General features: G+C 63.6%; 109 protein-coding genes and 1 pseudogene (2 of these 110 only partly in view). 54 read left to right on the forward strand and 56 right to left on the reverse strand.

Annotated features, from left to right (window positions below; all coding sequences use genetic code 11):
• Positions 1-378, forward strand: partial view of a phosphonate metabolism transcriptional regulator PhnF gene (phnF, locus tag RPF88_RS28640; RefSeq protein ID WP_164755509.1) — the 3' portion only. 372 nt of this gene lie to the left of the window's left edge; the window shows 378 of its 750 coding nt (coding positions 373-750); its start codon lies beyond the left edge, outside the window; it ends in the stop codon at positions 376-378.
• A gap of 77 nt (positions 379-455) precedes the next feature.
• On the opposite strand, the gene RPF88_RS28645 is transcribed toward phnF, so the two are convergent.
• From RPF88_RS28645 to RPF88_RS28670, 6 genes are all read right to left on the reverse strand, one after another.
• The gene (locus tag RPF88_RS28645; protein ID WP_337123606.1) at positions 456-1,475 is read right to left on the reverse strand and encodes a zinc-binding alcohol dehydrogenase family protein; all 1,020 of its coding nucleotides are present in this window, start codon (positions 1,473-1,475) and stop codon (positions 456-458) included.
• Between the two features lie 66 nt (positions 1,476-1,541).
• Positions 1,542-2,507: an ABC transporter permease gene (locus tag RPF88_RS28650; RefSeq protein WP_013529527.1), complete on the reverse strand. Its 966-nt coding sequence runs from the start codon at positions 2,505-2,507 to the stop codon at positions 1,542-1,544.
• Positions 2,504-4,057, reverse strand: coding sequence for a sugar ABC transporter ATP-binding protein (locus RPF88_RS28655; protein ID WP_064995547.1), 1,554 nt, complete (start codon positions 4,055-4,057; stop codon positions 2,504-2,506). The genes RPF88_RS28650 and RPF88_RS28655 overlap by 4 nt, the downstream gene beginning before the upstream one ends.
• Before the next feature lie 183 nt (positions 4,058-4,240).
• Entirely contained in the window at positions 4,241-5,233 is a 993-nt protein-coding gene (locus tag RPF88_RS28660) for an ABC transporter substrate-binding protein (RefSeq protein ID WP_127384612.1), read from the reverse strand.
• Positions 5,234-5,533: 300 nt separating this feature from the next.
• On the reverse strand, positions 5,534-6,532 hold the full coding sequence (locus RPF88_RS28665) for an aldo/keto reductase (RefSeq protein WP_127366705.1): 999 nt from the start codon (positions 6,530-6,532) through the stop codon (positions 5,534-5,536).
• A 60-nt stretch (positions 6,533-6,592) separates the two neighbouring features.
• Positions 6,593-8,098, reverse strand: a complete 1,506-nt coding sequence (locus RPF88_RS28670) for a UxaA family hydrolase (protein WP_013529531.1) — start codon at positions 8,096-8,098, stop codon at positions 6,593-6,595.
• 229 nt (positions 8,099-8,327) lie between these two features.
• On the opposite strand from RPF88_RS28670, the gene RPF88_RS28675 reads away from it, so the two are divergent.
• From RPF88_RS28675 to gndA, 6 genes and pseudogenes are all read left to right on the forward strand, one after another.
• Positions 8,328-9,230: a GntR family transcriptional regulator gene (locus tag RPF88_RS28675; protein WP_013529532.1), complete on the forward strand. Its 903-nt coding sequence runs from the start codon at positions 8,328-8,330 to the stop codon at positions 9,228-9,230.
• A gap of 196 nt (positions 9,231-9,426) precedes the next feature.
• Entirely contained in the window at positions 9,427-9,777 is a 351-nt protein-coding gene (locus RPF88_RS28680; protein ID WP_337123607.1) for a DUF2946 family protein, read from the forward strand.
• Between the two features lie 97 nt (positions 9,778-9,874).
• Complete coding sequence (locus RPF88_RS28685; protein ID WP_224675235.1) at positions 9,875-10,414, forward strand: copper chaperone PCu(A)C; 540 nt, start codon at positions 9,875-9,877, stop codon at positions 10,412-10,414.
• A gap of 41 nt (positions 10,415-10,455) precedes the next feature.
• Complete coding sequence (locus tag RPF88_RS28690) at positions 10,456-10,974, forward strand: YcnI family copper-binding membrane protein (RefSeq protein ID WP_013529535.1); 519 nt, start codon at positions 10,456-10,458, stop codon at positions 10,972-10,974.
• Between the two features lie 53 nt (positions 10,975-11,027).
• Positions 11,028-12,665 carry a copper resistance CopC/CopD family protein gene (locus RPF88_RS28695; RefSeq protein WP_337123608.1) on the forward strand — a complete coding sequence of 546 codons (1,638 nt, stop codon included), beginning with the start codon at positions 11,028-11,030 and terminating at the stop codon, positions 12,663-12,665.
• 148 nt (positions 12,666-12,813) lie between these two features.
• A pseudogene (gene gndA, locus RPF88_RS28700) lies at positions 12,814-14,240 on the forward strand (NADP-dependent phosphogluconate dehydrogenase).
• A 17-nt stretch (positions 14,241-14,257) separates the two neighbouring features.
• Here gndA and RPF88_RS28705 read toward each other — a convergent pair.
• Positions 14,258-15,313 carry a LacI family DNA-binding transcriptional regulator gene (locus RPF88_RS28705; protein ID WP_063169024.1) on the reverse strand — a complete coding sequence of 352 codons (1,056 nt, stop codon included), beginning with the start codon at positions 15,311-15,313 and terminating at the stop codon, positions 14,258-14,260.
• A gap of 406 nt (positions 15,314-15,719) precedes the next feature.
• Between RPF88_RS28705 and RPF88_RS28710 the strand changes: the two genes are divergently transcribed.
• The 8 genes from RPF88_RS28710 to RPF88_RS28745 all read left to right on the forward strand — a co-directional run bounded on the left by RPF88_RS28710 (position 15,720) and on the right by RPF88_RS28745 (position 23,683).
• Entirely contained in the window at positions 15,720-16,958 is a 1,239-nt protein-coding gene (locus RPF88_RS28710; RefSeq protein WP_013529539.1) for an ABC transporter substrate-binding protein, read from the forward strand.
• An 81-nt stretch (positions 16,959-17,039) separates the two neighbouring features.
• Complete coding sequence (locus tag RPF88_RS28715) at positions 17,040-17,927, forward strand: carbohydrate ABC transporter permease (RefSeq protein WP_024504415.1); 888 nt, start codon at positions 17,040-17,042, stop codon at positions 17,925-17,927.
• 2 nt (positions 17,928-17,929) lie between these two features.
• Positions 17,930-18,862, forward strand: coding sequence for a carbohydrate ABC transporter permease (locus RPF88_RS28720; protein WP_024504414.1), 933 nt, complete (start codon positions 17,930-17,932; stop codon positions 18,860-18,862).
• 5 nt (positions 18,863-18,867) lie between these two features.
• Positions 18,868-19,965, forward strand: coding sequence for an ABC transporter ATP-binding protein (locus RPF88_RS28725; protein WP_337123609.1), 1,098 nt, complete (start codon positions 18,868-18,870; stop codon positions 19,963-19,965).
• Positions 19,966-20,018: 53 nt separating this feature from the next.
• A complete protein-coding gene (locus RPF88_RS28730) occupies positions 20,019-20,765 on the forward strand; it encodes a sugar phosphate isomerase/epimerase family protein (protein WP_337123610.1) in 747 nt (248 codons plus the stop codon).
• Between the two features lie 11 nt (positions 20,766-20,776).
• A complete protein-coding gene (locus tag RPF88_RS28735; RefSeq protein WP_224675240.1) occupies positions 20,777-21,919 on the forward strand; it encodes a Gfo/Idh/MocA family protein in 1,143 nt (380 codons plus the stop codon).
• A 118-nt stretch (positions 21,920-22,037) separates the two neighbouring features.
• On the forward strand, positions 22,038-23,084 hold the full coding sequence (gene mgrA / locus RPF88_RS28740) for an L-glyceraldehyde 3-phosphate reductase (protein ID WP_013529545.1): 1,047 nt from the start codon (positions 22,038-22,040) through the stop codon (positions 23,082-23,084).
• A gap of 194 nt (positions 23,085-23,278) precedes the next feature.
• Positions 23,279-23,683, forward strand: coding sequence for a Fur family transcriptional regulator (locus RPF88_RS28745; protein WP_013529546.1), 405 nt, complete (start codon positions 23,279-23,281; stop codon positions 23,681-23,683).
• 152 nt (positions 23,684-23,835) lie between these two features.
• Here RPF88_RS28745 and polA read toward each other — a convergent pair whose 3' ends face one another.
• Positions 23,836-26,787, reverse strand: a complete 2,952-nt coding sequence (gene polA / locus RPF88_RS28750) for a DNA polymerase I (protein ID WP_337123922.1) — start codon at positions 26,785-26,787, stop codon at positions 23,836-23,838.
• Positions 26,788-27,203: 416 nt separating this feature from the next.
• On the opposite strand from polA, the gene RPF88_RS28755 reads away from it, so the two are divergent.
• The 7 genes from RPF88_RS28755 (at position 27,204) to RPF88_RS28785 (ending at position 33,545) form a co-directional block, all read left to right on the forward strand.
• Entirely contained in the window at positions 27,204-28,589 is a 1,386-nt protein-coding gene (locus RPF88_RS28755) for a M20/M25/M40 family metallo-hydrolase (protein ID WP_337123611.1), read from the forward strand.
• 124 nt (positions 28,590-28,713) lie between these two features.
• A complete protein-coding gene (locus RPF88_RS28760) occupies positions 28,714-29,334 on the forward strand; it encodes a ribonuclease D (RefSeq protein ID WP_013529549.1) in 621 nt (206 codons plus the stop codon).
• A gap of 100 nt (positions 29,335-29,434) precedes the next feature.
• Entirely contained in the window at positions 29,435-29,638 is a 204-nt protein-coding gene (locus tag RPF88_RS28765; RefSeq protein ID WP_013529550.1) for a hypothetical protein, read from the forward strand.
• Between the two features lie 110 nt (positions 29,639-29,748).
• On the forward strand, positions 29,749-30,003 hold the full coding sequence (locus RPF88_RS28770; protein WP_013529551.1) for a GlsB/YeaQ/YmgE family stress response membrane protein: 255 nt from the start codon (positions 29,749-29,751) through the stop codon (positions 30,001-30,003).
• Positions 30,004-30,028: 25 nt separating this feature from the next.
• Complete coding sequence (locus RPF88_RS28775) at positions 30,029-30,175, forward strand: hypothetical protein (protein WP_013529552.1); 147 nt, start codon at positions 30,029-30,031, stop codon at positions 30,173-30,175.
• Positions 30,176-30,193: 18 nt separating this feature from the next.
• Positions 30,194-31,108 (forward strand): hypothetical protein, encoded by a 915-nt coding sequence (locus tag RPF88_RS28780; protein ID WP_337123612.1) that lies wholly within the window; start codon positions 30,194-30,196, stop codon positions 31,106-31,108.
• Between the two features lie 169 nt (positions 31,109-31,277).
• Positions 31,278-33,545 carry a transglycosylase domain-containing protein gene (locus tag RPF88_RS28785; protein ID WP_013529554.1) on the forward strand — a complete coding sequence of 756 codons (2,268 nt, stop codon included), beginning with the start codon at positions 31,278-31,280 and terminating at the stop codon, positions 33,543-33,545.
• Positions 33,546-33,554: 9 nt separating this feature from the next.
• Here RPF88_RS28785 and RPF88_RS28790 read toward each other — a convergent pair whose 3' ends face one another.
• Entirely contained in the window at positions 33,555-33,920 is a 366-nt protein-coding gene (locus RPF88_RS28790) for a nuclear transport factor 2 family protein (RefSeq protein WP_337123613.1), read from the reverse strand.
• A 161-nt stretch (positions 33,921-34,081) separates the two neighbouring features.
• On the opposite strand from RPF88_RS28790, the gene RPF88_RS28795 reads away from it, so the two are divergent.
• On the forward strand, positions 34,082-34,834 hold the full coding sequence (locus tag RPF88_RS28795) for an SDR family NAD(P)-dependent oxidoreductase (protein ID WP_013529556.1): 753 nt from the start codon (positions 34,082-34,084) through the stop codon (positions 34,832-34,834).
• A gap of 13 nt (positions 34,835-34,847) precedes the next feature.
• Here the strand turns inward: RPF88_RS28795 and RPF88_RS28800 are convergent, their stop codons facing one another.
• Entirely contained in the window at positions 34,848-35,768 is a 921-nt protein-coding gene (locus RPF88_RS28800) for a zinc-binding dehydrogenase (protein WP_337123614.1), read from the reverse strand.
• A gap of 136 nt (positions 35,769-35,904) precedes the next feature.
• Between RPF88_RS28800 and RPF88_RS28805 the strand changes: the two genes are divergently transcribed.
• Positions 35,905-36,714, forward strand: coding sequence for an AraC family transcriptional regulator (locus tag RPF88_RS28805; protein WP_224621316.1), 810 nt, complete (start codon positions 35,905-35,907; stop codon positions 36,712-36,714).
• Positions 36,715-36,784: 70 nt separating this feature from the next.
• On the opposite strand, the gene ybaL is transcribed toward RPF88_RS28805, so the two are convergent.
• Both ybaL and RPF88_RS28815 read right to left on the reverse strand, forming a co-directional pair.
• Positions 36,785-38,581, reverse strand: coding sequence for a YbaL family putative K(+) efflux transporter (gene ybaL / locus RPF88_RS28810; protein WP_337123615.1), 1,797 nt, complete (start codon positions 38,579-38,581; stop codon positions 36,785-36,787).
• A gap of 219 nt (positions 38,582-38,800) precedes the next feature.
• A complete protein-coding gene (locus tag RPF88_RS28815) occupies positions 38,801-39,250 on the reverse strand; it encodes a baeRF12 domain-containing protein (protein ID WP_013529560.1) in 450 nt (149 codons plus the stop codon).
• Between the two features lie 421 nt (positions 39,251-39,671).
• On the opposite strand from RPF88_RS28815, the gene cysG reads away from it, so the two are divergent.
• The 6 genes from cysG (at position 39,672) to RPF88_RS28845 (ending at position 46,274) form a co-directional block, all read left to right on the forward strand.
• Complete coding sequence (gene cysG / locus RPF88_RS28820) at positions 39,672-41,123, forward strand: siroheme synthase CysG (RefSeq protein WP_024502841.1); 1,452 nt, start codon at positions 39,672-39,674, stop codon at positions 41,121-41,123.
• A complete protein-coding gene (locus tag RPF88_RS28825) occupies positions 41,120-41,413 on the forward strand; it encodes a DUF2849 domain-containing protein (RefSeq protein ID WP_013529562.1) in 294 nt (97 codons plus the stop codon). Before cysG ends, RPF88_RS28825 begins: the two co-directional genes overlap by 4 nt.
• A gap of 43 nt (positions 41,414-41,456) precedes the next feature.
• Complete coding sequence (locus tag RPF88_RS28830; protein WP_024502839.1) at positions 41,457-43,127, forward strand: nitrite/sulfite reductase; 1,671 nt, start codon at positions 41,457-41,459, stop codon at positions 43,125-43,127.
• The gene (locus RPF88_RS28835; RefSeq protein WP_013529564.1) at positions 43,102-43,866 is read left to right on the forward strand and encodes a phosphoadenylyl-sulfate reductase; all 765 of its coding nucleotides are present in this window, start codon (positions 43,102-43,104) and stop codon (positions 43,864-43,866) included. The genes RPF88_RS28830 and RPF88_RS28835 overlap by 26 nt, the downstream gene beginning before the upstream one ends.
• Before the next feature lie 172 nt (positions 43,867-44,038).
• Positions 44,039-44,572, forward strand: coding sequence for a DUF934 domain-containing protein (locus tag RPF88_RS28840; RefSeq protein ID WP_224675246.1), 534 nt, complete (start codon positions 44,039-44,041; stop codon positions 44,570-44,572).
• A gap of 97 nt (positions 44,573-44,669) precedes the next feature.
• Positions 44,670-46,274, forward strand: a complete 1,605-nt coding sequence (locus tag RPF88_RS28845) for a GMC family oxidoreductase (RefSeq protein ID WP_337123616.1) — start codon at positions 44,670-44,672, stop codon at positions 46,272-46,274.
• Between the two features lie 126 nt (positions 46,275-46,400).
• Here RPF88_RS28845 and RPF88_RS28850 read toward each other — a convergent pair whose 3' ends face one another.
• From RPF88_RS28850 to RPF88_RS28860, 3 genes are all read right to left on the reverse strand, one after another.
• Positions 46,401-47,423, reverse strand: coding sequence for a fatty acid desaturase (locus tag RPF88_RS28850; RefSeq protein ID WP_013529567.1), 1,023 nt, complete (start codon positions 47,421-47,423; stop codon positions 46,401-46,403).
• 152 nt (positions 47,424-47,575) lie between these two features.
• Positions 47,576-47,977, reverse strand: a complete 402-nt coding sequence (locus RPF88_RS28855; RefSeq protein ID WP_337123617.1) for a hypothetical protein — start codon at positions 47,975-47,977, stop codon at positions 47,576-47,578.
• 76 nt (positions 47,978-48,053) lie between these two features.
• The gene (locus RPF88_RS28860) at positions 48,054-48,254 is read right to left on the reverse strand and encodes a hypothetical protein (RefSeq protein WP_013529569.1); all 201 of its coding nucleotides are present in this window, start codon (positions 48,252-48,254) and stop codon (positions 48,054-48,056) included.
• 239 nt (positions 48,255-48,493) lie between these two features.
• Here RPF88_RS28860 and grpE point away from each other — a divergent pair, with 239 nt between their 5' ends.
• The gene (gene grpE, locus RPF88_RS28865; protein WP_013529570.1) at positions 48,494-49,129 is read left to right on the forward strand and encodes a nucleotide exchange factor GrpE; all 636 of its coding nucleotides are present in this window, start codon (positions 48,494-48,496) and stop codon (positions 49,127-49,129) included.
• A gap of 112 nt (positions 49,130-49,241) precedes the next feature.
• Positions 49,242-49,874 (forward strand): trimeric intracellular cation channel family protein, encoded by a 633-nt coding sequence (locus tag RPF88_RS28870; RefSeq protein WP_013529571.1) that lies wholly within the window; start codon positions 49,242-49,244, stop codon positions 49,872-49,874.
• 64 nt (positions 49,875-49,938) lie between these two features.
• On the opposite strand, the gene RPF88_RS28875 is transcribed toward RPF88_RS28870, so the two are convergent.
• From RPF88_RS28875 to RPF88_RS28900, 6 genes are all read right to left on the reverse strand, one after another.
• Positions 49,939-50,814, reverse strand: a complete 876-nt coding sequence (locus RPF88_RS28875; RefSeq protein WP_023812526.1) for a GNAT family N-acetyltransferase — start codon at positions 50,812-50,814, stop codon at positions 49,939-49,941.
• 182 nt (positions 50,815-50,996) lie between these two features.
• A complete protein-coding gene (locus tag RPF88_RS28880; protein ID WP_337123618.1) occupies positions 50,997-53,288 on the reverse strand; it encodes a response regulator in 2,292 nt (763 codons plus the stop codon).
• A gap of 141 nt (positions 53,289-53,429) precedes the next feature.
• The gene (gene acuI / locus RPF88_RS28885) at positions 53,430-54,419 is read right to left on the reverse strand and encodes an acrylyl-CoA reductase (NADPH) (RefSeq protein WP_013529574.1); all 990 of its coding nucleotides are present in this window, start codon (positions 54,417-54,419) and stop codon (positions 53,430-53,432) included.
• Positions 54,420-54,472: 53 nt separating this feature from the next.
• Complete coding sequence (gene lspA, locus RPF88_RS28890; protein WP_013529575.1) at positions 54,473-54,961, reverse strand: signal peptidase II; 489 nt, start codon at positions 54,959-54,961, stop codon at positions 54,473-54,475.
• A gap of 13 nt (positions 54,962-54,974) precedes the next feature.
• Positions 54,975-55,832 carry a TrmH family RNA methyltransferase gene (locus RPF88_RS28895; protein WP_063169012.1) on the reverse strand — a complete coding sequence of 286 codons (858 nt, stop codon included), beginning with the start codon at positions 55,830-55,832 and terminating at the stop codon, positions 54,975-54,977.
• Positions 55,829-56,923 (reverse strand): class I SAM-dependent rRNA methyltransferase, encoded by a 1,095-nt coding sequence (locus RPF88_RS28900; protein ID WP_063169011.1) that lies wholly within the window; start codon positions 56,921-56,923, stop codon positions 55,829-55,831. The genes RPF88_RS28895 and RPF88_RS28900 overlap by 4 nt, the downstream gene beginning before the upstream one ends.
• Before the next feature lie 136 nt (positions 56,924-57,059).
• On the opposite strand from RPF88_RS28900, the gene RPF88_RS28905 reads away from it, so the two are divergent.
• The 3 genes from RPF88_RS28905 (at position 57,060) to RPF88_RS28915 (ending at position 58,653) form a co-directional block, all read left to right on the forward strand.
• A complete protein-coding gene (locus RPF88_RS28905) occupies positions 57,060-57,752 on the forward strand; it encodes a helix-turn-helix transcriptional regulator (protein WP_013529578.1) in 693 nt (230 codons plus the stop codon).
• Positions 57,753-57,823: 71 nt separating this feature from the next.
• Complete coding sequence (locus tag RPF88_RS28910; RefSeq protein WP_013529579.1) at positions 57,824-58,219, forward strand: VOC family protein; 396 nt, start codon at positions 57,824-57,826, stop codon at positions 58,217-58,219.
• Positions 58,216-58,653, forward strand: a complete 438-nt coding sequence (locus RPF88_RS28915; RefSeq protein ID WP_337123619.1) for an EVE domain-containing protein — start codon at positions 58,216-58,218, stop codon at positions 58,651-58,653. Before RPF88_RS28910 ends, RPF88_RS28915 begins: the two co-directional genes overlap by 4 nt.
• Here RPF88_RS28915 and RPF88_RS28920 read toward each other — a convergent pair.
• The 4 genes from RPF88_RS28920 to sppA all read right to left on the reverse strand — a co-directional run bounded on the left by RPF88_RS28920 (position 58,650) and on the right by sppA (position 61,390).
• The gene (locus RPF88_RS28920; protein WP_063173091.1) at positions 58,650-59,615 is read right to left on the reverse strand and encodes an ornithine cyclodeaminase family protein; all 966 of its coding nucleotides are present in this window, start codon (positions 59,613-59,615) and stop codon (positions 58,650-58,652) included. The two genes, RPF88_RS28915 and RPF88_RS28920, sit on opposite strands and share 4 nt — an antisense overlap.
• A gap of 37 nt (positions 59,616-59,652) precedes the next feature.
• A complete protein-coding gene (locus RPF88_RS28925; protein ID WP_024502826.1) occupies positions 59,653-60,009 on the reverse strand; it encodes a DUF1049 domain-containing protein in 357 nt (118 codons plus the stop codon).
• A gap of 57 nt (positions 60,010-60,066) precedes the next feature.
• The gene (locus tag RPF88_RS28930) at positions 60,067-60,351 is read right to left on the reverse strand and encodes an integration host factor subunit beta (protein WP_006200394.1); all 285 of its coding nucleotides are present in this window, start codon (positions 60,349-60,351) and stop codon (positions 60,067-60,069) included.
• Positions 60,352-60,433: 82 nt separating this feature from the next.
• Entirely contained in the window at positions 60,434-61,390 is a 957-nt protein-coding gene (sppA, locus tag RPF88_RS28935) for a signal peptide peptidase SppA (RefSeq protein ID WP_337123620.1), read from the reverse strand.
• Positions 61,391-61,794: 404 nt separating this feature from the next.
• On the opposite strand from sppA, the gene lptC reads away from it, so the two are divergent.
• The 6 genes from lptC (at position 61,795) to ptsN (ending at position 67,056) form a co-directional block, all read left to right on the forward strand.
• Positions 61,795-62,508, forward strand: a complete 714-nt coding sequence (lptC, locus tag RPF88_RS28940) for an LPS export ABC transporter periplasmic protein LptC (protein ID WP_013529584.1) — start codon at positions 61,795-61,797, stop codon at positions 62,506-62,508.
• A complete protein-coding gene (locus RPF88_RS28945) occupies positions 62,495-63,076 on the forward strand; it encodes an LptA/OstA family protein (protein WP_013529585.1) in 582 nt (193 codons plus the stop codon). The genes lptC and RPF88_RS28945 overlap by 14 nt, the downstream gene beginning before the upstream one ends.
• Complete coding sequence (gene lptB, locus RPF88_RS28950) at positions 63,076-63,894, forward strand: LPS export ABC transporter ATP-binding protein (protein ID WP_013529586.1); 819 nt, start codon at positions 63,076-63,078, stop codon at positions 63,892-63,894. The genes RPF88_RS28945 and lptB overlap by 1 nt, the downstream gene beginning before the upstream one ends.
• 199 nt (positions 63,895-64,093) lie before the next feature.
• Entirely contained in the window at positions 64,094-65,620 is a 1,527-nt protein-coding gene (gene rpoN, locus RPF88_RS28955) for an RNA polymerase factor sigma-54 (protein WP_027161329.1), read from the forward strand.
• Between the two features lie 265 nt (positions 65,621-65,885).
• Positions 65,886-66,470 (forward strand): ribosome hibernation-promoting factor, HPF/YfiA family, encoded by a 585-nt coding sequence (gene hpf, locus RPF88_RS28960; protein WP_013529588.1) that lies wholly within the window; start codon positions 65,886-65,888, stop codon positions 66,468-66,470.
• A 121-nt stretch (positions 66,471-66,591) separates the two neighbouring features.
• Entirely contained in the window at positions 66,592-67,056 is a 465-nt protein-coding gene (gene ptsN / locus RPF88_RS28965; RefSeq protein WP_013529589.1) for a PTS IIA-like nitrogen regulatory protein PtsN, read from the forward strand.
• Positions 67,057-67,147: 91 nt separating this feature from the next.
• Here ptsN and RPF88_RS28970 read toward each other — a convergent pair whose 3' ends face one another.
• Both RPF88_RS28970 and RPF88_RS28975 read right to left on the reverse strand, forming a co-directional pair.
• Positions 67,148-67,402, reverse strand: a complete 255-nt coding sequence (locus tag RPF88_RS28970) for a DUF1150 family protein (protein WP_013529590.1) — start codon at positions 67,400-67,402, stop codon at positions 67,148-67,150.
• Between the two features lie 65 nt (positions 67,403-67,467).
• Entirely contained in the window at positions 67,468-67,893 is a 426-nt protein-coding gene (locus RPF88_RS28975) for an Hsp20 family protein (protein WP_013529591.1), read from the reverse strand.
• A 315-nt stretch (positions 67,894-68,208) separates the two neighbouring features.
• Here RPF88_RS28975 and RPF88_RS28980 point away from each other — a divergent pair, with 315 nt between their 5' ends.
• Positions 68,209-69,153, forward strand: coding sequence for a nucleoside hydrolase (locus RPF88_RS28980; protein ID WP_063170333.1), 945 nt, complete (start codon positions 68,209-68,211; stop codon positions 69,151-69,153).
• Positions 69,154-69,189: 36 nt separating this feature from the next.
• On the opposite strand, the gene RPF88_RS28985 is transcribed toward RPF88_RS28980, so the two are convergent.
• The 11 genes from RPF88_RS28985 to RPF88_RS29035 all read right to left on the reverse strand — a co-directional run bounded on the left by RPF88_RS28985 (position 69,190) and on the right by RPF88_RS29035 (position 76,765).
• On the reverse strand, positions 69,190-69,567 hold the full coding sequence (locus RPF88_RS28985; RefSeq protein WP_027161330.1) for a hypothetical protein: 378 nt from the start codon (positions 69,565-69,567) through the stop codon (positions 69,190-69,192).
• A gap of 3 nt (positions 69,568-69,570) precedes the next feature.
• Entirely contained in the window at positions 69,571-69,807 is a 237-nt protein-coding gene (locus RPF88_RS28990; protein WP_337123621.1) for a hypothetical protein, read from the reverse strand.
• 185 nt (positions 69,808-69,992) lie between these two features.
• A complete protein-coding gene (locus tag RPF88_RS28995) occupies positions 69,993-70,607 on the reverse strand; it encodes a LysE family translocator (RefSeq protein ID WP_013529595.1) in 615 nt (204 codons plus the stop codon).
• 113 nt (positions 70,608-70,720) lie between these two features.
• Positions 70,721-72,169, reverse strand: a complete 1,449-nt coding sequence (locus tag RPF88_RS29000) for an amidase (protein WP_337123622.1) — start codon at positions 72,167-72,169, stop codon at positions 70,721-70,723.
• 1 nt (position 72,170) lies between these two features.
• Complete coding sequence (locus tag RPF88_RS29005) at positions 72,171-73,076, reverse strand: ribokinase (protein WP_337123623.1); 906 nt, start codon at positions 73,074-73,076, stop codon at positions 72,171-72,173.
• A 153-nt stretch (positions 73,077-73,229) separates the two neighbouring features.
• Positions 73,230-73,712 (reverse strand): hypothetical protein, encoded by a 483-nt coding sequence (locus RPF88_RS29010; protein ID WP_337123624.1) that lies wholly within the window; start codon positions 73,710-73,712, stop codon positions 73,230-73,232.
• Positions 73,687-74,199: a hypothetical protein gene (locus tag RPF88_RS29015; RefSeq protein ID WP_337123625.1), complete on the reverse strand. Its 513-nt coding sequence runs from the start codon at positions 74,197-74,199 to the stop codon at positions 73,687-73,689. Before RPF88_RS29015 ends, RPF88_RS29010 begins: the two co-directional genes overlap by 26 nt.
• Complete coding sequence (locus tag RPF88_RS29020) at positions 74,166-74,558, reverse strand: hypothetical protein (protein ID WP_337123626.1); 393 nt, start codon at positions 74,556-74,558, stop codon at positions 74,166-74,168. Before RPF88_RS29020 ends, RPF88_RS29015 begins: the two co-directional genes overlap by 34 nt.
• 20 nt (positions 74,559-74,578) lie before the next feature.
• Positions 74,579-75,049 (reverse strand): hypothetical protein, encoded by a 471-nt coding sequence (locus RPF88_RS29025; protein ID WP_337123627.1) that lies wholly within the window; start codon positions 75,047-75,049, stop codon positions 74,579-74,581.
• 221 nt (positions 75,050-75,270) lie between these two features.
• Complete coding sequence (locus tag RPF88_RS29030) at positions 75,271-76,146, reverse strand: methylated-DNA--[protein]-cysteine S-methyltransferase (RefSeq protein WP_013529602.1); 876 nt, start codon at positions 76,144-76,146, stop codon at positions 75,271-75,273.
• A gap of 124 nt (positions 76,147-76,270) precedes the next feature.
• Positions 76,271-76,765 carry a DUF2244 domain-containing protein gene (locus tag RPF88_RS29035; protein WP_337123628.1) on the reverse strand — a complete coding sequence of 165 codons (495 nt, stop codon included), beginning with the start codon at positions 76,763-76,765 and terminating at the stop codon, positions 76,271-76,273.
• 22 nt (positions 76,766-76,787) lie between these two features.
• On the opposite strand from RPF88_RS29035, the gene nth reads away from it, so the two are divergent.
• Positions 76,788-77,612, forward strand: a complete 825-nt coding sequence (nth, locus tag RPF88_RS29040; RefSeq protein ID WP_337123629.1) for an endonuclease III — start codon at positions 76,788-76,790, stop codon at positions 77,610-77,612.
• Position 77,613: 1 nt separating this feature from the next.
• Here the strand turns inward: nth and RPF88_RS29045 are convergent, their stop codons facing one another.
• The 4 genes from RPF88_RS29045 to RPF88_RS29060 all read right to left on the reverse strand — a co-directional run bounded on the left by RPF88_RS29045 (position 77,614) and on the right by RPF88_RS29060 (position 81,289).
• Positions 77,614-79,122 (reverse strand): tripartite tricarboxylate transporter permease, encoded by a 1,509-nt coding sequence (locus RPF88_RS29045; RefSeq protein ID WP_337123630.1) that lies wholly within the window; start codon positions 79,120-79,122, stop codon positions 77,614-77,616.
• Positions 79,123-79,132: 10 nt separating this feature from the next.
• Positions 79,133-79,606 carry a tripartite tricarboxylate transporter TctB family protein gene (locus tag RPF88_RS29050; protein WP_024502813.1) on the reverse strand — a complete coding sequence of 158 codons (474 nt, stop codon included), beginning with the start codon at positions 79,604-79,606 and terminating at the stop codon, positions 79,133-79,135.
• Between the two features lie 74 nt (positions 79,607-79,680).
• Complete coding sequence (locus RPF88_RS29055; protein WP_013529607.1) at positions 79,681-80,658, reverse strand: tripartite tricarboxylate transporter substrate-binding protein; 978 nt, start codon at positions 80,656-80,658, stop codon at positions 79,681-79,683.
• A 175-nt stretch (positions 80,659-80,833) separates the two neighbouring features.
• Positions 80,834-81,289, reverse strand: a complete 456-nt coding sequence (locus RPF88_RS29060; protein WP_024502811.1) for a DUF2214 family protein — start codon at positions 81,287-81,289, stop codon at positions 80,834-80,836.
• Positions 81,290-81,491: 202 nt separating this feature from the next.
• On the opposite strand from RPF88_RS29060, the gene RPF88_RS29065 reads away from it, so the two are divergent.
• Positions 81,492-82,025, forward strand: coding sequence for a GNAT family N-acetyltransferase (locus RPF88_RS29065; RefSeq protein ID WP_013529609.1), 534 nt, complete (start codon positions 81,492-81,494; stop codon positions 82,023-82,025).
• Positions 82,026-82,166: 141 nt separating this feature from the next.
• Here the strand turns inward: RPF88_RS29065 and RPF88_RS29075 are convergent, their stop codons facing one another.
• Complete coding sequence (locus RPF88_RS29075; protein ID WP_337123631.1) at positions 82,167-82,931, reverse strand: IclR family transcriptional regulator; 765 nt, start codon at positions 82,929-82,931, stop codon at positions 82,167-82,169.
• 183 nt (positions 82,932-83,114) lie between these two features.
• Here RPF88_RS29075 and RPF88_RS29080 point away from each other — a divergent pair, with 183 nt between their 5' ends.
• The 5 genes from RPF88_RS29080 (at position 83,115) to RPF88_RS29100 (ending at position 88,341) form a co-directional block, all read left to right on the forward strand.
• Positions 83,115-84,089, forward strand: a complete 975-nt coding sequence (locus RPF88_RS29080) for a Bug family tripartite tricarboxylate transporter substrate binding protein (RefSeq protein ID WP_013529611.1) — start codon at positions 83,115-83,117, stop codon at positions 84,087-84,089.
• A gap of 139 nt (positions 84,090-84,228) precedes the next feature.
• On the forward strand, positions 84,229-84,765 hold the full coding sequence (locus RPF88_RS29085; RefSeq protein ID WP_337123632.1) for a tripartite tricarboxylate transporter TctB family protein: 537 nt from the start codon (positions 84,229-84,231) through the stop codon (positions 84,763-84,765).
• 4 nt (positions 84,766-84,769) lie between these two features.
• Positions 84,770-86,293 carry a tripartite tricarboxylate transporter permease gene (locus RPF88_RS29090; protein ID WP_337123633.1) on the forward strand — a complete coding sequence of 508 codons (1,524 nt, stop codon included), beginning with the start codon at positions 84,770-84,772 and terminating at the stop codon, positions 86,291-86,293.
• Between the two features lie 15 nt (positions 86,294-86,308).
• Complete coding sequence (locus tag RPF88_RS29095; protein WP_337123635.1) at positions 86,309-87,493, forward strand: CaiB/BaiF CoA transferase family protein; 1,185 nt, start codon at positions 86,309-86,311, stop codon at positions 87,491-87,493.
• Positions 87,490-88,341, forward strand: a complete 852-nt coding sequence (locus RPF88_RS29100; protein ID WP_063168996.1) for a citryl-CoA lyase — start codon at positions 87,490-87,492, stop codon at positions 88,339-88,341. The genes RPF88_RS29095 and RPF88_RS29100 overlap by 4 nt, the downstream gene beginning before the upstream one ends.
• A 4-nt stretch (positions 88,342-88,345) precedes the next feature.
• On the opposite strand, the gene RPF88_RS29105 is transcribed toward RPF88_RS29100, so the two are convergent.
• Both RPF88_RS29105 and RPF88_RS29110 read right to left on the reverse strand, forming a co-directional pair.
• Positions 88,346-88,816, reverse strand: a complete 471-nt coding sequence (locus RPF88_RS29105; protein WP_337123637.1) for an NUDIX hydrolase — start codon at positions 88,814-88,816, stop codon at positions 88,346-88,348.
• A 126-nt stretch (positions 88,817-88,942) separates the two neighbouring features.
• Positions 88,943-89,251 carry a hypothetical protein gene (locus RPF88_RS29110; RefSeq protein ID WP_224675267.1) on the reverse strand — a complete coding sequence of 103 codons (309 nt, stop codon included), beginning with the start codon at positions 89,249-89,251 and terminating at the stop codon, positions 88,943-88,945.
• Positions 89,252-89,886: 635 nt separating this feature from the next.
• Between RPF88_RS29110 and RPF88_RS29115 the strand changes: the two genes are divergently transcribed.
• Positions 89,887-97,962: an autotransporter outer membrane beta-barrel domain-containing protein gene (locus RPF88_RS29115; protein ID WP_337123638.1), complete on the forward strand. Its 8,076-nt coding sequence runs from the start codon at positions 89,887-89,889 to the stop codon at positions 97,960-97,962.
• Positions 97,963-97,997: 35 nt separating this feature from the next.
• Entirely contained in the window at positions 97,998-98,576 is a 579-nt protein-coding gene (locus tag RPF88_RS29120) for an invasion associated locus B family protein (protein WP_224621330.1), read from the forward strand.
• Positions 98,577-98,661: 85 nt separating this feature from the next.
• Here the strand turns inward: RPF88_RS29120 and coaBC are convergent, their stop codons facing one another.
• The 5 genes from coaBC to ubiE form a co-directional block, all read right to left on the reverse strand.
• Positions 98,662-99,894, reverse strand: coding sequence for a bifunctional phosphopantothenoylcysteine decarboxylase/phosphopantothenate--cysteine ligase CoaBC (gene coaBC / locus RPF88_RS29125; RefSeq protein WP_013529620.1), 1,233 nt, complete (start codon positions 99,892-99,894; stop codon positions 98,662-98,664).
• Positions 99,891-100,313 (reverse strand): type II toxin-antitoxin system VapC family toxin, encoded by a 423-nt coding sequence (locus RPF88_RS29130; RefSeq protein WP_224621331.1) that lies wholly within the window; start codon positions 100,311-100,313, stop codon positions 99,891-99,893. Before RPF88_RS29130 ends, coaBC begins: the two co-directional genes overlap by 4 nt.
• Before the next feature lie 2 nt (positions 100,314-100,315).
• Positions 100,316-100,573, reverse strand: a complete 258-nt coding sequence (locus RPF88_RS29135; RefSeq protein WP_013529622.1) for a FitA-like ribbon-helix-helix domain-containing protein — start codon at positions 100,571-100,573, stop codon at positions 100,316-100,318.
• A gap of 81 nt (positions 100,574-100,654) precedes the next feature.
• On the reverse strand, positions 100,655-102,229 hold the full coding sequence (gene ubiB, locus RPF88_RS29140) for a 2-polyprenylphenol 6-hydroxylase (protein ID WP_064995663.1): 1,575 nt from the start codon (positions 102,227-102,229) through the stop codon (positions 100,655-100,657).
• A gap of 70 nt (positions 102,230-102,299) precedes the next feature.
• Positions 102,300-103,076, reverse strand: a complete 777-nt coding sequence (ubiE, locus tag RPF88_RS29145; RefSeq protein WP_013529624.1) for a bifunctional demethylmenaquinone methyltransferase/2-methoxy-6-polyprenyl-1,4-benzoquinol methylase UbiE — start codon at positions 103,074-103,076, stop codon at positions 102,300-102,302.
• A gap of 134 nt (positions 103,077-103,210) precedes the next feature.
• Between ubiE and RPF88_RS29150 the strand changes: the two genes are divergently transcribed.
• The 3 genes from RPF88_RS29150 to RPF88_RS29160 all read left to right on the forward strand — a co-directional run bounded on the left by RPF88_RS29150 (position 103,211) and on the right by RPF88_RS29160 (position 105,749).
• Entirely contained in the window at positions 103,211-104,185 is a 975-nt protein-coding gene (locus RPF88_RS29150; RefSeq protein ID WP_064995582.1) for an adenosine deaminase, read from the forward strand.
• A gap of 146 nt (positions 104,186-104,331) precedes the next feature.
• Positions 104,332-104,961, forward strand: a complete 630-nt coding sequence (gene upp, locus RPF88_RS29155) for a uracil phosphoribosyltransferase (RefSeq protein WP_013529626.1) — start codon at positions 104,332-104,334, stop codon at positions 104,959-104,961.
• Between the two features lie 224 nt (positions 104,962-105,185).
• Positions 105,186-105,749 (forward strand): TIGR02281 family clan AA aspartic protease, encoded by a 564-nt coding sequence (locus RPF88_RS29160; protein WP_337123642.1) that lies wholly within the window; start codon positions 105,186-105,188, stop codon positions 105,747-105,749.
• 85 nt (positions 105,750-105,834) lie between these two features.
• Here the strand turns inward: RPF88_RS29160 and deoA are convergent, their stop codons facing one another.
• The 6 genes in view from deoA to RPF88_RS29190 are tightly spaced (at most 55 nt apart) and all read right to left on the reverse strand, a layout consistent with a single transcriptional unit that may run on beyond the window.
• Positions 105,835-107,154, reverse strand: a complete 1,320-nt coding sequence (deoA, locus tag RPF88_RS29165; RefSeq protein ID WP_275954499.1) for a thymidine phosphorylase — start codon at positions 107,152-107,154, stop codon at positions 105,835-105,837.
• Positions 107,154-107,963, reverse strand: a complete 810-nt coding sequence (locus RPF88_RS29170) for a purine-nucleoside phosphorylase (protein ID WP_337123644.1) — start codon at positions 107,961-107,963, stop codon at positions 107,154-107,156. Before RPF88_RS29170 ends, deoA begins: the two co-directional genes overlap by 1 nt.
• 30 nt (positions 107,964-107,993) lie before the next feature.
• The gene (gene cdd, locus RPF88_RS29175; RefSeq protein WP_013529630.1) at positions 107,994-108,386 is read right to left on the reverse strand and encodes a cytidine deaminase; all 393 of its coding nucleotides are present in this window, start codon (positions 108,384-108,386) and stop codon (positions 107,994-107,996) included.
• 55 nt (positions 108,387-108,441) lie between these two features.
• Positions 108,442-109,413: an ABC transporter permease gene (locus RPF88_RS29180; protein WP_013529631.1), complete on the reverse strand. Its 972-nt coding sequence runs from the start codon at positions 109,411-109,413 to the stop codon at positions 108,442-108,444.
• Position 109,414: 1 nt separating this feature from the next.
• Positions 109,415-110,554, reverse strand: a complete 1,140-nt coding sequence (locus RPF88_RS29185; RefSeq protein ID WP_024502793.1) for an ABC transporter permease — start codon at positions 110,552-110,554, stop codon at positions 109,415-109,417.
• Positions 110,551-111,581, reverse strand: partial view of an ABC transporter ATP-binding protein gene (locus RPF88_RS29190; protein WP_013529633.1) — the 3' portion only. Its footprint extends 502 nt past the window's final position; only the last 1,031 of its 1,533 coding nucleotides appear in the window; the start codon falls outside the window, past its right edge — the gene reads right to left on this strand; the stop codon is at positions 110,551-110,553. The genes RPF88_RS29185 and RPF88_RS29190 overlap by 4 nt, the downstream gene beginning before the upstream one ends.

Raw genomic sequence — 111,581 nt, forward strand, 5'->3', positions numbered from 1 at the left:
GCCGAGGGACTGGGTCTTCCCAAGGGAGCCGATGTGATCCGGTTGGAAACGCGCGGCGAAGCCGACGGACGGCCGGTGTCGCGCGCTGCCGGCTGGTTCGAGGCCCGGCGCTTTGCCGGCATCGATGCCGCGATGGCGGAAACAGGCTCGATCACCGCATCGCTGGCGCGGTTCGGCATAGACGACTATCTCAGGCAATCGACCGTGCTGTCGGCGCGCCATGCCGATGCGGCGGACCTTGCCGACCTCGACCTGCAGCCGGGCGCCATCGTGCTGGTCACGGTTGCCGTCAACGTCACGCCGGACGGCCAGCCGATCCAGTTTTCCGAGTCGCGCTTTCCGGCCGAACGGGTGGAGCTGAAGCTGTCGGCGCTGTAGGGAGTGCCCGGCCCAGCTCGGCCGCATTCACTTGCCAGCGGCGGCGCATTTGAGGACCGGCTTCGCCGCCTGCCATGTTATAACCCCACCTCGATCACAGCCTTGATCAGGCCGGATTTCTCATGCGCCCAACGAGCCAGATCGCGCGGCGTGGCGGCGAGTGTGGTGCGGTGTGTGACGAGCTTGGCCAGTGGTACGGCCCCGTTGCGGATCGAGGCGGCGACATGGTCGAAGTCGGCGCGCAGCGCGTTGCGGCTGCCGATCAGCGTCATCTCGCGCTTGTGGAATTCCGGATCGGAAAAGCTGATGTCGTCCTTGACGACGGAGACCAGCACCAGCGTTCCGCCATGCGCGACATGGGCGAAGGCCGACTGCACCGACTGGGTGTTGCCGGTGGCGTCGAAGACGACATCGAAGCCTTCGCCTGATGTCGCTTCCCTGACCAGATCGGGCACCGCGCCGCGCGAGCCGTCTAGGGTCTGGAAACCAAGCTCGTTTCCAGCGAAGGCGAGCCTTTCACTGCTCATGTCGAGCAGTGTCACGTCCAGCCCGGCGATGCGGGCGAAGATGGCGGTGCCGAGCCCGATCGGGCCGGCGCCGATGACCAGCGTGCGGGCGCCGGGGTCGGCGCGGGCGCGCCGCACGGCATGCGCGCCGATGGCCAGGAACTCGACGGCAGCGGCGTCGGCCAGCGACAGGCCGTTGGCCGGATAGAGATTTTGCGCCGGCACCAGGATGCGTTCGCACATGGCGCCGTCGCGATGCACGCCAAGCACCTCGATCCTGACACAGCAATTAGGCTTGCCGCGCCGGCAGGCGATGCACTTGCCGCAGGAAAGATAGGGATTGACGACGACGGGCTCACCAACGGCCAGTTCGACGCCTTCGCCGGTCTCCATCACGGTACCCGAGACCTCATGACCCATGATGCGGGGATAGGCGAGGAACGGGTGCTTGCCCTCGAAAATGTGGTAGTCGGTGCCGCAGATGCCGACATGGCTGACCGCCACCAGCGCCCAGCCGGGAGGCGGTGCCTCGGGTGCGGGCCGGTCTTCAAAGACAAGATCGCCGGGCGAACGGCAGAGGACGGCTTTCATGCGCTAATCCAGTCATGAAATCGCCGGCCCGTTGGTGTGGCGGACCGGCGGTTGATTGCGGGGTCGCTACTTGCCGCGGCGGCGCAGGCCGTCGAAGTAGACGATGATGATGATCAGCGCGCCGGTGATGATGCGCTGCCAGAACGAGTTGACGTTGAGCAGGTTGGCGCCGTTGTTGATGGTGGCCAGGATGAAGGCGCCGAGCAGCGGCCCATGCACCGAGCCGACGGCGCCGAACAGCGAGGTGCCGCCGATGACCGACGACGCGATCGCCTGCAGTTCCCAGCCCTCGGCCTGCGTCGGGTTGCCGATGCCGATGCGGGCGGCCAGCAGCACCCCGACGAAGGCGGCGCACAGGCCCGACAGCGTGTAGGCCATGTAGATGGTGCGCTGGACATTGACGCCGGACAGGCGCGAGGCTTCGGCGTTGGAGCCGACCGAAAACAGGTATCTGCCCCAGCGGCTGTGGTGCAGGAAGATATAGGCCGGAATGCCGACTAGGATCACCATCCAGAACAGGTTGGGGATGCCGATGAAGGAATTGCGCGAGAAGGCGGTGAAGGTGTCGCTGTTGATGTTGATCGAATTGCCGTTGGTCATCAAAAGGCCGATGCCGCGCAGCGAGGTCAACGTCGCCAGCGTGATGATGAAGGGCGGCAGGCCCATCTTGACGATACCGAAGCCGTGGAACATGCCGATGGCGACACCGACCAGCAGCGTCACCAGAATGGCGAGCCAGATGGGGAAGCCGGCATTGATCATCATGGCCACGACCACGGTGGCGAAGCCGACCACGGCGCCGACCGACAGATCGATGCCGCCGGTGATGATGACGAAGGTCTGGCCGACCGCCATGATGGCGATCATCGAGCCCTGGCGCAGGAGATTGGCTATGTTGTTGGCCGAGGCGAAGCTCGTCGTCGTCACGGAGAGGAGGATCCAGAGCAGAACCAGCAGCGCCAATAGCGTCAGCCCGAACAGGACATTATAGTTGCGCTTCGGTTTTTCGACGGCGATCGCCTCGGTGCTCATATCTGTCCTCCCAGCTTTTCTTGTTTCTCGGCGAGCGCCTGAGTGAGAATATCCTCGTGGCTGGCGGCGTGAAAACCGTGCGTCGCCACCAGTTTGCCGCGCCGGAACACATGCAGCGTATCGGCGAGTTCATAGACTTCCGGCAGATAGGACGAGATCAGGATGATGCCGGCGCCCTTTGACAAAAGCGCGCCGAACAGGCGGTAGATCTCGGCCTTGGTGCCGACATCGACGCCGACGGTCGGTTCGTCGAAGATGAACAGCTTGGCGCCGTGCGCTAGCCATTTGCCGATGACGATCTTCTGCTGGTTGCCGCCCGACAGGCTGGATGCCAGCGCGCCACGTGTCGGTGTCTTGATGCGCAGATCGGCGATCTGGCGATCGGCCTGCGTCTTCTCCTGCGTGCTCGAAATCAGCAGATTGTTCGAGATGCGCTTGTAGATCGGCAGGTTGAGGTTGAAGCCGACCGGCAGGTTGAGGCAGAGGCCCTGGTCGCGGCGGCTCTCCGGCGCCAGCGCCATGCCGAGCTTAATCGCGTCATGTTCGGAATTGACCTGTACCTCCTTGCCTTCCCAGAGGATCTGGCCGGCGGATTTGCGGTGGCGGCCGTAGAGCGTGGTGACGAACTCGCTGCGTCCGGCGCCGATCAGCCCATAGAGTCCGACGATCTCGCCGGCGCGGACCGTCATCGAGACATTTTCGAAGCCCTTGCCGGACAGGTTTTTCGCCTCGATGATGGCGGCGCCCGGCGTGAAATGCTCCTTGTGATAGACCTGCTCGATCGAGCGGTTGATCATCATCTTGACCAGTTCGGCATCGTTGGTCTCTGCGATGTTGCGGGTGCCGACCAGCGTGCCGTCGCGCAGCACGGATACCCGGTCGGCGAGTTCGAACACTTCCTCCATGCGGTGGCTGATGTAGATGATCGTCACGCCTTCGCCCTTCAGACGGCGGATCAGCGTGAAGAGCTGGTCGGCTTCCTTGCGGGTGAGGTAGGCGGTCGGCTCGTCGAAGATCAGGAATTTGGTGCCGCGCACGGTGGCGCGGGCGGCGGCTATCAGCTGCTGCTGGCCGATGGTCAGGTCGCCGAGCGTGACATGCGCCGGCAGATCGAAGCCGAGGTCGTCGATGATCGTCTGCGCCTGCCTGACCATGGCGCGCTGCTGCAGGATGCCGAAGCGCGAATTCTCCTCGCCGAGGAACATGTTGGCGGCGACCGTCAGGTGACGGCACAGCACGACTTCCTGGTGCACGGCATTGATGCCGAGCGCCATCGCCTCGTGCGGCGTCGCCAGGGCGGCCGGCTGGCCCTCCCAGACAATCTCTCCGGAGGTGCGCGGCATGACGCCGGTCAGAAGCTTGATGAGCGTGGATTTGCCGGCGCCGTTTTCGCCGACGATGGCGTGGATCTCACCGGACTTGAAGGCGAGGTCGACCGGTTTCAGCGCGTGGGTGCCGGGATAGCGCTTCTCCAGCCCACGCAATTCGAGGATAGTCCGCCCCTGTTCCAGAACGGGTGCGGGATGCAGTTCCTGCGCCGTCGAAATCATGACAATCCTCCCAGATTGGCCTCCCGGATTGGCTTCCCAGGCTGGCCTCACGATTGGCACGCGGCGAGGCAGGGATATGCCTCGAAAACAGCCTGGCTCAGGCGTGCGGATTGCCAAGCCGTTTGTGCGGCAGTTTGTGTCTCCGGGGCGAGGTGCCCCGGAGACGATTGCGGATGCGACGGCTCAGAGCTTCGGATTGAGCAGCGCGTCGATCTTGGGGTCTTTCATGTTGTCCTTGGTCACCAGGTTGGCGCCGGTGTCGACATTGGCTTCGACCTTCTCGCCCTTGGAGGCGGCGAGCGCGGTCTTGATGCCGTCATAGCCCATCCGGTACGGATCCTGGACGACGAGGGCGGAAATGACGCCGTCGTTGAGGAACTTGATCAGCTTCTCGTCGCTGTCGAAACCGACCAGCGCCAGCTTGCCGCCAAGGTTGTTTTCCGCGACGGCCTGGCCGACGCCCTGCGCCATGATCAGGTTGGAAGCGAAGATGCCTTTGAGGTTCGGGTTGGCGGTGATCAGGTCGGTGGCGATGTTGAGGCCGGTGGTGGCCTGGCCGTCGGCGTATTTGTCGGCAACCAGCTTGAGGCCCGGATATTTGGCGGCCAGCTGTTCGGTGAAGCCCTGCTTGCGCTGTTCGAGCGAGCCGGCGCCAGGTGCGTTGGTGATCAGGGCAACGTCGCCCTCGATCTTGCCGCCGTTGGCGGCGCCGATGGCGGCTGCGAGGCCGTCGGCAGCGACGCGGCCGCCCTGGACGTTGTCGGTGGTCAGGAACGAGGTGAAGGCCTTGGAGTCGGCGCCGGAGTCGATGCCGATGACCTTCACCTTGGCAGCGGCTTCATCGATCGGCTTGCCGAGCGCCTTGAACTCGGTCGGCGCAATGACGATGGCCGCCGGGTTGCTGGCAACGGCGTTCTCGAGGATCGAGACCTGGCCGTTGACGTCGGTTTCAGCCTGGGCGCCGAGTTCCGGCACGTTGACGCCGAGATCCTTGCCGGCCTTGCGGGCGCCGGCCAGAACGATCTGCCAGTAGAAGGACGTGGTGTCCTTGACGATGATCGGAATGGTGACGTCCGCCGCCGAAACCGGCGCCGAATGCATGACGCCGGCGAGCATTGAAGCTGCTGCCAGCGTCATGACGGCGCGGCGGTTGAGAATGCTGGTCACGAATTTCATGAGGTTTCCTCCCTAAGTCGCCCGGTGAACGATACGGAAGCTCCGTTCGGATAGGCGCGGTCCCAAACAGAACTTTATCAATAAAAAACAGTTGCCCTGTTTTGATAGTGCATCGAACAGATCGATGCAAGCGGTGTTTGATCAGTCGTTGCGAGGTCTGGCAGAGGCAGATCCCCCGCCCTGTTCTCCCATTGGCGCCGTCACGCTTCCGTTCCGTTCTGGGAATGTATGGAATATTAATTCCACCAATTCGTCAATATGGAATATCCATTCCTCCATGTGCCGCAGGAACATGAAGTTTCACACCAGCTCCTGCACCAGCGTGTAGGGACGATATTTGGCGTATTCCGCTTCCGGTACGTCGATGTCGAGCAGTTCGAGGTTGCGCGTCAGATTTGCCAGTTTGGCGGTGCCGGTCAGTACGGTGGCGACGGCAGCTTCATGCAAGGGGAATTGGAACGCTGCGGCGGCGAGCGGATAGCCACCCTCGGCGGCGATCCTCTCCATTGCGCCGACGCGGTCGAGCACGTCATGGCTGGCGGGGCGGTAGTCGAAATGTGCGCCTTGCACCGGGCCGGTCGCCAGGATGCCGGAGTTGAACACGCCGCCAATGACCAAGGAGGTCTGCTGTGCCCGGCATAGCGGCAGCAACTCGGCTTCGGCACTGCGGTCGAGCAAGGAATAGCGGCTGGCAAGCAGGATGCAGTCGAGCGGCGCCCGGCGCATGACGTCCAGGCAGATCTGCACCTCGTTGACGCCAAGCCCATAGGCGGAAATGACGCCAGTCCGTTTCAGCTCTTCGAGTGCCTTGAGGCCGCCATCCATCAGGTCGCGAAAATGCAGCTTGGTCTTCTCGATACCATGGGTGTAGGCGCCGATGTCGTGGACAAACAGGATGTCTATCCTGTTTAGGCCAAGCCGCGCATAGCTGAACTCGACCGACCGCATAATGCCGTCATAGGAATAGTCGTAGTCGAGCGCGAAGGGCAGCGGATCGACATAGGAGTGATCGGGAACCTGATCGTCCGGCACCGGGCGAAACAGCCGGCCGACCTTGGTCGACAGCACATAGGAATCGCGCGGCTTGTAACGCAGGAAGTCGCCGAAGCGGCGCTCCGACAGTCCGAAACCGTAGAAGGGTGCGGTGTCGAAATAGCGCAGGCCGGCATCCCAGGCGCCCTGCAGCGTCTCCATCGCCGCTTCGCGCGAACAGGCGCGGTAAAGGCCGCCAAGTGCAGCGCCGCCGAAACTGACTTCGGTGACCTCCAGAGCTGTCCGACCGATACGGCGTTTTTCCATGCAAAACCTCCCCGTTGCCCGCCGCTGACCGGCGCGCAGTCTACTTTATATCAGTAAAATCTAAAGTGTTGCGCCCAGATGCCAGGGCACGAACTCGTTGTCGCCGTAGCCGAAGTCCTCGCTCTTGGTCTTGCGGCCGGAAGCCGTTTCGACGATCAGTTCGAAGATCTCGCGGCCCATGCCGGCGATGGTCTTTTCACCCGAGGCGATGACGCCGCAATTGACGTCCATGTCCTCTTCCATCTGGTGGTACATGGTCGAGTTGGTGGCGACCTTGATCGACGGCGTCGGACGGCAGCCGAAGCAGGAGCCGCGGCCGGTGGTGAAGACGATGACGTTGGCGCCGCCCGCCACCTGGCCGGTCGCCGAAACCGGGTCGTAGCCAGGCGTATCCATGAACACCAGGCCACTGCCGGTGACTTTTTCGGCGTAACCGAAGACGCCGTTGAGCGGCGTCTGGCCGCCCTTGGCGACCGCACCGAGGGACTTCTCCAGGATGGTGGTGAGGCCGCCGCGCTTGTTGCCGGGCGAGGGATTGTTGTCGATCGAGGCGCCATGCTTGGCGACGTGGTCCTCCCACCACTTCACGAAGCCGTCGAGCTTCTGCGCGATCTCCGGCGTTGCCGCGCGGTAGGCAAGCAGATGCTCGGCGCCGTAGATTTCCGTGGTCTCGGAGAGGATGCCGATACCGCCGACGCCGGCCAGGATGTCGACAGCCGCGCCCAGCGCCGGATTGGCCGTGATGCCCGACATGCCGTCGGAGCCGCCGCATTGCAGGCCGACGACGATCTCGCTGACCGGGATCGGCTCACGCTTCAACTGGCCGACTTCCTCGGCGATCTCGGCCAGCACGCCCATCGCTTTTTCCACCGATTTGCGCGACCCGCCGGCGTCCTGGATGTTGAAATGGCGCTTGCCGGCAGCGACGCCCTTCTGGCCGTAGAGGGTGAGCTGGTTGACCTCGCAGCCGAGGCCGACCATCAGCACGCCGCCGAAATTCGGGTGCCGGGCATAGCCGGCAAGCGTGCGGTGCAGCACCATCATGCCGTCGCCGGTGCCGCTCATGCCGCAGCCCTGGCCGTGCACGATCGGCACGAAGCCGTCTATGCCGGGGTATTTCGGCAACAGCGTGCGGTTGGCGGTGTCGGCGATGGAATGGCAAACGGTGGCCGAGCAATTGACGCTGGCGACGATGCCGATGAAGTTGCGCGTGCCGGCGCGGCCATCGGCGCGGCGATAGCCCATGAAGGTGCGGGCGCGGTCGGCCTCCGTCGCGTGCTCGGCCTCGCTCGGCGGCACGACCGGCAAGCGGCCGGATTCGAAAACCAGATTGTGCGAATGCACGTGCTCGCCGGCCGCGATGTCCTGTGTCGCGCGACCGATCGCCTGGGCGTATTTCACGACGGCCTCGCCGGCGGCGATCGGCTTGATCGCCACCTTGTGGCCGGGCTCGATCAGCGCACTGGCGACGGCACCGCCCGGCAGCGCGGTGCCGATCTCGATGCGGCCGTTCGCGACTGCGACATTGTCGGCGGGGGACAGAAGAATGCAGTTGGAGGCGTTCACGGGCGGTTTCCTGGGTGATCCTGGGTTGCGCGGGGCGGATTGACACGCGCCTGTTTAGAGATATTGTCTTTTATCGTGAAAAAACAGTTTTGCGTCAATTGTTTTTTCGTGGGGAGTTCCGCATGTCTCCGGGTTGTTCCGGGAAGCAATTTCGCTTCTCAGAGCCATGCGAACGTCATATTGCGCTTCAAACCGTCCGCTGCAAGCGACGGCGTGCAACGGGTCAGGGATGTCGAAGAGCAACAACGTCTACAAGGATGCCTACAACCGCTGCCTGCGGCTGCTCGACGAAACGCGCAGCCTGCCTTCGGAGCCGGAACTGGGCACCTTGCTTGGCGTCAGCCGGACCACGGTGCGCACCATTCTCGCGCGCATGGAAGAGACCGGGCTGATCGCCTGGAACAAGCGCGCCAAGACGGTGCTGCGCGAACCGCTTCCCGATGATTTCTTCCCCGAGGAAGAGACAGACACGCTGGCCGAGATCATCGAACGGTCGTTCATGCGTCGGCTGCTCGCCGGCGGCGCCGAAGCCGGCATGCAGATCAACGAACTCGAACTGGCGCGCGAGATCGGCGTTGGCACCACCAGCGTGCGCGAGTTCCTGATCCGCTTCTCCCGCTTCGGCCTGATCGAGAAACGTCGCAACAGTCATTGGGTGCTGAAGGGCTTTACGCGCGCCTTCGCGCTGGAGCTGACCGAAATCCGCGAGATGTTCGAACTGCGCTCGGCGGCCGCCTTTGCCGCTTTACCGCAGGACAGCGCAGTCTGGACCGATCTCGACCGCCTGGAAGACGAGCATCGCCAGCTGGCAAACGACATAGCCGCCCGCTTCACCGAGTTCTCCGAACTCGACGAGCGCTTCCACCGGCTGATCCACCGGGCATCGCGCAATCGCTTCATCGTCGATTTCTACGATGTCATCGCCATGATCTTCCACTACCATTACCAGTGGAACAAGGCGCAGGAACGCGAGCGCAACGAAGTCGCGATCGGTGAGCATCTGGTCTACATAGAAGCGCTGAAATCACGCGATCTCGGCAAGGTCGACGCCGCTTGCCGCAAGCATTTGAAGTCGGCGCGCCAGACATTGCTGACCTCGATCCCGGAGAGCCGGTCGCTGCAAAAACACTGAGCCGCATCGCGGCTCGCAGCCTTGTTTCATGCATGTCGTTGTCCCAAACCGCTATACACTTCTGGGCGACATGCCTTGGGCCTGCCGCGTTGCCGCCGCGGCGATTTGGCGATTTTCCACCCGCCGGCCCCGTGCTAGATATGGTTGGTTGCTGCGAAGAGGCAGGGCTTTGGGCGTATCGAGGAGACGATGGAGCATGCCGGTCGCGCTTGTCGCGGCCTATCTGCTGTTGCTCCAGTCGACGCTTGGTGCCTTCGGCGCCGGTCCCAATGCATCGCAACTCGACGCTTTCGGCAATGTCATCTGTACCCATGAAGGCGCAACCCAGCTTCCGGGCGGCAACCAGCCGCAGTCCCATCTGCCGGCATGCTGCGTGCTCGGCTGCAGCATGGTTTTGGCGGCCTTTGCGCCGCCGCCCAATGCCGGTCTGGCGCTGGGCAGCCTTTCCTTTGAAACGGTCGCCTTTGTCTTCCCGGCGGCCATCCATCTCGACTTTGCGCGTGAGCGCTCGCCGTCGAACCCGCGCGCGCCGCCGCTGACGGCCTGAGCCTGTTTGCCCGGCGGAACCTTTCGTGGGCGTACCCATCCAAAGATCTAACTGCTCGCGACCGGCAACGGCGCGACCTTCACTTCATGGAGCAACCATGTCCTATTTTTTCCCTGACGCCGCGCGTCCTATGGCCGGCAGCATTCTACGCGGCATCGAAGAGCGTGTCGGCATTGCCGTGCTGGCTCTTGCGCTGCTGTTCACAGGCGCCCAGTCCGTCCTCGCGCATGAGTTCAAGGTTGGCGATCTTGAGATCGGCCACCCCTGGTCGCGCGCCACGCCGGCCGGCGCCAAAGTGGCCGGCGGTTATTTCACCATCACCAACAAGGGCAGTGCGCCGGACCGGCTGGTGTCGATTTCCTCCGATGTCTCCGAAAAGGCCGAGCTGCATGAGATGGGCGTCAAGGACGGCGTCATGACCATGCGGCCGGTTGCCGGCGGCCTGGAAATTCCGGCCGGCGGCAAGGTAGCCCTTGCACCTGGCGGCTATCATTTGATGTTCATGGGCCTGAAGCGGCAACCCAAACAGGGCGAAAAGTTCTCCGCCACCCTGACCTTCGAAAAGGCCGGCGCCGTCAGCGTCGATTTCGCCGTCGAAGGCATGGGCGGCGGCGCCGTGGACGATCACGCCAATTGACCGCGCCAGCTCGACAAATCTTGAAAATCCGAGGGACCATCATGAACAAATATCTTTTGTCGGCCGGCGCACTTCTCGCGCTCGGAACCAGCGCCGCCTTCGCGCATATCACGTTCGAAACCCAGGAGGCGGCGGTCGGCTCGACCTACAAGGCCGTTTTGCGCGTGCCGCATGGCTGCGACGGCAAGGCGACGACCGCCGTGCGCGTGCAGATTCCGGAAGGGGTGATCGCGATCAAGCCGATGCCGAAGCCCGGCTGGACGCTGCAAACCAAGAAGGGCAAGTACGAGAAATCCTACCAGCTCTACGGTCAGGCGGTGACCGATGGGGTCAAGGAGGTCGACTGGAGCGGCGGCAACCTGCCCGATGAATTCTATGACGAGTTCGTTTTCCGCGCGACGCTGACGGCGGACCTCCCCGTCGGCCAAAAACTCTATTTCCCGGTCGTGCAGGAATGCGACGGTGCAGCCGATCGCTGGATCGAGATTCCAGCGGCAGGGCAGGATGAAGACGCACTGGAAAGCCCGGCACCCGGCATCAAGCTGCTGCCGAAGAAATGATCTCCCAGGCGGCGCGCTCTTTCGAGTGCGCCGCTCTTTTTCGTGGCGGTGACATGAGCACGACCTCCCTCCTGCAAACGGCTTGCATGACCGGCAAACGCACCGGCCGGCTTGCCGTCGGCCTGTTGGCTGTGATCGTGTTTCTTGCCAGCCTTGCCGTGTCAGATCAGGCCTTTGCCCATGCCGCGCTGATCAAGACCGACCCGGCCGACGGCGCGGTGCTGGCACAGGGACCGGCGCAGTTCTCGCTGACCTTCAGCGAGCCGGTCTCGCCTCTGGTGCTGACGCTGGTGAAGCCCGACGGCAAGCCGGTTCCAATGACTGTCTTTCGTCTCAGCGACCAGACCGTCGAGATCGACAATCCGCAGCCGCTCAAGTCGGGCACGCATGTCTTGAGCTGGCGCGTCATCTCCGCAGACGGTCATCCCGTCGGCGGATCGCTGCTGTTTTCCATCGGCGCGCCCAGCGAACCGCCGGCCGTATCGGAAGCCATCGACTGGCCGTTGCGGTCGGCTATCTGGGCGAGCAAAATCTTTCTCTATGTCGGCCTCTTCCTCGGCGTTGGCGGCGCCTTCGCGCTTGCCTGGTTGGCCGGAAGTGCCCGTGCCGGGCAGCGCTTCGTTGCAGCTGCAATCCTGAGCGGGCTGGTCGCGTCGTCCCTGTCGCTCGGATTGCAGGGGCTTGATGCACTCGGGGCGCCGCTCTCCCATCTGGCACAATCGGTCATCTGGCGGACCGGGCTCGGCACCAGCTTCGGCTGGACGGTGCTGGTCGCGCTGATCGCGCTGGGGCTTGGCCTGCTGTCGCTGGCCGGTCCCCGTGCCACCGCCAAGCCATTGGCGCTGGCCGGCCTGGCCGGGGTGGGGATTGCCCTTGCTGCCAGCGGCCATGCCAGTGCCGCCGAACCGCAATGGCTGACGCGGCCGATGGTGTTCCTGCATGGCGTCTGCATCGCGTCGTGGGTCGGCGCATTGGTCCCACTCGGGCTGGCGCTCAAGGGGCAATCGGCGGAGGCCACGCCATTCCTGCGGCGATTTTCTTGGGCGATCCTGCCCGTGGTGGCCGTGCTTGCCGCTGCCGGCACCGTGCTTGCCGTCATCCAGGTGCAAACGCCCGCGGCATTGGTCGACACCGCCTATGGAAGGCTGCTGCTGATCAAGCTCGGGCTGCTGGTCTTTCTGTTCACGCTCGCTGCCGTCAACCGCTGGAAACTCACGGCATCGGCCGAAGCGGGATCGACGGAAGTTCAACGCAGGCTGGTCCGCTCGATCGGCGTCGAGATGTTGATCGTGTTGGCGATTTTCGGCGTTGCCGCGGGCTGGCGCTTCACACCGCCGCCACGAGCCCTGGCGATCGCGGCAGCGCAACCGGTGTCGGTCCATATCCACGCGCTGCAAGCGATGGCCGATCTCAACATCACTCCCGGCCATGCCGGCCCGGTCGTTGCCTCGATGGTCATCATGAGCGGCGATTTCGGCCCGCTCGACGCCAAGGAGGTAACGCTTGTGCTGTCAAAGCCCGATTCCGGCATCGAGCCCTTGAAGCGCGCGGCGACCAAGCCCGGCGACGGCAGCTGGCGCGTCGACAACCTCGTCATTCCGGTGCCCGGCCGGTGGACGGTGCGCATCGACATACTGGTCTCGGATTTTCAGATGGTGAAGATCGAGGCGCCCGTCGACATCAGGCCGTAGGCGGGACTGCCAGGTACCTCTACACGGGCACGACCGACAATCCGGGCAACACAATTCGGCGAGGCGGTTGACGCAGGCGTCAAGGCCCGTCAATCATCGCCCGCAAAATCGCGGTCTCAACAAACGATCCGAGAGCAGGGAAGAAACGATGGAAAAAGCCGAAATCGGCCTGATCGGCCTTGGCACGATGGGCTCCAACCTGGCGCTCAACATCGCCGAGCACGGGCACCGCATCGCTGTCTTCAACCGCACCAGGGCGCGCACCGATGCCTTTGTCGAGAATGCCGGCGCGCTCAGGGACATGGTCGTGCCCTGCTACAGCCTTGAAGAGCTCGCCGCCGCGATCCGGCCGCCGCGCCCGATCATCATCATGGTGCTGGCCGGCAAGCCGGTCGACGAACAGATCGCGGCACTGCGTGGCGTGCTGTCGGCCAACGACATCGTCATCGATGCCGGCAACGCCAATTTCCGCGACACGATGCGGCGCTTCTCCGAGCTTTCCGGTTCGGGTCTCACCTTCATCGGCATGGGCGTGTCCGGCGGCGAGGAGGGGGCACGCCACGGGCGTCGATCATGGTCGGCGGCACGGAGGACTCATGGAAGCGCGTCGAGAAGGTGCTGACGGCGATCTCCGCCAAATTCAAGGACGAACCCTGCGCGGCATGGCTCGGCACCGACGGCGCCGGACATTTCGTCAAGACCATCCACAACGGCATAGAATATGCCGACATGCAGATGATCGCGGAGATCTACGGCATCCTGCGCGACGGCCTGGGCATGGGTCCGAAAGAGATCGGCACGGTGTTTGCCGACTGGAACAAGGGCCGGCTCAACTCCTACCTGATCGAGATCACCGCCAAGGTGCTGGCGGCTGACGATCCGAAGACCGGCAAACCGGTGGTCGACATCATCCTCGACCGCGCCGGCCAGAAGGGCACCGGCAAATGGTCGGTCATCGAGGCGCAGCAGCTCGGCATCCCGGCCACCGCGATCGAGGCGGCGGTGGCGGCGCGCGTTCTGTCGTCGATCAAGGACGAGCGGCTGGCGGCGGAAAAGGCCTATGGCAACATCGGCGTGACGAAGATTTCCGGTGACAAGGGCGCCTTGCTGAAAGATCTGGAACTGGCGCTGTTCGCCGGCAAGATCGCCGCCTACGCCCAAGGTTTCGCGGTGATGAGCGGCGCGACGAAGGAATTCAACTGGAACCTGCCGATGCCGACCATCGCCAGGATCTGGCGCGCCGGCTGCATCATCCGCTCGCAGATGCTCGACACCATGGCGGAAGCCTTCAGCAAGGGCGGCGCCTCGACCAACCTTCTGATGGCGCCGGCCTTCATCTCGCTGATGCAGGGAGCGCATCCGTCGCTGCGCCGCATCGTGGCGAGGGCTTCGGAGGCCGGCTCGCCGGTTCCGGCGCTGTCTTCCGCACTTGCCTATTTCGACAGCTATCGCCAAGGCCGCGGCACCTCGAACCTGATCCAGGCGCAACGCGACTTCTTCGGCGCGCACGGCTTCGAGCGTATCGACGACAAAGGCGCGTTCCATGGGCCGTGGGGAAGCGGTGCGGCTGGCTGACAAGCCGGCCCAAGAGCCTAAACGGAAACCGGCGGTCTGAACGCCTGAACCTCGCTGGTGGCGACCAGGCGCTGCAGCGAGCCGGGTGCGGCGCCGCCGATCCAGCCGAGCACGGAGCGGGCGAGATCGGAGCCGGCCAGGCGGAAGTTCTCGTTGACGACGAGCAATTCCGGCCGGAACAGGTGCAACAGGTCCGACGATTGCTTGGACACGACATCGACGTCGCGGCCAAGCTTGAGGCCGGCATCTTCGATGCCGGCGACGATAGCCAGTGTCGCGGCGGCGGCGCTGCTGACGAAGCCGTCCGGCCTGTTTTCGCGGCGCATCACCTGCGCGGTCCTGGTCCTGATCTGCTCGATCGTGTGATCGATGGAAACGGTGTTGAACGGAATTTCGCTGGCGCCGACCTCGCTCAGCGCATCGGCAAAGCCGTTCAGCGTGTGGCCATAATAGGTCAGCCCGGGTGGCGGCGACAGAAGCGCCAGCTTGCGCCTGCCCATGCTCGCCAGGCGGCGCACGGCTTCCATCGCGAATACATGGTTGTCGAAGTCATGGTAGGGGTGGACGAGGCCCATATCGGTGCGGCCATGCGTGGCAAAGGGCATGCCGTGCTCGAGCATGTAGCGGGCGCGCGGATCGTTCGGTTGGGTGCGCGAGATGATGACGCCATCGGCCGAGCCGGTCTCGACGAGATAGCGGATCGGCTCCATCGGATCCTGCGAGCGGGAATAGGGCGTGACGATCAGGTGATAGGGCGTTTCGGCGAGCACTTCCGAAACGCCGTAGATGATGTCCGAGACGAAGCTCATGATCTCGCGGTCGGTGTTGAGCACGAGGCTGATGACATTGGTCCTGCCGGTGCGCAGACGCACGCCGGCGCGGTTCGGCCGGTAGCCGATCTGCTTGGCGACGAGTTGGACGCGGCGCCTGGTCTCGGCGCCGATTTCCGGGGCATCCTTCAAGGCGCGTGACACGGTGGTGACGCCGAGCCCGGTCATGAAGGCAAGCGTCTTCAACGTCGGCCGTCCCTGTGCCGAGTTCTCCCCGTTCTTGTCCGTACGCTGTCTGTCCATTCGTCCCGCCCGTCAGGCGCATAGCAGCCGCGGGCCATGTCGGCAATCGCCGCCATAGCGACACGATATGCGTCCCAGCCCCGGCAAAGCGTCAATATACTGAAACGTTACAGATTGCCAGTATCGAGATATATATGTGCTCGTCACGAGGTGGATGGTTCTTTTTGGGAAACGCATTGGGATTCCAGGAGAAACCGCCCCTGCCGCGGCCCTTTGCCCGTATCAGGCGGCATCTCGGTGTTTGCGCCGCAGCAAACCATGCTGCAGTGCATGAGAAGCGCGATCATTCAGGCGAATTTGTTCGCGGCCCGAAAAAATATCGAGGGCGCTTCGTTGATGGGTTGCACAGCCCGCGCAATTGCCGTATCGAAAATCTGTAACGTTTCAGATTCTGGGAGGAGCCGAAATGCGATACAGATTTTTGACCGCTGCCCTGGCGGCGACGGCTGCACTGCAATTTGCCGGTCAGGCGGCCGCGACGGACCTGGAAGTCACCCATTGGTGGACTTCAGGCGGCGAGGCCGCCGCGGTTGCGGAACTTGCCAAGGCATTCGATGCGACCGGCAACCACTGGGTGGACGGCGCCATTGCCGGTTCTGGCGGCACGGCGCGGCCGATCATGATCAGCCGCATCACCGGTGGCGATCCGATGGGCGCCACGCAGTTCAACCATGGCCGGCAGGCGGAAGAGCTGGTGCAGGCCGGCCTGATGCGCGACCTCACCGACGTCGCCACCAAGGGCAAGTGGACTGATGTCGTGCGGCCGAAGAGCCTGCTCGACGGCTGCACCATCGACGGCAAGATCTATTGCGTGCCCGTCAACATCCATTCCTGGCAGTGGCTGTGGCTGTCCAACGAAGCCTTCGCGAAGGCCGGCGTGCCGTTGCCGAAGGACTGGAATGAATTCGTGGCGGCAGCGCCGGCACTGGAGAAGGCCGGCATCATCCCGCTCGCCGTCGGCGGGCAAGCCTGGCAATCCTCCGGTGCCTTCGACGTGCTGCTTGCGGCTGTGGGCGGCACGGACACGTTCCTCAAGGTCTACAAGGACAAGGATGCCAAGTTCGCCGCCGGGCCCGAAGTCGCCAAGGTCTTCAAGGCCGCGGACGATGCCCGCAAGATGGCGAAGAACACCAATGTGCAGGACTGGAACCAGGCGACCAACCTGGTCATCACCGGCAAGGCGGGTGGCCAGATCATGGGCGACTGGGCACAGGGCGAGTTCCAGGTTGCCGGCAAGACCGCCGGCAAGGATTATACCTGCCTGCCGGGCCTTGGGCTGAACGAGGTCATAGCCACGGGCGGCGACGCCTTCTACTTCCCGCTGCTCAAGGATGCCGACAAGAGCAAGGCGCAGGAGGTGCTGGCCGAGACGCTGCTCGATCCCAAGACGCAGGTTGCCTTCAATCTGAAGAAGGGTTCCCTGCCGGTGCGCGGCGACGTCGATCTCAACGCGGCGAACGACTGCATGAAGAAAGGCCTCGCCATCCTCGCCAAGGGCGCCGTCATTCCATGGACGGACCAACTGCTTTCACAGGACACCCAGAAGCAGAAGGAAGACCTTTTCGCCGAATTCTTCGCCAAGCCGGAATTGACCGTCGAAGACGCACAGAAGCGCTTCGCCGACCTCATCGCTTCGGCGGACTGACGCTGGCGGCAACCCACCTCGCTCCCGGCCTTGCGAATGCAGGGCCGGGAATGCACCGCCCTTACCCAGCCGGCTGACGAGATGAGCAAGAGCGAACGCCCCAACCTTCTGTTCCGCAACCTCAATGCGAAGGTCGCCTCGATCCCGATGATCCTCACCGCTATGGTGGTTTTCGTCGGCGGCACCGTTTGGACGGTGCTCTATTCCTTCACCAATTCGAAGCTCTTGCCGCGGCTGAATTTCGTCGGGCTCGACCAATACTACCGGCTGTGGGCGACGCCGCGCTGGCTGATCTCGATCGAGAACCTGCTGATCTACGGCGCGATCTCGCTGGTGTTCTCGCTGGTCATCGGCTTCCTGCTTGCAGCACTGCTCGATCAGAAGATCCGCTTCGAGGACACGTTGCGCACCATCTTCCTCTATCCTTTCGCGCTCTCCTTCATCGTCACCGGCCTGGTCTGGCAGTGGCTGCTCAATCCGGATTTCGGCATCCAGCATGTGGTCCGCGACTTAGGCTGGACGAGCTTCAGCTTCGACCCGCTCTACAATTCCAGCATCGTCATCTACGGCATATCGATCGCGGCGCTGTGGCAAGGCACAGGGCTCATCATGTGCCTGATGCTGGCTGGCCTGCGCGGCATTGACGAGGACATCTGGAAGGCGGCGCGGGTGGATGGGATCCCGATGTGGAAGACCTATCTGTTCATCGTCATCCCGATGATGCGGCCGGTCTTCATCACCACGCTCGTCATCATCGCTGCCGGCATCGTCAAGGTCTATGACCTCGTCGTGGCCCAGACCAGCGGCGGCCCAGGCATCGCCTCGGAAGTGCCGGCCAAATACGTCTACGACTATATGTTCTTCGCCCAGAACCTCGGCCAGGGCTTTGCTGCCTCGACCATGATGCTGCTCTCGGTGGTGATCGTCATCGTGCCCTGGGCCTATCTCGAGTTCGGGCGGCGCAAATGAGCATGGCAGACATCACCGCTCAAGCAAGCACCGCCGCCGGCGCGCGCCAGGGCATCACCGATCCCTACGGCCCGAAGCCGCGCCGCGTGATTTCGCGCCGCAACGTCTTCCTATACGGCACATTGTTCGTCATGGCGGTCTACTACCTCTTGCCGCTCTATGTCATGGTCGTCACCTCGCTCAAGGGCATGCCGGAGATCCGGCTCGGCAACATCTTCTCACCGCCGCTCGAGATCACTTTCGAACCGTGGGTCAAGGCGTGGTCGACTGCCTGCACCGGCCTTAACTGCGACGGGCTCTCGCGCGGCTTCTGGAATTCGGTGCGCATCACCGTGCCGTCAGTGCTGCTGTCGATCGCCATCGCCTCGGTGAACGGTTATGCACTGGCCAATTGGCGCTTCAAGGGCGCCGATACGTTCTTCATCATCCTGATCGTCGGCGCCTTCATTCCCTACCAGGTGATGATCTATCCGATCGTCATCATCCTGCGCGAGATCGGCCTCTATGGCAGCCTCAGCGGGCTGGTGATCGTCCATTCCATTTTCGGCATGCCGATCCTGACGCTGCTGTTCCGCAATTATTTCTCCTCGATGCCGGAGGAGCTGTTCCGGGCGGCACGTGTCGACGGTGCCGGCTTCTGGGGCATCTTCCTGCGCATCATGCTGCCGATGTCGCTGCCGATCTTCGTCGTCGCCATCATCCTGCAGGTGACCGGCATCTGGAACGACTTCCTGTTCGGCGTCGTCTACACCCGCCCCGACACCTATCCGATGACGGTGCAGCTCAACAACATCGTCAATTCGGTGCAAGGCGTGAAGGAGTACAACGTCAATATGGCCGCAACCATCCTGACCGGGCTTGTGCCGCTCATCGTCTACTTCATCTCCGGCAAGCTTTTCGTACGCGGCATCGCCGCCGGCGCGGTGAAGGGGTGATGGCGATGACGGCAGCCAAAGATACCAGCGTTTCGATCCAGGACCTGTCGCTGAATTTCGGCGCGGTGACCGTCCTGGAGACGCTCAATCTGGATGTCGCCGATGGCGAGTTCATCGTGCTGCTCGGGCCGTCCGGCTGCGGCAAGTCGACCTTGCTCAATTGCATTGCCGGCCTGCTCGACGTTTCCGAAGGCCGCATCTTCATCAAGGGCAAGAACGTCACCTGGGAAGAGCCCAAGGACCGCGGCATCGGCATGGTGTTCCAGTCCTATGCGCTCTATCCGCAAATGACGGTGGAGAAGAACCTGTCCTTCGGGCTGCGTGTCGCCGGCACGCCAAAAGAAGAGATCGCCAAGCGGATCGCGCGGGCGGCTGAAATCCTGCAGATCGAGCCGCTGCTGCAGCGTAAGCCGGCCGCACTTTCCGGCGGCCAGCGCCAGCGCGTCGCCATCGGACGGGCGCTGGTGCGCGATGTCGACGTGTTCCTGTTCGACGAGCCGCTGTCCAATCTCGATGCCAAGCTGCGCGCCGAACTGCGCGTCGAGATCAAGCTGCTGCATCGCAAGCTGCAGAACACCATGATCTACGTCACCCACGACCAGATCGAGGCGATGACGCTGGCCGACCGCATCGCGGTGATGAAGGGCGGCGTCATCCAGCAGCTCGATGCGCCGCAGACCATCTACAACCGTCCGGTCAACCGCTTCGTCGCCGGCTTTCTCGGTTCGCCCGCAATGAACTTCGTCGATGGCCACTTGGAAGACGCCGACGGCGGCTGGCGGTTCGCGGCCGGGGATATCAAGATCCCGCTCGGCACTTACGACTTTGCCAAGCCTCCGGCTCCCGGCCCCGTCACATTCGGTATCAGGCCCGAGCATGTCAGCCTGAACAGCGGCACCGGCTGGCCGTTCTCGATAGCCGCCAATGTCGAGGTGGTCGAACCCATGGGCTCCGACACGCTGGTCTGGCTGAAGCTTGCCCAGCAGAATTTCAGCGTCCGAGTGACCTCGGAACGCACGCCCAAGAACGACGAGGCGGTGACGCTTGGCTTCGATCCGATGCGCGCCTCGCTTTTCGACACCGCAACCGGCACACGCATCTAGCTTCCGAGAACCAACCTTCCAACGACGATCCCCAAGCAAAACGGACAGAGACGATGAATTGGTCATTCCAACTTTACAGCGCCCGTAATTTCCAACCTTGGGACGGTGTGCTCGCCATGCTCGGCAAGCTCGGCTACGCCCAGGTCGAAGGTTTCGGCGGCGTCTATGATGATCCCAAGGCATTCCGCGCCGAGCTCGACAGGAACGGGCTTGCCATGCCGACTGGACATTTCTCGATCGATGCGCTCGAGAACGATTTTGACGGCGTGCGCAGAACCGCCGACGCACTCGGTATCACGCTGCTCATCTGCCCTTTCCTGATGCCCGACCAGCGGCCATCCGACGTGGCCGGCTGGCGTGGTTTCGGCGAACGCCTGGCCAAGGTCGGTGATGCCGCGAAAAAGGCCGGCTACGGCTTTGCCTGGCACAACCATGATTTCGAGTTCAAGAAACTTGCCGACGGATCGGTGCCGCAGGACCACATCCTGTCATCCGCGCCCGATGTCAGCTGGGAGATGGACGTTGCCTGGGTGGTGCGCGGCGGCGATGATCCGCTGCCGTGGATCGAGAAACACGGCAAGCGCATCAGCGCCGTCCACGTCAAGGACGTGGCCAAGCCCGGCGAGGGGCTGGATGAGGATGGCTGGTCGGATGTCGGCCATGGCACCATCGACTGGGCCGGCCTGATCAAGGTGTTGCGTGCCAGGAGTGCTGCCCAATACTACGTCATGGAACAGGACAACCCCAACGACATCGAGCGTTTCGCCCGCCGCTCCATCGCAGCCGCCAAAACCTATTAGGAGCAATCAGCATGGCAAAGAAACTTGGCATCGGCGTGATCGGCTGCGGCAACATCTCGAAGGCGTATTTTTCGCTGGCGCCGCTGTTTCGCGGCATTGAAATGCGTGCCTGCGCCGACATCAACATGGAGGCGGCCAAGGCGCGGGCGAAGGAGTTCAAGCTGCGCGCCGAAACCGTCGAAGACCTGCTCAAGGCCGACGACATCGACATCATCGTCAACCTGACCATCCCGGCGGTGCACTATGAGGTGTCAAAGCAGATCCTCGACGCCGGCAAGCACGTCTATTCGGAAAAGCCGTTCGTGCTGTCGGTCAAGGAAGGGCTCGACCTTAAGAAGCGGGCGGAGAAAAAGGGTCTGCGCATCGGCTCGGCGCCAGACACTTTCCTCGGCGGCGCGCACCAGCTGATACGCAACCTGATCGACACCGGCAAGCTTGGCAAGGTCACGAGCGGTACCTGCCATGTCATGGGCCACGGCATGGAGCACTGGCACCCCAATCCGGATTTCTTCTTCCAGCCAGGCGCGGGGCCGGTGCTCGACATCGGACCATATTACATCACCAATCTGATCCAGCTGATCGGGCCGGTGAAGCAGGTCGCGGCCTTCGCGACGACGCCGGCCAAGGAGCGCACGATCAGTTCAAAGCCGCGCGCGGGTGAAAAGATACCGGTCAACACGCCGACAACCATCCACGGGCTGCTGGAGTTCGAGAACGGCGCCGTTATCACGCTCAACACCAGCTGGGACGTCTGGGCCCACGGCCACGCGCCGATGGAGCTTTATGGCGAGGCGGGTACGGTGTTTGTGCCGGACCCGAACTTCTTCGGTGGTGACGTTCGCTTCACCGTCGCGGCCAAACCGGTCAAGAAGCTGCCGAACTGGCCGCATCCGTTCGGCGTGCCCAACGAGATGCATTCGCAAGGCATGATGGCCAACTACCGCACGTCAGGCCTTGCCGATATGGCGGTGGCGATCGCGGAAGGTCGGCCGCACCGCTGTTCGATGGAGCTGGCGCTGCACGCCGTCGACGTGATGACCGGCCTGCTGCGTTCCGGCGAAACCGGCAAGTTCGTCGCCATGCAGACCACCTGCGAACGGCCGGCCGCACTTGGCGTCAAGGAAGCCAAGGAGCTTTTGGCGAAGAAGAAATAGGGCAGCACACCTCAACCCTCCCCGTTTCGACGGAGAGAGGGTAAGGGTGGGGGCAGAGCCAACTCGCCGCGTTGTGACGATGCAGCCGACCGGCTCGTTTCCATTCGAGGATTTTCCGATGCCCTACACGCCCGCCGAAAACCGTTACGAGAAAATGGTCTACAACCGCTGTGGCCGCTCCGGCCTGAAGCTGCCGGCGATCTCGCTGGGCCTGTGGCACAATTTCGGCAACGACACGCCGCACAAGACCAAGCAGGCGATCGCGCGCAAGGCCTTCGACCTCGGCATCACGCATTTCGACCTCGCCAACAATTACGGTCCGCCGCCCGGTTCTGCCGAAACCGCCTTCGGTGAGATCCTGCGCACCGACTTCGCTGCCTACCGCGACGAACTGATCATCTCGACCAAGGCCGGCTACCAGATGTGGGCCGGGCCCTACGGCGAATGGGGTGGGCGCAAATACATTCTGGCCAGCCTCGACCAGAGCCTCAAGCGGATGGGGCTCGACTATGTCGATATCTTCTATTCGCACCGTTTCGATCCCGACACGCCGCTGGAAGAAACGATGGGTGCGCTCGACCATGCCGTGCGCTCGGGCAAGGCGCTCTATGCCGGCATCTCGTCCTACAATTCGCAGCGCACGCGCGAGGCGGCCGATATCTTGAAGCAGCTTGGCACGCCTTGCGTCATCCACCAGCCGAGCTATTCGATGCTGAACCGCTGGGTGGAGGAAGACGGCTTGCTCGACACGCTCGAAGGGCTCGGCGTCGGCTCCATCGTGTTCTCGCCGCTGGCGCAAGGCATGCTGACGGACAAGTATCTCGGCGGCATTCCGGACGGCAGCCGTGCGTCGCAGGGCAAGTCACTGAAGACAGCCTTCATCAACGACAAGACCATCGCCAACATCAAGGCGCTCGACGCCATCGCCGGCAGGCGCGGACAGACGCTGGCGCAGATGGCGCTGGCCTGGGTGCTGCGCAAGGGGAGGGTGACCTCGGCACTGATCGGCGCCAGCCGGCCCGAGCAGGTCGAGGACTGCGTCGGCGCGCTCAAGGCGCTCGACTTCAGCGATGCCGAACTCGCCGAGATCGACACCTACGCGCGCGAATCCGACATCAATCTGTGGGCGGCTTCTGCCGAGCGCAAAGGCCCGCCGAGGAAATAGGTCCGCTCGATAAGCCGGCAAAGCGAAAAACGGCGGGCAACCTGCCTGTTGCCCCGCTCCGATCGATGTTCTCGGCCGCCTTGCGGGCAGAATGCTGGAAACAGTAGCAAAAATGCCTGTTCGTCGCTATCTGGGTGGGACATGGATCGTTTGTGCGCGGCGCAAGCGACGCAAGGCGAGTTGGAAACAGGATCATGGCGGCAAGGGATGTGCTGACGAAAAACCAGCTGTGCGTGCTCGAGAAACTCGAGACCGCCAGCGGACCGCTCAGTGCCTACACCTTGCTCGACCAATTGCGCGAGCGCGGTTTTCGCGCACCGCTTCAGGTCTATCGCGCGCTCGACACGCTGGTGAAGTCAGGTTTCGTGCATCGGCTTGAAAGCATCAATTCCTTCGTCGCCTGCGCCGAGCCGCATGACCACAGCCATTCGATGACTGCCTTCGCCATTTGCGACACATGCGGGCAGGTCACCGAGATGTCCGACCACGATGTCGGCCACAGCTTGGATGAATGGGTGCGCTCCACCGGCTTCGCCGCCAAGAAGGCGGTGATCGAGTTTCGCGGGACATGTGCCAAGTGTTTGGCTGAGGCGGCTTGAGGTGAGTTGAGATTCAGATGATGCCGGCCTGCAAATGGCGGCTTCCTGCCGCTTCCGGTGCTCACGTACGAAAAGTACGCTCCGCTCCGGTTCTCGGAATCCACCATTTTCGGCTCGGCCTGATCTGAATCTCAACACACCTTGCGTTGGTGCTAATGCGCCTCGTCCCAGTTGTTGGCGGCTCGCGCGTCGACATGCAGCGGCACCGACATCGAGACCGCCGGCATCGCCGCGTTTTCCATGACATGACGCACGACCGGGATCGTCGCCTCGACTTCCGCCTCGACGGTCTCGAAGATCAGTTCGTCATGCACCTGCAGCAGCATGCGTGCCGAAAGGCCTGCTTTTTCCAGCGCCTCCTCCATGCGGATCATGGCACGGCGGATGATGTCGGCGGCGGTGCCTTGCAGGCGGGCATTGATCGAGGCGCGTTCGTTGAAGGCGCGGAGCGAGGGGTTGGACGATCTTATGTCGGGGTAATGGATGCGGCGGCCGAAGATCGTTTCGACAAAGCCGTGCTCGCGGGCATAGGCCTTGGTCTCCTCGATGTAATCGCGGATGCCGGGGAAGCGCTCGAAATATTTCTTGATGTAGTTGCCGGCCTCCTCGCGCGGGATCGACAGCTGGTTGGCGAGACCGAAGGCCGAAATGCCGTAGATGATGCCGAAATTGATCGCCTTGGCGCGGCGGCGAACCTCCGACGGCATGCCTTCGACCGGCACGTTGAACATCTCCGACGCGGTGATGGCGTGGATGTCGGCGCCGTCGGCGAAAGCCTGCCGCAGTTGCGGGATTTCGGCGACATGGGCGAGCACCCGCAATTCGATCTGGCTGTAGTCGGCCGAGACCAGCCGATGGCTCTTGTCGGTGATGAAGGCGGTCCTGATCTTGCGGCCCTCGGCGGTGCGCACCGGGATGTTCTGCAGGTTCGGATCGGAGGATGACAGCCGGCCCGTCGTCGTCGCGGCCAACGCGTAGGAGGTGTGGACGCGCTTGGTGTCGGGGTGGATGAAGCCGGGCAGCGCATCGGTGTAGGTCGATTTCAGCTTGGTCAGCTGGCGCCAGTCGACGATCTTGCGCGGCAGTTCGTGACCTTCGGCGGCGAGATCTTCGAGAAGCTGCGCCGAGGTCGACCACTGGCCGGTCTTGGTCTTGGAACCGCCGGGCAGGCCCATGCGCCCGAACAGGATGTCGCCGAGCTGCTTGGGCGAGCCGATGTTGATGCGTTCGCCGATGAGCTGGTAGATTTCCTCTTCGAGGCGAGCGGCACCCTGCGCCAGTTCGCCGGAGAGCCGCGACAGGATCTGCCTGTCGACCGAGATGCCGCGCTGTTCCATGCGTGCCAGCACCGGCACCAGCGGCCGCTCCAGCCGCTCATAGACCGACACCAGGCCCTTGGCGGCAAGCCGCGGTTTCAGCACCAGCCAGAGCCGCAGCGTCACATCGGCGTCTTCGGCGGCATGAGCCGTCGCCTTGTCGATGTCGACCTGATCGAAACCGACCGAGCTTTTGCCCGAGCCGGTCACGTCCTTGAGCTGAAGAGGGGTATGACCGAGCCACTTTTCGGCAAGCGCATCCATGCCGTGACCATGGGGCGTACCGGCATCGAGCACGTAGGAGATCAGCATGGTGTCGTCGAACGGTGCGACATTGATGCCGTAGCGGCTCATGATGACAAGATCGTATTTCAGGTTCTGCGCGATCTTGAGAACCGATCTGTCTTCGAGCAGCGGTTTCAGCACCGCCAGCGCCTCGCGCAGCGGAATCTGGTTTTCGAGCGCGCCACCACCGAGCAGGTCGCCATTGCCGCTCATGTGGGCGAAGGGAATGTAGGCGGCGCGTCCGGGAGCCGTGGCGATAGCCATGCCGATCAGTTCGGCCTGCATCGGATCGGCGGATGTCGCCCTGACGTCGAAGGCGGCGATGCCAGCCTCCCGTGCCTCGGCGACCCAGGCTTTCAGGGTCGAGATATCGCGGATGCAGTGATAGGCCGAAATGTCGATCTTGCCGGTGGCCGCGCGCTCCAGCCTTAGTGCCGCGAGCAGGGAGGGGGTATCGCCTTGTTTTGACGTCTCCGCCGTCCCGCCGGCTTCGTCCGGTTCAGTGCCAGGCGCGTTTCGGGCAACCGGCGGCAAACCGGCGCCAACGTCTGGGCCATGGGCATGATCGGCGCGTTCGACGGTGACCGCGACGGCCTGGACGTCGCCGGCCTCGGTGCTGGTCGCTTCCGCGACACGGCGGGTCAGCGAGGTGAATTCCATGGTCTTGAGGAAACCGATCAGCTTCGGGCCGTCGGGCGCGTGCAGGACGAAATCCTCCAGACCCTCGGTCACCGGTACGTCGTTCATCAGCGTCACCAGCTGACGAGAAATGCGCGCCTTGTCGGCGTTGGCGATGATCGATTCCCGGCGCTTGTCCTGTTTGATCTCGCCGGCCCGGGCCAGCAGCGTGTCTAGGTCACCGAACTGTTCGAGCAGTTGCGCCGCCGTCTTCGGCCCGATGCCGGGCACACCAGGCACATTGTCGACCGAATCGCCGGTCAGCGCCTGCAGGTCGACCATCTTCTCCGGCGGCACGCCCCATTTCTCGATGACCTCCGGAATGCCGATCTGGCGGTCCTTCATCGGGTCGTACATGGCGACCGTATCGCCAACCAGTTGCATCAAATCCTTATCGGAGGAGATGATGGTGGTATCGCCGCCGGCTTCGCAGGCGAGCCTCGCATAGGTGGCGATCAGATCGTCAGCCTCGTAGCCTTCGATCTCGACGCAGGGCAGGTTGAACGCCCTGGTCGCCTGGCGGATCAGGCCGAATTGCGGGATCAAATCTTCCGGCGGTGCCGAGCGGTTGGCCTTGTATTCGGGGTAGAGGTCGTTGCGGAAGGTTTTTGACGAATAGTCGAAAATGACGGCGAAATGCGTCGGCACGATGCCTACATCGGTATTGCGGGCGTCGAGCATCAGCTTCCACAGCATGTTGCAGAAGCCGGAAACGGCGCCGACCGGCAGGCCGTCGGATTTGCGGGTCAGCGGCGGCAGCGCGTGATAGGCACGGAAGATGTAGCCGGAGCCGTCGACAAGGAAGAGATGATCGCCTTTTTTCATGCCGGCAGGGATAGCGCGGCGCGGCGGCTTGGTCCATGCCAAAGGCAGCCTCGACTATCGGTTCCGGCAACACCCTGACAGATCGCCGTCACCCTGCTCACGGCCATGTTACGAAACTGTAATTTTCGTGCCCTTGAATCGCCACGTTCAGAGACCCAATTACACGTCATCGGCAGTTTTCGCCGAGTCCGGAGCAAGGCCCGTCCCCCGCCTATCCCGGACACCTGCGGCAGCCTATCCCCCCTCTCCGGGCTGCCGCATCGTTTCGAGTAGAAGGCCGCCGTGGTTCCCCCTCCACCACGGCGGTCTTTTTTTGCCTCGCAGAGACGTTTGCAGCCCGTGGTCCAATGATCGCGGGCTTTTCGTTTTCCCGTCATGCCTTTACGGTTCCGGTTCTGAATCGAAAGGCTTCACATATGTCCGCAGTTTCCCCCGTCCTCGACCGTCTCGACAAGAATCTCTACCAGAGCCTCGAGCGCCTGTTCGGCTTGCTCAGGATCAAGTCCATCTCCACCGATCCAGCCTATGCCGCCGACTGCCGCAAGGCGGCGGAATGGCTGGTGGCCGAACTCGAGCTGATCGGCTTCGACGCCAGCGTTCGCGACACGCCCGGCCACCCGATGGTGGTTGCGCACCATGACGGCCCGGCCGGTTCGCCGCATGTGCTGTTTTACGGCCATTATGACGTTCAGCCGGTCGACCCGATCGAATTGTGGGAAAGCGATCCGTTCGCGCCTGCTGTCAAGGAGGTCGGGCCGGACCACAAGGTGATCGTCGGTCGGGGGTCGGCCGACGACAAGGGCCAGTTGATGACCTTCGTCGAGGCTTGCCGCGCCTGGAAACAGGTGCATGGCAATCTACCTTGCCGCATCACCATCCTGTTCGAGGGCGAGGAGGAATCCGGTTCGCCTTCGCTGAAGCCGTTCCTCGAGGCCAATGCCGACGAACTCAAGGCCGATTTCGCGCTGGTCTGCGATACCGGCATGTGGGATCGCGACACGCCGTCGATCTGCGTCGGATTGCGCGGGCTGGTGGGTGAGGAGATCACGGTGAAGGCCGCCGACCGCGACCTGCATTCGGGCCTCTATGGTGGTGCCGCCGCCAACCCGATCCGCATCCTGGCCAGGGTGCTGGCCGATATCCACGACAAGGACGGCCACATCACCATTCCCGGCTTCTATGATGGCGTCGAGGAAACGCCGTCGCAGATCCTGAAATCATGGGAGACGCTCGGCGAGACTGCCGAGACGTTCCTGGGACCGGTCGGCCTGTCGATCCCGTCGGGCGAAAAGGGCCGCTCCGTGCTGGAATTGACCTGGGCGCGGCCGACGGCCGAGTTCAACGGCATCATCGGCGGCTATACCGGTAAGGGCTTCAAGACGGTGATCGCGGCCGAAGCCTCGGCGAAGGTCTCGTTTCGCCTCGTCCACAAGCAGGACCCGAAAAAAATCCGGGCCGCGTTCCAGAAGTTCGTCAAGGAGCGCATTCCGGCCGACTGTTCCGTCGAATTCCATCCGCATGGCGGCTCGCCGGCAATCCAGCTTTCCTACGACTCGCCCTTCCTGGCCAAGGCCAAGAATGCGCTGTCCGACGAATGGCCGAAGCCGGCGGTTACGACGGGCAGCGGCGGCTCCATTCCGGTTGTCGGCGATTTCCAGACCTATCTCGGCATGGAATCGCTGCTGGTCGGGTTCGGCCTCGACGACGACCGCATCCACTCGCCCAACGAGAAATACGAGCTCAGCTCCTTCCACAAGGGCCAGCGCTCGTGGGCGCGGATTCTCGATGCCTTGACGCGCTGAGCAGCGGAACCCCTGTTTTCCTGTTGATTTTTCAGCCGATCGCGGCGAGGACGGGCCACAAGATAAAGCGCTGCAGCATCCCCTGCGGGTCAGGGGGCACTGTAGGGCTCGACCGGAGAAGACAATGGCCGATATCCGTTTCCATAAAAACGACCTGCCCGACCTCTCGCACTACAATGTCGGGGCAGTGGCCATCGACACCGAAACGCTCGGGCTCAATCCGCATCGCGACCGGCTGTGCGTGGTGCAGATTTCGCCCGGCGACGGCAGCGCCGACGTCATCCAGATCGCGCCCGGCCAGAAGAAGGCGCCGAACCTCGTCAGCCTGCTGAGGAACCGTGGCGTAACCAAGCTGTTCCACTACGGCCGCTTCGATCTTGCCGTTCTCTACAATGCGTTCGGCGTCATGCCGGAGCCGGTGTTCTGCACCAAGATCGCCTCGCGGCTCACCCGCACCTACACCGACCGCCACGGGCTCAAGGACATCTGCTTCGAGCTTCTCGGCGTCGGGCTGTCCAAGGCGCAGCAATCGTCGGACTGGGCGGCCGAGACGCTGTCGCCCGAACAGCTCGAATATGCGGCTTCCGACGTGCTCTATCTGCACCGGTTGCGCGATGTACTGGCCGGACGGCTGGCGCGCGATGGGCGGACCAAGGAGGCCGATGCCTGCTTCCGCTTCCTGCCGACGCGTGCCAAGCTTGACCTGATGGGCTGGGACGAAGAGGATATCTTCGCCCATAGCTGAGGGCCGTTGGCGCGCTCCGCGAGCCGGTGACCGTTTGGAACCGGATACAGGCCGTCGCGTTCTGTCGGCTCAGTTTGTCGGTGCAGTTGGGGATAATGACATGGCGGACAGAAAGCCGATTGCGACCGCGCCGACAGACGGCTCCAAGGTCTCCGTGACCTGGAAGGACAGTGACGGCGTCATCAACGAATCCATCGCGCAATATCGCGACGACGGCTGGTGGGTCTATATCGACAGTCATACGCAAAAGAAGGTCGAGCCGACCAGCTGGCGCCCTGCCGCAAGCGACGACGACGATCAATAAGCGCGCCGCTGGTGAGGCCGGCTGCTTTTGAATAGCTTGAAGCCGTTGATATTGAGGCCGATTCGGGGCTTTCCGGTCCGCGGTCGCCCTCTTGCTCGGAGGAAATCGCTATGGGTGTCGAAAGCCTGCTCGTCTTCATCATCATCGGTGCCATCGCCGGCTGGCTCGCCGGTCTCATCGTTTCCGGCTTCGGCTTCGGCCTGATCGGCAACATCATCGTGGGCATCGTCGGTGCGTTCATCGCCGGCTGGCTGTTTCCGCGGATCGGCTTTTCCATCGGCGGCGGCACTCTCGCCGCGATCATCCATGCCACGATCGGCGCCATCATCCTGCTGGTGCTGGTCAAGGTTCTGAAACGAGCCTGAGGCTCGACAACGCAAAGAGCGCGCCATGAAACAGAATACGCTCTATCTCGTCATCGGCGCGCTCGTCGTCGTGGTCATCGCGCTCGGTATCTATGTCTATCGCGAGCAGACCAAACCCAAGGGCGTCGAGCTCAAGATCGACGACAAGGGCATTTCGATCCAGCAGAACTAAGCCATGCGGGGGCGCGACATGGTTGCTTCTGACGCCCCGGAAGACGTCGATCAGCCCCCGATCACCGTGGCGGAATGGGAGAGGCTGAACAGGCCGCCAAGGCGCGAGGCGCTGCTGCGCTATCGTTGGCGGGTGTTTCGCTTTCTGAGGACATCCGCGCCGGTCAGCGAATTGCAGGGGCAAGAGCAGGTATTCCGCGATGCGGTCGTCGCCACCGTGGCCTTCAACCGGCCCGAAATGATCGAATGGCAGATCCACCTGGTACGCCGATACCTGGCCGAGCACGAAAGCTACATCGTTTTCGACAACAGCAACAAGGGCGAGGCAAGGGAAGCAATCCGCGATCTCTGCCGTCTCCAGCATGTCCCCTATGTCGCATTGCCGATGAACAGGCTGGTCGTCAGCAGATCGCACGGTCAAGCGCTCAACTGGATCGTGCGGAATTTCTTGCCCAGGTTCGGGCCGAAGCTGTTCGGCTTCATCGATCATGACATCTTTCCGACTGAACCGTTTTCTATCCGCGCCCGGATGGAGGGCAAAAGCCTCTACGGCAGCGTGCGGCGCGATACGCCGACGCCAGGCGGCTGGTTCCTGTGGCCCGGCTTCTGTTTTTTCGACGGAAGCCTGTTGCGGCGACGGCTGGATTTCGCCCCGAGCTACAAGTTTCATATGGATTCCGGCGGCGGCAACTGGCCTGTGCTCTACAGGTCGATCGATCCGGCGCTGGTTCGATTCGCTGAAAACAAATCGCTTCGCTTCGGCGCCGGACATGATCAATCCGAGGATTTTTTCATGATGGTCGATGGCTGGCTGCACGTCACGAACGCCTCGAACTGGAGGCGACAGCCGGTTGACAGGGGCGAACACATTGTCGCGCTGTTGCGGCAAGCCGGCGGTCCCGACCAGCCGGATGTGAAGTTCGAGCCCATCTGAACGAGACAGCGAACAGCGTGGCGTCAGTAACCTGCAAAGAGCAGACGCTGGCCTTTTTGGCTGCCCAACCCCAAGGCCGGCATTCGAACACGACTTAACCCGCCCTTAAATCGCCGCATCTACTCTTCAACCCGAACGCCATAGGCATCGGGGACATCAAGCACAGCGCATGGCGAACCGCAGAGACAGTCGCATCGAACCCAGTTTCGAGGGGCCGCCGCAGGCGCGGTCCTCGGCGGGTCTTTCGGTGAACGAGGAGGATCGCGTCGTGCCGAGCAATCGCAAAGCCTCCGCAAAACGCAAGCCGGCCAAAGGGAAATCGTCGCGGGTCAAGCGCGGCAGAAGCCGGCGCGGCCTGTTCGGCGTGCTCGGCCGGCTGTTCTACTGGTGCTTCGTGCTCGCCATCTGGGGCGGCATCGCCGTGGCCGGCATCGTCATCTACTACGGTGCCAAGATGCCGGCGGCGACGACCTGGTCGATTCCCGACCGCGCCCCCAACATCAAGATCGTCTCGGCAGATGGCCAATTGCTCGCCAATCGCGGCATGAGCGGCGGCGAGGCGGTCGGCCTGCACGAAATGTCGCCCTATATCCCGGAAGCCGTCATCGCCATCGAAGATCGGCGCTTCTACTCGCATTTCGGCATCGACCCGATCGGGCTTTCCCGCGCGATGGTCACCAATGTGCTTGGCGGGCATTTCTCGCAGGGTGGCTCGACGTTGACCCAGCAATTGGCCAAGAACCTGTTCCTGACACCCGACCGCACGCTGGAGCGCAAGGTGCAGGAAGTGCTGCTGGCGCTATGGCTGGAGCACAAGCACACCAAGGACCAGATCCTCGAAATGTACCTGAACCGGGTCTATTTCGGCTCTGGCGCCTATGGCGTCGAAGCCGCCTCGCGCCGCTATTTCGGCAAGAGCGCGCGCGACGTCACCCTGTCGGAAGCCGCATTGCTTGCCGGCCTGCTGAAGGCGCCGTCGCGGCTGTCCCCGGCACGCGATCCGAAGGCCGCCGAGGAACGCTCGCAGCTGGTGCTTGCCGCCATGCGCGACGAGGGCAAGATCAGCGCCAAGGAACTGACCTCGGCGATGAGCGCGCCGGCAACGCGTGCGCCTTCCTATTGGACCGGCTCGGAGAATTACGTCGCCGATACCATCATGGAGGAACTGCCCGACCTAATCGGCGACGTACGCGGCGATATCGTCATCGACAGCACCGTCGACCTGAACCTGCAGAAGCTCGCCGAGCAATCGATCCGCAGGCTGATCGACGACAGCGGCAAGAAACTCAACGTCAGCCAGGGCGCCCTGGTGTCGATCGACGATTCCGGTGCGGTGCGCGCCATGGTCGGCGGCTACGACTATTCGACCAGCCAGTTCGACCGTGCTTCGGAGGCACGTCGCCAGCCGGGCTCGGCATTCAAGCCGTTCGTCTATATGGCCGCTCTTGAAGCCGGCCGCACGCCCGACAGCATCCGCAACGATGCGCCGATCAAGATCGGCAACTGGACGCCCGACAATTACGGCGGCAAGTATTTCGGCAAGGTGACGCTGGCCACCGCGCTGGCCAAGTCTTTGAATTCGGTGGCAGCGCAGCTGACCATGGAGGTCGGGCCGAACGCGGTTGTCGAGGCGGCGCATCGCATGGGCATCCAGTCCGACCTGACAGCCAACACCTCGATCGCGCTCGGCACTTCGGAAGTGACGCCGCTGGAGTTGACATCGGCCTATGTCCCCTTTGCCAATGGCGGCTACAAGCCCGACATCCATTTCATCCGGCGCGTGACGACCACCGAGGGCAAAGTGCTTTACGACAGCGGCGGCGGCAGCGCGCCGCGCGTCGTCAAGCCTGAGATCGTCGGCATGATGAACTCGATGATGACGGGCACGGTTGAGATCGGCACTGCCCGGAAAGCGGCTTTCGCCTGGCCATCGGCCGGCAAGACCGGCACCAGTCAGAATTCGCGCGACGCCTGGTTCGTCGGCTACACCGCCAACCTCACCACCGGTGTGTGGTTCGGCAATGATGATGGCAGCCCGATGAAGAAGGTCACCGGCGGTGCACTGCCGGCGCAGGCCTGGCACGAGTTCATGGTTGCGGCCCACGAGGGTGTGCCGGTGCGGCCGCTGCCCGGCACCTGGAAATCGACGCCGGCCGACACAATCGTCCCCGACGAGATACCCTCGGCGAACAACACGGCGCCGGTTCCGTCCACGTCGGTCGGTCAGCAGGCACCGGCGCGGCCAACAGCGCCGGTTGCCCAAGCGCCAGCGCCGGTCCGCGCGGCTCGTCCCGCCCAAACCGTCGATGCCGATGGCCTTTCCATGCCGGGGGATGACGGCGCCACCGCGTCGATCAAGCACCCGGTGCCGCCAGGCGACGTCGGCGGCCCGCGCAAGAAGCGGCAGACCTCGATCCTCGACCTCCTTGGCGGCTGAGTAGACCCGCTAATTCGCCTTTGGTTTGGCGCTGCCCAGCTTCTTGCTGTCAAAGGTCAGTTTGTCGCTGTGAATCTTGCCGTCGCTGATGGTGAGGTGCTTGGCGCAGGAAAGCGCGCCGGACGACTTTGTCATCAAGTCATACATAAGCAGCGCCTGGTGATCGTCTCCGAAGGCCGCGATCATGCGCACACCGGTCACATCCTGTGAAAGTTTGGTCAGGCCCTCGAGGTAGGGGGCCTTGCCAGTCGACTGTTGCATCGGCCCATCAAAAACGACGTCGTCGGCGACATAGGATGCTGCCTTTTCGAGGTCGTGTCCTGTCCACGCCCTGGTGAAGGCGGTGGCGATGTCGAGGGGTGCTGTCTGTGTCATGACTTTGTCCTGATAGATTGATTCAGAACCCCGCACCCTTTCCGCATTCAAGGACCAACGGCGAGCCGGCTTCCCGGTTCCTCCTTTGAGGTGAATGGTGACATTTCGGCCTCTCGCCACCTCGGCGGCGTTCGGCTACATCTGCCGGCTGGAGACCTGAAATGACTGAGCTCGACACCCGAAAGACCATCGTGCTGACCGGCGCCAGCCGCGGCATCGGCCACGCCACCGTCAAGCGTTTTTCGCGCGAGGGCTGGCGCGTCATCACCTGCTCCAGGCAGGCTTTCGCCGAGGACTGCCCGTGGCCGGCCGGGCCGGAAGACCACATCAAGGTCGATCTCGCCGATCAGGAGGATGTCGGCATCGCCGTCTCCGAAATTCGCCACCGGCTGGAAGCGCATGGCGGCCAGTTGCATGCGCTGGTCAACAATGCCGGCATTTCGCCGAAGCTCAAGGACGGCAACAGCCGCATGAATTCGATCGACACGCCGATGCATGTCTGGCGCGACGTGTTCCAGGTCAATTTCTTCGCGCCGATCATGCTGGCGCGCGGGCTGTTCAAGGAACTGGCGGCGGCCAAGGGCTCGATCGTCAACGTAACCTCGATCGCCGGAACCCGCGTGCATCCTTTCGCCGGCACGGCCTACGCGACATCGAAGGCGGCACTCGGCTCGCTGACGCGCGAGATGGCGCATGATTTCGGTCCGCACGGCATCCGCGTCAACGCGATTGCGCCGGGCGAAATCGATACCGCGATCCTGTCGCCGGGCACGGACAAGATCGTCGAGACCATTCCTCTCAGGCGCCTTGGCACCACGGCCGAAGTCGCCGACATCATCTTTTTCCTATGCTCGCAGCAGGCGTCGTATGTGACTGGCTCGGAAATCCACATCAATGGCGGCCAGCACGTGTGACAAAACAGGATGCTCATCCTGTTATGGTGAGAACAGCCTTGCCGCTGAAGCTGCGCTGTCGCAGTGCGTCCAGCGCTTGAGCGACGTCTGTCCACGGCGCCGTCAAGGCCACGCGCGTTTCGAGCCGGCCGGCTGCGACCAGAGCGAGCAGTGAGGCGATGTCCTCGCCGATGCCTGGACCAGACGTGTAGTACGCAAAAGTCTGAAGCCTTGCCCCTTCATGATCCGGAACGAACTGGCGGAATCCGACGGGCGTCAGCTCGCCGCTGCTCGAACCGAACATGACGATGGTCCCGCCAGGTGCGATACGTTCGATCGCGCGTGCGAGGCTTTGGCCGCCGACCGACTCGGTGACCAGCGAGAACGGCCCCTCGGCCAGATCGATCGCTTCGACAACCTGCTCGGCTCCCAGACCGCGGAGATCGTCGGCGTGCCGGGCCGCGGCGATTGCCGTCACCGAGGCGCCTTGCTCGCGGGCGATCTGGATCTGAAAACGGCCGACCGCTCCGCTTGCACCGGTGATCAAGACCTGCTGGCCGGCGAGGTCGCCGCCATGGCGTAGAGTCCTTAGTGCCGTCGTACCGGCGACAGGAAGCGTGGCTGCGGAAACGAAACTGACGTCATCCGGCAGGACGGCGAGACGGTCGATTGGGACTGCGATGCGTTCGGCCCAACCGGCCTCGTCGACCAAAGCAACAACCCGGGCGCCGACGGCTGGCCCGGAACCATCGGCTGCTCTTCGTTCGACAATCCCCGCGATGTCCTGGCCGGGTATCCAGCCCTCGGGGCGTATGGCAAGCAGGCGCAGTTCGCCCCGGTTCAACGAAGTTGCGTGGACAGAGACAAGCGCTTCGTTCGAAGCCGGTTGAGGCTCGGCGATGTCGGCGAGCCTCAACCCGGTCGCGCTTTCGGGAGAGATGACCAGGGCGAGCATGGCGTACCTTGTGCTGGCTTGTCGGTGCCAGCTTGCTGTGGAAAGCACGGCAAGCTGAGTACGAGCCGGAGCTTATCGACTTTCGCTGTTAAAGAATTTAGCTATCGTGGCGTTTAATCGCTAATAACAGTCAACCATGAGACAACCCCTCAGCTACCCCTGGCTCGATCTCGATGTGGATGACCCTGCCGCGCCGGCGATTGTCGTGCGCGTCGACATCCCCGAGACCAGAGCGGAAGTCCCCGCCCATCGGCACCGCAAAGGCCAACTCGTCTTCGCACTCGGCGGTGGCGTCACATGCCGCGTTCCAAGCGGTCTATGGATGGTGCCGCCGCATTGCGGGGTGTGGATCCCCGGCGGCATGGAGCACAGCAATGTCGCAACCGCCAACGCCCGGATTTTTTTCGTCTACATAGAGCCGGGAGCCGCCGATCTGCCGGAGCGGTGCTGCACGTTTTCAATCTCGCCCCTGCTGCGCGAATTGATCATCGAGCTTTCCGATCGGGTGGAGGGTGACGGGGCGAGGGGCGAACTCTTGACCAAGATGCTGCTCACCGAATTGCCACGCATGCCTGTCCAGCAATTGCACCTGCCGATCTCGTCCGAGCCACGCTTGAACAGGATCGCCGAAGCGTTGGCGCAAGACCCTGCCGACCGCAGCACACTGGCGGAATGGGCCAACCGCATCGCGCTCAGCGAGAGCAGCCTCGCCCGCCTTGTGGCAAAGGAGACGGGGCTGAGTTTCGGGCGCTGGCGCCAGCAATTGCACTTGATCGTTGCAATTCGGGAACTGGCTTCCGGCAAGAGTGTCCAGCAGGTCTCGGGCGATCTCGGCTATGGTTCCGTTACGGCCTTCATCACCATGTTCAAGAAGGCGCTTGGGAAGCCGCCGGCCAAATACCTCAGCGGTATCGCGCAAAATGGCGGCTCTGCATTCGTGGCGTGATGCTCGCTTGAAAGGGTGGTCGAGCCGATCACGTTGCCAGCGTGCGAGAGTGCAGCTTGGGCTTTGGGACTCAGGCCACCGACGGCTCGGCGGTTTCGCGCCTCAACTCCGGTTTGGAACCGAGAACTTCTTCCACAATCCCGCGCGCAATCTCGCGCTCGCCCATGATCACCGTATCGGCGCCCAAACCCTTGAGATGTTCGACCTCGGCATCGGAATGGGCACGGGCGATGACGTTGATAGCGGGATTGGCGGCGCGCGCGCGGAGCACGATCTGGCCGGCTTCGAAGGCATTGGGGATCGCAAGGATCAGCCGGCTGGCGCCCTCGGGATTGGCGGCGGCGAACACTTCGGCATTGGCCGCATTGCCGGCGACGGTCTCGACGCTGTCCGCTTTCAGCTTCGCCAGCGTCTTGTCGGCGTCCTCGATGACCAGGAAGGGCATTGCCGCGCCTTTCAGCGCCGAGCCGACCAGGCCACCGACACGGCCGTAGCCGATCAGGATGGCATGGCCGGTGAGTGCCGTCTTTGGCGGCGGCCCGTCCTCCTTTTTCGCCGCTGCCGCGACAGAGGCCACCTGGCCCGGCTCCGTCGCCGGACCAACCGGTTTTGCCTCGACCGGTGGTGCCGTCCTGGCGGCGCGCCGTTCCAGCCATGGCTTCATCCAGTCGATGGCCACGAACATCAGCGGGTTGAGGACGATCGACAGGATCGCACCGGCCAGAATGAGGTCGCGGCCCTGTTCCGGCAGCAGCTTCAGCCCGACGCCGAGTTCAGCCAGGATGAAGGAGAACTCGCCGATCTGGGCGAGGCTTGCCGAGATTATCAGCGCCGTGGCGATGGGATAGCCGAAGGCAACAACGATGGCGAACGCGGCCAGTGATTTGCCGATGACGATGATGGCGAGCGTCGCCAGGATCGGCCAACCATTGCTGATCAGGCTGAACGGGTCGAACAGCATGCCGACCGAGACGAAGAACAGCACGGAGAAGGCATCGCGCAGCGGCAGCGATTCTTCCGCCGCGCGGTGGCTGAGTTCGGATTCGCTCATGATCATGCCGGCGAAGAAGGCGCCCAGCGCCAGCGAGACACCGAACAGTTTGGCCGCACCGAAGGCGACGCCGAGCGCGATGGCCAGAACCGCCAGCCGGAACAGTTCGCGCGAGCCGGTATGGGCGACATAGTGCAGGATCCAGGGAATGACCCGGCGGCCGACCACCAGCATGACGATGACGAAAGCGGCGACCTTGGCCAGTGTGATGCCGACGACGCCCCAGATGCCGTAGCTGGCCGGCAGCGACAGCAGGCCGCTGGCATGGGCGTCGGCCTGCTCCTGGCCGCCGAGCACGCCAGCGAGCGCCGGCAGCAGCACCAGCGCCAGCACCATGGCCAGATCCTCGACGATCAGCCAGCCGACGGCGATGCGGCCGCGCTCGGTCTCGATCATCCGCCGTTCCTGCAGGGCACGCAGCAGCACCACGGTCGAGGCGACCGACAACGCCAGGCCGAACACCAGCCCCGCGCCCATCGACCAGCCGAGCATCCAGGCAAGACCAGCGCCAAGCGCGGTGGCAAAGCCGATCTGGACGATGGCGCCCGGCACGGCGATGGCACGCACCGACAGCAGATCCTTGAGCGAGAAGTGCAGCCCGACGCCGAACATCAGCAAGATGACGCCGATTTCGGCCAGTTCGTTGGCAAGCCCGGCATCGGCGACGAAGCCGGGCGTGTTCGGCCCGACCAGCACGCCGGCTATGAGATAACCGACCAGGGGCGGAATGCGGAAGCGGTTGGCGAGAGCCCCGAAGACGAAAGCCAGCCCCAGACCGGCGACGATGGTGGCGATAAGGGGCGTGTCATGCGGCATTGTCTATGGAGCGCCTTTCAAGTCAGCGATGTTGGATGAGCGCCGCCCAAGGCCGCCGCCTGTTTGCAATATGGTGGATGGTATGTCGGCGATGCAACCCGCAAAGCCGTGAAATCGACGGCGCTGCCGCGAAAATTTGACCGGCAGCTGAGAAAGCTGCCGGCCGGATCGGAATTTGTGCGGAGCTATTCGTCTCGATTCGTCAGGGCCGATCGATGATCAGGCTGCCCGCAGCAAGGCCTCGATTTCCGGTATGGCATGGTTGGTCAATGTCTTGGGAATTTCGGCGGTCACCTTGTCCCCGACCTCCTTGTGCAGCTTTTTGCGCATTGTCCCAAGCACCACCGGCGGCGCGACGAGCACGATCTCGCTGAACTCGCCGTCATGCGCGAGCTTGTAGAGCCGGGCGGCGATTTCATCGGCAAAACGCTCCTTGCCGATGCGGTGCCAGTCCGTATCCTCGACTGCGCTGCGGTGTACGGAGGGACCATCACTGTATCGGCCGGGGCTGTCACTGCCTTGCTCGCGGGTGGGCGGGTTGTCCTGCTGCATTTCCTGCACCACCTCGAGATTCGGATATTTGTTGTCACCGGCGTTCCTGAGGAAAAGCGCCTTCTCGCCATCGGCCACGATCACCCAGATACCGTGCTTGAGTATGATTGTGTTCATGATGACAGGGCTCCTTTTTAGCCGCGTGGCGACCTTTAGTTGGCATTCCGCAGCCGGATTTCGATCCGACATGACGGGCCTTTTGAGAACGCACCTCGAGCCGGTAATGTTCCAGTCGGCAGCCAAGTCGGCGTTGGACATTCTGGCTATCCCGAGGTCGCGACTTTAATCTACTAACTTGGTAGAATTTGGAAAAAACAGTTTTGCGGCTTTTCTCGCCGGGCGCTAAAAGAGCCACAAATCAAGGCCTGCGACAGCAGCTTGAATCCGCTCTATCTGTAAATGAGAAATATTTTTCTCTTGGCCGGGATGCTTTCAGAAAAGCAATTGCATCCCCACAAGGGATGCGCGAGTGCGTTCCTTCTGGTTTCTCGCGCTCGCGCGTAGAACTGCAAGCTCATTGAGGATTCCGCTCGCGTCCATGTCGCACACTGCTCCCAAGCTCAACGCCTTCCCCGTGTTCATGCGGGTTGAGGGCGAAGCTGTGGCCATCGTCGGGGGCGGCGAAGAGGCGCTGGCCAAGGCGCGGCTGATCGGACAGTCGAGCGCGCTCCTGCGGATCGTCGCGGAACACGCCGAGCCCGACCTGCTCGCCTTCGTCGCCCAGGCCGGCGCGACTCATTTTGCCGCGGCTTACGAGGCGTCGCAGCTCGAAGGCGCGGTCATGGTGTTTGCCGCCAGCGGCGACGAGGAACTCGACCGCCGGGTGGCCGCGGATGCGCGCCGCCTAGGCATTCCGGTCAATGCCGTCGATCGGCCTGAGCTTTGCGATTTCTTCACCCCGGCGCTGGTCAACCGCGCGCCGGTGGCCATCGCCATCGGCACCGAGGGTGCAGGCCCGGTGCTTGCCCAGATGTTGCGCGGCCGCATCGACCGCATGCTGTCGCCGTCGCTCGGGCCGCTGGCAATTCTTGCGGCTTCGTTTCGCGGGGCTGCCGAGAAGCTGCTGCCGAGAGGCAATGCCCGCCGCCGCTTCTGGAATGATTTCTTCGCTGGCGCTCCTGCGCGCGCGGCTGAAGCCGGCCAGCTTTCGCAGGCGCATGACGCCGCCGTCGATCTTCTGCTGTCGAACACGCCCGCTTGCGGTCACATCGCGCTGGTTGGCGCCGGTCCGGGCGCCGAGGATCTATTGACCTTGCGAGCCCATCGTCTGCTGATGGAAGCCGATGTCATCGTCCATGACGCCCTTGTGCCCGAGGCGGTCGTTGCCATGGGTCGCCGCGATGCCGAGCGCCTGCCGGTCGGAAAGCGCAAGGGCTGCCACACCAAGAGCCAGGCTGAGATCAATGCGCTGCTGGTCGAGCTTGGCCGTGAAGGCAAGCGTGTCGTGCGGCTGAAGTCGGGCGATCCGCTGGTGTTCGGCCGGGCCGGCGAAGAGATGGCGGCACTTCGCGACGCCGGCATCGCCTATGAGGTGGTCCCGGGCGTCACCGCGGCCTTTGCCGCCGCCGCCGATTTCGAACTGCCGCTGACCTTGCGCGGTGTCTCCTCGTCGATGGTGTTCACCACCGGCCACGACCTCAAGGGCAATTCGCTGCCCGACTGGGCCAAGCTCGCGATTTCCGGCGCTACCGTCGCCGTCTATATGGGCCGCTCGGTGGCGGCCGAGGTTGCCGGGCGGCTGATCGAGGCCGGCCTGTCGCCGGACACTGCGGTGGCCGTGGTCGAGAATGCCAGCCTCGCCAACCGGCGGCGCTTCCACGGCACGCTTGCCGACCTGCCGTCGCTGGAAGCGCGCGCCGATCTTTCCGGCCCGGTCATGACCATCATCGGCGATGCGGTCGCCGGCGCCAACTTTGAACGGTCCGAGCCGCTGGCGGCACACAGGCATGAAGGCGCGTCCAGTTCGGTCGCCGAAGGAGTTCAGCAATGAAGATACTGACCGCCAACCGCCTCACCGACGGCATCGCCGTCTGGTACGCCGATGGCGGCTGGGCCGAGACGGTGGATCATGCCGACCTCGCCCATGACAAGGCAGCCGATGACAGGCTCGAGGCGATCGGCGCCAAGGCCTATGCCGCCAACGAAGTGGTCGACGTCAATTTGATCGACGCTGAAGTCGTCAACGGCGTCGTCCAACCGGTGCGGCTGCGCGAGAAGATCCGCGCCGCCGGCCCGACCATCCGCAACGATCTCGGCAAGCAGGCTGCGCGGGCAGCATAACCAAGACACCAGGCATGGGCGGACGCGCCCTGAAAGACCAAGCATGTACCGTTACGATGAGTTCGACCACGATTTTGTCCAGGCCCGCGTCGCCGAGTTCAGCGACCAGGTGCAGCGCCGTCTTGCCGGCGAGATCACCGAGGACCAGTTCCGGCCATTGAGGCTGATGAACGGCGTCTATCTGCAGCTGCATGCCTACATGCTGCGCATCGCGGTGCCCTATGGCACGCTGAACGGCAAGCAGCTGCGCATGCTCGGCCACATCGCCCGCAAATACGACAAGGGCTACGGCCATTTCACCACGCGCCAGAACATCCAGTTCAACTGGCCGGCGCTGTCGGACATTCCGGCGATCCTGGCCGATCTCGCAAGCGTCGAGATGCACGCCATCCAGACCAGCGGCAATTGCATTCGCAACGTCACCGCCGACCACTTCGCCGGCGCTGCCGCCGACGAGGTCGCCGATCCGCGTCCCTACGCGGAAATCCTGCGCCAGTGGTCGTCGGTGCATCCGGAATTCTCGTTCCTGCCGCGCAAGTTCAAGATCGCGGTGACGGGGGCCGAGCGCGACCGCGCCGCCATCCAGACCCACGACATCGGCCTGCACCTGAGGAAGAACGCCGCCGGCGAACTCGGTTTCGCCGTCTATATCGGCGGCGGCCAGGGCCGCACGCCAATGGTTGCCCGCAAGATTCGCGACTTCCTGCCGGAAGCCGACCTTTTGTCCTACTGCACGGCGATCCTGCGCGTTTACAACCTCTATGGCCGCCGCGACAACAAGTACAAGGCGCGCATCAAGATCCTCGTCCATGAGACCGGCGTCGAGGAGATCACCCGCCAAATCGAGGCCGAGTGGCAAGAGTTGAAAGACGCCCAGCTGAAGCTGCCGGAAGCCGATATCCGCGCCATCGAGGCCTATTTCGCGCCACCGGCACTCGCTGAGCGGCTGGAAGGCGACCAGGCGGTCAAGCTGGCGCGGCTCGATTCCAAGGGGTTCTCGGAGTGGCTCGACCAGAATGTCGTGACGCACCGCCATCCCGATTATGCGGCGGTGACGATCTCGCTGAAGGGCATCGGCGAGGTGCCCGGCGACGCCTCAGACAGCCAGATGGACGCAATTGCCGACATCGCCGAGACATATGGCTTTGACGAGCTGCGTGTCAGCCATGAGCAGAACCTGATCCTGCCGCATGTGGCCCGCGCCGACCTCAAGGCGGTCTATGATGCGCTGGTCGGCATCGGCCTGGCCACGGCCAATTCCAACCTGATATCGGACATCATCGCTTGCCCGGGCCTCGACTACTGCGCGCTGGCCACGGCGCGCTCGATCCCAATCGCGCAGGAAATCTCGCGCCGCTTCGCCTCGCTTGAGCGGCAGCGCGAGATCGGCGAACTGAAGCTGAAGATCTCCGGCTGCATCAACGCCTGCGGTCATCACCATGTCGGCCACATCGGCATCCTCGGCGTCGAGAAGAAGGGCTCCGAACTCTATCAGGTGACGCTGGGCGGCTCGGCCGACGAGAACACCTCGGTCGGCGAGATCATCGGCCGCGGCTTCTCTTCGGAAGAGATCACCGACGCCATCGAACAGATCGTCGAGACCTATCTCGGCCTTCGGCTCGACCCACAAGAGAAATTCATCGACGCCTACCGCCGAGTCGGTCCCGCGCCGTTCAAGGAGGCGCTCTATGCTGGCGAAGCCAAGGCCGCTTGACCGTATTGGAGACGTCGATGACGGCATCGCCGCCAAAGCGGCAGGGCTCGATGCGCTCTATGGTCATCTGAAACCGCTCGAGATCATCGAACGCTCGGCCCGCGAACTGTTCCTCGACGAGATCGCGGCGGTGTCGTCGTTCGGCGCGGATTCGGCTGTGCTGCTGCACATGATCGCCAAGATCGACCGGACGCTGCCGGTCATCTTCCTCGACACCGGCAAGCATTTCGAGGAGACGCTCGGCTATCGCGATGCGCTTGCCGCCGATTTCGGGCTGACCAACATAAGGGTGATCAAACCCGAGGAAGCAGCACTCGAACGGATCGATCCGACGGGCAATCTGCACCAAAGCGATACCGATGCCTGCTGCGACGTGCGCAAGGTGGAGCCGCTGGCGCGCGGTGTCGCGCCATTTCGTGCCTGGCTCACTGGCCGCAAGCGTTTTCAGGCCGAGACGCGGGCAGCGCTGCCGGTGTTCGAGGCGGTCGGGCCGCGCATCCGCATCAATCCGCTGGCGCATTGGACGACATCGGACCAGGCCGACTATATGCGCGCGCATGCGCTGCGCGAAAATCCGCTGGTCGCTTATGGCTATCTGTCGATCGGCTGCTTCCCGTGCACGCAGCCGGTGCAGCCGGGCGAGGACGCGCGCAGCGGCCGCTGGGCCGGTCATGCCAAGACCGAGTGCGGCATTCACCTGTCGGGGCTGGAGAAGTCGCTGACCGACGCATCCCTTTAGGATATGCTGATATTCAGGTAAGGCTGGCCTGCAAACGGCGGCTTCCTGCGCTTCCGGTGCTCACGTACTTCAAGTACGCTCCGCTCCGGTTCTCGGAAGCCGCCATTTTCGGCGCAGCCTGACCTGAATCTCAACACATCCTTGGTTCGTTTGACTGTTTAGGAACTTTTTGATGACTGGACCGACGACACCGGAAACCCGGCTCTGGACCCCTGCGGGTTTTCAGGAGGATGAGTGGACGCATGCCGAAAGCGCCGATGCGCTGTCCGGCAACGGCCGCTTCATCCTGCCGTTGCAAATCTTCCTCGATCTCGATCCGGAGGTGCGCCGCTCGGCCAAGGAACGGCTCGGCGTCCTGCTGCAGCCGGGTGATCCACTCGAGAAGATTGCCGACCTGCTCGACCAGCTGTCGCTGGTGGCGCTGGCCTTTCCGGCCTTCAGCGACGGCCGCTCCTTCTCCAAGGGAGAACTGCTGCGCGGCCGCTACCATTTCGAAGGTGCCGTTCGCGCCACGGGCCAGGTACTGGTCGACCAACTGCCGCATATGCTGCGCCTGGGCTTCGACGAGTTCGAGATATCGAACCCCGTGCTGTTGAAGCGTCTGGAGGAGGGCCGCACCGGCGGATTGGGGCTCTACTACCAGCCAGCCGCCGTGCCGGAACCAAAAGGCCCGAAATACTCCTGGCGGCGCGTTCGCAGCAGCTGACGTTGCGGTAATTCCGCGCGTCTTTACAACGCCCCCTGTTCAAGCCTTCTCTTGAGCTTCCGGATGGAAAATCCGGAATGATCGGGGAGGGGTCTTCATGCGTTACGACTATGTCATAGCCGGCGGTGGGTCCGCCGGCTGTGCGCTTGCCGCACGGCTTTCGGAAGATCCCTCGAAAACGGTCTGCCTGATCGAAGCTGGCGGCGAGGGCAGGGATATGCTGATCCGCGCTCCGGCTGGCATTATCGGTATGCTTTCCGGCCGGCCCAGGATCAACAACTGGGCCTTCGAAACCGTGCCGCAGCAAGGTCTTGGCGGCCGCAACGGCTACCAGCCGCGCGGCAAGGCGCTGGGCGGCTCCAGCGCCATCAATGCGATGCTCTATGTCAGAGGCCATCGCAGCGACTATGACGAATGGGCCGATCTGGGCTGTGAGGGCTGGTCGTGGGATGAGGTGCTGCCCTATTTCCGGCGCGCCGAAGGCAATGAGCGCGGCACTGATGCCCTGCATGGCGGGGACGGCCCGCTGAAAGTGTCGAACCAGCGCTCGCCGAGGCCAATCGCCAAGGCCTTCATAGAGGCTTGTGCCGAAAACCAGATTCGCGCCTCGGACGATTTCAACGGACCGGAACAAGAGGGCGCCGGCTATTTCCAGGTGACCCAATTTGCCGGTGGCGCCCGTAATGGCGAGCGCTGTTCGACTGCCGCCGCCTATCTCCATCCGGTGATGCAGCGGACCAATCTGACCGTGATCACGCGGGCGCACGCCACACGCATCGTCCTTGACGGCAAGCGGGCCACCGGTATCCGCTACCGGACACGCAAAGGCGAGGCAGTGGCGCAGGCGTCGTGCGAGGTGATCCTGTGTGGCGGTGCCTTCGGTTCGCCGCAGCTTCTGTTGCTGTCGGGTATCGGCCCGGCGGCCGAACTTGCCGTGCATGGCGTTCCCGTCGTCCACGAATTGCCGGGCGTCGGCAAGAACCTGCAGGACCACCTCGATTTCATCGTCGGCTGGAGATCGAAGGACACCGATATGCTTGGCATGAGCCCGCGCGGCGCGTTGGGTTTCCTACGGCATATCGCGCAGTGGCGGCGGGATGGGACCGGGCTGATCGCCTCGCCGGCGGCCGAGAGCGGCGCTTTCGTCAAATCCGACCCGGCGCTTGAGCGCCCTGACCTGCAGCTGCAATTCGTCATCGGGCTGGTCGAAAACCATGCGCGCACGCTGCACTACGGCTTCGGCTTCTCCTGTCATGTCTGCATATTGCGGCCGCACTCGCGTGGCGAGGTTGGGCTGGCCAGCGCCGATCCACTTGCCGCGCCGCGCATCGATCCGCGCTTTCTCGGCGACCAGCGCGATACGGAGCTGCTGTTGAAAGGCGTGAGGATCACCCGGCAGGTGCTGGCTTCACCGGCGCTGACGCGCTACCGGCACAAGGAAATGCACATCGCCGGCGAGCCGAGCGATGCCGATCTGATGACCCATATCCGTACCCGCGCCGACACGGTCTATCACCCGGTCGGCTCCTGTCGGATGGGCGTCGACGAGATGGCGGTGGTCGATCCGCAACTCAAGGTGCGCGGGCTTGAAGCCTTGCGTGTCGTGGACGCCTCGGTGATGCCGACACTGATTGGTGGCAACACCAATGCGCCAACCATCATAATCGCCGAAAAGGCCGCCGACATGATCAGGGCTGCCTGATAGGAGCTCCAGGCCGCGGTGCCTATAGACTGGCGGTCGTTTTGTTTTTCTTGGTTTGATGCAATTGCCTCAGGGAAAACGTTACGTGCTTTCCCTGGAAACCGTTCACACCTCTGCTGGAATTGCTTAAGCCGCCGCTCGTGCCTCGCGGAACGACACCAGCTTGCGGCGGTTCTCGTCCCACAACGCCAGTTTAACGCAGCGCAGGCTTTCCAGCAGCGTGACACGGCCGATGTCGCGCAGCTCGGGATAATCCCGCAGCACTTCCTGCAACCGGTAGCACGGCACCTTGGCGGAGAGGTGATGGACGTGATGGACACCGATGTTGCCGGTGAACCAGTTCAGCACCGGCGGGAGGTCGTAATAGGACGATCCGTGCAAGGCAGCGTGCTGGAATTCCCAGTCGACATCCTTCGCCCATTCCGTTTCCTCGAACTGGTGCTGGACATAGAACAGCCAGATGCCGGCCGAACCGGCGAGGATGACGATCGGCAGGTGGACCACCAGGAACGCGCCGGGACCGACGAACCAAATGAGGATGGCTGCTGCGACCGCGATGCCAAGATTGGTGGTCATCGACGACACCCAAGGGGTCAGGCCGCCGCGCATCATGCCGACGGGCAGCCTTTGCTCGAAGATGAACAGCCAGATCGGACCGAGCCCGAACATCACCAGCGGGTGGCGATAAAGACGATAGGCAAGGCGGCCTCGCCACGACATCTGCCGGTATTCTGCAACGGTCAGCGTCCGGATGTCGCCCATGCCGCGTTCGTCAAGATTGCCGGCGCTGGCGTGGTGGGTCGCGTGGGCGCGCCGCCAGCAATCGTAGGGTGTCAGCGTCAGGATGCCGAGCGCGCGGCCGATCCAGTCGTCCGCGTAGCGATTGGCGAAGAAGGAGCCGTGGCCGCAATCGTGCTGGATCATGAAGATGCGCACCAGAAACCCGGCCGCGGGAAGGATGAGGATCAGTCCCCACCAATGGCCATAGGCATAGGCCGCCGAGGACAGGCCCCAGAGTATGGCGAATGGAATGAGAGTGATGGCGAGTTCGACGGTGCTGCGCCGCCTGTCAGGCTTCTTGTAGCGGGCGAGAATCTTCAGCCAGGCGCGCTTGCTGTTGGCGACCGTCTCAGGGGAAATCATGTTCATCAGGAAGCATAGGCGGGGTGCCTCGCCGCCGCAAGGCGACATCACGCAAAATTACTGTGCGTAATTGTCGCGTGGCCTGGCGGTCGAGCCAGCCAACCGCCGGTTCGACCTGCTGATGATTCTGAGCGTCGGTTTTCCGCTGGGGTCGATCGCTATTCGCGATCGAGGATGGGACAGCCGCGCTCGGTGCCAAAAGTCACGCGCACGCGGTCGCCACCCTGTCTGCCGCGGACTGTGATCTCCCGGCGGCCGACGGACTCTATCCTTGCGCGGCGGATGCCCATTCGGTCTGCCTTGTCGAGGGCCCGGTCCTCCGTGCAGCCTCGTTGACGGCGGTCACGCCGGTCGTCGCGACGGGGGCCTTCGCAATCGTCATAGGCGGGGTCGCAATCTTCCATGAGCTTCAGCCGCGGGCCATGTTTGCCCAATTGCAGCTGCAGATTGTCTGCTTGTGCCGGAAAAGCCGCCAAGGTGATGGCGCCGAGGCCGACAAGCGCCATCAGCGATGAGGTGATCGAAACCTTGCGCACTACGTCCTCCATTTTGAACCACAACACATCTATCCTTAGATGGTTCGGCTCTCCCCGGCTATTGCCGATAGGAGGTTTGCTGCCAAGATCGATTGTTGCGTTAACGCCGGCGCCAGCCGATGTCACCGCGCTCCGCCCCATCGAGGCGGTCGAGCAGTTCTCGGAGCCGGTCGGGAATGTCGGCCTCGGTGCGGAAGGCCGGCAAGGTGCGTAGAAAGCGGGTCACCGCCTCGGCACCCAACTGGCGCCTGACCTCGATGGCCAGCCCTTCCGCCTTTTCGCCCGTGTTGCGGGTCATCATCTTAAAATCCTGTGTCGGCTTCGAAACTCCTCCAGCAAGGGAATGGTTCCCCCATCCTGCCTGTGGGGCAAGCAAAGCCGGCAGTTAAGGTAAAATTTGAATTAAAATCGAAATGTCTTGCCCGTCATTGTCCGGCCTTGGCCGGTGGCTTCCATAATCGCTTACCCCTTGATTTTTGGCTGCCAAACATCGATATCGGGCACAAAATCCACATCATTCGAGATTGACGGGAAACGGCGATGAGCGACCAGGCAAAAGACGAACGCGCGCCCGATGAAGTCGAGGCGACCGAGCCCGCAGCCGAGCGCACGGAAGGCAGCACCGACGGCGACTATGAAGCCCTTGTCCGGCTGCTGAAGGAAAATGAAGAGCTGAAGGACCGCGCGCTGCGCGTGGCGGCCGAGATGGAAAACCTGCGTCGCCGCACGGCGCGCGATGTGCACGATGCGCGCACCTACGCGGTCGCGAATTTCGCCCGCGACATGCTTTCGGTGTCGGACAATCTGCGCCGCGCGCTGGATGCGATTCCCGCCGAGGCCAAGGCATCGGGTGACGCCGGCTTCAAGGCGCTGATCGAAGGCGTCGACCTCACCGAGCGCGCCATGCTGTCGGCGCTGGAACGGCATGGGGTCAAGAAGCTCGCGCCGGAAGGCGAGAAGTTCGATCCCAATTTCCACCAGGCGATGTTCGAAGTGCCCAATCCGGACGTTCCGGCCAACACCGTGGTCCAGGTCGTGCAGCCGGGCTATTCGATCGGCGACCGCGTGCTGCGCCCGGCCATGGTCGGCGTCGCCAAAGGCGGTCCGAAGCTTGCCGCCGCTGAAGCGCCGGTCGAGCCGGGGCCGGTGAACGAGCAGGCTGAGAAAGATGCATAGTTAAGGGAGTAGGGCAGTAGGGCAGTAGGGAAAAGGGCAATCGCACCTTCCGTGCGGCTTCGTGCTAAACATACTGCCCTACTGCCCTATTCCCTTACTCCCCTGGCCTGCAATGAACCCCATCGCGCTTCTCGACTATGCCGGTGTCGCCGTCTTCGCGGCGACCGGAGCGCTTGCGGCTTCGCGCAAGCAGCTCGACATTATCGGCTTCCTGTTCCTGGCCAGCGTCACCGGGATAGGTGGCGGCACGCTTCGCGACGTCATCCTCAACCTGCCGGTTTTCTGGGTCGCCAACTCCGGCTATGTGCTGGTCTGCGCCGCGGTTGCGGTGCTGGTCTTCTTCAGCGCGCATCGTGTCGAATCGCGCTGGAAATGGCTGCTCTGGCTCGACGCCATCGGGCTCGCCGCTTTTTCGGTGATGGGCGCGGCCAAGGGGCTTGCGATCACCGGTTCGCCGGTCGTCTCCGTCATCACCGGCGTGCTCACCGCCACTTTCGGCGGCATTCTGCGCGATCTCCTTGCCGGCGAGCCATCGGTGCTGCTCAGGCCCGAAATCTATGTCACGGCGGCCCTTGCAGGTGCCGGCCTTTACACGCTTGGCGATCTTGCCGGACTGCCGCCGCTCGCCTCGGACCTTGCCGGTTTTGCGGCGGCGTTCCTTGTGCGTGGCGGCGCGCTCAAATTCGGCTGGTCGTTTCCGTCCTACAAGAGCCGGCCCGGCAGGCGGCCGGAAGATATTTTGTGAAAAGGAAGCGAATAGCGAATAGGGGTTGAACGAGATAGCTCCCGCTACTTTCTATTCGCTAGCCTCACGCAGCGAAGCGCTGGGCTTCCCCGCCATAATAGTTGACGTAGCGTGCGCCGATCTCCTTGACCGGCATCACGACGAACACATCGACCGTCGAGAATTCGCGATCGATGACGCAGCCATCGCCGATGCGGGCGCCGACACGCAGATAGCCCTTGACCAGAGGCGGCATCGCGGCGATCGCCGCCTTGGCATTGACCGCCTCGATCGGCATCAGGTCCATCGAGCAGTAGCGCCCGGACACCGCGCGCACGTCCCAGGCCGAATTGGTGCGGCAGTGGTGGGCGAGGTAGGTGAGCGCCTCGGCATGCGCCGCCGGCACGGTGCCGTGAAAAGAAGCGCAACCGGTCATCACACCGATTTCATAATGATTGATGTAAGCCCAGATGCCTTGCCACAACGCTTCGATGGTGCGCTTCGAGCGGTATTCCGGCAAAACGCAGGAGCGGCCGAGTTCAAGGAAACGCTGGCCGGGGTGACGGGCAATGAGCTTGGTCAGCTCGAATTCACCTTCGGAATAGAAACCGCCGGCCGTGGCCGCGATTTCTTGCCGCAGAAGCCGATATGTGCCGACGATACGGCGATGTTCGGGACCGGAAAGCGTGGTGTCCAAAACCAGCAGATGGTCGCAGAGTGGATCGAACCGGTCGGCGTCACGGCGGTCATGGGCCTGGAACAGGTCCTTCCTGGCGCCAAGTTCGTCGTAGAACACCCGGTAGCGCACTTCCTGCGCGGCCGCGATCTCGGCCTCGTTGCGAGCGAGCCGCACTTCAAGATTGCCTATACGGCCCAGTGCCGCGCCCTTTATGACGGAATCGACGTTACGTCCGGCAAGCAAGGCGCTGCTGGCGTTCGGCCGAGTGTCACATTCCGGCATAACTGTATGCACGAGTGATTCTCCTTCGAGCCATCCCTCTTGGCACGGGGATACGGTGTAGGTGCAACAGGATTGTGACAGTACCGTGATACGACGTCGTGGGCAATACTTCGTCGGCTGGCGAATACGATCAACCGGCTACGTTTAAGTGATCGCCCGGTGCGGAATGGGCGGTGGAAAGCTCAGGCCGCGACGACCTGGCCCTCGACGGCATTGACCAGCGCCTCGGGGTCGAGCGGCTTGGTGACAAAGCCGCTGGCGCCATGGGCCAACACCGCATGGCGGGTCTTTTCCTGGCTGTCGGCCGACAGCACCATGATCGGCACCGGCCGCACGGCACTTTCTTCCTCATGGCGGCGGATGGCGGCAATCGCGTCCAGCCCGTCCATGACCGGCATGTGCAGATCCATCAAGACCACGTCGAAGCGGTCCTTGTGCGCGGCGCCGGTGACAGCCTCGACGGCGGCCTTGCCGTTGCCGACCACCCTGACGCGATGCCCGGCCTTCAGCAGCGTGGCGCGGGCCAGCATGGCATTGATGTCATTGTCCTCGGCGATCAGCACCGACAGGCCGCGCTGGCGGTTGCCGACGGCGCGCAGTGTCGGCGCGCCGCGCTTTTCCGGCTGCGGCAGGCCGAGGCTCGGAGCATGGCTGCTCAACAGTACACGCAAAAGTGTTCCGCCGCGCACCGGCCTGGCCAGGAAGGTTGCGTAGCCACTAGCGCGGAACTCGCCAAGCATGCCGCGATCTGTCGGCGCGATCAGCGTGATCGCCTCACAGTCGGAGAAACCGCTCTGGCGCAGGCGCTTGAGCAGCCTTCCGTCGCCTTCCTCCATCGCTGCATCGACCAGGATCGCGTCGCAGCCGGCGGCGAAAGGCGCGGCCTGTGCGGCGGTGGTGGCGATGTCGACCGCGCCGCCATTGGCGCGGATGGTGCGGGCGATGGCGTCGGCCTCGACGGCGTTCTTCGACAGGATCACCACGCGTCTGCCCGAGAGAGCATTCTGGCGGCCCTGCGGCGCTTCGGTGGCCGCTGTCGCAGGGACTTCGAAGACGAACTCGGATCCCTGGCCGAGCCGGCTGGATACCGAGATCGTGCCACCCATGGCGGCCACCAGGCGCCTGGAGATGGCAAGGCCGAGGCCGGCCCCGCCATGTGTGCGTGTCGACGTGCCGTCGGCCTGCTCGAACTCCTCGAAAATGCGCTCCAGGTCGGCATCATGCAGGCCCGGACCGGTATCGGCGATGGTAAAGCATATGCGGTCGCTGGTTTCGGTGCGTGCGCGTGCAATGCTCACCAGCACGCCGCCGCTGTCGGTGAACTTGATGGCGTTGCCGATGAGGTTGAGAAGCACCTGCCTGACCTTGCCTGGATCGGCGGTGATCAATTGCGGCACGTCGGGTTCGACATGACAACCCAGCCCGATATCCTTGGCGAAGGCGCGCGCCGCCAGCAATTCGATGATGTTGTCGGCGATCTCGCGCACCGACATCGGCTGCGGCTCCGGGTCGAAACGCCCGGCTTCGATCTTGGAATAGTCGAGAAGATCCTCGATCAGGGCAAGCAATGCGCTGGCTGAGGTCGAGACGGCGCCGACATAGGTCTGCTGCTCCGGCGACAGGCTGGTGTCGGCGAGCAACCTGGCCATGCCCATGATGCCGTTCATCGGGGTGCGGATTTCATGGCTGACGGTGGCGAGGAAGCGCGATTTGGCCTGGCTGGCATATTCGGCCCGTTCGCGTGCGGTGATCAGCGAGGATTCGGCGCGTTTGCGGGCGGTGATGTCGCGAGCGATGGCGCGGTGCGAAACCGCGCCGCTGTCCTTGTCGCGCACCGACAGTTCGATCCAGGAGAACCAGCGCTGCCCGCTCGGCGTGCTGATAGAGACATCGGTGGAACTCAGGCACTCATGGTCGGAAAAGGCGGCATCGGGAACCATGCCGACCTCGATGCCCAGTTCCGCCAGGGTCTTGCCGGCAAGATCGCGCTGGTCGATCTCGACGAGATCGGCGAAGACCTTGTTGGCATAGACGATGTAGCCGTCGCGGTCGCGATGGATGACAAGATCGCCAAGCGCGTCGATCAGGCCGCGAAAGCGCTCATCGCTCTCCTGCATCTCCCACATGCGGTCGGCCAGCGTCTCGATCTCGGCGCGGCTGCGGGCCGTGGTTTCGTCAAGAAGGGCGGCGGTGCGATGTTCGCTGCGCCTGGCGCGCAGATGCATGGCAAGGCCGGCTAGGCCGGTTGCGAGCAATGCAACGCTGATGAACATCGGTGCCCCGGTCAGGTGCGCCAGCCCGGCCATCACCACGATGGCGACGAATGTCAGAAAGGACAGGCCTTCGCGCCTGGAGAATTCCGGCTCGGGCACCAGCGGCGGCGCGGCGACGAAGCGCCGCGTCGACGCCGGCGGGAGCACCGCATCGACATCGTCGCCAGTGTCCGCCTGTTGGCTGCCGGATTGCGCGATCATGCGAAATTCTTGCCAGACAGAGCTTATGGAAAATTGCGGCGGATCGTTCCAATTTTAGCGGATGAGCGCTTTTTGCCGAGGCGCGGCGGGTTTGCCACCAGATCTGGCGATTGCATCCGCCCTTCCGGCAGTTGGGCGGAGTCACATATCCACGACGACGCGGCCGCGGATCTTGCCCTCGACGATATCGCGCGCGGCATCGACGATGCCGTCGAACCCGATGGTGCTGGACAGGCTGGCGAGCTTCTGCAGATCGAGGTCGGTGCCGATGCGGCGCCATGCCTCGAGGCGGACTGCTTTCGGCGCCATCACTGAATCGATGCCGAGCAATGAGACACCGCGCAGGATGAAGGGCGCGACGCTGGCCGGCAGGTCCATGCCGCCGGCCAGGCCGCAGGCGGCGACCGCGCCGCCATAGGAGGTCATCGAGAGCACATTGGCCAGCGTGTGGCTGCCGACAGCATCAATACCGCCGGCCCAGCGCTCCTTGGCCAGCGGCTTGGCCGGCTGGGCAAGCTCCTCGCGCGAGATCACCTCGGCGGCGCCAAGGTCCATCAGAAAGGGGCTTTCGGCATTGCGGCCGGTGGAAGCAATGACATGGTAGCCGAGGCTGGACAGGATGGAGACCGCGACCGAGCCGACGCCGCCGGCTGCCCCCGTCACCACCACCGGGCCGCGATCGGGCAGGATGCCGTGCCGCTCCAGGGCGATGACACAGAGCATGGCGGTATATCCTGCGGTGCCGACGGCCATCGCGTCATGCGGGCTGATGCCTTGCGGCAGCGGCACCAGCCAGTCGCCCTTGACGCGGGCACGGCCTGCATAGGCACCGAAATGGGTTTCGCCGACGCCCCAGCCATTCAGCACGACCTTGTCTCCGGCGCGCCAGTCGGGATGCGAGGACGAAATGACGGTGCCGGCGAAATCGATGCCCGGCACCAGCGGCCAGCGGCGGATCACCGGCGCCTTGCCTGTGATCGCCAAGCCATCCTTGTAGTTCACCGTCGTTGCCTCGACCGCGACGGTGACATCGCCTTCCATCAGGTCGGCCTCGGTGAGATCGGTCACGGCGACCGACTGCTTTTTCTCGGCGTCACGCGAAACGAGGATGGCTTTGAAGGTTTCGGACATGTCTTTCTCCGCGATCTTGACGACATGAACTGTGCGGCGATGGCCGCACGGGGTCAATCCTTGGAAGGACTGGCTTTGGGTTCGCGCCGCCAGCCGACCAGCTCGTCGAAGACGACCAACGCCGCGCCAACCGAAATGAAGGCGTCGGCAAGGTTGAAGACGGCGAAGGACCAGACCGGCGTGTGGAACAGGATGTAGTCGATGACGTGGCCGTAGACGGCGCGGTCGATCAGATTGCCGAGCGCGCCGCCGACGATCAGCGCAAAGCCGGTGCGGGCAAGGATCTGGGACGGCGCGATCCGCGTCGCCAGGAACAGCACGAAGGCAACGACGGCGAGCGAAATGACGATCAGCCCGGTGTCGCCGAAGGACGAGAACATCGAGAAGGCGATGCCGGTATTGTAGGTGCGAAACAGCGCCAGGAAGGGCAGCAGATCAACCTTCTCCTGAAAAGGCAGATCGGCCTCGACCAGGTATTTTATCCACTGGTCGAGCGCGATGGCCGCGACGACGAGCAGTGCGTAGGGAGACCATGATCTCACGGGCAGACAACCTTCATTGCTGGTCCAGGATTGACTCGAGCTTCAGCGCGCCGCGCCGGATCTCGAACAGCATGATGCCGGTGGCAACGGCCAGATTGAGCGAATCGGCACGGCCCGCTTGCGGAATCCTGAGCAGCCTGTCGCAACTCGCAGCCAGGCTTTCGGGCAGTCCCTGCTGCTCGTTGCCCATCATCAGCAGCACGGGCCCGCGGGAAAAGTCGACCGAGCGGTAGTCGACGGCGCCTTTCAGGTGGGTTCCGGCGACGAGGCCTGAAAACCCGCCTCGCCAGGCGAGGAAAGCCTCGGTTGTCGCCTTCGCCACCGGCACGGCAAAGATCGAACCCATGGTGGCACGCACCGTCTCCACGGAGAATGGATCAGTGGTATCGCCGACCAGGATGACGCCTTTGGCGCCGACGGCATCGACGGTGCGGATGACGGTGCCGAGATTGCCGGGGTCGCGCACCCGGTCGAGCGCCACCCAGACGTCGCCATTGTCAGCGCGGACATCCTTCAAGGCGAGGAATTTTTGCGAAAAGACGCCGACCACCATTTGCGGGTTGTCGCGACGGGTGATGGCGACCAGCACCTTCTCCGACACTTCGAGCACCATGCCGCCTGCGGCAACCGTGCGTGCGGCCACCTTCTCCACCGCAGCGTTGCCGCGCCCGGCCTTGGCGAAAACCAATGTCCTGATCTGCCAGCCGAGATCGAGCGCATCGATGACCAGCTTCAATCCCTCGGCCATGAAGGCGTTCTGCTGGTCGCGGAATTTCTTCTGAGCGAGCGCCTTGATGTCCTTGACCAGCGGATTGGCGAGGCTGGTGACCTCCTTCACCTGGCCGGGTGCGCCTGCATGCCGCTCGTTCATTCAGCCACCCAACGCGAAAACAATGAGGTCGATAGCGCCCGGCCGGCGGACTTTTCGCGGATGATCAGCTCACCCGATTCAACCTTGCCGCCCATACCGGCAAAGGTATCGCGCATCAGGGCGTGGATGGCGAAGAAGGAGGCGCGGATCGAATAGGCGGTCAGCACCACGGCGAGCGGCTTCGGCGTCAGGATCGCCCGGCAGAGGTCGGTCAAATCGGGCAGGTCCTCGAACAATTGCCAGACCTCGCCCTTGGGGCCACGGCCATAGGCCGGCGGGTCGAACAGAATGATATCGTAGCGGCTGCCGCGGCGCTCCTCGCGCTCGGCGAATTTGACCGCGTCGTCGACGATCCAGCGGATCGGCTTGCTGCCGAGGCCGGCCATCTCCTGGTTTTCGCGGGCCCAGCCGATCGCCTTCTTCGAGGCATCGACATGGGTGACCTCGGCACCGGCGCGAGCCGCCACCAAGGAAGCGAGACCGGTATAGCCGAACAGGTTCAGAACCTTGACCGGCCGCTTCGCCGCCGCGATCAGCCCGGCCATGTGATCCCAATGGGAGGCCTGCTCGGGAAACACGCCGACATGGCGAAACGAGGTGAAACGGCCGAGATAGTCGATGCCGTCATGCTTCATCGGCCAGGTCTCGCCGAGCGGCAGCTTCGGGAAACGCCAGCGGCCGATCCCCTCCTCGTCGGTGTCTCCGGTGAAGACGGCGTCGGCGCGCTCCCATTCCTTTGCCGGCAAGGCCTTTTGCCAGATCGCCTGGCCCTCTGGCCGCACGATCCGGTAGGGGCCATATTGTTCGAGCTTCTGGCCGGTGCCGCTGTCGAGCAGCGCATAATCGGCATTGGGCGCCACTTCCAGGATCACGGGAAGATGTTCAGCGGGCAGAGCGCCTTCGCGGCGGGCCAGGATGCGCGGCGCCGAGTTCGGTTCGGAACGATTTTCCGTCTTCGCCTCATGGCGCTCGCGCGGTGGCGCTTCCGGTCTGGCAGGAGCCTGGCCGGGACGCGGGCGTGACACGTCCGCCGCACTCTTGGCGGATGGATGTGGACGGTTGTCGCGGCGTTTGTCGCGAAAAGACTTCAAGCGGGGGCAACTCCGAACGGCGTGGCCGCTTTTGACATAGGGCAACCGGCTTCGCAACCAAGTCCGACAGGTCGGCCTCTCCGGTTTATGTCTGCCGGCGATGGACCAATGTCAAAGAAACAGGCAAATCTGCTCGATGTCCCGCTCCGAACGCCTACTCGATCTCATACAGTGCCTGCGCCGGCATCGCCGGCCGGTGAGCGGGCACATGCTTGCCGACGAGACGGGCGTTTCGATCCGCACGCTCTACCGCGACATCGCCACGCTGCAGGGCCAGGGCGCGCCGATCGAGGGTGAGGCGGGGTTGGGTTATGTGCTCAAGCCCGGCTTCATGCTGCCGCCGCTGATGTTCAGCGACGAGGAGATCGAAGCCATTGTGCTCGGCTCGCGCTGGGTCGCCAGGCAGCCGGACCAGCGTCTCTCGGCCGCCGCCGCCAACGCGTTGGCCAAGATCGCAGCCGTGCTGCCCGACGATCTGCGCGAGGATCTTGACGCGAGCACACTGCTGGTCGGGCCTCCTGCCGCGGCCACCGAGGGCATCGACCTTGGTCTGGTGCGGCAGGCCATCCGCAACGAGCGCAAGCTCGGCTTTCTCTACCGCGATGCCGGCGGGGCCGCGTCCCAGCGCGTCGTCTGGCCATTTGCGCTGGGCTTCTTCGACAAGGTGCGGGTGGTGGTGGCGTGGTGCGAGATGCGGCAGGATTTCCGGCATTTTCGCGCCGATCGCATCGCCGAACTCCAAGCAATGGACACGCGCTATCCGCGTCGTCGCCAGGCGCTGCTCAAGGAATGGCGGACGACGCTCGACAAGCCGCGTGGTTCGCGATGACTGCTGCCATATTCTGACAGTAGCCTATCTTATGTTCGCCAAGTCGAAACACCGAACCTTGGAGAGCAGATATGGCCACCCCGAATTTCGTCATCCTCTATGTCGACCAGCCGCAGCAGAGCGGTGCCTTCTACAGCGCGCTGCTCGGTCGTGAGCCGGTCGAAAGTTCGCCGACCTTCGTGCTGTTCGTGCTCGATGCCGGCTTCAAGCTCGGCCTGTGGTCGCGCCACACGGTGGAGCCGGCAGCCGCCACGTCAGGCGGTGGCGCCGAAATCGTGTTTGCGCTGGATACGCCCGATGCGGTCGATGCCGCCCATGCCGACTGGTCCGGGCGCGGGCTGAAGATCCTGCAGACGCCGACCGACATGGATTTCGGCCGTACTTTTGTCGCGCTCGATCCCGATAATCATCGCCTGCGCGTCTACTGGCTGTCCGACGGGGAACAGGCCAATGGGGAACAGAAATGAGCGCGTATTGGATAGCGGTGGCGTCGGCCGAGCATGTCCGGCGTGGTCGCACAGCCGGCTTCATGCAGGTCAACCACGGCAAGGCGGCACCGCTGCGTCGCGTCAAGCCCGGTGATGGCGTCGTCTACTATTCGCCGACCACTGTTTTGGGCGAGAAAGACGGCCTGCAGGCTTTCACGGCGATAGGCATCGTGCGGGAAGGCGAGCCTTATCAGGGCGATATGGGCGCCGGATTCACGCCGTTCCGCCGCGATGTGGTATGGGCCAAGGCCGAGGAAGCGCCGATCAAGCCGCTGCTCGACAGGCTGGATTTCACCGCGGCCAAGTCGAACTGGGGTTATCAGCTTCGCTTTGGCCTTTTTGAAATCGGGGATCACGATTTTCGTGTGATCGCCGAGGCGATGGGCGCCGAAATGGGTGCAACGGTAAACTAGGCCGTGAGCGCCTTGTAGACGGCAATGCCGGCGGCAAGATCCTCGAGCGCCGCTCCGACCGACTTGAACAGCGTGATCTCACCGGCGCTCTCGCGGCCCTTCTTCCGGCCGCGCGCCAATTCGTGCAGATCGGCGACGATGGCTTCCGGTTTCAGCACGCCGGAGGTCAGCGGTTGGACGATGTCGCCGGCTTCCTTGGTGGCGCCGGCGCGGGTGTCGACATAGACGCGGGCAAGCCTGATCGCATCGTCATCGCTCTCGCGCATCGTCGGCGTAAAGCCGCCGACCAGGTCGACATGGGTTCCCGGCCGCAACAATGCGCCCTTGATCAACGGCGTGGTCGTGATCGTCGCCGAGGAGACGATGTCGGCCTGCCCAAGCTCCGTATCGAGATCGCTTGCCGCGCTGGCCGCGAAGCCCTGGGCGCACAGATCGGCCGCGACTTTCTCGGCATTGGCCGGGGTGCGGTTCCAGATGCGGATGGTCTTGATGGGCCGCACGGCCGAGTGTGCCTTGGCGAGGAAGGGCGACAGCGCGCCGGCGCCGACCACAAGCAGCCGCGAGGCATCGTCGCGGGCGAGATAGGAGGCCGCGAGCGCCGAAGCACAGGCGGTGCGCCATTGTGTCAGCCGCTGGCCGTCGATCAGGGCCTCGGGTTCGCCGGTGGCGCCGTTGAGCAGAAGATAGAGCCCCATCACCGCGGGCTTGCCGATGGCATTGTTGTCGGGCGACACGGTGACGATCTTGACGCCGACGTGACCGCCGGCCGACGTGCCGGCCGCGTTGAGATCGGTCCAGGCCGGCATCAAAAGCAGTGTGGAGGCGGCACCATCGGGCCGCTCGATCGTATGATGATGCCTGACCGGCTGCACCGCACCGTCGCGAAACGCCATGCGCAGCGTCTCGACCAGTCCGGGAAAGGTCAGCGCATGGTCGACCTCTGCGGCCGAAATGGTCAGCATGAAAAACTCCGTGAGGACAAAACCGCCGATTGGCGGCTCAAGCGGTCGGCTTCGGCAATGCTGCCCCTTGGGCGGACCCCGGTGCCTGGCTTTGTGATACCGCCGGCGCACGGCTGACCGCCTGGCGCAGGTTCTCGGCTTCGACGCCGCGCTGGCGCGCCAGCTTGCGATAGCGACCCTGTTTGACCCACGTAGCCAGACTGCCGACGATCATGCCGATGGCGAGCGCCAGGAACAGGAAGATGAACAGCGGCAAAGTCAGGGTCAGCTTCGGATTGCCGGGATTGAACGGGTCCAGCGTGAAGGCGACCAGTTCGCGGTTGGCGACAGCGAGTGCGATCAGGATGATCGCCAGGGGCACGAAGATCGCGATAAGGATGAAGCGATTGAACATGATGTTTTCCGTCGGAAGCTGGCCTGTCCGAAAGGCCGTCAGGCGCTGACGTCGCGCCTACTTGCCGCCGTTCAGCCTTTCACGCAGTTCCTTGCCGGTCTTGAAGAACGGCACCCATTTCTCCTCGACCTCGACGGATTCGCCGGTGCGCGGATTGCGTCCGGTGCGGGCGGGACGATTTTTCACCGAAAAAGCGCCGAAGCCACGCAACTCGACCCGGTTGCCTTCGGCAAGGGCGTCGGTGATTTCATCAAAGATCGCGCCGACGATGTTTTCGACGTCGCGCAGGAAAAGATGCGGATTGCGCGTGGCAATAATCTGCACAAGTTCGGACTTGATCATGAGACGGGTCCCCGTGAAAGCAGTGCGGTCAAAATTATGAGGATGATTTTATTTGCTTTTTTCACTTGCCCCAAACGGCTTCTCAAGGGTGCCAGACGGAAACGAGACCGTCAAGAAACAAGCGGTCGGCTCCGAGTTCATGGATGACGTCGCTGCTGTAGGCGGGCAGGCCGAGCGCACTGCCGATCGTTTGCGCCATCGCTTTCGAGAACAGGAAGCCGCCGCGTCGTTCGGTATCCTTCCACTCGACGACCTTGAGCTTGGCATCGACGCCCTTGGTCGCCAGCCAGTCGACCGCCACGGCCTCGCCGCCGACGGCGTCGATCAGCCCGTTGGCAACGCCCTGGCGACCGGTGAATATCGAGCCGTCGGCAAGCACCAGCGCTTGTTCGCGGCTCATCTTGCGGCGTTCGGCGACGATGTCGACGAACCAGTTGTAACTGTCGAGGATGAGCTTGCGAACCATGGCGCGCTCGTCGTCATTGGTCGGCTTGAAGGGAGAGGGCGCGGCTTTCAGCGGCGAGGATTTCACCTCCTCCAGCTTGACGCCGAGTTTGTCCATCAGGCCGCTGACGTCGGGATACTGGATCAGCACGCCGATCGAGCCGACGATCGAGGTCTTGCGGGCAACGATGTGATCTGCGGCACTGGCGATCATATAGCCCGCCGATGCGGCGAGCGTGCCGACTTCCGCCACCACCGGCTTGTCGGCGGCCAGCTTGCGCACTTCTTCATAGATCGATTCACCGCCAACGGTGGTGCCGCCAGGCGAATCGATCGACAGGATCACGCCTTTCACCTTCGATGAAAGACGGATGGTTTCCAGCCGCTTGATCAGTTCCTCGTCCTCGGTGATCGTGCCTTCGATCTTGACCTTGGCAATATGGTCGACCGTCGAGCCGCCGAAATCGTCGCCATAGAACCAGGTTGAAAGCGCAATCACCCCAAGGGCTATGATGCCTATGGCGACGACGCGCCAGAATGTCAGCTTGCGCCGCAAACGGCGGCGGTCGATCAGGTCGTCGGCTCTCAGTGCCATGGTCAGCCTTTCAGTCGGCGGGAGGAGACGCTTTTAGACCATGATCCTCCCATCTGGAAGCAGTTCTCTTTTGCGCATGGCGAGACAAGTCGGCGCCTGGACGTGAGGTGGCTATCCGCGTCGGCAGTCGACGGGGCCGGGTCGGGCCCTCTCCAGGCGTCGGTCTGCTCACATATTCGTGCAATCGCCACCAGGTCGGGCGACGAGACCGATGGCTGATAAATTTTACGCCGCGTGTCTGTTTCTGCTATGGAGAACACGCAGTTGTGCGGACTTCGTTTTCGTCTGTACAAAGGCGGCTGTCACATTTTTGCAGTTTTCGTGGGCTTGTGCTTGCTTGAAAGCGCCGGCGTCCCACCTATAGGCGGTGCCCGAGGGCGGGCAGGGTTAGAAGAAAGCAGTGAATGTTAGCGCGACCGATTGAACCGACCGACGCCGAGGCGGTGTTGGCTCCCCCGGCGGACGGCCGGACGCGCGGCGATGCTTTCGACCGTGCACAGCGTCATTCGCGCCGCGTGCGCGTTCTCAAATTTGCCGTGCCGGTGGCCGCAGCACTGATAGCGGTCGCTTTCCCGGTCTACTCCTATCTCGCCGCACCCGTCTCGGTGAAGATTCAGGCGGAAGGCACTGCCTTTTCCAACGGCAAGCTGGTGATGGCCAATCCCAAGCTCAACGGTTTCACCAAGCAGAAGCAGCCTTATTCGATGACGGCGCTGCGTGCCATTCAGGATGTCAGCACGCAAGGTATCATCGAGCTGGAAGGCATCGACGCGAAGGTGCCGATCGCGTCCGACAATGTGGCGGCGGTCAAGGCCTCGCACGGCACCTACGATCGCGACGGCAATACGATGAACCTGACCAGCGACGTGACGATCACCACGACCGACGGCATGCAGGCCAAGTTCAAATCGGTCTTCCTCGACATGGGCAAAGGCACTATGAAGACAGGAGATCCCGTCGATGTCAGCCGTGGCGGGTCGCGGATCACGGCGGATACGATGTCGGTTCAGGACAATGGCAAGATTCTGGTTTTCGAGAACAAAGTGCGCGTCAACATCGATTCCGCCGCCCTGAAGGCGGCACAGGGAAACAGCGGAGAAACCAATGCGGCTCAGTAGTTCGACGCGGCTCGCGGCTGCAACTTCAGCGTTGCTGCTGCTCGGACTCGTGCCGTCATGGGCGCAGACGACCAGTCAATCAGGCCTCAAACTGTCCGGCGACAAGCCGATCCAGATCGAGAGCGACAAGCTGGAAGTCCGCCAGGCCGACAGTGTCGCCATCTTCACGGGCAATGTCAGCGTCGTCCAGGGGCCGACATTGATGAAGGCCGGCAAGATGACGGTCTACTACGTCAAGGACCCCAACGCCGCTGCCAAGGGCACGGAGGCCGCGGGTGCGGCGATGACGGGCTCGGCCAACATCGACCACCTGGAGATCTCCGACAAGGTCTATATCAAGTCGGATGCGCAGATCGCGACCGGCGATCAAGGCAGCTTCGATATGAAGAGCCAGGTGCTGGTGCTTTCGGGCAAAAAGGTCGTTCTGTCGCAAAACGACAACGTTCTGGTGGGCTGCAAGCTTACCGTGCAGATGAAAAGCGGGCTGGCTCAGGTGGATCCATGCGCTGGGCAACGTGTCCAGATGTCGATCACGCCGCCGCCGAAATCGGGAGCGACGAACCCCTGATGGCCAGCCTGTCGTCGCTGACGGCGCGTCTTCCGGGACGGGCCGCCGGCAAGCTTTCGGCGCCGGCCACGGTGACCGTCGATGCGGGAAAGTTCAAGGGAACCCTGATCGCCAAGGGGCTGACCAAGAGCTACAAGGGCCGCAAGGTCGTCAGCGGCGTCACCATCGGCGTGCGCGCCGGAGAGGCCGTTGGACTGCTCGGCCCCAACGGCGCCGGCAAAACGACCTGTTTCTATATGGTTACCGGCCTGGTGCCGGTGGATGAAGGCACGATCGAGATCGACGGCTTCGATGTCACGTCGATGCCGATGTACCGTCGCGCACGCCTCGGCATCGGCTATCTGCCGCAGGAAGCATCGATCTTCCGCGGCCTCAATGTCGAGCAGAATATCCGCGCCGTGCTGGAAGTGGTCGAAAAGGACCGCAAGGTGCGCGAGCGCAATCTCGACGAACTGCTCGAGGAATTCCACATCAGCCATCTGCGCAAGGCGCCATCCATGTCGCTTTCGGGCGGCGAGCGGCGACGCTTGGAAATCGCGCGAGCGCTGGCGACGCGTCCGGCCTACATGCTGCTCGACGAGCCTTTCGCCGGCATCGATCCGATCGCCGTCGCGGATATCCAGCAACTGGTGCGCCACCTGACGGCGCGCGGCATCGGCGTCCTCATCACCGATCACAATGTGCGCGAAACGCTCGGCCTCATCGACCGCGCCTACATCATCCATGCCGGCCAGGTGCTGACCCATGGAAGGGCCGACGAAGTGGTGGCAAACCCGGATGTGCGGCGACTTTACCTCGGCGAGGGTTTCACCCTCTGAGCGTGAAATTTGTTTCCTGACACGATTTTTGCGGCTCGCGCGGCGCTTTTTCGTCGATTTTGCTCCGAGATAACGCTCCGGTAAGCGAGTTTTGCTACCAATTGCCTTGACAAGCAAAAGCCGGGCCAGTTTTTATGGCCGGCTGCAAAATTCCTTTCCGGAAGTCCGGATGCGTAGACGAGGCGTTTGAAACCGAACCATGGCGTTGGCGGCCAAACTACAGCTACGACAATCGCAGTCGCTGGTGATGACGCCGCAACTGATGCAGTCGATTCGGCTGCTGCAGTTCACCCATGTCGAGCTCGAGCATTTCATCGACGAGGAAATCGAGCGCAATCCACTGCTGGAGCGCGCCGAGCCGCAGGACGATGCCGCCAGCGACCAGGCGCAGAAGATCGAGGCGGAGCCGCAAGCCACCACCGAAGGCGACTGGTTCGAAAACGAGACGCAGTGGAGCGCCGAGGCGATCTCGGACAAGCTCGACACGTCGCTGGAAAACCTGTTTCCCGACGACCCGGGCACCAGCGAGCGGCTCGGTCCCGACCTGACGGCGCAATGGAAATCGGCTTCCGGCAATGGCGCGGGTTCCTCATCCGAGTGGTTTGACGCCGGCGATATGGCGACTGCTGCGATCACGCTGCGCGACCATGTCGGTGAACAGGTGGCGCTAGCCTTCGCCGATCCGGCTGCACGTCTGATCGCCGCCGACCTCGCCGACGGCCTTGACGAGACCGGCTATCTGCGTGCCGATCTGGCAGAGATCGCCGCTCGTCTCGGTGCGGATGCCGCCGCCGTGGCGAAGGTGCTGGCGGTGTGTCAGACCTTCGAGCCGGCCGGCCTGTTTGCCCGCGACCTGGCCGAATGCCTGTCGCTGCAGCTTGCCGTGCGGAGCCGGCTCGATCCGGCGATGAAGGCGCTGGTCGCCAATCTCGAACTCCTGGCACGGCGCGACTTTCACGCATTGAAACGGATCTGCGGTGTCGACGAGGAGGATCTGCTCGACATGCTGGCCGAAATCCGGGCGCTCGATCCCCGGCCGGGCATGGCGTTTTCGGGCGGCGCCAGCGACGCGATCGTCGCCGATGTGGAGGTACGCGCGGCCAATGACGGCAGCTGGACGGTCGAACTCAATGCCGAAACGCTGCCGCGGGTGTTGGTCGACCATATCTATTTCGCCCAGGTCTCTCCGCAGGCCAAGAACCAGGCGGAAAAGGATTTTCTGGCCGAATGCCTGCAGAACGCCAACTGGCTGACGCGCAGCCTCGACCAGCGGGCAAAGACCATCCTCAAGGTCGCCTCGGAAATCGTTCGCCAGCAGGACGCCTTCCTCGTCCATGGCGTGCGGCAGCTGAAGCCGCTCAATCTGCGCACTGTGGCCGACGCCATCGGCATGCACGAATCGACCGTCAGCCGGGTCACAGCCAATAAATACATGCTGACGCCGCGCGGCGTGTTCGAGCTTCGCTACTTCTTCACCGCCTCGATCGCCGCATCGGGCGGCGGCGATGCGCACTCCTCGGAAGCCGTGCGTGACCGCATCAAGCAGTTGATCGACGAGGAGAAGCCCGTCGACGTGCTTTCCGACGATGCAATCGTCGACATGTTGCGCGAAAGTGGCGTCGACATTGCAAGGCGTACGGTCGCCAAGTACCGGGAAGGCATGAATATCCCCTCCTCGGTGCAGCGCCGGCGCGAGAAACGTGCGATGGCCAGCGCCGGGCGCTGAGGCGGGTCGATTTTCCACAAGCCAGCACTTCATTGACAAGCCGCGGTGAACTGGCTAGAAGCCCGCCCGCATGAGACGGGCTAGATGCCCGCATGCGGATGGTCCGTCACGACGTTGGCCTCGGGACGGTCAAAGGGCGGCTTGTGATCAACCGGAAAGTCTGGATTTAAAATCGGCGCAAGTGACGCCGCAAAGCTTGTGCGCACGGATCACGAGTATAAACTCGGGCCAGTTTGAAGCCTGAGCAAGGAAGGTCAGTTTTCAGATGAATCTGCGCATATCGGGAAAACACATGGACATCGGCGATGCGTTTCGGACACGCATCAACGATCGTGTCGGCGAAGCGATCGGCAAATATTTCGATCGCGGCTTTGCCGGACATGTCACGGTCATCAAATCGGGTTCGCGCTATTCGGCGGATTGCATGATCCGGCTGGATTCCGGCGCTTCGCTGCAGGCCACCGGCGATGCCCAGGATCCGACGCTTGCCTTCGAGGCGGCGGCGGACCGTCTGGAAACCCGCCTGAGGCGCTACAAGCGCCGGCTGAAATCGCACAATTCGGGCGCCGCCAACGGCCAACCGACCGACATAGCCTACACGGTGATGGCGCCGCTTGCCGATGACGACGAGGACATTCCGGAGAATTTCGCGCCGGCCATCGTCGCCGAATCAACCATGACGCTGAAGACCATGTCGGTGGCGTCGGCGGTCATCGAGCTCGACACCAAGGACAGCCCGGTCTTCGTCTTCCGCAACGCGGGAACCGACCATCTCAACATCGTCTATCGCCGACCCGATGGAAATATCGGTTGGATCGACCCGTCGACGACCAAGGTCGCACAAGCGTGACGACAACGGTCGCACGGTGACGACAAGGGTCGCACGGTGACGACGAGGTCGCACTGGGATAAGAGCCGGCCGCACGAGGGGTGAGGACTGGTGACGGCAGGCGAACAAGGGATTTTCAAGCATGGATCTGAGCGATCTTATCAACGTTCCGGCGATATTGCCGGCGTTGAAGGCGAACTCCAAGAAGCAGCTGCTGCAATTGTTGTCCGAACGGGCGGCGGCGATTTCCGGCATTCCGGAGCGGGAGGTGTTCGACACCATCCTGCAGCGTGAGCGGCTGGGTTCGACCGGCGTCGGCAACGGCATCGCCATCCCGCACGGCAAGCTGGCCGGCGTGAAGCGCATCGCAGGTGTTTTCGCCCGGCTGGAGACGCCTGTCGATTTCGAATCGCTGGACGATCAGCCCGTCGATCTGGTGTTTCTGCTGCTGGCGCCGGAAGGGGCGGGCGCCGATCACCTCAAGGCACTGTCGCGCATCGCGCGAGTGCTGCGTGACGCCGACACGGTGGCCAAGATCAGGGGTACGCGTGACGCCGCGGCTATCCACGCGCTTTTATCGGACACCCAGGCCTCGCACGCGGCCTGATTTTCTGGTGAGACGACATTCAAGGGCCGCCACGGGCGGCCCTATGCGTTTGAGCCTGCTGGTCGCGCCTAACAGGGCGGCGCGCTGGGCCTTAGTGGATGGCGACCGTGGTCAGGTCGTTTTCCATGGCACCCGCCAGTGCGCGGTCACGCGCGTCGGAAAGCAGGATCGGCTGGCCATTGGCGGCAAACAGCGCCCACAGTTCCATGCCGGGAGCGATTTCGCCGAGATTGGGGAAACGGCCGAGCAATTCGTCGCTCGAGACCTTTCTGAGATAAGCGACCGAGCCCTCGCCGAGATGAGCGAATTCGCCATTGGTCATGGTGATAGTTTCAGTTCTGGTCATTTCAAAGCCTCCTTGGCGCGAGGACGCCGCTCAAGGCCATCCCGCATGAGAGCCATCGGTAAAGATCAGTCTTTCACCGATATGTTTATTTTCCGTACCAGCCGTTCGGACTCCGGCCGATCGAGGTCGATCGCCAAAAGGCCGTTCTTCAACTCCGCTGCGATCACCCGCATGCCGTCGGCCAGCACGAAACAGCGCTGGAACTGGCGCGCGGCGATGCCGCGATGAAGAAATTCGCGCTCGGTGTCGTCGGTCTGACGGCCGCGCACGACCAACTGGTTTTCCTCCGTGGTGACATCGAGATCGCTTTCGGCGAAACCGGCGACCGCCAATGTGATGCGCAACCTTTCGGTTTTGCCGTCGGCGCCGCTGAGGCGTTCGATGTTGTAGGGAGGGTAGCTGTCACCGGACTTCGCCAGGCGTTCCAGGGTCTTTTCCATGGCGTCGAAACCAAGCAGAAGCGGGCTGGAAAAGGGCGTCATTCGGCTCATGTTACACTGTCCTCTCAAGAGCGACATAAAGTGGAAAAACCCAGATGGCATTTTTCCCGATGGCCTTGATATGGTCCGCCCCGCGACCAAGTTCAAGCCGTCAACAGACCCGCCCAAAAAGACCAGGCCGTGGACTCACAGGAATGACAGACATGGCGCTTGAAACGGCGAGCAGATGCAAGGAAAAGCGCGCGGGTCGGGATTGTCTTCCCCGGTCGAGCGGTTCGGCCTGGCAGCTCGCGGCCGCTTCGGCGTCATTTGGATGTTCCGATCGGATCGATGCAAGTCCACGACCTCGCCACACAAGGAATTGAAATGCCCCAGTCACGCAAGATCATCATCGACACGGATCCCGGCCAGGATGATGCCGTCGCCATATTGCTGGCGCTCGGCAGCTCCGAACTGGAGATCGTCGGCATATCAGCCGTTGCCGGCAACGTGCCGCTGAAGCTTACCGAAAAGAATGCCCGCAAGATCTGCGAGCTGGCCGGCCGCCCGGACATCAAGGTCTATGCCGGTGCCATCCGGCCCCTGACGCGCGAACTGGTCACCGCCGAGGAAGTGCATGGCAAGACCGGCCTCAACGGTCCGCAATTGCCCGAACCGACGATGAAGCTGCAGGACCAGTACGCGGTCGATTTCATCGTCGAGACGCTGATGAGCGAAGAAAGCGGCACGATCACGCTTTGCGCGCTCGGCCCGCTCACCAACATTGCGCTGGCGCTGATCCGCGAGCCGCGCATTGCACCGCGCATCAAGGAAATCGTGCTGATGGGCGGCGGCTTCTTCGAAGGCGGCAATGTCACCCCGACCGCCGAATTCAACATCTATGTCGACCCGCAGGCCGCAGATGTCGTGCTCAAATCCGGCATTCCGATCGTGATGATGCCGCTCGACGTCACCCACAAGGCGCTGACCACCGCCAAGCGCACGCAGGCCTTCCGCGCGCTGGGCACCAGGGTCGGCACCGCCACCGCGGAGATGCTGGAGTTCTTCGAGCGCTTCGATGAAGAGAAATACGGCACCGACGGTGGCCCGCTGCACGATCCTTGCGTCATCGCCTATCTGTTGAAGCCGGACCTGTTCAAGGGCCGCAACTGCAACGTCAGCGTGGAAACCGCCTCGGAACTGACCATGGGCATGACCGTGATCGACTGGTGGGGCGTCACCAAACGGCCGAAGAACGCCATGGTGATGCGCGACATCGACCATGATGCGTTTTTCGCCTTGCTGGTGGAGAGGCTGGGGCGGCTTAACTGACCGCCAGAACAGAACTGAACTTGTGAGCACGCGTCTTCACTCATTGAGAAACCGATAGGTGTCTCCGCCGCGCTTATGATGTTGCCGCTCGATGGGGATGACCGAACCGACAAGGTGCGGCATCCCCACTTCATCATCGATGGATGTCACCGCGTTGTTGCCATCAAGGCGGACATCGTATGTGTAATACAGCCCGCGCCCGGCAGCCATCTTCGGATTGATGGGCATTAACCTCACATACTCGATAGTGCCCATCACACGCTGAGTTGCCACAACCGGATTGTCCTGGTTCATCGCAATCGGGATCAGCGCCGCCAGGGGCAGTGCGCAGAAGAATACGACACCAATGACTGCGTCTCGGTATTCTGCCTGAAACAGAAGCAGGCGGTTTCTGAGAGAAGATACTGTTGCCATGATTCAATTCACGAATCGGTAGAAGACGAAGCCATTGTCGCGCGTGACGCGTTCGATGTTTGTGCGCGAGCCGATCAGATGCGGGTGATCGTCATCGATAAGGACAGACGAACCGTTCTCGATAGAAACCAGATATATGCCGCGGCCATGGTCCAACCGGACACTTTCGACGTTTGCCTCGACTGTGTCGACCGATCGGATCGGGCTGGCGTCGTTGATCCATTTGTTTGCCGCCAACATGATCATAACCGCAAACGCACCAATAAAGAGGATCACGCCAGGCGCGTTCCTCTTCAAACCATCCCAAGTCCAAAAGACAGACATGAATCCCTCAAGCCAGATTCATGTGGTGGTGGGACAGCACACTTTCAATCTGTTGCCATTCCAGGGTGCTGCAACTCCTTGCGGCGCCGGCTCGGCCGCCTTTACTTCGACCGCGAAAACGCCAGCCACAGGCCGCCGCCGACCATGAAGCTGCCGCTGATCCTCGACAGGAGTTTGATGCGGCCGGCCGACAGCAGGCGCCCGGCGCGGCCGGCGGCCAGCGCGTAAGTCGAATCCGAGAAGGCGGCGAAGATCATGGCGGTCAGACCCATGACGGCGATCTGCAGCGAGTAGTTGCCTTGCGGCGAAATGAACTGCGGAAAGAAGGCGCCGAAGAAAATCAGCGTCTTGGGGTTGCTCAGCGCCACCAGCAGGCCCTGCAGGAAGAAGCCGCCGCGCGGCTTTCTCGCTGTTCCATCGGCATTCAACGTGCCCTTGGAACGGAACATCTGCACACCCATCCAGATCAGATAGGCGGCACCGATCAGCCGTACCCATTCGAACCAGTGGCCCATGCCTGCGATCAGCGTGTTGAGGCCGATGCCGACGATGGCGATCATCACGGCAAGCCCGGCCTGCGTGCCGGCGACGTTGGCGAGGCCGGCGCGCGAGCCATGGCGGATGCTGTTGGCAATGATCAGCGTGACCGTCGGACCGGGCACCAGGATAATGACGATGCAAGCGAGGACATAGGCGGCGTAGAGTTCGAGCGACATGCTTTTTCCCCAGGAATACCGCCGAGGCGGCGCGGCTGAGGATAATCAATGCATGGCGGCGATAGCGATGCAAGCCGGTGCGCGAAGCGCCGCGGCACGCCAACGCGTGCGATTCAGGCGCCGGCCGGCCAGGGCAGTGTTGCCTCATAGGCGGCCGCCGCCTTGAGCACGGCAAGGTCGCCGCGTGGCCGGCCGATCAGCTGCATGCCCATCGGCCGCCCTCTATCGTCGAAGCCGACCGGCACATTGGCCGCCGGGCAGCCGCCCAAGGTCGCGAAGGCGGAAACCTGCATCCAGCGGTGATAGCTGTCCATTGTGCGTCCGGCGACCTCACGCGGCCAATGCGTATCGATGTCGAAGGGGAAGACCTGTGCTGTCGGCAGCGCAATCAGATCATAGCGGTCGAAGATCGACAGAAGCGTGCGATGCCAGGACGTGCGGATGACCGAAGCGGCGCGGATCTGCGGCGCCGTCAGCCGCGTTGCGTTCTCCACTTCCCAGATGGCTTCCGGCTTGAGCAGGCGGCGCTTTGCGGGATCGTCATAGTGGGTTTTGAGCGCGCAGCCGCTGCTGGTCTGGCGCAGCGTCACGAAGGCCTGCCACAGCGCTTCGAAATCGAAATCCGGCAGCAGGGGCTCGGTCGCGAAGGACGCCTCCGCAAAGCGGCCAAGTGCCGCCTCGCACAGGCCGAGAATGCCTGTTTCAACCGGCAGATGACCGCCGAGGTCACCGAGCCAGGCGATGCGGCCACCAGTTGCGGGTATTCCAAGCCCTTCGAGGAACGAGCCGGGTTTCTCGTAGGACAATGGCGCGTGCGGGTGGTAACCGGCCTGCACATCGAGCAGCAGTGCCATGTCACCGACGTTGCGGCCCATCGGCCCGTCGACGCCCATCTGCGCATGGAAGACTTCGAAATCGGGTCCGCCAGGAACAAGTCCTTGCGACGGGCGGAAGCCAAAAACATTGTTCCAGGCGGCCGGGTTGCGCAGCGAGCCGCCAAAGTCGCTGCCATCGGCGACGGGCACCATGTCGAGCGCCAGGGCAACGGCCGCGCCGCCGCTCGAGCCTCCGGCGGTCAGGGCCGGATCGAAGGCGTTCAGCGTCGGCCCGAACACGGCGTTGTAGGTGTTGGAACCAAGCCCGAATTCGGGGACGTTGGTCTTGCCGATGATAATGGCGCCGGCATTGCGGATGCGCTCGACGAAGAAATCGTCCTCCTGCGGCACGAAATCGGCGAAGATCGGCGAGCCGAAAGAGGTCCTGAGGCCCGTGGTCGAGGCGAGGTCCTTGATGGCCATCGGCAGGCCGAAGAGCGGGTTGGTTTTGGCTCGCGTCGGGCTGGCATCGGCCGCATCGGCTTCGCGCAGGATATCGGCGCGATCGCGCAAGGAGACGATGGCGTTCACCAGCGGATTGACCGCCTCGATGCGGTCGAGGAATGCCGCCACCACCTCGCGCACGGAAAGCTCCCTCTCCCGGATCGCGCCGGCGAGTTCGACTGCGGACAGGCGGCAGATGTCGCCTGCCGGCGGCACGGCATGTTTTGTTTGAGGACGCAGCATTCTAACGGGTTTCCTGCAGCGCCTGATCGACGTCTTTGGCGAGCGGGATCGCCGGTTGGGCGCCAGGCTTCAGGCAGGCCAGCGAGCCGGCCGCGCCGGCGCGCGCCAGCGCCTGTTCGAGCGTGAGGCCCGACGACAGGCTGGCGGCGAAATAGCCGCAGAACGTATCGCCGGCGCCGACCGTGTCGACGGGGATGATCTTGCGCGCAGCAACGGCCAGGAACTCGGTCGGTGTCGCCGCCATCACGCCATCGCCGCCGAGCGTGACGACGACGGTGCGACCGGTCTTTCCGGCAAAGTCGCGCATGCGCGCCGCCCGATCGCGGCCTTGCAGCGACAGCGCTTCGCCATAGAGGTCGAACTCGGTCTCGTTGGCGACGACATAGTCGGCCTTGCCGAGAAAGCCGGCTGCTTGCGCCTGGAAAGGTGCTGTGTTGAGCACCGTGATGGCGCCGGCCGCCCTTGCCTGGTCGAGGGCGGCATCGACGGTGGCCAGCGGAATCTCATTTTGCAGCAGCACGACGTCGCCTTTTTTCAGAAAGGCCTTGGAGAGATCGCCGGGCACCACGGAAGCGTTGGCGCCCGGCACCACGGCGATGATGTTCTCGCCGTCGTCGGCGACCATGATCAGTGCCGTGCCGGTCGAGGCGTGAGTCTCGGCAACGCCGGACAGGTCGACCTTGCCGTCGCGCAGCAATGCCAGTGCCTCGGCGGCGAAGCTGTCCCTGCCGACGGCGCCGACCATGCGCACCGCGGCGCCGGCGCGTGCGGCGGCCAGTGCCTGGTTGGCGCCCTTGCCCCCAGGCGCGGTGGTGAAGGCCGAGCCGCCCACCGTCTCGCCGGGGCTCGGCAAGCGGTCGACCTTGGCGATAAGGTCGAGGTTGATCGAGCCGATGACGATAATCAAGCAAGGCCTCCTGGCAACGCAAAATTCAAATGTCGGAGCGCCCTTCGTGCGTCCGGGCGAACGCAGGTCGTTCCGATTGCGCGGAAGCTAACCTGTAAGGCCGCGGCTTGCCAGACCACGCGCATGGTCCAGCCCGATTTGAGGTGTCGTGGCCTATTCGCAGCGCACGGTGACCGTGCCCTGATAGTTGCCGGCGGGAAAGATACCGCTCGACCTGGTGGCGGTGAGGTCGACCTGCATCGTGTGGGTGCCGTTGGAAACCCTCTGCGGCACACTTCCGTTGACATCAGCCCCCGAGCCATCGAGGCGGAAAACTGAAGCGAAGGTCACGTTGGTGCCGCCGCCGCTCGGCGCGGACGAGAATGCGGCAGGCGCCGGTGCCGAAACCGAATAGCAGTCAAGCAAGTTAAGTAATGAGCACAACAGCGAGCTTGCCACCACGGTGGCGCTTGCGCTCGATCCGCCGGCCTGTTTGGAACCAAGTATGCTGATGGCGGGATTGGCCTTCATCGTTCCGGACGCCCCGACCATGATGGTGCAGGTGCCGATGATCGCCGCTTGCGTAGGAAGGCAGGAACCGGCAAGTGCTGCCATCGCAAGCAGCGCGCGGCTACTGCTTCTTCTTTTTCTTGCCATCGGCATTTCCGGTCCTGATGCTCCAGCCTTCGTTGGCCCATCCGGGCGATGCAGTCGCGGAAGCGCTGGCAGCCACGCTCGCCGTCTGGCCGTCGGCGCCGAGGCCCATTTTGAGGAGCTTCAGCTCCAGTTGCAGGCGCTCGACCTCAAGCTCATAGAGACGGCTGCAATCGACGCGCTTCGGCGTACGCCCGATCGGGATCACCACGCGGCCGTAAGTGGCGACATCATTGTCGGACTGGCTGTTGCCTCTGATGACGCCGAGATCGACATAGGCGCCGGAACCGGAGACGGCGGAACGGCAAGTGGTGCCGTCCGCGGCATGGACCTCGTCCTGGCCTTGGGGCAAGGTGACGCCGGGCAGGTTGAAGCCGCTCTCGTTCTGGTTGAGGTTGTAGACGTCCTCGGCCCCGGCCGGCGAGGCACAAGCCCAAGCAGCCGCGAGCGCCAGCGTCAGGACTTGCGGCGCCCAAAGAACTTTCCGCATATCTGTGCCCTTATCTGCGTCTGTTGATTGGGAAATGGGATGCTTTCGGTACAGATACGCACTTTACGCTCGGCAGCGCCGTTAAAAGGCACAACCACAAGGACAGAACGGGAAGCTTGGGAAGCCAGCTGGAAGACATTTGGAGAGACCCTGGCATCTACCGGCTGAAAATCCTGATCGTAGACATGGATTTCGACCCGGATCTTCCGGTCGTAGGGATTGGCGGGGAAGACGCGAACTGCAAAGACGTCGGTGAAGCTGTTGATCTCGCCACGCATCGGCGACATCGATTGGGCCTTGGCGGCAACGGGCGCCAATCCGACGGCCAATGCCGTCGCCAGGATTCGAGCATGTTTCACGACCCCTCCTTCGCCACGCGTCATTCGCAGCGCAGCGTTACCGTTGCCTGATAATTGCCGTTGGCGAAGCGATTGCTGCCGCCCTTGGTGCCGGCGAGGTGGACCGAGACGAGGTCGGCGCCGGGGGTGGTGATGCTGGTTGCCGAGCCGGTCTCACCGATGGCATGCGCGCCGGCGGCGGAGTAGGTGGGTGTCCAGGTCGTCGACGTGCTGTCGGCGGATGGCACCGTCATGGTGGTGACCGGGTCGACGCTCAGCGACACACCTCCGGTCGTCGTCAGCGTCACGGTTCCAGCCGAGCCGCCGCTGTTGTGGGAGCTCAGGGACTGGAGATCGGGACTGGCCGTCATCGTACCGTTGGTGGCAACGACAAGCGTGCAGGTGGGCGCGATCGTGCCGTTGAAGATGACATTCTGCGTCGTGGCCAACGCGGTCTCGTCGATGCTGGCAACCAGCAGAGCTGCGCCGCAGGCGGCGCGAAACAATGTCATCGAGACCTCCTATCAAGCCGGATCGTCCGGATTAATATGAGAGCATCATCACTTTATCGTGGTTAATTTAGAGTTACCTAAAATAATGGCTCGTAATAACAATTCTGGAAACCGGAGGTTGCCCTCGGTTGCAAAGACGGAAACGACAGTGGAAATCACGCTTATACTTAGTAACGCCGATATATCCATGTTTTTCTTCGCAGTATCGAGAAAAATCGATATTACGACACCTGCCCGGCTTCCCAGCCCAGGATGGCGCGCTTGCGGGTCAGGCCCCAATGATAGCCGGTCAGGTCGCCGGATTTACCGATGGCGCGGTGACAAGGCACCACGAAGGAGAGCGGATTGGCGCCGTTGGCCGCACCCACCGCCCGGCTGGCGGACGGGGCGCCGATGCTGGCCGCGATCGAGGAATAGGTGCGGGCCTTACCCATCGGGATCTTGAGCAGCGCCTCCCAGACGCGAACCTGGAAGTCGGTGCCGATCATGACGACATGCAGCGGCTGGTCGGGGCGCCACAGCGTCGGATCGAAGATACGGGCGGCATAGGGGCCGGTGGCAGTCATGTCCTCGACATAGAGGGCGTTCGGCCAGCGGCTGGACATGTCGGCGAAGGCGGCGCGTTCCTCGCCGGGGTCACTGAAGGCGAGGCCGGCGAGCCCGCGCTCCGTGGCCATGATCAGGGCGGTGCCGAATGGCGAGGAATGGAAGCCGTAGCGGATGGTGAGCCCGGCGCCGCGTGTCTTGTAGTCGCCCGGCGACATCGCCTCATGCGTGACGAACAGGTCATGCAGCCGGCCCGGGCCGGACATGCCCAGCTCGAACGAGGTCTCGAGCAGCGGCATGCCGGAATCGAGCAGCCTGCGCGCATGGTCCAGTGTCACCGCCTGCAGGAAGGCCTTGGGCGACAGGCCGGCCCAGCGGGTAAAGAGTTTTTGCAGCCCGGTCGGCGTCTCGCCGACCTCCTCGGCCAGTTCCTCGAGGGAAGGCTGATCACGATAGTCGAGACTGATCTTCTCGATGGCACGGCGCACGATTTCGTAGTCGCTGCCTTCAGGCGTGATGTCCTTTTTGAGGACTGCTGTGTGTGTGCTCATGGAACTGTCTCCTTGAGCCGGAATATCGCCTCTCGGGGCGTCGATCGCCACCCGAAACTTGCCTTCTTGCGGCGCATACCCAGATAGACACGGGATTCGAGCCCAGGATTCGCTTGTGGCTGGCTCAGCGTGCCTTGGCGGTCGCCAGCGCTCGCGAAAAGGCGGTGGCAAAACTCTCGCGGGAATCGGGGTCCAGGAAAGATCCGATCGGCACGTTCTGGCCTTCGCCTTCCACGGTCATCCCTGTGATGCCGATCTCGGCGTGACGGGCCACCGAAAACCGCGCCCAGAACGGATTGAAGCGATGCGCTTCCGATTTGCCGGAAGGTGCTGTCTTGCGGATGTCGAGGCTGGTGCGCGAGACCGAGACTTCTTCGCGGGCGCGGGCGGCACGATAGTTGATGCGAAAGGCGATGTAGACGGCGGCCACGTCGAGGCCGAAGAAGCCGAACACCGGCCAGGCACCGCGCGACAGGAAAAACGCGCCTGTCACCAGCCAGCCGAACAGCAGCGCGCCCATCAGGATGAAGAAGCCTGTCCGGCCCAGAGACCGGTGCGGGGTCAGTAGCGCCTGAAAGAATGGCTCGTCGGCCTGAAACGAGGCGTTTGTGTCGCTCATGAGGGGATATTATAGGAGGGAAATGGCAAGCCCCAAGTCCAAAGATTCTTCCCTGTCCAAAAAAGAGCTGTTGCCCGCACGACGCGATGGTTCGAACGCCAAGCCACGTCCGCGGCCGGCGCGACGCGCGTCACGCTACAGCCCGGCCGAAGTGAACGAGATATTCCGGCGCTTTTCCGTCCAGCGGCCCGAGCCGAAGGGCGAGCTCGAACATGTCAACGCCTTCACGCTGCTGGTCGCGGTGGTGCTGTCGGCGCAAGCGACGGATGCAGGGGTCAACAAGGCGACGCGGGCGCTGTTCAGGGCCGCCGATACGCCGCACAAGATGCTGGCGCTGGGGGAAGCAAGGGTCGGCGAATATATCCGCACCATCGGGCTGTGGCGCAACAAGGCGAAGAATGTGATTGCGCTGTCGCAGGCGCTGATCCGCGACCATGGCGGCGAGGTACCCGATAATCGAGATGAATTGGTCAAGCTGCCCGGGGTCGGGCGCAAGACCGCCAATGTCGTGCTCAACATGGCCTTCGGCCAGCACACGATGGCGGTCGACACGCACATTCTGCGCATCGGCAACCGGCTCGGGTTGGCGCCCGGCAAGACGCCGGAACAGGTCGAGCAAGGATTGTTGAAGATCATTCCGGACGAATATATGCGCCATGCACATCACTGGCTGATCCTGCATGGCCGCTACGTCTGCAAGGCGCGCAAGCCGGATTGCCCGGCCTGCGTCATCGCCGACATCTGCAAGGCCGAGGTCAAGACGACCGATGTGCCGGCACCGCTGGTGCCGATCGCACCGCTCGACCCGGTCGAAGAGGTTCAGGACCGAGGCGGAACGGCGGCGTAATTCAACTCTCCTCCACAAACACCTCTTCGCGCTTTTTCTTGACCGCCGGCAGGAAGACGACGGCGAGCACGGCGAGCGCTATGAGCAGCAGGCCGGCGCTGATCGGTCTGGTCACGAAGGTGCTCGGGTCGCCGCGCGAGAGGATCATGGCGCGGCGCAGATTTTCCTCGAGCAGCGGGCCGAGCACGAAGCCGAGCAGCAGCGGTGCCGGTTCGCAGCGCAGCTTGGTCAGGAGGTAGCCGAGGAAGCCGAAGAAGGCGACGGCGTAGAGATCATAGACGTTGCTGTTGACGCTGTAGACGCCGATCGAGCAGAACGCCATGATGATCGGGAAAAGCACGTAATAGGGGATCGTCAGCAGCTTCACCCAAAGCCCGATCAGCGGCAGGTTGAGGATGATCAGCATCAGATTGCCGATCCACATCGAGGCGATGATGCCCCAGAACAGCGCCGGCTGTTCGGTCGCGACATTGGGGCCGGGCACGATGCCCTGGATGATCATGGCGCCGATCATCAGCGCCATGACAGGGTTGGCCGGAATGCCCAGCGTCAGCATCGGGATGAAGGAAGTCTGCGCACCGGCATTGTTTGCCGATTCCGGTCCGGCGACGCCTTCGATGGCGCCCTTGCCGAACTCCTTCGGGTTTTTCGAGACGCGTTTTTCGACCGTGTAGGAGGCAAAGGCTGCCAGGATCGCGCCGCCTCCCGGCAGGATGCCGAGCGCCGAACCGATGATCGTTCCGCGCACGATGGGCGCTGCCATGCGCCGAAAGTCCTCGCGGGTCGGCATAAGGCCGGTGACCTTGCGGATCATCACGGAGCGCTCATCCTCGTTTTCGAGGTTGCGCAGGATCTCGGCGATGCCGAAGACGCCGACCGCCACCGCAACGAAATTCAACCCGTCGGCATATTCCCGGATTCCAAGCGTGAAGCGCGGCGTGCCGGTGTAAATGTCGGTGCCGACAATGCCGAGCAGCAGGCCGAGCACGACCATGGCCAGCGCCTTGACGATCGAGCCGTGGGCGAGCGCGACGGACGAAACCAAGCCGACGATCATCAGCGAAAAATACTCAGCCGCGCCGAATTTCAGCGCTATCGCCGTCAGCGGCGGGGCAAAGATGGCGACGAGGAACGTCGACACGGTGCCGGCAAAGAACGAGCCGATGGCCGCGATCGCGAGGGCCGCCCCGGCGCGGCCGTTCCTGGCCATCTGGTAGCCGTCGATCGCGGTGACGGCGGACGAGGACTCGCCGGGCATGTTGATGAGAATGGCGGTGGTCGAGCCGCCATATTGCGCACCGTAATAGATGCCGGCGAGCATGATGAGGGAGGAAACCGGGTCGCCGATCTGGAGGGTAATGGGCAAAAGCATGGCGATGGTCGCGGTGGCGCCGATGCCGGGCAGGACGCCGATCAGCGTGCCGAGAAGGACGCCGATCAGGCAGAAACCGAGGTTGGTCAGCGACGTCGCCGTCGAAAAGCCGAGCGCAAGGTTGTCGAGCAGATCCATGCTCATCGCCTTACGATACCAACCACGGGGCCAGCCACGGGCCGAAGCGGCGGAACGGCAGGCCGAGCGCGTAGCTGAAGACAAGGAATGCAAACAATGTCAGGCCGGCCGACAGCACGAGGGCGGTCAACGGCTTCATGCGGCGGCTGGCAAACGACGCGATCAGCGCCGTCAGGAAGATCGACGGGATGAATCCGAGGCCGCGCACCGTCAGGCCGAAGAAGATCGGAGCAGGCAGGATGAGCAGCATGCCGCGCCACGCAATATGCCCGATCGCTTCGCCCTCGACGCGTACAGCCTGGACGAGAATGACGGCGCCGAGCAGGATCAGCACGATCGCCAGGACCAGCGGAAAATAGCCTGGCCCCATGCGCAACGCGGTGCCGATTTCGAGGCCGAGCGATTGCAGCGCGAACCATGCGCCGAAACCGATGAACAGGGCGGCGCACAGGCCGTTGGCCCTGTCGATCGCGAAAGGTTTCATGATGGTTCTCCCAAGCCGCGGTGCGTAGCGGATGCCGAGCGAACAGGGGCGCCGGTGGCGCCCCTGTTCAAACCTCAGTCGGCATACTGGCCGGCGGCTTCGATGATCGGCTTCCAGCGCGCGATCTCACTTTCCAGCTTGGCCTTCAGTGCGGCGGGCGTCGCATCGGCCTCGGGCGATGGCTTGGTGCCGAGTTCGGCGAAGCGGGCCGCGACGTTCTGGTCCTTCAGCGCGACCTGAAGCGATTTCGACAGGCGTTCGGTGATCCCGGCCGGTGTGCCCTTGGGTGCATAGAGACCGTGCCAGATGCCGACCTGCACTTCGGGAAGGCCGCCTTCCACCGTCGTCGGCACGTCTTTCAGCACATCGAGGCGCTCCGGCGAGGTGACGGCATAGGCCTTGATTGTGCCGCCCTGGATCTGCTTGGTGGTGTTGGTCGTCTGGTCGCACATGATGTCGACCTGACCGCCGAGGAGATCGGTCATGGCCGGGCCGGTGCCCTTGTAGGGCACGGTGACCAGCGGTGTCTTGATGGCGCTCATGAACAGCATGCCGCACAGATGCGAGGCCGCACCGATGCCGGCATTGGCGACGGTTATGGAATCCTTGTTGGCCTTGGCGTACTCCACCAATCCCTTAAGATCGGCCGGCTCCAGGTCCTTGCGGCCGACGATGGTCATCGGCACCTCGGTGACGAGGCCGACATATTCGAAGGCGTTCAGCGTGTCGTAGGCGAGCTTTCTGTACAGCGTCGCACTTGTCGCCATGCCGATATGATGGAGCAGCAGCGTATAGCCGTCAGGCTCGGCGTTGGCGACGCGGCCGGCACCCAGCGTGCCGCCGGCGCCGCCGACATTCTCGACGATGACCTGCTGGCCGAGATCCTTCGACATCGCTTCGGCGACGAGGCGCGTGACCGTGTCGGTCGGACCGCCGGCCGCAAACGGCACCACAACGGTGATGGTGCGTTCAGGATAGGTCTGCGCGCTGGCCGCGAACCCATAAAGCGTGACGGCCGCGGCAGCAGCCAGAGTGGCGACAAATCTTCTCATCGTGATCTCCTCCCGGGATATGAATCTCCAACGCCGCGCGGAACTCCTCTCAACACCGGCTGCGCATGAAGCAACAACTAGGGCAAGCTAGCAAATAGCAACTGGGCGGCAAACTGCCGATATCCGCAAACATCCGCACTCGATGGGTGGATAATGTCGGAGGGTGATCGCCACCCTAGTAGCCGTAGCCGCGCGCCATCGCCGCGGCGAAGACCGGGATGAGCAGGAAGATGAAAGCTTCGGCGCGGATATAGGTCTTCACGGACGCAAGTTCGGTCGCCGGCACCTGGAACGAGGCATTGCCGCTCGCCTGCCTGTTCCAGGATATGAAGCGGACGGTCGGGATGATCGACAGCAGGCCGACAGCGCCGAACGCCGCTATCTTGGCCCAAAACACCCAGTTGTAGACGTAGAATTCCCAGCCCTTGAGGCCATAGAAGACACGGCCGATGCCGACGACGATGATCAGCGCGGCGATGACGCCGTAATGGCGGTCGATGCCGGCGAGCCTCTTGAGCGTCGCAGCACCCAGGTCGCCGCGGATCAGGACGAATTCGGCGCCGATGATCCCCGCCAGCGAAAACACCAGCAGATGATGGAAGATCGCAAGCACAAGATCGGTGGTATCCATGCTCTTTTCCCTGGGTTTGACGCCACCAATGCGCGCCTGAAAAAAGGTCGCGCTGGCGGGTGTTGAATCAGCCTGCGGTGAAAAATAACATCGTCGCGCAAAATTCCCATAGCGGCGCCTGGATGATGGGCCGTGTTGCCCTGGCCCCTTGCGCAGCACCGGCGATTTGCTAAGCGCTGGCGATCCGTGCGAGGCAGATCCCATGAACAATCCGCAAGCGACCAGTGCTCCTGTCATCGAAACGAAGCGAACCATCCTGCGGGCACATCGGCTGGATGATTTCGACACCTATGCCGCGATGTGGACCGATCCCGTCGTCACCCGCTTCATCGGCGGCAAGCCGCGCACGCGCGAAGAAAGCTGGATGCGCTTCCTGCGTCACGCCGGCCTGTGGTCGTTGCTTGGCTATGGCTTCTGGGCGATCGAGGAGAAGGCGACCGGGCGCTTCATCGGCGAGGCCGGGTTTCACGATCTGAAGCGCGATATGGAACCATCGATCGAAGGCATTCCCGAGGCCGGGTGGGCGCTGGTTCCGGCCGTGCACGGGGCGGGCTTCGCCACCGAGGTGGTTGGCCGCGTCCTGGCATGGGGCGAAGTGATTTTCGGGCGCGAGAAGACCGTCTGTATCATCGATCCGGAAAATGGCGCTTCGCTGAGGGTGGCTGCCAAGTGCGGTTACCGGGAAGTGGTAAAGACCACCTATCACGACGCTCCGACCATCCTGCTGGCGCGGTGACCTGAGCGGCGCGGCTGACCGCTGCGGGCGCCGGCATGATGGCACCTGTCGCCAGCAACGATGACGAGGCGGGCCGCGCCAAGAACCGCCGTGTGGTTCTGGTCAAGTTGAACTGGGCGAGCCTTCCAATCAGGCCGCATTCTACGGCAGGGCGTCCGCTGCCAGGCTTGCCTGCTCGAGCATTGAGGCGTCCTCGCCGAAGGCGCGGGTGGCGCGGGCCGCTGCCTCGAGCAGCGGACGCTTCATGCGCTGCAGAAAGGCCGCGTCGACGCGCGTGCTTGGTCCAGCCAGGGTCAAGGCGCCGAGCAGGACGCCCCCTGGCCCGAATACCGGCGCCGACACGCCCCCCGTCTCGGGGTCGCGGTCGCCGACGGCGAGACAGTTGCAGGTCTTGCGGATGGTCTCGTAAGGTTCGCCCTGCTGGCCCGAAAACGCTGCGAGCACGCGGCCGCCCGAGCCGAGCATCAAAGGCAATACGTCGCCTTCGCGTATCGTGTAGCGGATCGGGTGCTTGGATTCGACGCGGTAAAGACAGGTGCGGACATCGCCCGAGCGAACGTAGAAGGCAACGCTTTCCCAGCTTCGCTCGGAAAGATCGCGCATGATCGGCAGCAGGATGTCGACCGCCACGACCGAACGCTGGTAGAGCGCACCGAGCCGAAACGTCGCGGGTCCGACGCGGTAGCGCCCATTGTCGAGGCGCTCGAGCAATCGCCCGCGCAAAAGGGAATTCGCAAGCCGCAGGATGGTGCTCTTGTAGAGGCCGGTGCGCGCCGCGATTTCGGCCAGGCTGAGCGACCGGTCCTCCGTGCTGAAGGCATCGAGGATGGCAATCGCCCGATCGAGTGCTGCAACACCTTCGGTGCGGTCGATTTCCGCATCTGCCGATTTGCTTGGCGAGTCCATGGCGGTTCCAGTTTGAAGAAAGCCGAGTGACGCGACTGTGTCGCGCCGCCAAATCGTTCTGTCCAGCAGAATATCGTTTCCGTTGACAGAACTCCGTAACATCTGCTTGAAATCGATGACGGGTCTGGATGCAGGCGCGTTTTGGCGGGCACCGGAGGAGGTGTCGTGATTTGGAGGAATCCCATGCTGGACAGACGCAGATTTTTGATGAGCACCGCAGCCGTGGGTGCCGGGCTGATGACGTCGCATCTTTCTCCCGCTTTGGCCGAAGGCGCGCCCCAGATACAGCTCTTCGTGCCTGCCGCACCGGGTGGCGGCTGGGACCAGACGGCGCGCACGATCGACCAGGTGCTGCGCAGTGAAAAGCTCATCTCGGGTTCCCAGATCACCAATGTCGGCGGCGCCGGCGGGACTGTCGGGCTGCCGCAATTCATCAGCCAGTGGAACGGCAAAGGCAATTCCCTGATGGTTGCCGGCATGGTCATGGTTGGCGCCATCATTGCCAACAAGGCCGCCAACAATCTGACGCAGGTCACCCCGATCGCCCGCCTTACCGGCGAGTTCGAGGCCTTGGTCGTGCCGGCGGAGTCGCCGTTCAAGACGGCCGCTGATTTCGTCGCCGCGCTCAAGGCCGATCCGACAAAGGTTCCTGTCGCCGGCGGCTCCGCAGGCGGTTCCGATCACATCCTGTTCGGCCTGATTGCCAAGACCGTCGGCGTGCCGGCGACAAACCTGTCCTACGTGCCGTTCGCCGGCGGCGGTGAGGCGTTGTCGGCGCTGCTCGGCAACCAGGTCGCGGCCGGCATCTCCGGCTTTGGCGAGTTCTCCGAGCAGGTCAAGGCGGGCGCGCTGCGGCTGCTCGCCATCTCGGCAGACAAGCGCCAGGACGGCATCGATGCGCCGACGCTGAAGGAGGCCGGCATCGATGTCGAACTGTTCAACTGGCGCGGCGTCTTCGCACCGCCGGGCATTTCCGACGCCGACAAGGCAGCGATGATCACCCTAATCGAGACCATGGCCAAGAGCGACGCGTGGGCGACCGAATGCAAGAACCGCAACTGGACGCCGATCCTGCTCACCGGCGACGACTATGCGAAGTTCGTCACCGAGGATTCAGCCCGCATCGAGGCGATCCTGAAGGATCTCGGGCTCGCCTGATCCATCGTCATAGGGGCGGCGCAGGTCGCCCCTTCTCGCATGAAATGCAAGCCGGCATGACCCTGCGGTGGGGAGCAAGCATGCGGCGCCGGGCATTTTCGCCAACCATACTTGGCCAGCTCTCCTGGGGAGGACAATCATGAGCACCAGCGACCAGCAGGCGGCGCCGTCGCGGCTTGCCTTGCCGGAATTGTTGATTGGCATCGGGCTCCTGGCCTGCGCCGGCGCCGTTGCCTGGCAGACGCTGGCGATCCCGGTGTCGCCGCTCTACTCCAAGGTCGGCCCGACCGTCTTTCCCTACCTTACCATGGTTGGCCTGGTGGTACTTTCGCTGTTGCTCATCCTTGCCGCGCTTCGCGGCGGCTGGCAGCCGGAGGAGGAAAAGGAGACGCCGACCGACTGGAAGGCAATGGGCTTCGTCGTCATCGGCCTGATCGCCAATCTGCTGCTCATCCAACCGCTCGGCTTCACGGCGGCATCCGTCATCATGTTCGTGCTCGTCTGCTACGGCTTCGGCAGCAAGCGTACGCTGCGGGACGTCGTGCTCGGCCTTATCCTGGCGCTGGCCGCCTATTTCGGCTTCGCCAGGGCGCTCGGCGTCAACATCGGTGCCGGTTTCATCGAGAACCAGCTGAACGCGGTCATCGATGCGTTCATCACCATGTTGAGGGGCTGACGCCATGGAAACGCTCGGACATCTCGCAAACGGCTTCTCGGTCGCCTTCACCCCGGTCAACCTTCTGTGGTGCCTGCTCGGCACCACGCTTGGCACCGCCATCGGTGTGCTGCCCGGTCTTGGGCCGGCGCTGACCATCGCGCTGCTTTTGCCGATCACCTATCAGGTGGCGCCGGAGGCATCCTTCATCCTGTTTGCCGGCATCTATTACGGCGCCATGTACGGCGGCTCGACGACGTCGATCCTGCTCAACACGCCCGGCGAAAGCGCCACCATCGTCACCGCGCTGGAAGGCAACAGGATGGCGCGTTCCGGCCGCGGCGGTGCAGCCCTCGCCACTTCGGCGATCGGCTCGTTCGTAGCCGGCACGATCGGCACGATGGGCGTCGCTTTCCTGGCGCCGGTGGTGGTCAAATTCGCGCTGGCCTTCGGTCCGGCCGAATATTTCTCGCTGATGGTGCTGGCCTTCATCACCGTCTCGGCGGTGCTCGGCTCGTCTTCCGTTCGCGGCCTGACCAGCCTGTTCGCAGGCTTCGTCATCGGCATGATCGGCGTCGACCTGCAGACCGGCCAGCCGCGCTTCACCTTCGGCATGACCGAACTGCTCGACGGCGTAGACGTCATCATCGCCGCCGTTGGCCTGTTTGCGGTCGGCGAGACGCTGTACATGGCCTCGCGCCGCTATGCCGGCAAGGACGAGATCGTGCCGCTGAAGGGCTCGCTCTACATGACGGCGGCCGAGTGGGGGCGTTCGTGGAAACCCTGGCTACGCGGCGCCGCGATCGGCTTCCCGATCGGCGCCATGCCGGCCGGCGGCGCCGAAATCCCGACTTTCCTGTCCTATGCCATCGAAAAGAAGCTGTCGAAGCACAAGCAGGAGTTCGGCACGGTCGGCGCCATCGAAGGCGTTGCCGGCCCCGAGGCCGCCAACAATGCGTCCGCAGCCGGCGTGCTGGTGCCGATGCTGACGCTTGGCCTGCCGACCTCGGCGACGGCGGCGATCATGCTGTCGGCGTTCCAGAGCTACGGCATCAATCCCGGACCACTGCTTTTGACGACCCAGGGCGACCTCGTCTGGGGGCTGATCGCCAGCCTGTTCATCGCCAACGTCATCCTGGTCATCCTCAACCTGCCGCTGATCGGGCTGTGGGTGCGGCTGCTGAAAATCCCGGCGCCGCAGCTCTATGCCGGCATCCTGGTGTTCGCCACGGTCGGCACCTATGGCATTTCGCAATCGCCCATCGACCTCGTCATCCTCTATCTGCTGGGGGCCGCCGGTTTCCTGATGCGGCGGTTCGATTTTCCGACCGCGCCTGTCATCATCGGCATGATCCTTGGGCCGCTCGCCGAAACCCAGTTCCGCCGGGCGATGACGATCTCGAATGGCGACTGGTCCGTGTTCTACACCCACAAACTGTCGCTGACACTGCTGACGCTCGCCTTCATCGGCCTCGCCGGCCCGCATATCTGGGCCTTCATCGAGCATCGTCGTCGGCGCGGACCGGAGCATGTGCCCGGCGATGCCTGATCGATCCCTGATGCCATGACAGAACTGCTTTCCGGTATTCGCGTCCTCGACCTGACCAATGTCCTGGCCGGTCCCTACTGTGCCTATCAGCTGGCGCTGCTGGGCGCCGACGTGATCAAGGTCGAGGCGCCGCAAGGCGGCGACCTCGCCCGCCAGCTCGGCGGCTCGGCAAAGCTGAACAGCGCCGGCATGGGCGCCTCGTTCCTGGCTCAGAACGCCGGCAAACGGTCGGTTGTGCTCGACCTCAAGAAGCAAGCCGATCGCGAGCGCTTTTTCGATCTGGTGGCCAGCGCCGACGCACTGGTGGAGAATTTCCGCCCCGGCGTGATGGATCGGCTGGGGCTTGGCTACGAGGCACTGAAGACGGTCCGTCCGGGCCTCGTCTATTGCGCGATATCGGGTTTCGGCCAGACCGGGCCAATGCGCGATAATCCCGCCTATGACCAGATCATCCAGGGCCTGTCTGGGATCATGAGCATCACCGGCACACCGGAAACGGCGCCGCTGCGGGTCGGCTATCCCGTCGCCGATACGCTTGGCGGACTGGTCGGCGCGTTCGCCATCGCCTCGGCGCTGGTGCGGCAGAAGACGAGCGGCGAGGGTGCCTTTCTCGACGTTTCGATGCTCGAATGCACACTTTCCGCACTTGGCTGGCCGGTTTCCAACTATCTGACCGCAGGTATCGACCCCATGCCGATGGGCAACGAGAACATGACGGCGGCACCCTCCGGTGCGTTTCGCACCGGCGACGGGCTCATCAACATCGCCGCCAACAAGCAGGAGCAGTTCGTGGCGCTGTGCCGGCTGATCGGCCGGCCGGAATTGGCTTCCGATGTCCGCTATGCAGAGCGCGAGACGCGCAAGCGCAACCGTGCGGCGCTTAAAGTCGAGATCGAGGACGCCCTGGCGGGCGCCTCGGCGGCGGCCTGGGAAGAGACGCTCAATCGCGCCGGCGTGCCTGCCGGCAGGGTGCTGACGATCCCGCAAGTGCTGGCCGAGCCCCAAGTCCTCGAGCGCCAGGTGACCGCGCATTTCGACGATGTGGCTGGCATGGACAAGCCGCTGACCGTTTTGCGCGGCGGCTTCATGGTCGATGGCGAGGCGCCCTTGCCGACAAAGCCGCCGCCGGCGCTCGGCGAACATATGGGTGAGGTGTTCGCCGACCTGCCGCCCCGCGCCAGGACAAAGGCACGCGCATGAGCGGCACGGAGAAGAAGACGGGCCGTGAGCGCGGCGAGGAATGGTGGCAGACCGATATCATCGAGATGCGGCCTGGTGTCATCCGGCTGCGCGGCTACGAGATCCAGGATCTGATCGGCCGCGTCAGCTTTCCGGCTGTCATCTGGCTGATGCTGCGCGGCGAACTGCCCAGCGAGGACCAGGCAGAATTGCTCGGCATTGCCTTGGCTGCCGCCGTCGACCATGGACCTCAGGCGCCATCGATCGCCATCGCGCGCATGGCTGCAACCTGCGGCGTCGGTATCAACAGCGCCATGGCCTCGGCCATCAACGTTCTCGGCGACGTGCATGGAGGCGCCGGCGAGCAGGCGCTTTCCTTCTATGGTGACATTGCCGTGGCGATCGATGCCGGGATGACGCTGAATGAGGCGGTCTCGGCGCGGCTCGATCGGTTCTTCGCCGAGGAGAAGGGCTATGTGCCGGGGCTCGGACATCGCTTCCATCCCGTCGACCCGCGCGCGCCGCGCTTGCTGGAACTGACCCGCGAATTTGCCGCACGCGGTGCCGTCAATGGGCGTTTCGCCGATATCGCCGAAGCGGTCGAGGCGGATGTCGAACGCCGCAAGGGGAAAAAAATACCCCTCAACATCGATGGCGCCACCGCCGTCATCTATGGCGAACTCGGTTTTCCGCCGCCGCTGACGCGAGGGCTTTTCGTGCTGTCGCGCTCGGTCGGCATCCTGGCGCATGCCTGGGAGCAGTCGCAGCAGGCCGAGCGAAACAAGGGGCCGCTGCCGCGCGAGTGGCTGTGGGCCTATACCGGCACGCCGGTGCGGCCGTTTCCCGAAAGCGATGACCCCGGCGAGTGAGGCTCTACGCCTGGTCCATCTGCACAGGGATCTTCAGCGTCTTCACCAACGTTGAAAGATCCGGCTCGTCGATGAGCATGGCCGCATCGGCTGGCGCCAGCCAGGCCCGCTGGCGTCGTTTGGCTTCCTGCCAGTCGGCCAGTTCCTCGCTCACCTCGAGCAGGTAGACGATGACGTCGACGCGGACAAAGCGATTGGCCAGCCGCTTCCAGTAGGAATAGGTGCCCGCCGGCTGCTTCAGCGTCTTGCCGAGCACGCCGGCTTCCTCCTGCGCCTCGATGGTGGCCGCCTTGCGTCCGCTCTTGCCCTTCATCGGCCAGCCCTTGGGGACGATGAAGCGCCTGGTGGTACGCGACGTGACCAGCATCACCTCGATATCGCCACGCGCGGTCAGCCGGAAGGGAATAGCCGCCACCTGGCGGATTCTCTCGCCCTTCTTTGCCTTGCGTACGGCCTTTTTCTTGGTGGCTGCCATTCGTCAATCCAGTCGATACAATGCCGCATAGCGCGACAAGGCGTCGTTGCAAAACCAAAACTTTCGCATGTGCCAACGACACTCGAAATACATAAGTCGGCTAAATAAACGAAAAAGGCCTTGATGTCAGCGGCAATTGCTCACGGCGGTGGTGCCGATTATCTGGGTCTGGCAGCTTGGCTTGAGCTGCTGCACGACCGGTGGCGGTTGCTGAAAGATCTGGCGGTCCTGGGCGCGATTCTGCTGCTGTTGCTGTTGATATTGCTGCCGCTGTAACCTGTTTTGCAGGATTTGCAGGTCGTTCTGCCGGATCAGCGCATTGTTGCCGGTAGCGGGATTGAGCGCTTGCGCGGAAGCCGGCAGGCAAACGCCCGCCAGCACTGCCGTGGCCAGCATTGCCACTGTGAAGATCGTTGATGGCCGAAGTGCCGACATCCGTTCATTCCCGCGCAAAAACTCTGTCCTTTGATATAGGGCGTTTGCGCGTCGATGCCATGGCCAGCGGGTCGAGTATCACGAAATCGGGCGGTCCAATCGCTTTGTTCTGCGATTTCGGCCGCGAAACGGCAGATAGTCATCATATGATGACTATGAAACGTCGGTGGCTTTGGTCAGTGTTCCCCACGTAAATTTTTGGTTTCATCCGGCATAAGTTAATGTATTCTAATTGAGTCAGAGCTCCGCAAGTGGGAATACGGATGCCCTGTTTTAATGCATTGAACCTTATTGCACAGTGCCGGCATCCTTATTGCAATTGCATGAGCAGAGCATAGCGGTGGCGTCGGACTCAAGCAGGCATTGAGGCGCGCCCCCGTAAAATGGGGGGTAAGTGCATGGCTTTGTTCACAGAGCGCGTTGCCGTATTGTCGTGCGCATCGGCCGACGACGGTTCAGCCAGGGCATGTTCTGAGGAAGTTCTTCGTGATGCCGCGGCGACTCAGAAGGGTTTGCCCGGCCGGCCGAATCAATGTCTCGCCACTCTGCCCAAACGGATAGCTCGATTGCTTTGCGCTACGGCACTGGTGGGGCTGGTCTTTCCTTACGCTCAATCTCCGGTCCATGCGCAGCAATTGTCCATCAATACGGATGGTGCACCGGGCGACAATGGTGATGACGGAATCGGTACTGCTGACGCCGGAGATGGCCATTCGCCGGTGGCGCCGGCTACGGGAACGAATAGTGTCGGCCGCACGACCTCCGGGGAGGCCGCTTTCGTTGGCAGCGCCCGGGGTGGGCGCGGCGGCGATGGCGGCTCGGCTGTCCATGCAACAGCCGTCCCGCCTTTTGTGGAGATCAAGGGTGGTAAAGGCGGCGATGGCGCCAAGGGCGGAACCGTCGATATAACAAACAACGCATCTGGCGCCCTCGAAACATCGGGGGACAATGCTCCCGGCATATCGGGCGACGCCAGCGGTGGGGATGGTGGTAACGGCGCATGGGCATTCGCCATCGCGGTAGGCGGTAAGGGCGGCGTCGGCGGGCGGGGTGGCGATGGCGGCACGGCGACCGTGACCACTACGATCGAAAGCAATATCATCACGCACGGGGTCAATTCGAACGGCATCACCGTCAATTCCAGCGGAGGGCGCGGCGGCAATGGCGGCTTGGGCGCTGCGATCGGTGCCGGCAAGGGTGGCAATGGCGGCAATGGCGGTTTCGGCGGTGACGCGAAAGGCGATAATGCCGGCTCCATTTCCACGGACGGGGCTTTCTCGAAGGGTATGCTTGTGCGGTCGGCGGGCGGCGTTGCCGGTGATGGTGCGAGTGGTTTCGGTATCGTGGGTAACGGCGGCAATGGGGGCGTGCCGACAATCGGCGGCAATGCCGAGGGGATAAATTCCGGGACCATCACAACTCGGGGAGATTTTGCCAGCGGCATGGTCGTGCAGTCGGTGGGCGGTGGCGGCGGCGACGGCGGTGGCGGTCTAGGTCTGTTCGGCGGTGGCGGCGCGGGTACGGATGGCAATGACGGCCGGGCAGCCACGGGGACCAACACCGGCAACATCACCACCAGTGGCCTGGGCGCCATCGGCATGCTGGTCGAGTCGGTGGGCGGCGGCGGCGGCGATGGCGGCGGCGCCATCGGTCTCGTGTCGATCGGTGGCAAGGCAAGCGGTGGCGGCCAGGGCGATACGGCGACCGGCAATATTGGCGGCGTCATCAAGACCGGCGTCGATGGAAACGGCGGCGACGGCGCGCATGGCATTCTGATCCAGTCGGTCGGTGGTGGCGGCGGCAATGGCGGCTACGCCATCGGCGTAGCGCCTGCAATTTCGGTCGCCATCGGCGGTGGCGGCGGCACTGGCGGCAAGGGTGGCGTGGTCAACGTCAATCAGGCCGGCAACGGTGTGACCGTCGAGACGAACGGCCGTTCCGCTAGCGGCATCATCGCACAGTCGGTCGGCGGCGGCGGCGGCAATGGCGGCGGCGCCATTGCCATTGGCGGCCTGGTAGGTGTGTCGGTAGGCGGATCAGGCGATGCGGCGGGTGACGGCGACAAGGTGAATTACAACGTTGCGAACGCCAAGGTCACCACGCTCGGGGACGATTCCATCGGCGTGCTTATGCAGTCGGTGGGCGGCGGCGGCGGCAATGGCGGGTTTGCACTTTCCGGCTCGACCGTCGCAGCAGTGGGCGTCGGCGGCAGTGGCGGCAAGGCGGGTAAAGGCGGCGTGGTCGACGCGACCGTCGGCGGCACCGTCAACACCTCCGGGGATCGGTCGACCGGCATCGTTGCCCAATCGATCGGCGGCGGCGGCGGCAATGGCGGCTTTTCCGGCGCTGCCAGCTTCGGCGCCAGTGTGGGTGTCGGCGGCAGTGGCGCAGGCGGCGGCGATGCCGATGCCGTCACGCTGCGCACGGCTGATGGCGCGATGCAATCGATCACCACGGACGGCGCGGATTCGGCCGGCCTGATCGTGCAGTCGGTCGGCGGCGGCGGCGGCAATGGCGGCTTTTCCGGTACACTGTCGGCGATTGCCGGCTTCGGCATGGGGGGAAGAGGCGGCGCGGCCGGCAAGGGCGTGGCGACGGAAGCCACCTATAATGGTTCGGTCGAGACTTTCCGCGAAAGGTCGGCCGGTATCATCGTGCAGTCGATCGGTGGCGGTGGTGGAAATGGCGGCGGCCAGTTCGGCCTGAGCGTCAACGCAAGCGTGGGCATCGGTGGTTCGGGCGCGGGGGGCGGCGAAGCCGGGACGGCAAAGTTCTTCTCGACGACAACACTTGACGTCACGACCCATCAGTCGGACTCGGCCGGCGTCATCGTGCAGTCGGTCGGCGGCGGCGGTGGCAATGGCGGCTTCTCGTTGAACGGCGCGGGTCTTGTGGCTGCTGTCAGCATCGGCGGCAAGGCCGGCACTGCCAGCGACGCCAAGGCAGTGACGGTCGGCATCAATTCAGGGCTGATTCACACGCTTGGTGACCGCTCCACGGGTATCATCGCCCAGTCGATCGGCGGCGGCGGCGGCAATGGCGGCGGCACGGCTTCCGCCGGCCTCGGCGCCAACGTCACAATCGGTGGCAAGGGAGGTGGCGGCGGCACGGGCTGGACCGTCGATGTCACCAATGGCGCGGCGGTACACACCGAAGGTGTCCAGTCTCATGGCATCCTGGCGCAGTCGATCGGCGGCGGTGGCGGCTCAGGCGGATTTGCCGTCTCGGTTGGCGGGCCGTCCTTCTCGCTTGGCGGCGATGGCGCGTCGGGCGGCGGGAGCAAGAAGGTCTATGTCGAAAACACAGGCCTGATCAGCACGGACAAGGATATGTCGATCGGCATCTTCGCGCAGTCGGTCGGCGGCTCGGGCGGCGACGGCGGGTTTGCGATGGCGGCCGGCGCCTTTGCCGCGGTCGGCATCGGTGGCAAAGGCGGGGCCGGCGGCGCGGCCGGCGAGGTAGAGGTCAAGAACACCACCAACATCACGACGGTGGGCTCCCTCTCACACGGCATTCTCGCCCAGTCGGTCGGCGGCGGTGGCGGCAATGGCGGATCTGTCGGAACGTTTGCCGTCGGTCTGTTCGGCGCCGCTTCCGTGGCGATCGGCGGCGGTGGCGGCGATGGCAATCTCAGCAACCAGGTCACGGTCACCCACAAAGGTGACATTCATGTCGGCGGCATGGGCTCGAAGGCCATCCTTGCGCAATCGGTCGGTGGCAGTGGCGGCAACGGCGGTTCGGCTTATTCAGGCGCGGTCAGCGCTGGTCTCTACGTGTCCGCTTCGGTCGGGGTTGCCGTGGGTGGCGAGGGCGGCAACGGAGGCAATGGTGGAAAGGTAACGGTTCGGGCTGATGGCAACCTGATTGCCGACACCGACGCAGCCGGTTCCGGCGGCATCGTTGCCCAGTCCATCGGCGGCGGCGGCGGCAATGGCGGCCGCGCTGCCACGATTTCGGGTGCAGCCAGCACGGGGGTTAGCGTTTCACTCGGTGTCACTGTTGGTGGCTGGGGTGGCGACGGTGGCAAGAGCGACCTCGTCATCGTCGACAGCGGCATGAATGGCGGCGGCAGCATCGTTACCAAAGGCGCCAACGCGATCGGCATCCTCGCGCAATCGGTGGCCGGTAGCGGCGGCAATGGCGGCGATTCCTGGGGAGCTGCAGGCGGCTTCGGGGTCAACGCCAGCATCAATGCGACGGTCACCATCGGTGGCGGCGGCGGCAAGGGCAACATCAGCGGCGATGTCGCCGTTCACAACGCCATGACGATCAAGACGGGTGGGGACATGAGCGCCGCGATCGTTGCCCAGTCGATCGGCGGCGGCGGCGGCAATGGCGGAGCAACCAATGGCGCGACGGCCGATCTCGGTACAGAAAACGGCGTCAACGTCGCCGTCAACGTTGGTGTTGGCGGGGCGGGTGGCACAGGCAACAAGTCCGGTGCCGTGGATGTTACGAATTCCGCCAATTTGACCACCGACGGCGACTATTCGTCCGGCATTGTTGCCCAATCGATCGGCGGCGGTGGCGGCATGGGCGGTGCGACAAACACGCAGGCCTTCCACGTCGGCGGCACCGCCGGCACGAGCGTTACCGCAAATGTCAGCATCGGCGGCAATGGCGGCGAAGGCAACGATGCCGCCTGTGCCGCGGACGCAGGTGGCAATGCCACTTGTTTCGATGGCAAGGTCGGTGTCGCAGTCGATAATTCGGGCGAGATCCGCACAAGCGGGTTCAACTCGGTCGGCATCCTCGCCATGTCCATCGGCGGCGGTGGCGGCGGCGGCGGCTCGGCTTCGACCAAAGAGGATATCGTCGGCCCAGGCGATGCTGGCGAGACTTCGGTCGGTATCGGCGCGGCGATCGCGCTCGGTGCCGGCGGCGCTGGCAATGGCGGCACGGTTTCGGTGACCAACCGCAATCTGATCGTCACGGACGGCGCCGATTCCTATGGCATCAGCGCCAATTCGATCGGTGGCGGCGGCGGTGTCGGCGGCTCGTCCAGCTCTGGCGTGCTTGGCACTTACGCAATCGGCGGCTCGCTTGGCGGTGCGGGTGGCAAGGGCGGCAATGGCAACCAGGTCGATGTCGTCAATATGGCCGGCGCAACGATATGGACCAAGCAGGAGCGCTCGATAGGCATCTTCGCGCAGTCGGTCGGTGGCGGCGGCGGCGCAGGTGGTGCCGGCGAAAGCAAGGGCAAGAGCGATGGCGGTGAGGTCGCGGTAAACCTGTCGCTTGGCGGCTCGGGTGAGGTCGGCGGCAACGGCGGCAAGGTCAATGTCGAAAACAGCGGCATAATCCAGACCGACAAGGCCAATTCCCACGGCATCCTGGCGCAGTCGATCGGCGGCTCCGGTGGCGTCGGCGGCGCGTCCGGCACGTCATCCACCGACTCGAAGATCGCCATCACGCTGAGCCTCGGCGGCGCCGGCGGCGCTGGCGGTACCAGCGACAAGGTTCACGTCCAGAACTTCCAGAGCGGTTCGATCCTGACGCAGGACGACAACTCGCACGGCATCTTCGCACAGTCGGTGGGCGGCGGCGGTGGTGCGGGTGGCGCTGGCTCGACGGAGACCGGTAAGGCCGAGACGGCCGTTACCATGTATATCGGCGGCCAAGGCGGCAGTGGCAGCATCGGCGGTGAGGTCGAGGTCAACAACTTCGGCAAGATTGAAACACTGGGCTATATCTCGCACGGCATTTTTGCGCAGTCGATCGGCGGTGGCGGTGGTGCCTCGGGTGCCGCGACCGGCGCATCGGAAGCAGACATGACAATCGGTGGCGGTGCCAGCATACCCAACGGGATTCCGATCCCGGTGGTCGGCGACCCCAACGACCCCGACAACGAGGCCGATGGTGGCAAGGTCACCGTCACCAACGATGGCGAGATCATCACACACAAGGATGGGTCATACGGCATCTTCGCCCAGTCCATCGGCGGCGGTGGAGGATATGGCGGCACGGTTTCGTCCGACTTCGCCGGGTCCGATTCCTTTGCTCTCAGCCTGGGCGGCAAGGGCGGCAACGGCGGCGATGGCGGAGATGTGAGGGTTGAGGTTTCCGGATCGATCGAAACCTTCGGCGCCCGCGCGCATGGCGTCGTGGCGCAGTCGGTGGGCGGCGGCGGCGGTGTCGGCGGCGACGCAAAAGGTAAAACCTCGAACGCGCTCGGCATCGGCGGCCTTGGCGGCAATGGCGGCGATGGCGGCGACGTGACCGTGATCCGCACCGGCACCATCACCACGCATGGTGTCGATGCGGTCGCCATCATCGCTCAGTCGGTCGGCGGCGGCGGCGGCATCGGCGGTGCCGGCTTCGGGCGCTTCGGCGCCACGGCGGATGGCGGCAGCGGCATCGACAACAACACCATCGGCTTCAACACATTTGCGGGTGCCAAGGGCAATGGCGGCACGGTGACCATCCAGCAGGACGGCGAGATCGTCACCGATGGCGAGCGGGCGCACGGCATCGTGGCCCAGGCGGTGGGCGGCGGCGGCGGCCTGGCCGGCACGCTCTCCGCCGGCGCTGCCGGTTCCGGCGGTGGCATCGGCGATGCCGCGGCGGCGACGGCGACGGCCATGAGCCAGGTCTGGGTCAAGGGTGCGAGCTCGTATGCCATGTTCGGACAGAGCGCGACCGGCATCGGCGACGCGCACGCGGTTACGCTGACCGCGGGCGACAGCCTGTTCGCGCAGGGTGCTGGTTCCGTGGCCGCCTACGGCGAAAGCACAGCCAACGGCGCGAAAGGCAACATCACCATCAATCTCAACGGTCATTACACGATTGGCGGCGCCGGAACCGGCGTTGCCGCCATGCTCGTCGGCGGCGCCAACAACGCGCTGACCAACCACAGCCTGCTCTACGCAATGGGAGCGACGCCGACATTCGAGATCCAGGCAGCGGATATCCAGGCATTCCAGACCTTCCTGTTGGCGCCCGGTCCCGTCGTGCCGACCAATGCGATCCTGGAATCGCTGCTCGATGATTTCAGTCCGCTGGCCATTACCGGCACGTCGGGTGATGACCATGTCGACAATTCGCCGCTGGGCGACGCGCTGGGACGCGTCGTCGGCAACATCGATCTCGGCGGCGGCAACAACAGCTTCCACAATTTTGCAGATGCCTCGATGGTCGGACTGAAAACCATCGATCTCGGCGGCGGGCTGTTCACCAATGACGGGCTCTATACCAACCAGGGCATCGGCGTGGTGGCGAAGGTGGATGTCGGCGGCGGCTTCAAACAAAACCTCTCCGGCGATTTCGTCACCGATGTGGATCTCAACAACCAGATCACGGATGCCCTGGCACTAACGGCGGCCGGTGACTTCAACGGCGAAGCGCCGCTGAATTTCCTGTCGATCGATAAGCTGTTCACGGAATATGTGGTCGCCAATGGCTCGGGGATGACCGACTCCGGCATAGCAGCGAAGACCTTGCATCCGGCAGTGGGCTTCAACTTCCAGTTCCGGGTGGATGGCGGCACCGATCTCGTTCTTTACGCCGACAACCCGACATTCCTGGAACTGGCGCAGGATCCGGGGTCCGGCACCACCGATCCCGGCGTGTTCCAGATGGCGCAGTACCTTGACGATGTCGAGGCAGCATCGACCCCGGACAACCCGATGGCCAGGCTGATCAACATGCTGCGCTTCCTGCCCAATGAAGAGGAACTGGGTGCAGCATTGACCCGGCTCACACCGCATTATGCCGTGCATACGTTCGACATGATCAACCGCGAAGCCGACATGATGCTGGAAGCGGCGCGTGAGTGTACTGGCGTGCCTGCCTACAAGAATCCCGACGGCCGCTGCGTCTGGGCAACGATCAGCCCGCAGGCCGAGTACGGCCGCGACGCGGGTGCTGGCACTACAAGCCGCGACGACGTCCTGAAGACGATGTCGCTTGGCGGCATTGGCGAGATTGGCCAGAACTGGTCGCTTGGCGCCACCATCGGCCGCACAGAGTTCGATTCCAAGATCGGCTTTGATGGAGACCTGCTGTCGGAGACCACCGGTGAGGCCTGGCAGGCCTACGCGCTGGCCAAATATACCAACAAGAATTACTTCGTGGACTTTGCACTCGGTGGCGGCACGGGCTCGTTCAAGGGCGAACGCGACACCCATATCGACCCGGCATTCTACATTCCGGGCGAAACGTTGGCGGGTGATTATCTCGACGAGGTAATGCTGCCTGGCATCGGCAGCAGCGTCACCTACACACAGAAGACCGCGATGTTCGGCGGCTCGGCGCGGTTGGGTTTCACCCGGGAGATGGGCGCGTTCTATCTGCAGCCGACAGTGCAGTTCGACGCGCGCTGGCTGCGTGTCTCAGGCACGGAGGAGGGTTCGGTCGCCGCCTTCAACTTCGATGGCTCGGCCAACACTTACTATTCTGCAACCCCTGCAATCGAGATCGGCACCGACATCGCGCTCAGCGACATTGCCAGCCTTCGCGTCTACGGCAAGGCCGGGGCGGAGTTTTCCAACAAGGAGTGGGAAATCGAAGGTCGCTTCGCGGCGGCGGAGAATCTGCCTGGCAACCCCGCATTGCACTTGACGGAGGCCGTCGATTCGCCGCTCTATCGGGTCGGCGCCGGCCTTGAACTGAATGGCGTCAATGGCGTCGGCATGTCCGTCAGATATAATGGCGCCTTCGGCGAAACGGTTAAACAGAACGCGATCAGCGCGTCTCTCAAGGTCAGCTTCTAGCTGGCCCGAGGCGGAGCCGGGCGGGAGGGGTCTTGATGAGGAAGTTCGCGTATTTCTTGGCGATGCTGGGTGTTGCCTGCACCGTCGGTGTGCCGGCCGTGGCGGCGCAAACCAAGAGCGACAAGGCGGTCGCGGCACCGGCTGCCGCCGATGCGCCGCAGTTGCCCGGTGGCGCGTCGGCACTGTCCGAAACCCACGGCGACTGGACGGTCAATTGCCAGATATCAGGCGCGACCAAAACCTGCAGCCTGTCGCATCAGCAATTCAACAAGCAAAACAATCAGCGCCTGCTGGCGATCGAGCTGTCGAGCAAGACCGGCGAGGATGCCACGGGAACGCTTGCGCTGCCGTTCGGCCTGGCGCTGGCCAAGGGGGTGAGCCTGACCATCGACGATCAGAAGCTGGACGGCAGCCTGGCGTTCAACACCTGCCAGGTCGTCGGCTGTCTGGTGCCGGTGGTGTTCGATGCGACTGTCACGCCGCTGCTGAAATCAGGCACCACGCTGAAGATCGACGCTTTCGCGGCAGACACCGGACAAGCGGTGAGCTTTTCCATTCCGCTCAACGGCTTCGCCGGCGCACTTGCCCGAACCGCGGAGCTTTTGACCAATTGATGTGAGCCGCAGGACTTAAAGCGCGCGCCGCCTGAACGCAGTCTCGCGGCAGGGCGGTGCGTCACTGCAGCAGAACATTTTTCAGTCAAACGACGATTGTTTTAAGCCGTTCGGCGATCAGGGCGGCAAGCCGAGCCGCCACTTCGTCCTTGCTCATCTCCGGCCATTCCTCGACACCGGCCTTTGACACGATCCGCACCCGGTTGCGATCGCCGCCCATCACGCCCGAAGAGCCGACGCCGCTTCCCTGCGACACGTCGTTGGCAACGATGAGATCGGCGCCTTTCTTCTTGAGCTTGGCCTCGGCGTTGCGCAGGAGATCCTGTGTCTCGGCGGCGAAGCCGATAACCAGGCCGGGTCGCTGGCTGTGATGGCCGACGCCGGCGAGGATGTCGGGATTCTCGACCATGCGCAGCACCGGCGGCCCTTCGCCCGCGACCTTCTTGATCTTCTCACCGGCCGAATTCTCGGTGCGCCAGTCGGCCACGGCGGCGACGAACACCGCCGCATCTGCGGGCAAGAGCCGTTCCACCGCGTCGCGCATCTCCTGCGCCCGCTCGACGTGAATGGTCTTCACTCCGGGGGGATCGGCGATGCCGACAGGGCCGGAGACGAGGCGCACATCGGCGCCGAGCCTGGCCAGTGCTGCCGCGATGGCATGGCCCTGCTTGCCGGACGAGCGGTTGGCGATGTAGCGCACCGGGTCGATCGGCTCATGGGTCGGGCCGGAGGTGACGATGATCTTGCGCCCCGACAGCGGCTTCGGGCCGACATCGAGCAGCGCCTCGACCGCGGCAACGATCTCCAGCGGCTCGGCCATGCGGCCTTCGCCCGCCTCATTGCTTTCGGCCATCTCGCCCCTGGCCGGACCGACGAAGGTGACGCCGTCCTTCTGCAGCGTCGCGCGGTTGCGGCGGGTGGCCGGATGCGCCCACATTCTGGGGTTCATGGCCGGCGCCATCAGCACCGGCTTGTCGGTGGCGACAAGCACGGTGGAGGCCAGATCGTTGGCGTGGCCGTTTGCGAGCTTCGCCATCAGGTCGGCGGTGGCGGGCGCCACCACCAGCAGATCGGCCTCGCGCGACAGCCTGATATGGCCGACATCGTGTTCGTCATTGCGGTCGAACAGCTCGGTGAAGACATGGTCGGCGGAGAGCGCGCCGACCGACAGCGTGGTGACGAATTCCTGCGCGGCCGATGTCATGACCACCCGAACCGCGGCCCCGCGCTCGCGCAGCCGGCGGATCAGATCCAGCGCTTTGTAGGCGGCGATGCCGCCGCCGATGATGAGCAGGATGCGCTTGCCGGAGAGGCTCATGCACCCTCCCAAGGATTGACTATGCTGATACCGCAATCGGAAAAGTCAGCAACATTTCTAGTCACCATCGCAAAGCCCCGCGAGCGAGCAACCGAGGCGATCTGTGCGTCAAATTCGCGTATAGGACGTCCCAGAAATCGTCTGTTCGAAATAATCTCCGCGTATGCTTCGGCTTCGCGGTCACCGAACGCGAGCACTGGGGTCTTGAGCCATTTGGTGAAAAAGGCCCCGATGACACTACCCAGTGCAGCCTTACGCGTTCCGTCCGGCATGTTCGCAAGCCCAACGAGCAGCTCTGCCTTGGTCATCGCCGTGACATATGAGCGGGTCGCGAGCGAGCTATCCATCCAGGTAGCCACCCCTGCATCCGGCCGTGGTTTGAAGGTTTCCGAGATAACATTCGTATCCAGCACGAACATGGTTAGTCAAATTTCAGTGGCTCGCGCGTAGGGCCGCGCTCCGGCAACTCGACATCGAAACCGCCATGGGGCTCAACCAGCCTACGAATCGCGGCATAGAGTGACTCTCCCCGAGGGTCTTGGTCCACACCGTCCGAAAGAACACTCTTGGCAAGAACGCTACGCGCTTCCTCTTCCATTGAGACTCCCCTCACGGCAGCTCGCTCACGCAGTTTCTGCTTCACGTTGGTGTCGAGATTGCGGATGGTAAGTGTGCTCATGTTTTTGCTCCTTACCTCAACCTAGTCCATGAAAGCGTTGCTTTCAATGATAGCAATGCCGGCACTGCTGTCACCGAGAACTCAGATGATCTTCCAGGCGATATAGACCAGCGTCACGGCAATCACCCAGAGTGCCCAGCGGCCGGAGCGGCTGTAGCGCGCTTCGGCCTTGCCGATGGCGTGGGCGGTGGTCTCGTCGAAGCGCAGGCCATGCTCGGCCATCAGGTCGATCTCGCGCGACAGCCGGTCGGTGCGCGCCGCAAGCTCGGGCACCTGGCGGGCCAGCGTCAGCAGCGCCTTGGCGCCATCGCGCGCATCCATCATCATGCCACGCGGCCCAAGATTGCCTGATATCCAGTCGCCGACCACCGGCTCGGCAGTCTTCCACATGTTGAAGGCCGGGTCGAGCGTGCGCGCCACGCCCTCGACCACCACCATGGTCTTCTGCAGCAGGATCAGTTCGGGCCGCGTCGCCATGTCGAAGAGCTCGGTAACCTCGAACAGCAGCGTCAGAAGCTTGGCCATCGAGATGGTCTCGGCCGGCTGGCCATGGATCGGCTCGCCGATCGCCCGGATCGCCTGCGCGAAGGCCGCGACATTGTGCTGGCGCGGCACATAGCCGGCCTCGAAATGGACCTCAGCGACGCGCAGATAGTCGCGCGTGATGAAGCCGTAGAGGATTTCGGCGAGGAAGCGGCGCTCCTTCTTGCCGAGCCGGCCGGCAATGCCGAGATCGACGGCGACGATGGTGCCGTTCGCCTCGACGAACAAATTGCCCGGATGCATGTCGGCGTGGAAAAATCCGTCGCGCAGCGTGTGGCGCAGGAACGACTGGATCAGGTTGGTGGCGATGGTTTTCAGATCGTGGCCCGCCGCGACCAGTCCGGCAATGTCGTTCATCTTGACGCCGTCGACCCATTCCATGGTCAACACGTCGCGGCCGGTACGCTCCCAGTCGACGGACGGCACGCGAAAGCCGGGGTCGTGCCTGGTGCTTTCGCCGAGCTCCGAGAGGGCCGCCGCCTCGAGGCGAAGATCCATCTCGATCTTGGTGGTCTGTGCCAGCGTCTGCGTGACCTCGACCGGCCGCAGCCGGCGGGACGAGGGGATGTATTTCTCCTGCAGGCGAGCGGCAAGGAAATAGCTTTCGAGATCCTGGAAGAAGCGGCGGCGCACGCCGGGCCGGATCACCTTGACCGCCACCTTGGTGGCAACGCCGTCATGCATGGCGTCGGCGGCATGGACCTGGGCGATGGAGGCGGCGGCGACCGGATCGCCGAATTGCACGTAGAGATCGCCGACTTTGCGCCCGAGCGAGGCTTCGATGGCCGCTATGGCTTCGGCCTTCGGAAAGGTGTGCATCTTGTCCTGCAACATGGCGAGATCGAGCGCCATGTCGTTGCCGACGACGTCGGGCCGTGTCGCCAGGAACTGGCCGAGCTTTACATAGGAGGGACCGAGCCGGACGACCGCCTTGGCCAGCCGGTCGCTGCGCTCATAGGCCAGCGCGCGGCGGCGCGTGAACAGCCGTGCCATCCGCCAGCCGAACTTCGGCAGGCCGGACAGTTCCTCACCCGGCAGAGCGGCGACGACACCCTCGCGGACCAGCACCCAGCCGGCCCTTACGAGCCGGAATCCTGCACTGACATTGCTCATGGCAGCGCCAACCCTGCCGGCTCTTTGAACCGGCATAGCACGCGTCGATTGTGAGAAATGCGGTCCGGCCTCAAAGCTTCCAGCCCGAATGAAGTGCTGCAATACCGCCGGAATAGTTGCGGAAGGAAACGCGGTCGAAGCCGGCGCGGGAAATCATCGTCGCGAAATTCTGCTGGTTGGGAAACCTGGCGATCGATTCGACCAGATAGGAATAGGGCTCGCCGTCGCCGGTGACCATCTTGCCGATCTTTGGAATGGCATTGAACGACCAGGCTTCATAGGCCTTGTCGAGCAGCGGCATCTCGACCTCGGAAAATTCCAGGCACAGGAAGCGCCCACCGGGCTTCAGCACGCGAAACGCTTCGCCCAAGGCCACCTCGATGCGCGGTACGTTGCGGATGCCGAAAGCGATGGTATAGGCATCGAATGTGGCATCAGGGAAGGGCAGTTCCTCGGCATTGGCCTCGACGAAATCGGTGTTGCCGGACAGGCCCTTCTTTTCGGCCCGGTCGCGGCCGACAGCCAGCATCGAGCCATTGATGTCGAGCACGGTGGCATGGGCATTGCCGTGGCTGGCATCGACGATGCGAAAGGCAATGTCGCCGGTGCCTCCGGCAACGTCGAGCACCTTCCAGCCCGCCCGTTTAGGCGGATTGAGCCAGGTGACCATGGCGTCCTTCCACAGCCGGTGCAGGCCGGCCGACATCAGATCGTTCATCAGGTCGTAGCGGTTGGCGACCTTGTGGAAAACATCGTTGACCAGGGACTGCTTGTCGCCAGCCCCTACACGCTTGAAACCATAGGAGGTTTCCATGCCGCCCGCGGCCGTGGTTCTCTCAACTGACATTTTTTTGATCCGTCATAAAACCGGCGGGACCATAGCCGATCGATGGTGCGGGCGCTATTGTTTAAGGCGCGGTGTTCAGCCGCGCTTCCAGGTGGCGGGTTTTCGAGACCTGGACGGACCGACGGGATGATTGAATGCCTTTGAAAGCGGAACTGCACTGCCACATCGAAGGGGCAGCGGCGCCCGAACTCGTCATCCGCCAGGCGCAGAAATACGGCAAGGACACCTCGCCCTATATCCAGAACGGCTCCTTCGTCTGGCACGATTTCACCTCCTTCCTGGCGGCTTATGATTTTTCCGCCGATCTGTTCCGGACCGAGGAGGACTATGCGCGGCTGGCCGACCACTATCTGACCAGCCTTGCCCGCGATGGCGCCATCTATTCCGAGGTGTTCACCTCGCCGGACCACGCTAAAAAAGCCGGCCTGTCGCCCAAGGCCTATACCGACGCGCTCGGCGAAGGCATGGCCCGCGCCAAGGCCAAGACCGGCATCGAGGGCCGCATGATCGTCACCGGCGTGCGCCATGTCGGCGTCGAGTCGATCGAGCAGGCGGCGCGCTTCGCGGCGCGCTGCGGGCATCCGCTGGTCACCGGTTTCGGCGTTGCCGGCGATGAGCGGATCGGTGATATGGAGGACTATGTCAGGGCTTTCGAGATCGCTCGCGAAGCCGGGCTCGGCATCACCATCCATGCCGGCGAACTGACGGGCTGGGAGACCGTCCAGGCGGCGCTGGATCACATCCGTCCGTCCCGCATCGGCCATGGCGTGCGCGCCATCGAGAACCTGGACCTCGTCCGGCGCATCGCCGACGAGGGCATCGTGCTGGAATGCTGCCCCGGTTCCAACATCGCGCTCAAGGTGTTCGACAGTTTCGCCGATCATCCGTTTCCGGCCCTGCAGGCGGCAGGCTGCAAGGTGACGCTCAATTCCGACGATCCGCCCTATTTCTGGACCTCGCTCAAGCGTGAATACGATATCGCTGCCGAGCATTTCTCGATGAACGACAAGGCGCTGACCGCCGTCACCAGAACGGCCATCGAGGCCGCTTTCGTCGATAGAAAGACAAAGACGGCACTTCTTGCCCGGTTGAACAGCGCGGCACGCTGATTTCCGCCGACAAAGCTGTGGTCGGTGCGGGCCAAGCGGTTCCTTGGCCGGCGCATTGCCGCTAGGGTTCGCCCAGGCAGCTTGAAGCGCGGCGCGTCCGAAAGGGCGATGCGCGCATTTTCGGGCGCAGGCATCAGGAGAACACCATGCAGGGCGTCACCGTCGTCGACCACCCGCTTGTCCAGCACAAGCTGACCATCATGCGCAAGAAGGAAACCTCGACGGCGGGCTTCCGCCGGCTGCTGCGCGAAATCTCGCTGCTGCTCGGCTACGAGGTCACCCGCAATCTCGAACTGACGACGACGACCATCGAAACGCCGATGGAAACGATGGAAGCGCCGACGCTCGAGGGCAAGAAACTGGTCTTCGCCTCGGTGCTGCGCGCCGGCAACGGCTTGCTGGAAGGCCTGCTCGACCTGGTACCGGCGGCGCGCGTCGCCCATGTCGGTCTCTACCGCGATCACGAAACGCTGGAGGCGGTCGAATATTTCTTCAAGGCGCCGAGCGACCTCGCCGACCGGCTGGTGATCGTCGTCGATCCGATGCTGGCCACCGCCAATTCGGCGATCGCGGCGATCGACAAGCTGAAAGAGCGCGGCGCCACCAACATCCGTTTCCTTTGCCTGCTGGCGGCGCCCGAAGGCATCGAGCGCTTCATCAAGGCGCATCCGGACGTTCCCGTCTTCACCGCTTCGATCGACCGCCAGCTCAACGAGAAGGGCTACATCATGCCCGGCCTCGGCGACGCCGGCGACCGCATGTACGGGACCAAGTAATATCAGACCAAGTCGCCTGGTACGATTTACCAAATATTTACGCAAAGGCGCGGTTTTGGCGCGCGTTAAAGCGGCAAACACCATCCGGGCTTAATGATCGGCTGTCACTACAGCGCCGCGCGTCCGTTTCGGACGCGCAAAGGACGCTGTAGCACTTTGATTTTGTGCATGAGCCTTTCCGAAAATCGTTCCCGATTTTCGGGGTCATGCGGCGAGGCCGATCCATGCTGCGCAAACTTCTGATCCTCGCCGTTTTCGCCGGTACATCGGCATCGGTACCGATTGTGTATCAGTCGAATCCGCAACTCGTCGAAAACCTGCTGAGGTCGGCGGTGCCGGGCAAACAAGCGGTCGAAGCCCAGCCGAACGTCAATCTGGCATCGGTGCCCAACAAGCCCGCGGCACCGCTGCCGATGGGCCGCAAGGTCCTCGTCGCGGCAGACGAACGCGGGCATTTCTCGTCACCCTTCAAGCTCAACGGACGTCAGGTCGACGGCATGATCGACACCGGCGCTACATTGGTCGCCATCAACATTTCGACGGCACGCAGGATCGGCCTGTCGCTGAACGCTTCCGACTTCAATCGCCAGGTCAACACCGCCAACGGCACCATCAAGGCGGCCGTGGCCATGATCGACCGCCTGCAGATCGGCAGCATCACCGTCAATGACGTCCAGACCATCGTGCTCGACGACAGGGCGCTGCGCACCAATCTGATCGGCATGAGCTTCCTCAACCGGCTCGACAAATACCAGGTCGAGAACGGCACGCTGCTGCTCGTCCAGTAAGGCTATTCGTTTTCCCAAATTCCCAAGGGAAAGCGCTATGCGCTTTTCCCAGGGAGAACCGTTTCACACTTTTCCTGGAATTGCTCTAGCCGCGCGGCAGAATCCGCCGGATGACCGACTTGTCGGCGGGCGGCTTCGAGGCGCCGACCATATAGGCCGAAAGCACGGTTGCCGCGGCGGCCTCGGCATCGGCCGATGAGCGGGCATGGATCAGCGCCAGCGGCTCGCCGATCCCAACCTCCGCACCGACCGGCAATAGTCTGGTGATGCCGACCGCAGGGTCGATCTGGTCGTCCGGCCGCGTGCGTCCACCTCCCAGGCCGACCACGGCGAGCCCGATATCGCGGGTGGCGATGCCGGTGACGAAGCCATTTGCGGTCGCCTTGACGGCAAGTTCGATCGCCGCCGCAGGCAGATATTTTTCCGGTTTCTCGATGAAATCGGCGGGGCCGCCAAGCGCGGCCACCATGCGTGCGAAAGTGGCGGCGGCGCGGCCGCTGGCGAGCGTCTCGGTGGCGCGCCGCATGCCATCCTGGTTGGACGACACCAGCCCGGCCGACTGCAGCATTTCGGCGGCCAGCGCCAGCGTCACATCTTCGAGCCGACGGTCACGATACCGGCCGGTGAGGAAATCGACGGCGTTGCGCACCTCGACTGCGTTGCCGGCGGCCGACGCCAGCGGCTCGTTCATGCCGGTGATCAACGCCGAGGCCTTCAGTCCGGCGCCGTTGGCGATCTCAACCAGGCTGTTGGCGAGTGCGGTGGCGTCGCGCGATTTTTCCATGAAGGCGCCGTTGCCGACCTTGACGTCGAGCACCAGCGATTGCAGCCCGGCCGCCAGCTTCTTCGACAGGATCGAAGCGGTGATCAGCGGCACCGATTCGACCGTGCCGGAGACGTCGCGGATCGCATAGAGTCGTCGATCGGCGGGCGCGAGGTCGGCGGTCTGGCCGATGATGGCACAGCCTGTTTCGAGCACCGCCTTGCGAAACAGCGCGACATCGGGCTGGCTGATGTAGCCCGGGATGGCATCCATCTTGTCCAGCGTACCGCCGGTGTGGCCAAGGCCACGGCCCGAGATCATCGGCACATAGGCGCCGCAGGCGGCGACGATCGGCGCCAGCATCAGCGAGACATTGTCACCGACGCCGCCGGTCGAATGCTTGTCGGTGACCGGGCCAGGCAGGTCCGACCAGTCGAGCACATCGCCGGAATCGCGCATCGCCAGCGTCAGCGCCACGGCCTCGTCGCGGTTCATGCCGTTGAAGAACACCGCCATGGCGAAGGCGCCGGCCTGGCCGTCGGTAACGGCGCCTGACGTCACGCCCGCGACGAAGCCGGCGATCTCCTCCTCCGACAGCCTCAGGCCATCGCGCTTGCGGCGGATGATTTCCTGGGGAAGCATCAGATCTCCAGCAGTCCGTCGCGGAACACGCGCTGCAGGATCGTCGCCAGCCGCGCGCCGCCGACCGGCGCCATGTCCTTGGTCTCCTGGTGCGAAAGCTCGGCCCCGGTCATGCCGGCCGCCAGATTGGTGATGACCGAACAGGCGGCGACGCGCAGTCCGAGGAAGCGGGCGAGAATGACCTCCGGTACGGTCGACATGCCGACCGCATTGGCGCCCATGATGCGCGCCATGCGGATTTCGGCCGGCGTTTCGAAGCATGGGCCGGAGAACCACATATAGACGCCCTTGTGCAGGGTGGTGCCGGTCGCTTTTGCCGCCCGCTCGATGGCCTGGCGGATGCCGGCATCATAGGCTTCGGTCAGGCCGACGAAACGCCGGTCGCTTGGTTCGCCGATCAGCGGGTTGGTGCCCGAGAAATTGATGTGGTCCGATATCAGCATCACCGAGCCCGGCGGCATGTCCGGATCGACCGAGCCGGCGGCATTGGTGAGGATCAGTTTCGTGATGCCGATGCCGGCAAGCACTTCCAGCACCGGCCGCATCGCCGCGGCGTTGCCGTGCTCATAGTAATGGGCACGGCCCGACAGCAGCAGCACCGGCACGCCGGCAAACAGCCCTGCCACCACTTCGCCGGCGTGCCCGGTGACACCGCTTCTGGGAAAGCCGGGCAGGTCGGCATAGGAGATGCGGATCGGGTCCTCGATCTGGTCGACCAGACCGCCGAGGCCCGAGCCGAGCACCAGTGCCGTGGCCGGCGCCAGGCCGTCCAGCTTTTCGACGAGATGATCCAGGGCTTTTTCCGTCATCGTTGCCAGCTGTTCATTTGAGCCCGTTGCTCATTTCAAAATATCGCCGCGGAAGCCGTAAGGCAGCATGTCGCCCATGGTCACGGTTTCGGCCACACCCGCATTGTCGCAGAGATAGAGCTTTGTTTCCGGCCGGCAGAATTCGGCAAGCCGCTGGCGGCAGCCGCCGCAAGGCGAGCATTTGGCCATGCGTTCGGCAAGCACGGCGATTTCCACGATCTTGCCGCCGCCGCCCATAATGTAGTGGCCGAGCGCCGTGGTCTCGGCGCACCAGCCTTCCGGATAGGAGGCGACTTCGATGTTGGCGCCGGTAAAGACGCGCCCGTCCTCGGTGCGCAAGGCAGCGCCGACCGGAAACTTAGAATAGGGCGCGTAGGCCTTGGCCATGGCGGCCTTGGCGGCCTCGAACAGATCATGCGACATTCAGCGTTCTCTCCGATGATCGTGTTCAAAACCCGGCGCAAAGCCGACCCGTCGCTCAACGTTCCTTGACATAAGGCACGCCGCCGGCGCGTGGCGGGATTGCCTTGCCGATGAAGCCGGCGAGCAGGATGACGGTGAGGATGTAGGGCAACGCCTGCATGAACTGCGCCGGCACCTTGCCGATGATGGGCAGCGGGGATCCTTGCAGGCGGATCGACGCAGCGTCCAGGAAGCCAAACAGCAGGCAGGCGAACATGGCGTTGACCGGCTTCCACTTGGCGAAGATCAAGGCTGCCAGCGCGATATAGCCCTTGCCGGCAGTCATGTCCTTCACGAAGCCGCCATTTTGCACCATCGACAGGTAGGCGCCGGCAATGCCGGTGAGGATGCCGGTGCAGATCAGCGCCCGGTAGCGCAGCCAGGCGACCGAGATGCCGGCGGTGTCGACGGCGGCCGGGTTCTCGCCGACGGCGCGAAGGCGCAGGCCGAAGCGGGTGCGAAACAGCACCCACCAGGTGAACGGCACCATCAGGAAGGCAAGATAGACCAGGATCGAGTGGCCCGACAGGAGTTCGGCATAGATCGGTCCGATGATCGGCACGTCGCGGATGGCCTCGGCGCCCGGCAAGGTGATGGCCTCGAAGCGCTCGCCCGGTTGCAGCGCCGGCGTGCGCCCGCCCTGCTGGAACCAGGCCTGGCCGAGGATGATGGTTGAGCCGGCGGCGATGAAATTGATCGCCACGCCGGAGACGATCTGGTTGCCGCGATGAGTGATCGAGGCAAAGCCGTGGATCATGGCGAAGGCGACCGAGATCACGACCGCCATGCCGAGGCCGAGAAAGGCCGAATGGAACACGGAAGCTGCGGCCGCTCCGGCGAAGGCGCCGACAAGCATCTTGCCTTCGAGGCCGATGTCGAAGATGCCGGCGCGTTCCGAATAGAGCCCGGCGAGGCAAGCAAGCAACAGCGGCACCGAGAGGCGGATGGTGGAGTCCAGTGTCTGGATGATCGCGTTGAACACATCCATCTCAGGCACCTTTCCCCTTGACCGCTTCCATGCCGACCGATCGCGGACTGAACGAGGCAAACAGCGCCTGGATGTAGGGCCGGAACATGTGCTCGAGGGCACCGGCAAACAGGATCACCAGGCCTTGAATGATGACGATCATGTCGCGGCTGATTGCCGGCATCTCGAAGGCGAGTTCGGCGCCGCCCTGGTAGAGCATGCCGAACAGGACCGCCGCCAATACGATGCCGACAGGGTGCAGGCGGCCCATCAGCGCCACGGCGATGCCGACGAAGCCGGCGCCGGAAACGAAGTCGATGGCGACATTGTGCTGATCGCCCATCACCGGATTGAGCGCCATCATGCCGGCCAGTGCGCCCGAGATCATCATGGCGGTGATGATGATGCGGGTCTCGGAAATGCCGGCATAGCGTGCCGCCTTCGGGCTGTGACCGTAGGTGCGCATCTCGTAGCCGAGCTTGGTGCGCCAGATCAGCAGCCAGACCAGGAAGGCCATGACCAGCGCCAGCAGGAAGGTGACGTTGAGCGGCGCCGAACGGATCTTGGCGCCGAACAGCTCGATGATCCAGTTGAGTTTGGGCAATTCCGCGCCGGCGAGGAAGTTGCGCGTCTGCGGCGCTTGCGAGGCGGCTGGCTTCAACGGGCCGACCAGCAGGTAAACCATGATCGAGGCGGCGATGAAGTTGAACATGATGGTGGTGATGACGATGTGCGAGCCACGCTTGGCCTGCAGATAGGCCGGGATAAGCGCCCACAATGCGCCCACCGCCGCCGCAGCAATGATCGCCAGCGGGAAGGTCAGCCACCATGGCAGTGTGCTGTCGAAGCTCAGGCAGACGATGGCGATGCCAAGGCCGGCGATGTAGGCCTGCCCCTCGGTGCCGATGTTGAACAGGCCGCAATGCGCGGCCACCGCCACCGAAAGCCCGGTGAAGATGAAGGTGGTGGCATAAAACAGGGTGAAGGCGATGCCTGTGCCTTTGCCGAAGGCGCCTTCGACCAGGATGACGGCGGCGCGCAACGGATTCTCGCCGACCAGAAGCACGACGAAGCCGGCGACGACGAAGGCGACGAACAGATTGATCAGCGGGATCAGGCCATAGTCGGCCCAGGCCGGCAGTTTGGCGTAAGGCGTGCTCAAAGTGCTGCCTCCTGGTGCTCGATGCCGGCCATCAGCAGGCCGAGCTCGCCCTCGGTCGCTTCGGAGCCGCGCTCGCCGACGATGCGGCCGGCAAACATCACCAGGATACGGTCGGACAGCGAACGGATCTCGTCCAGCTCGACCGACACCACCAGCACCGCCTTGCCCTGGTCGCGCATGGCGATCAGGCGCTTGTGGATGAACTCGATGGCGCCGACATCGACGCCGCGTGTCGGCTGGCCGACGATCAGCACGCCCGGGTCCTGTTCCATCTCCCGTGCCAGCACGATCTTCTGCTGGTTGCCGCCGGAGAAATTGGCGGTCTTCAGCCGGCAGTCGGCCGGGCGGATGTCGTATTTGGCGATCTTGTCCCTGGCATCGTTGCGGATGGCATCGATGTTGAGGAACGGCCCCTTCAAATAGCGGGGATCATCGTGATAGCCGAGGATCGAATTCTCGTTCTCCTCGAAGGCCAGCACCAGCCCGACGTGATGGCGGTCCTCCGGCACATGCGCCAAGCCACGGTCGCGCAACTCTCCGGGGTCGGCGGCACCGGTCAGGTCGATCGGCTTGCCATCCAGCATGACCGAGCCGGAAACGGCACGCCTGATGCCGGAAATCGCCTCGAGCAGTTCGGATTGTCCGTTGCCGGCGACACCGGCGATGCCGACGATCTCGCCGGCCCTGATATCGAAGGAGATGTCGTCGACCATGGTGACGCCGCGCGTATCCCTGACCGTCAGGTTCTTGACTGCGAGCTTGACGGCGCCGGCCTCTGCCTCGCCCTTCTCGACCCGCAAGAGCACGCGCCGGCCGACCATCAGCTCGGCCAGTTCCTCGACAGTCGTCTTCCTGGTCTCGCGCGTCGCCACCATCGTGCCCTGGCGCATGACCGACACCGTGTCGGTGATGGCCATGATCTCGCGCAGTTTGTGGGTGATCAGCACCACCGTCTTGCCCTGGTCCTTCAACTGCCGAAGGATGCGGAACAGATGGTCGGCCTCGGCCGGCGTCAAAACGCCCGTCG

This window comes from Mesorhizobium sp. ISC11 (assembly GCF_037162595.1).
GTDB classification, from domain to species: domain Bacteria; phylum Pseudomonadota; class Alphaproteobacteria; order Rhizobiales; family Rhizobiaceae; genus Mesorhizobium; species Mesorhizobium ciceri.

What these genes read in the sequence shown, in the direction of transcription:
- RPF88_RS28645 (WP_337123606.1), bottom strand. Translation starts at nt 1,475, where the DNA reads ATGAAAGCCGTCCTCTGCCGTTCGCCCGGCGATCTTGTCTTTGAAGAC.
- RPF88_RS28650 (WP_013529527.1), bottom strand. Translation starts at nt 2,507, where the DNA reads ATGAGCACCGAGGCGATCGCCGTCGAAAAACCGAAGCGCAACTATAAT.
- RPF88_RS28655 (WP_064995547.1), bottom strand. Translation starts at nt 4,057, where the DNA reads ATGATTTCGACGGCGCAGGAACTGCATCCCGCACCCGTTCTGGAACAG.
- RPF88_RS28660 (WP_127384612.1), bottom strand. Translation starts at nt 5,233, where the DNA reads ATGAAATTCGTGACCAGCATTCTCAACCGCCGCGCCGTCATGACGCTG.
- RPF88_RS28665 (WP_127366705.1), bottom strand. Translation starts at nt 6,532, where the DNA reads ATGGAAAAACGCCGTATCGGTCGGACAGCTCTGGAGGTCACCGAAGTC.
- RPF88_RS28675 (WP_013529532.1), top strand. Translation starts at nt 8,328, where the DNA reads ATGTCGAAGAGCAACAACGTCTACAAGGATGCCTACAACCGCTGCCTG.
- RPF88_RS28680 (WP_337123607.1), top strand. Translation starts at nt 9,427, where the DNA reads ATGCCGGTCGCGCTTGTCGCGGCCTATCTGCTGTTGCTCCAGTCGACG.
- RPF88_RS28685 (WP_224675235.1), top strand. Translation starts at nt 9,875, where the DNA reads ATGTCCTATTTTTTCCCTGACGCCGCGCGTCCTATGGCCGGCAGCATT.
- RPF88_RS28690 (WP_013529535.1), top strand. Translation starts at nt 10,456, where the DNA reads ATGAACAAATATCTTTTGTCGGCCGGCGCACTTCTCGCGCTCGGAACC.
- RPF88_RS28695 (WP_337123608.1), top strand. Translation starts at nt 11,028, where the DNA reads ATGAGCACGACCTCCCTCCTGCAAACGGCTTGCATGACCGGCAAACGC.
- RPF88_RS28705 (WP_063169024.1), bottom strand. Translation starts at nt 15,313, where the DNA reads ATGGACAGACAGCGTACGGACAAGAACGGGGAGAACTCGGCACAGGGA.
- RPF88_RS28710 (WP_013529539.1), top strand. Translation starts at nt 15,720, where the DNA reads ATGCGATACAGATTTTTGACCGCTGCCCTGGCGGCGACGGCTGCACTG.
- RPF88_RS28715 (WP_024504415.1), top strand. Translation starts at nt 17,040, where the DNA reads ATGAGCAAGAGCGAACGCCCCAACCTTCTGTTCCGCAACCTCAATGCG.
- RPF88_RS28720 (WP_024504414.1), top strand. Translation starts at nt 17,930, where the DNA reads ATGGCAGACATCACCGCTCAAGCAAGCACCGCCGCCGGCGCGCGCCAG.
- RPF88_RS28725 (WP_337123609.1), top strand. Translation starts at nt 18,868, where the DNA reads ATGACGGCAGCCAAAGATACCAGCGTTTCGATCCAGGACCTGTCGCTG.
- RPF88_RS28730 (WP_337123610.1), top strand. Translation starts at nt 20,019, where the DNA reads ATGAATTGGTCATTCCAACTTTACAGCGCCCGTAATTTCCAACCTTGG.
- RPF88_RS28735 (WP_224675240.1), top strand. Translation starts at nt 20,777, where the DNA reads ATGGCAAAGAAACTTGGCATCGGCGTGATCGGCTGCGGCAACATCTCG.
- mgrA (WP_013529545.1), top strand. Translation starts at nt 22,038, where the DNA reads ATGCCCTACACGCCCGCCGAAAACCGTTACGAGAAAATGGTCTACAAC.
- RPF88_RS28745 (WP_013529546.1), top strand. Translation starts at nt 23,279, where the DNA reads ATGGCGGCAAGGGATGTGCTGACGAAAAACCAGCTGTGCGTGCTCGAG.
- polA (WP_337123922.1), bottom strand. Translation starts at nt 26,787, where the DNA reads ATGAAAAAAGGCGATCATCTCTTCCTTGTCGACGGCTCCGGCTACATC.
- RPF88_RS28755 (WP_337123611.1), top strand. Translation starts at nt 27,204, where the DNA reads ATGTCCGCAGTTTCCCCCGTCCTCGACCGTCTCGACAAGAATCTCTAC.
- RPF88_RS28760 (WP_013529549.1), top strand. Translation starts at nt 28,714, where the DNA reads ATGGCCGATATCCGTTTCCATAAAAACGACCTGCCCGACCTCTCGCAC.
- RPF88_RS28765 (WP_013529550.1), top strand. Translation starts at nt 29,435, where the DNA reads ATGGCGGACAGAAAGCCGATTGCGACCGCGCCGACAGACGGCTCCAAG.
- RPF88_RS28770 (WP_013529551.1), top strand. Translation starts at nt 29,749, where the DNA reads ATGGGTGTCGAAAGCCTGCTCGTCTTCATCATCATCGGTGCCATCGCC.
- RPF88_RS28775 (WP_013529552.1), top strand. Translation starts at nt 30,029, where the DNA reads ATGAAACAGAATACGCTCTATCTCGTCATCGGCGCGCTCGTCGTCGTG.
- RPF88_RS28780 (WP_337123612.1), top strand. Translation starts at nt 30,194, where the DNA reads ATGGTTGCTTCTGACGCCCCGGAAGACGTCGATCAGCCCCCGATCACC.
- RPF88_RS28785 (WP_013529554.1), top strand. Translation starts at nt 31,278, where the DNA reads ATGGCGAACCGCAGAGACAGTCGCATCGAACCCAGTTTCGAGGGGCCG.
- RPF88_RS28790 (WP_337123613.1), bottom strand. Translation starts at nt 33,920, where the DNA reads ATGACACAGACAGCACCCCTCGACATCGCCACCGCCTTCACCAGGGCG.
- RPF88_RS28795 (WP_013529556.1), top strand. Translation starts at nt 34,082, where the DNA reads ATGACTGAGCTCGACACCCGAAAGACCATCGTGCTGACCGGCGCCAGC.
- RPF88_RS28800 (WP_337123614.1), bottom strand. Translation starts at nt 35,768, where the DNA reads ATGCTCGCCCTGGTCATCTCTCCCGAAAGCGCGACCGGGTTGAGGCTC.
- RPF88_RS28805 (WP_224621316.1), top strand. Translation starts at nt 35,905, where the DNA reads ATGAGACAACCCCTCAGCTACCCCTGGCTCGATCTCGATGTGGATGAC.
- ybaL (WP_337123615.1), bottom strand. Translation starts at nt 38,581, where the DNA reads ATGCCGCATGACACGCCCCTTATCGCCACCATCGTCGCCGGTCTGGGG.
- RPF88_RS28815 (WP_013529560.1), bottom strand. Translation starts at nt 39,250, where the DNA reads ATGAACACAATCATACTCAAGCACGGTATCTGGGTGATCGTGGCCGAT.
- cysG (WP_024502841.1), top strand. Translation starts at nt 39,672, where the DNA reads ATGTCGCACACTGCTCCCAAGCTCAACGCCTTCCCCGTGTTCATGCGG.
- RPF88_RS28825 (WP_013529562.1), top strand. Translation starts at nt 41,120, where the DNA reads ATGAAGATACTGACCGCCAACCGCCTCACCGACGGCATCGCCGTCTGG.
- RPF88_RS28830 (WP_024502839.1), top strand. Translation starts at nt 41,457, where the DNA reads ATGTACCGTTACGATGAGTTCGACCACGATTTTGTCCAGGCCCGCGTC.
- RPF88_RS28835 (WP_013529564.1), top strand. Translation starts at nt 43,102, where the DNA reads ATGCTGGCGAAGCCAAGGCCGCTTGACCGTATTGGAGACGTCGATGAC.
- RPF88_RS28840 (WP_224675246.1), top strand. Translation starts at nt 44,039, where the DNA reads ATGACTGGACCGACGACACCGGAAACCCGGCTCTGGACCCCTGCGGGT.
- RPF88_RS28845 (WP_337123616.1), top strand. Translation starts at nt 44,670, where the DNA reads ATGCGTTACGACTATGTCATAGCCGGCGGTGGGTCCGCCGGCTGTGCG.
- RPF88_RS28850 (WP_013529567.1), bottom strand. Translation starts at nt 47,423, where the DNA reads ATGAACATGATTTCCCCTGAGACGGTCGCCAACAGCAAGCGCGCCTGG.
- RPF88_RS28860 (WP_013529569.1), bottom strand. Translation starts at nt 48,254, where the DNA reads ATGATGACCCGCAACACGGGCGAAAAGGCGGAAGGGCTGGCCATCGAG.
- grpE (WP_013529570.1), top strand. Translation starts at nt 48,494, where the DNA reads ATGAGCGACCAGGCAAAAGACGAACGCGCGCCCGATGAAGTCGAGGCG.
- RPF88_RS28870 (WP_013529571.1), top strand. Translation starts at nt 49,242, where the DNA reads ATGAACCCCATCGCGCTTCTCGACTATGCCGGTGTCGCCGTCTTCGCG.
- RPF88_RS28875 (WP_023812526.1), bottom strand. Translation starts at nt 50,814, where the DNA reads ATGCCGGAATGTGACACTCGGCCGAACGCCAGCAGCGCCTTGCTTGCC.
- RPF88_RS28880 (WP_337123618.1), bottom strand. Translation starts at nt 53,288, where the DNA reads ATGATCGCGCAATCCGGCAGCCAACAGGCGGACACTGGCGACGATGTC.
- acuI (WP_013529574.1), bottom strand. Translation starts at nt 54,419, where the DNA reads ATGTCCGAAACCTTCAAAGCCATCCTCGTTTCGCGTGACGCCGAGAAA.
- RPF88_RS28895 (WP_063169012.1), bottom strand. Translation starts at nt 55,832, where the DNA reads ATGAACGAGCGGCATGCAGGCGCACCCGGCCAGGTGAAGGAGGTCACC.
- RPF88_RS28905 (WP_013529578.1), top strand. Translation starts at nt 57,060, where the DNA reads ATGTCCCGCTCCGAACGCCTACTCGATCTCATACAGTGCCTGCGCCGG.
- RPF88_RS28910 (WP_013529579.1), top strand. Translation starts at nt 57,824, where the DNA reads ATGGCCACCCCGAATTTCGTCATCCTCTATGTCGACCAGCCGCAGCAG.
- RPF88_RS28915 (WP_337123619.1), top strand. Translation starts at nt 58,216, where the DNA reads ATGAGCGCGTATTGGATAGCGGTGGCGTCGGCCGAGCATGTCCGGCGT.
- RPF88_RS28920 (WP_063173091.1), bottom strand. Translation starts at nt 59,615, where the DNA reads ATGCTGACCATTTCGGCCGCAGAGGTCGACCATGCGCTGACCTTTCCC.
- RPF88_RS28925 (WP_024502826.1), bottom strand. Translation starts at nt 60,009, where the DNA reads ATGTTCAATCGCTTCATCCTTATCGCGATCTTCGTGCCCCTGGCGATC.
- RPF88_RS28930 (WP_006200394.1), bottom strand. Translation starts at nt 60,351, where the DNA reads ATGATCAAGTCCGAACTTGTGCAGATTATTGCCACGCGCAATCCGCAT.
- sppA (WP_337123620.1), bottom strand. Translation starts at nt 61,390, where the DNA reads ATGGCACTGAGAGCCGACGACCTGATCGACCGCCGCCGTTTGCGGCGC.
- lptC (WP_013529584.1), top strand. Translation starts at nt 61,795, where the DNA reads ATGTTAGCGCGACCGATTGAACCGACCGACGCCGAGGCGGTGTTGGCT.
- RPF88_RS28945 (WP_013529585.1), top strand. Translation starts at nt 62,495, where the DNA reads ATGCGGCTCAGTAGTTCGACGCGGCTCGCGGCTGCAACTTCAGCGTTG.
- lptB (WP_013529586.1), top strand. Translation starts at nt 63,076, where the DNA reads ATGGCCAGCCTGTCGTCGCTGACGGCGCGTCTTCCGGGACGGGCCGCC.
- rpoN (WP_027161329.1), top strand. Translation starts at nt 64,094, where the DNA reads ATGGCGTTGGCGGCCAAACTACAGCTACGACAATCGCAGTCGCTGGTG.
- hpf (WP_013529588.1), top strand. Translation starts at nt 65,886, where the DNA reads ATGAATCTGCGCATATCGGGAAAACACATGGACATCGGCGATGCGTTT.
- ptsN (WP_013529589.1), top strand. Translation starts at nt 66,592, where the DNA reads ATGGATCTGAGCGATCTTATCAACGTTCCGGCGATATTGCCGGCGTTG.
- RPF88_RS28970 (WP_013529590.1), bottom strand. Translation starts at nt 67,402, where the DNA reads ATGACCAGAACTGAAACTATCACCATGACCAATGGCGAATTCGCTCAT.
- RPF88_RS28975 (WP_013529591.1), bottom strand. Translation starts at nt 67,893, where the DNA reads ATGAGCCGAATGACGCCCTTTTCCAGCCCGCTTCTGCTTGGTTTCGAC.
- RPF88_RS28980 (WP_063170333.1), top strand. Translation starts at nt 68,209, where the DNA reads ATGCCCCAGTCACGCAAGATCATCATCGACACGGATCCCGGCCAGGAT.
- RPF88_RS28985 (WP_027161330.1), bottom strand. Translation starts at nt 69,567, where the DNA reads ATGGCAACAGTATCTTCTCTCAGAAACCGCCTGCTTCTGTTTCAGGCA.
- RPF88_RS28990 (WP_337123621.1), bottom strand. Translation starts at nt 69,807, where the DNA reads ATGTTGGCGGCAAACAAATGGATCAACGACGCCAGCCCGATCCGATCG.
- RPF88_RS28995 (WP_013529595.1), bottom strand. Translation starts at nt 70,607, where the DNA reads ATGTCGCTCGAACTCTACGCCGCCTATGTCCTCGCTTGCATCGTCATT.
- RPF88_RS29000 (WP_337123622.1), bottom strand. Translation starts at nt 72,169, where the DNA reads ATGCTGCGTCCTCAAACAAAACATGCCGTGCCGCCGGCAGGCGACATC.
- RPF88_RS29010 (WP_337123624.1), bottom strand. Translation starts at nt 73,712, where the DNA reads ATGGCAAGAAAAAGAAGAAGCAGTAGCCGCGCGCTGCTTGCGATGGCA.
- RPF88_RS29015 (WP_337123625.1), bottom strand. Translation starts at nt 74,199, where the DNA reads ATGCGGAAAGTTCTTTGGGCGCCGCAAGTCCTGACGCTGGCGCTCGCG.
- RPF88_RS29025 (WP_337123627.1), bottom strand. Translation starts at nt 75,049, where the DNA reads ATGACATTGTTTCGCGCCGCCTGCGGCGCAGCTCTGCTGGTTGCCAGC.
- RPF88_RS29030 (WP_013529602.1), bottom strand. Translation starts at nt 76,146, where the DNA reads ATGAGCACACACACAGCAGTCCTCAAAAAGGACATCACGCCTGAAGGC.
- RPF88_RS29035 (WP_337123628.1), bottom strand. Translation starts at nt 76,765, where the DNA reads ATGAGCGACACAAACGCCTCGTTTCAGGCCGACGAGCCATTCTTTCAG.
- nth (WP_337123629.1), top strand. Translation starts at nt 76,788, where the DNA reads ATGGCAAGCCCCAAGTCCAAAGATTCTTCCCTGTCCAAAAAAGAGCTG.
- RPF88_RS29045 (WP_337123630.1), bottom strand. Translation starts at nt 79,122, where the DNA reads ATGGATCTGCTCGACAACCTTGCGCTCGGCTTTTCGACGGCGACGTCG.
- RPF88_RS29050 (WP_024502813.1), bottom strand. Translation starts at nt 79,606, where the DNA reads ATGAAACCTTTCGCGATCGACAGGGCCAACGGCCTGTGCGCCGCCCTG.
- RPF88_RS29055 (WP_013529607.1), bottom strand. Translation starts at nt 80,658, where the DNA reads ATGAGAAGATTTGTCGCCACTCTGGCTGCTGCCGCGGCCGTCACGCTT.
- RPF88_RS29060 (WP_024502811.1), bottom strand. Translation starts at nt 81,289, where the DNA reads ATGGATACCACCGATCTTGTGCTTGCGATCTTCCATCATCTGCTGGTG.
- RPF88_RS29065 (WP_013529609.1), top strand. Translation starts at nt 81,492, where the DNA reads ATGAACAATCCGCAAGCGACCAGTGCTCCTGTCATCGAAACGAAGCGA.
- RPF88_RS29075 (WP_337123631.1), bottom strand. Translation starts at nt 82,931, where the DNA reads ATGGACTCGCCAAGCAAATCGGCAGATGCGGAAATCGACCGCACCGAA.
- RPF88_RS29080 (WP_013529611.1), top strand. Translation starts at nt 83,115, where the DNA reads ATGCTGGACAGACGCAGATTTTTGATGAGCACCGCAGCCGTGGGTGCC.
- RPF88_RS29085 (WP_337123632.1), top strand. Translation starts at nt 84,229, where the DNA reads ATGAGCACCAGCGACCAGCAGGCGGCGCCGTCGCGGCTTGCCTTGCCG.
- RPF88_RS29090 (WP_337123633.1), top strand. Translation starts at nt 84,770, where the DNA reads ATGGAAACGCTCGGACATCTCGCAAACGGCTTCTCGGTCGCCTTCACC.
- RPF88_RS29095 (WP_337123635.1), top strand. Translation starts at nt 86,309, where the DNA reads ATGACAGAACTGCTTTCCGGTATTCGCGTCCTCGACCTGACCAATGTC.
- RPF88_RS29100 (WP_063168996.1), top strand. Translation starts at nt 87,490, where the DNA reads ATGAGCGGCACGGAGAAGAAGACGGGCCGTGAGCGCGGCGAGGAATGG.
- RPF88_RS29105 (WP_337123637.1), bottom strand. Translation starts at nt 88,816, where the DNA reads ATGGCAGCCACCAAGAAAAAGGCCGTACGCAAGGCAAAGAAGGGCGAG.
- RPF88_RS29110 (WP_224675267.1), bottom strand. Translation starts at nt 89,251, where the DNA reads ATGTCGGCACTTCGGCCATCAACGATCTTCACAGTGGCAATGCTGGCC.
- RPF88_RS29120 (WP_224621330.1), top strand. Translation starts at nt 97,998, where the DNA reads ATGAGGAAGTTCGCGTATTTCTTGGCGATGCTGGGTGTTGCCTGCACC.
- coaBC (WP_013529620.1), bottom strand. Translation starts at nt 99,894, where the DNA reads ATGAGCCTCTCCGGCAAGCGCATCCTGCTCATCATCGGCGGCGGCATC.
- RPF88_RS29130 (WP_224621331.1), bottom strand. Translation starts at nt 100,313, where the DNA reads ATGTTCGTGCTGGATACGAATGTTATCTCGGAAACCTTCAAACCACGG.
- RPF88_RS29135 (WP_013529622.1), bottom strand. Translation starts at nt 100,573, where the DNA reads ATGAGCACACTTACCATCCGCAATCTCGACACCAACGTGAAGCAGAAA.
- ubiB (WP_064995663.1), bottom strand. Translation starts at nt 102,229, where the DNA reads ATGAGCAATGTCAGTGCAGGATTCCGGCTCGTAAGGGCCGGCTGGGTG.
- ubiE (WP_013529624.1), bottom strand. Translation starts at nt 103,076, where the DNA reads ATGTCAGTTGAGAGAACCACGGCCGCGGGCGGCATGGAAACCTCCTAT.
- RPF88_RS29150 (WP_064995582.1), top strand. Translation starts at nt 103,211, where the DNA reads ATGCCTTTGAAAGCGGAACTGCACTGCCACATCGAAGGGGCAGCGGCG.
- upp (WP_013529626.1), top strand. Translation starts at nt 104,332, where the DNA reads ATGCAGGGCGTCACCGTCGTCGACCACCCGCTTGTCCAGCACAAGCTG.
- RPF88_RS29160 (WP_337123642.1), top strand. Translation starts at nt 105,186, where the DNA reads ATGCTGCGCAAACTTCTGATCCTCGCCGTTTTCGCCGGTACATCGGCA.
- deoA (WP_275954499.1), bottom strand. Translation starts at nt 107,154, where the DNA reads ATGCTTCCCCAGGAAATCATCCGCCGCAAGCGCGATGGCCTGAGGCTG.
- RPF88_RS29170 (WP_337123644.1), bottom strand. Translation starts at nt 107,963, where the DNA reads ATGACGGAAAAAGCCCTGGATCATCTCGTCGAAAAGCTGGACGGCCTG.
- cdd (WP_013529630.1), bottom strand. Translation starts at nt 108,386, where the DNA reads ATGTCGCATGATCTGTTCGAGGCCGCCAAGGCCGCCATGGCCAAGGCC.
- RPF88_RS29180 (WP_013529631.1), bottom strand. Translation starts at nt 109,413, where the DNA reads ATGGATGTGTTCAACGCGATCATCCAGACACTGGACTCCACCATCCGC.